99 protein-coding genes and 5 tRNA genes (2 of these 104 only partly in view) are annotated in these 112,859 nt (G+C 63.8%); 55 read left to right on the forward strand and 49 right to left on the reverse strand.

The genetic code is table 11. From position 1 onward, the window contains the following. The 5 genes from MST27_RS13805 to MST27_RS13825 all read right to left on the reverse strand — a co-directional run. Positions 1-907: the start of a hybrid sensor histidine kinase/response regulator gene (locus MST27_RS13805; RefSeq protein ID WP_243606517.1), read on the reverse strand. Its footprint begins 1,865 nt before the window's first position; 907 of the gene's 2,772 nt are visible here — the first part of the coding sequence; its start codon is at positions 905-907; its stop codon lies off the left edge, out of view. A gap of 212 nt (positions 908-1,119) precedes the next feature. Then, entirely contained in the window at positions 1,120-2,319 is a 1,200-nt protein-coding gene (locus MST27_RS13810; RefSeq protein WP_243606518.1) for an osmoprotectant NAGGN system M42 family peptidase, read from the reverse strand. Positions 2,320-2,442: 123 nt separating this feature from the next. Further along, positions 2,443-4,185 carry an N-acetylglutaminylglutamine synthetase gene (ngg, locus tag MST27_RS13815; RefSeq protein ID WP_243606519.1) on the reverse strand — a complete coding sequence of 581 codons (1,743 nt, stop codon included), beginning with the start codon at positions 4,183-4,185 and terminating at the stop codon, positions 2,443-2,445. Between the two features lie 76 nt (positions 4,186-4,261). Next, positions 4,262-6,034, reverse strand: a complete 1,773-nt coding sequence (locus tag MST27_RS13820) for an N-acetylglutaminylglutamine amidotransferase (RefSeq protein WP_243606520.1) — start codon at positions 6,032-6,034, stop codon at positions 4,262-4,264. 108 nt (positions 6,035-6,142) lie between these two features. Further along, the gene (locus tag MST27_RS13825; protein ID WP_243606521.1) at positions 6,143-6,997 is read right to left on the reverse strand and encodes a LysR substrate-binding domain-containing protein; all 855 of its coding nucleotides are present in this window, start codon (positions 6,995-6,997) and stop codon (positions 6,143-6,145) included. Positions 6,998-7,090: 93 nt separating this feature from the next. On the opposite strand from MST27_RS13825, the gene MST27_RS13830 reads away from it, so the two are divergent. Further along, positions 7,091-7,324 (forward strand): DUF1127 domain-containing protein, encoded by a 234-nt coding sequence (locus tag MST27_RS13830; RefSeq protein WP_243606522.1) that lies wholly within the window; start codon positions 7,091-7,093, stop codon positions 7,322-7,324. Between the two features lie 27 nt (positions 7,325-7,351). Here MST27_RS13830 and mnmC read toward each other — a convergent pair whose 3' ends face one another. Then, the gene (gene mnmC, locus MST27_RS13835) at positions 7,352-9,337 is read right to left on the reverse strand and encodes a bifunctional tRNA (5-methylaminomethyl-2-thiouridine)(34)-methyltransferase MnmC2/FAD-dependent 5-carboxymethylaminomethyl-2-thiouridine(34) oxidoreductase MnmC1 (protein WP_243606523.1); all 1,986 of its coding nucleotides are present in this window, start codon (positions 9,335-9,337) and stop codon (positions 7,352-7,354) included. A 174-nt stretch (positions 9,338-9,511) separates the two neighbouring features. Between mnmC and pap the strand changes: the two genes are divergently transcribed. Together pap and MST27_RS13845 are read left to right on the forward strand one after the other, a co-directional pair. After that, entirely contained in the window at positions 9,512-10,999 is a 1,488-nt protein-coding gene (gene pap, locus MST27_RS13840) for a polyphosphate:AMP phosphotransferase (RefSeq protein ID WP_243606524.1), read from the forward strand. 139 nt (positions 11,000-11,138) lie between these two features. Then, a complete protein-coding gene (locus MST27_RS13845) occupies positions 11,139-12,323 on the forward strand; it encodes a thiolase family protein (protein WP_243606525.1) in 1,185 nt (394 codons plus the stop codon). Positions 12,324-12,439: 116 nt separating this feature from the next. On the opposite strand, the gene MST27_RS13850 is transcribed toward MST27_RS13845, so the two are convergent. Continuing rightward, positions 12,440-13,834, reverse strand: coding sequence for a class II fumarate hydratase (locus tag MST27_RS13850; RefSeq protein ID WP_243606526.1), 1,395 nt, complete (start codon positions 13,832-13,834; stop codon positions 12,440-12,442). Positions 13,835-13,976: 142 nt separating this feature from the next. Here MST27_RS13850 and MST27_RS13855 point away from each other — a divergent pair, with 142 nt between their 5' ends. From MST27_RS13855 to MST27_RS13885, 7 genes are all read left to right on the forward strand, one after another. Further along, the gene (locus MST27_RS13855) at positions 13,977-14,483 is read left to right on the forward strand and encodes a DUF2059 domain-containing protein (protein WP_243606527.1); all 507 of its coding nucleotides are present in this window, start codon (positions 13,977-13,979) and stop codon (positions 14,481-14,483) included. A 15-nt stretch (positions 14,484-14,498) separates the two neighbouring features. Then, positions 14,499-14,807 (forward strand): BolA family protein, encoded by a 309-nt coding sequence (locus MST27_RS13860; protein ID WP_243606528.1) that lies wholly within the window; start codon positions 14,499-14,501, stop codon positions 14,805-14,807. A gap of 161 nt (positions 14,808-14,968) precedes the next feature. Next, a complete protein-coding gene (gene trhO, locus MST27_RS13865; protein WP_243606529.1) occupies positions 14,969-15,904 on the forward strand; it encodes an oxygen-dependent tRNA uridine(34) hydroxylase TrhO in 936 nt (311 codons plus the stop codon). A 26-nt stretch (positions 15,905-15,930) separates the two neighbouring features. Further along, positions 15,931-16,563 carry a DsbA family protein gene (locus MST27_RS13870; RefSeq protein ID WP_243606530.1) on the forward strand — a complete coding sequence of 211 codons (633 nt, stop codon included), beginning with the start codon at positions 15,931-15,933 and terminating at the stop codon, positions 16,561-16,563. After that, positions 16,556-18,337 carry an ABC transporter ATP-binding protein gene (locus MST27_RS13875; protein WP_243606531.1) on the forward strand — a complete coding sequence of 594 codons (1,782 nt, stop codon included), beginning with the start codon at positions 16,556-16,558 and terminating at the stop codon, positions 18,335-18,337. The genes MST27_RS13870 and MST27_RS13875 overlap by 8 nt, the downstream gene beginning before the upstream one ends. Positions 18,338-18,499: 162 nt before the next feature. Continuing rightward, positions 18,500-20,449 carry a HAMP domain-containing methyl-accepting chemotaxis protein gene (locus MST27_RS22795; protein WP_243606532.1) on the forward strand — a complete coding sequence of 650 codons (1,950 nt, stop codon included), beginning with the start codon at positions 18,500-18,502 and terminating at the stop codon, positions 20,447-20,449. A 277-nt stretch (positions 20,450-20,726) separates the two neighbouring features. Then, the gene (locus MST27_RS13885; protein WP_243606533.1) at positions 20,727-22,043 is read left to right on the forward strand and encodes an APC family permease; all 1,317 of its coding nucleotides are present in this window, start codon (positions 20,727-20,729) and stop codon (positions 22,041-22,043) included. On the opposite strand, the gene MST27_RS13890 is transcribed toward MST27_RS13885, so the two are convergent. Further along, positions 22,040-23,080, reverse strand: a complete 1,041-nt coding sequence (locus MST27_RS13890; protein ID WP_243606534.1) for a metal-dependent hydrolase — start codon at positions 23,078-23,080, stop codon at positions 22,040-22,042. The genes MST27_RS13885 and MST27_RS13890 overlap by 4 nt on opposite strands. A gap of 161 nt (positions 23,081-23,241) precedes the next feature. Between MST27_RS13890 and arfB the strand changes: the two genes are divergently transcribed. After that, positions 23,242-23,655 (forward strand): alternative ribosome rescue aminoacyl-tRNA hydrolase ArfB, encoded by a 414-nt coding sequence (gene arfB / locus MST27_RS13895; RefSeq protein ID WP_243606535.1) that lies wholly within the window; start codon positions 23,242-23,244, stop codon positions 23,653-23,655. A 54-nt stretch (positions 23,656-23,709) separates the two neighbouring features. Here the strand turns inward: arfB and MST27_RS13900 are convergent, their stop codons facing one another. The 3 genes from MST27_RS13900 to MST27_RS13910 all read right to left on the reverse strand — a co-directional run bounded on the left by MST27_RS13900 (position 23,710) and on the right by MST27_RS13910 (position 27,464). Next, the gene (locus tag MST27_RS13900) at positions 23,710-25,020 is read right to left on the reverse strand and encodes an MFS transporter (RefSeq protein WP_243606536.1); all 1,311 of its coding nucleotides are present in this window, start codon (positions 25,018-25,020) and stop codon (positions 23,710-23,712) included. A gap of 150 nt (positions 25,021-25,170) precedes the next feature. Then, a complete protein-coding gene (locus tag MST27_RS13905; protein ID WP_243606537.1) occupies positions 25,171-26,502 on the reverse strand; it encodes a DUF2254 domain-containing protein in 1,332 nt (443 codons plus the stop codon). A 71-nt stretch (positions 26,503-26,573) separates the two neighbouring features. Next, positions 26,574-27,464: a LysR family transcriptional regulator gene (locus tag MST27_RS13910; protein ID WP_243606538.1), complete on the reverse strand. Its 891-nt coding sequence runs from the start codon at positions 27,462-27,464 to the stop codon at positions 26,574-26,576. A gap of 120 nt (positions 27,465-27,584) precedes the next feature. Between MST27_RS13910 and MST27_RS13915 the strand changes: the two genes are divergently transcribed. The 7 genes from MST27_RS13915 to dctP all read left to right on the forward strand — a co-directional run bounded on the left by MST27_RS13915 (position 27,585) and on the right by dctP (position 35,045). After that, positions 27,585-28,406, forward strand: a complete 822-nt coding sequence (locus MST27_RS13915; protein WP_243606539.1) for an HTD2 family dehydratase — start codon at positions 27,585-27,587, stop codon at positions 28,404-28,406. A 248-nt stretch (positions 28,407-28,654) separates the two neighbouring features. After that, positions 28,655-29,818, forward strand: a complete 1,164-nt coding sequence (locus MST27_RS13920; RefSeq protein ID WP_243606540.1) for an acyl-CoA dehydrogenase family protein — start codon at positions 28,655-28,657, stop codon at positions 29,816-29,818. 111 nt (positions 29,819-29,929) lie between these two features. Then, on the forward strand, positions 29,930-30,334 hold the full coding sequence (locus tag MST27_RS13925; protein ID WP_243606541.1) for a VOC family protein: 405 nt from the start codon (positions 29,930-29,932) through the stop codon (positions 30,332-30,334). Continuing rightward, positions 30,331-31,683: an MmgE/PrpD family protein gene (locus MST27_RS13930; RefSeq protein ID WP_243606542.1), complete on the forward strand. Its 1,353-nt coding sequence runs from the start codon at positions 30,331-30,333 to the stop codon at positions 31,681-31,683. The genes MST27_RS13925 and MST27_RS13930 overlap by 4 nt, the downstream gene beginning before the upstream one ends. A gap of 124 nt (positions 31,684-31,807) precedes the next feature. Next, positions 31,808-33,013: a CaiB/BaiF CoA transferase family protein gene (locus MST27_RS13935; protein WP_243606543.1), complete on the forward strand. Its 1,206-nt coding sequence runs from the start codon at positions 31,808-31,810 to the stop codon at positions 33,011-33,013. A 160-nt stretch (positions 33,014-33,173) separates the two neighbouring features. Further along, the gene (locus MST27_RS13940; RefSeq protein ID WP_243606544.1) at positions 33,174-34,001 is read left to right on the forward strand and encodes an HpcH/HpaI aldolase/citrate lyase family protein; all 828 of its coding nucleotides are present in this window, start codon (positions 33,174-33,176) and stop codon (positions 33,999-34,001) included. Between the two features lie 54 nt (positions 34,002-34,055). Beyond that, positions 34,056-35,045 carry a C4-dicarboxylate TRAP substrate-binding protein DctP gene (gene dctP, locus MST27_RS13945; protein WP_243606545.1) on the forward strand — a complete coding sequence of 330 codons (990 nt, stop codon included), beginning with the start codon at positions 34,056-34,058 and terminating at the stop codon, positions 35,043-35,045. Between the two features lie 59 nt (positions 35,046-35,104). Here the strand turns inward: dctP and MST27_RS13950 are convergent, their stop codons facing one another. The 3 genes from MST27_RS13950 to MST27_RS13960 form a co-directional block, all read right to left on the reverse strand. Then, positions 35,105-37,822, reverse strand: a complete 2,718-nt coding sequence (locus MST27_RS13950) for a S8 family peptidase (RefSeq protein WP_243606546.1) — start codon at positions 37,820-37,822, stop codon at positions 35,105-35,107. Between the two features lie 396 nt (positions 37,823-38,218). Continuing rightward, positions 38,219-39,145, reverse strand: a complete 927-nt coding sequence (locus tag MST27_RS13955; protein WP_243606547.1) for a hydroxymethylglutaryl-CoA lyase — start codon at positions 39,143-39,145, stop codon at positions 38,219-38,221. A 102-nt stretch (positions 39,146-39,247) separates the two neighbouring features. Further along, complete coding sequence (locus MST27_RS13960; RefSeq protein ID WP_243606548.1) at positions 39,248-40,450, reverse strand: CaiB/BaiF CoA transferase family protein; 1,203 nt, start codon at positions 40,448-40,450, stop codon at positions 39,248-39,250. 175 nt (positions 40,451-40,625) lie between these two features. Here MST27_RS13960 and MST27_RS13965 point away from each other — a divergent pair, with 175 nt between their 5' ends. Both MST27_RS13965 and MST27_RS13970 read left to right on the forward strand, forming a co-directional pair. Next, entirely contained in the window at positions 40,626-41,525 is a 900-nt protein-coding gene (locus tag MST27_RS13965; protein WP_243606549.1) for a LysR family transcriptional regulator, read from the forward strand. A 136-nt stretch (positions 41,526-41,661) separates the two neighbouring features. After that, positions 41,662-42,678, forward strand: a complete 1,017-nt coding sequence (locus MST27_RS13970; protein ID WP_243606550.1) for a TRAP transporter substrate-binding protein — start codon at positions 41,662-41,664, stop codon at positions 42,676-42,678. 37 nt (positions 42,679-42,715) lie between these two features. On the opposite strand, the gene MST27_RS13975 is transcribed toward MST27_RS13970, so the two are convergent. Beyond that, on the reverse strand, positions 42,716-44,050 hold the full coding sequence (locus MST27_RS13975; protein WP_243606551.1) for a DUF2254 domain-containing protein: 1,335 nt from the start codon (positions 44,048-44,050) through the stop codon (positions 42,716-42,718). A gap of 237 nt (positions 44,051-44,287) precedes the next feature. Here MST27_RS13975 and acs point away from each other — a divergent pair, with 237 nt between their 5' ends. Beyond that, entirely contained in the window at positions 44,288-46,243 is a 1,956-nt protein-coding gene (gene acs / locus MST27_RS13980) for an acetate--CoA ligase (protein ID WP_243606552.1), read from the forward strand. Between the two features lie 28 nt (positions 46,244-46,271). Here the strand turns inward: acs and MST27_RS13985 are convergent, their stop codons facing one another. Further along, positions 46,272-47,402 (reverse strand): mechanosensitive ion channel family protein, encoded by a 1,131-nt coding sequence (locus MST27_RS13985; RefSeq protein WP_243606553.1) that lies wholly within the window; start codon positions 47,400-47,402, stop codon positions 46,272-46,274. A 109-nt stretch (positions 47,403-47,511) separates the two neighbouring features. After that, positions 47,512-47,865, reverse strand: coding sequence for a rhodanese-like domain-containing protein (locus tag MST27_RS13990; protein WP_243606554.1), 354 nt, complete (start codon positions 47,863-47,865; stop codon positions 47,512-47,514). Between the two features lie 61 nt (positions 47,866-47,926). Between MST27_RS13990 and MST27_RS13995 the strand changes: the two genes are divergently transcribed. Next, positions 47,927-48,796, forward strand: coding sequence for a hypothetical protein (locus MST27_RS13995; protein ID WP_243606655.1), 870 nt, complete (start codon positions 47,927-47,929; stop codon positions 48,794-48,796). Between the two features lie 80 nt (positions 48,797-48,876). On the opposite strand, the gene MST27_RS14000 is transcribed toward MST27_RS13995, so the two are convergent. Continuing rightward, positions 48,877-48,966, reverse strand: a tRNA-Ser gene (locus MST27_RS14000). Positions 48,967-49,194: 228 nt separating this feature from the next. Here MST27_RS14000 and MST27_RS14005 point away from each other — a divergent pair. The 5 genes from MST27_RS14005 (at position 49,195) to MST27_RS14025 (ending at position 53,997) form a co-directional block, all read left to right on the forward strand. Next, the gene (locus MST27_RS14005) at positions 49,195-50,502 is read left to right on the forward strand and encodes an HD-GYP domain-containing protein (RefSeq protein ID WP_243606555.1); all 1,308 of its coding nucleotides are present in this window, start codon (positions 49,195-49,197) and stop codon (positions 50,500-50,502) included. Between the two features lie 128 nt (positions 50,503-50,630). Continuing rightward, positions 50,631-51,323: a crotonase/enoyl-CoA hydratase family protein gene (locus MST27_RS14010; protein ID WP_243606556.1), complete on the forward strand. Its 693-nt coding sequence runs from the start codon at positions 50,631-50,633 to the stop codon at positions 51,321-51,323. Between the two features lie 126 nt (positions 51,324-51,449). After that, positions 51,450-52,670 carry an aspartate aminotransferase family protein gene (locus MST27_RS14015; RefSeq protein ID WP_243606557.1) on the forward strand — a complete coding sequence of 407 codons (1,221 nt, stop codon included), beginning with the start codon at positions 51,450-51,452 and terminating at the stop codon, positions 52,668-52,670. Positions 52,671-52,722: 52 nt separating this feature from the next. Beyond that, the gene (locus MST27_RS14020; RefSeq protein ID WP_243606558.1) at positions 52,723-53,004 is read left to right on the forward strand and encodes a topoisomerase II; all 282 of its coding nucleotides are present in this window, start codon (positions 52,723-52,725) and stop codon (positions 53,002-53,004) included. Positions 53,005-53,010: 6 nt separating this feature from the next. Beyond that, on the forward strand, positions 53,011-53,997 hold the full coding sequence (locus MST27_RS14025) for a succinylglutamate desuccinylase (protein WP_243606559.1): 987 nt from the start codon (positions 53,011-53,013) through the stop codon (positions 53,995-53,997). An 18-nt stretch (positions 53,998-54,015) separates the two neighbouring features. Here MST27_RS14025 and MST27_RS14030 read toward each other — a convergent pair whose 3' ends face one another. Both MST27_RS14030 and MST27_RS14035 read right to left on the reverse strand, forming a co-directional pair. Next, complete coding sequence (locus tag MST27_RS14030) at positions 54,016-54,378, reverse strand: YgaP family membrane protein (protein WP_243606560.1); 363 nt, start codon at positions 54,376-54,378, stop codon at positions 54,016-54,018. 115 nt (positions 54,379-54,493) lie between these two features. Next, positions 54,494-56,527 (reverse strand): S9 family peptidase, encoded by a 2,034-nt coding sequence (locus MST27_RS14035; RefSeq protein ID WP_243606561.1) that lies wholly within the window; start codon positions 56,525-56,527, stop codon positions 54,494-54,496. A 455-nt stretch (positions 56,528-56,982) separates the two neighbouring features. On the opposite strand from MST27_RS14035, the gene fadB reads away from it, so the two are divergent. The 5 genes from fadB to MST27_RS14060 all read left to right on the forward strand — a co-directional run bounded on the left by fadB (position 56,983) and on the right by MST27_RS14060 (position 64,125). After that, on the forward strand, positions 56,983-59,130 hold the full coding sequence (gene fadB, locus MST27_RS14040; RefSeq protein ID WP_243606562.1) for a fatty acid oxidation complex subunit alpha FadB: 2,148 nt from the start codon (positions 56,983-56,985) through the stop codon (positions 59,128-59,130). A gap of 18 nt (positions 59,131-59,148) precedes the next feature. Beyond that, positions 59,149-60,324: an acetyl-CoA C-acyltransferase FadA gene (gene fadA, locus MST27_RS14045; protein WP_243606563.1), complete on the forward strand. Its 1,176-nt coding sequence runs from the start codon at positions 59,149-59,151 to the stop codon at positions 60,322-60,324. A 78-nt stretch (positions 60,325-60,402) separates the two neighbouring features. Then, entirely contained in the window at positions 60,403-60,630 is a 228-nt protein-coding gene (locus MST27_RS14050) for a DUF1653 domain-containing protein (RefSeq protein ID WP_243606564.1), read from the forward strand. A 304-nt stretch (positions 60,631-60,934) separates the two neighbouring features. Next, a complete protein-coding gene (gene topA, locus MST27_RS14055; protein WP_243606565.1) occupies positions 60,935-63,547 on the forward strand; it encodes a type I DNA topoisomerase in 2,613 nt (870 codons plus the stop codon). Between the two features lie 62 nt (positions 63,548-63,609). Next, complete coding sequence (locus MST27_RS14060) at positions 63,610-64,125, forward strand: DUF6586 family protein (RefSeq protein ID WP_243606566.1); 516 nt, start codon at positions 63,610-63,612, stop codon at positions 64,123-64,125. A gap of 19 nt (positions 64,126-64,144) precedes the next feature. Here MST27_RS14060 and MST27_RS14065 read toward each other — a convergent pair whose 3' ends face one another. Next, positions 64,145-64,984, reverse strand: a complete 840-nt coding sequence (locus tag MST27_RS14065; RefSeq protein ID WP_243606567.1) for a DMT family transporter — start codon at positions 64,982-64,984, stop codon at positions 64,145-64,147. Between the two features lie 174 nt (positions 64,985-65,158). Between MST27_RS14065 and MST27_RS14070 the strand changes: the two genes are divergently transcribed. Beyond that, a complete protein-coding gene (locus tag MST27_RS14070; protein ID WP_243606568.1) occupies positions 65,159-65,392 on the forward strand; it encodes a hypothetical protein in 234 nt (77 codons plus the stop codon). A 61-nt stretch (positions 65,393-65,453) separates the two neighbouring features. On the opposite strand, the gene sulA is transcribed toward MST27_RS14070, so the two are convergent. Then, positions 65,454-65,939 (reverse strand): SOS-induced cell division inhibitor SulA, encoded by a 486-nt coding sequence (gene sulA, locus MST27_RS14075; protein ID WP_243606569.1) that lies wholly within the window; start codon positions 65,937-65,939, stop codon positions 65,454-65,456. A gap of 11 nt (positions 65,940-65,950) precedes the next feature. Then, on the reverse strand, positions 65,951-66,559 hold the full coding sequence (gene lexA / locus MST27_RS14080) for a transcriptional repressor LexA (RefSeq protein WP_243606570.1): 609 nt from the start codon (positions 66,557-66,559) through the stop codon (positions 65,951-65,953). Between the two features lie 196 nt (positions 66,560-66,755). Between lexA and MST27_RS14085 the strand changes: the two genes are divergently transcribed. From MST27_RS14085 to MST27_RS14120, 8 genes are all read left to right on the forward strand, one after another. Continuing rightward, positions 66,756-67,463 carry a TetR/AcrR family transcriptional regulator gene (locus MST27_RS14085; RefSeq protein WP_243606571.1) on the forward strand — a complete coding sequence of 236 codons (708 nt, stop codon included), beginning with the start codon at positions 66,756-66,758 and terminating at the stop codon, positions 67,461-67,463. A 38-nt stretch (positions 67,464-67,501) separates the two neighbouring features. After that, the gene (locus MST27_RS14090; protein WP_243606572.1) at positions 67,502-68,041 is read left to right on the forward strand and encodes a L,D-transpeptidase; all 540 of its coding nucleotides are present in this window, start codon (positions 67,502-67,504) and stop codon (positions 68,039-68,041) included. After that, a complete protein-coding gene (nagZ, locus tag MST27_RS14095; RefSeq protein ID WP_243606573.1) occupies positions 68,042-69,040 on the forward strand; it encodes a beta-N-acetylhexosaminidase in 999 nt (332 codons plus the stop codon). Between the two features lie 14 nt (positions 69,041-69,054). Further along, a complete protein-coding gene (locus MST27_RS14100) occupies positions 69,055-69,792 on the forward strand; it encodes an S-methyl-5'-thioinosine phosphorylase (RefSeq protein WP_243606574.1) in 738 nt (245 codons plus the stop codon). A gap of 148 nt (positions 69,793-69,940) precedes the next feature. Further along, positions 69,941-70,438, forward strand: a complete 498-nt coding sequence (locus MST27_RS14105) for an LEA/WHy family protein (protein ID WP_243606575.1) — start codon at positions 69,941-69,943, stop codon at positions 70,436-70,438. 8 nt (positions 70,439-70,446) lie between these two features. Beyond that, complete coding sequence (locus tag MST27_RS14110) at positions 70,447-70,644, forward strand: SEC-C metal-binding domain-containing protein (RefSeq protein ID WP_243606576.1); 198 nt, start codon at positions 70,447-70,449, stop codon at positions 70,642-70,644. Between the two features lie 7 nt (positions 70,645-70,651). Then, positions 70,652-71,116 (forward strand): DUF2489 domain-containing protein, encoded by a 465-nt coding sequence (locus MST27_RS14115; protein ID WP_243606577.1) that lies wholly within the window; start codon positions 70,652-70,654, stop codon positions 71,114-71,116. Positions 71,117-71,177: 61 nt separating this feature from the next. Further along, the gene (locus MST27_RS14120) at positions 71,178-73,712 is read left to right on the forward strand and encodes a penicillin acylase family protein (protein ID WP_243606578.1); all 2,535 of its coding nucleotides are present in this window, start codon (positions 71,178-71,180) and stop codon (positions 73,710-73,712) included. A 31-nt stretch (positions 73,713-73,743) separates the two neighbouring features. On the opposite strand, the gene tsaA is transcribed toward MST27_RS14120, so the two are convergent. Next, entirely contained in the window at positions 73,744-74,436 is a 693-nt protein-coding gene (gene tsaA, locus MST27_RS14125; RefSeq protein WP_243606579.1) for a tRNA (N6-threonylcarbamoyladenosine(37)-N6)-methyltransferase TrmO, read from the reverse strand. A gap of 359 nt (positions 74,437-74,795) precedes the next feature. Here tsaA and betT point away from each other — a divergent pair, with 359 nt between their 5' ends. The 3 genes from betT to betA all read left to right on the forward strand — a co-directional run bounded on the left by betT (position 74,796) and on the right by betA (position 80,147). Next, positions 74,796-76,859 (forward strand): choline BCCT transporter BetT, encoded by a 2,064-nt coding sequence (gene betT / locus MST27_RS14130; protein WP_243606580.1) that lies wholly within the window; start codon positions 74,796-74,798, stop codon positions 76,857-76,859. An 84-nt stretch (positions 76,860-76,943) separates the two neighbouring features. Next, on the forward strand, positions 76,944-78,416 hold the full coding sequence (betB, locus tag MST27_RS14135) for a betaine-aldehyde dehydrogenase (protein WP_243606581.1): 1,473 nt from the start codon (positions 76,944-76,946) through the stop codon (positions 78,414-78,416). 54 nt (positions 78,417-78,470) lie between these two features. Then, positions 78,471-80,147 carry a choline dehydrogenase gene (betA, locus tag MST27_RS14140; RefSeq protein WP_243606582.1) on the forward strand — a complete coding sequence of 559 codons (1,677 nt, stop codon included), beginning with the start codon at positions 78,471-78,473 and terminating at the stop codon, positions 80,145-80,147. 66 nt (positions 80,148-80,213) lie between these two features. Here the strand turns inward: betA and rimO are convergent, their stop codons facing one another. Both rimO and MST27_RS14150 read right to left on the reverse strand, forming a co-directional pair. Beyond that, positions 80,214-81,536 (reverse strand): 30S ribosomal protein S12 methylthiotransferase RimO, encoded by a 1,323-nt coding sequence (gene rimO / locus MST27_RS14145; RefSeq protein ID WP_243606583.1) that lies wholly within the window; start codon positions 81,534-81,536, stop codon positions 80,214-80,216. 120 nt (positions 81,537-81,656) lie between these two features. Beyond that, on the reverse strand, positions 81,657-83,240 hold the full coding sequence (locus MST27_RS14150; RefSeq protein WP_243606584.1) for a GGDEF domain-containing protein: 1,584 nt from the start codon (positions 83,238-83,240) through the stop codon (positions 81,657-81,659). Positions 83,241-83,467: 227 nt separating this feature from the next. On the opposite strand from MST27_RS14150, the gene MST27_RS22520 reads away from it, so the two are divergent. Together MST27_RS22520 and MST27_RS14160 are read left to right on the forward strand one after the other, a co-directional pair. Further along, positions 83,468-84,946, forward strand: a complete 1,479-nt coding sequence (locus tag MST27_RS22520) for a DUF7125 family protein (protein ID WP_243606585.1) — start codon at positions 83,468-83,470, stop codon at positions 84,944-84,946. Beyond that, positions 84,939-85,343, forward strand: coding sequence for a response regulator (locus MST27_RS14160; protein ID WP_243606586.1), 405 nt, complete (start codon positions 84,939-84,941; stop codon positions 85,341-85,343). Before MST27_RS22520 ends, MST27_RS14160 begins: the two co-directional genes overlap by 8 nt. A gap of 9 nt (positions 85,344-85,352) precedes the next feature. On the opposite strand, the gene MST27_RS14165 is transcribed toward MST27_RS14160, so the two are convergent. The 21 genes from MST27_RS14165 to MST27_RS14265 all read right to left on the reverse strand — a co-directional run bounded on the left by MST27_RS14165 (position 85,353) and on the right by MST27_RS14265 (position 104,242). Continuing rightward, a complete protein-coding gene (locus MST27_RS14165) occupies positions 85,353-86,423 on the reverse strand; it encodes an acyltransferase family protein (protein ID WP_243606587.1) in 1,071 nt (356 codons plus the stop codon). A 32-nt stretch (positions 86,424-86,455) separates the two neighbouring features. Continuing rightward, positions 86,456-87,454 (reverse strand): glycosyltransferase, encoded by a 999-nt coding sequence (locus tag MST27_RS14170; RefSeq protein WP_243606588.1) that lies wholly within the window; start codon positions 87,452-87,454, stop codon positions 86,456-86,458. 105 nt (positions 87,455-87,559) lie between these two features. Then, positions 87,560-87,790 carry a hypothetical protein gene (locus MST27_RS14175; RefSeq protein ID WP_243606589.1) on the reverse strand — a complete coding sequence of 77 codons (231 nt, stop codon included), beginning with the start codon at positions 87,788-87,790 and terminating at the stop codon, positions 87,560-87,562. A gap of 23 nt (positions 87,791-87,813) precedes the next feature. Continuing rightward, positions 87,814-88,152 (reverse strand): hypothetical protein, encoded by a 339-nt coding sequence (locus tag MST27_RS14180; RefSeq protein ID WP_243606590.1) that lies wholly within the window; start codon positions 88,150-88,152, stop codon positions 87,814-87,816. Positions 88,153-88,185: 33 nt separating this feature from the next. Further along, a complete protein-coding gene (locus MST27_RS14185; RefSeq protein ID WP_243606591.1) occupies positions 88,186-89,403 on the reverse strand; it encodes a glycosyltransferase family 4 protein in 1,218 nt (405 codons plus the stop codon). An 84-nt stretch (positions 89,404-89,487) separates the two neighbouring features. Beyond that, positions 89,488-90,606, reverse strand: coding sequence for a glycosyltransferase family 4 protein (locus MST27_RS14190; RefSeq protein WP_243606592.1), 1,119 nt, complete (start codon positions 90,604-90,606; stop codon positions 89,488-89,490). Further along, complete coding sequence (locus MST27_RS14195; RefSeq protein ID WP_243606593.1) at positions 90,603-91,961, reverse strand: hypothetical protein; 1,359 nt, start codon at positions 91,959-91,961, stop codon at positions 90,603-90,605. Before MST27_RS14195 ends, MST27_RS14190 begins: the two co-directional genes overlap by 4 nt. A 25-nt stretch (positions 91,962-91,986) precedes the next feature. Next, a complete protein-coding gene (locus MST27_RS14200) occupies positions 91,987-93,276 on the reverse strand; it encodes a hypothetical protein (RefSeq protein ID WP_243606594.1) in 1,290 nt (429 codons plus the stop codon). Then, entirely contained in the window at positions 93,221-94,477 is a 1,257-nt protein-coding gene (locus tag MST27_RS14205; protein ID WP_243606595.1) for a glycosyltransferase family 4 protein, read from the reverse strand. Before MST27_RS14205 ends, MST27_RS14200 begins: the two co-directional genes overlap by 56 nt. Before the next feature lie 7 nt (positions 94,478-94,484). Next, positions 94,485-94,991 (reverse strand): transcription/translation regulatory transformer protein RfaH, encoded by a 507-nt coding sequence (gene rfaH, locus MST27_RS14210; protein WP_243606596.1) that lies wholly within the window; start codon positions 94,989-94,991, stop codon positions 94,485-94,487. 47 nt (positions 94,992-95,038) lie between these two features. Next, a complete protein-coding gene (locus MST27_RS14215; RefSeq protein ID WP_243606597.1) occupies positions 95,039-95,782 on the reverse strand; it encodes a WbqC family protein in 744 nt (247 codons plus the stop codon). Positions 95,783-95,801: 19 nt separating this feature from the next. Further along, entirely contained in the window at positions 95,802-98,012 is a 2,211-nt protein-coding gene (locus MST27_RS14220) for a polysaccharide biosynthesis tyrosine autokinase (protein WP_243606598.1), read from the reverse strand. A gap of 38 nt (positions 98,013-98,050) precedes the next feature. Continuing rightward, positions 98,051-98,977 carry a glycosyltransferase family 2 protein gene (locus tag MST27_RS14225; protein ID WP_243606599.1) on the reverse strand — a complete coding sequence of 309 codons (927 nt, stop codon included), beginning with the start codon at positions 98,975-98,977 and terminating at the stop codon, positions 98,051-98,053. Further along, positions 98,978-100,507, reverse strand: coding sequence for a lipopolysaccharide biosynthesis protein (locus MST27_RS14230; RefSeq protein ID WP_243606600.1), 1,530 nt, complete (start codon positions 100,505-100,507; stop codon positions 98,978-98,980). Then, positions 100,504-101,700, reverse strand: coding sequence for a DegT/DnrJ/EryC1/StrS family aminotransferase (locus MST27_RS14235; RefSeq protein WP_243606601.1), 1,197 nt, complete (start codon positions 101,698-101,700; stop codon positions 100,504-100,506). Before MST27_RS14235 ends, MST27_RS14230 begins: the two co-directional genes overlap by 4 nt. Before the next feature lie 33 nt (positions 101,701-101,733). Beyond that, a complete protein-coding gene (locus MST27_RS14240; RefSeq protein ID WP_243606653.1) occupies positions 101,734-102,450 on the reverse strand; it encodes a hypothetical protein in 717 nt (238 codons plus the stop codon). A 778-nt stretch (positions 102,451-103,228) separates the two neighbouring features. Then, a tRNA-Met gene (locus MST27_RS14245) sits at positions 103,229-103,305 on the reverse strand. A 151-nt stretch (positions 103,306-103,456) separates the two neighbouring features. Continuing rightward, positions 103,457-103,533, reverse strand: a tRNA-Met gene (locus tag MST27_RS14250). A gap of 151 nt (positions 103,534-103,684) precedes the next feature. After that, positions 103,685-103,761, reverse strand: a tRNA-Met gene (locus MST27_RS14255). A 151-nt stretch (positions 103,762-103,912) separates the two neighbouring features. Further along, positions 103,913-103,989 (reverse strand) — tRNA-Met (locus MST27_RS14260). Between the two features lie 70 nt (positions 103,990-104,059). After that, positions 104,060-104,242, reverse strand: a complete 183-nt coding sequence (locus tag MST27_RS14265; protein ID WP_243606602.1) for a hypothetical protein — start codon at positions 104,240-104,242, stop codon at positions 104,060-104,062. A gap of 187 nt (positions 104,243-104,429) precedes the next feature. On the opposite strand from MST27_RS14265, the gene MST27_RS14270 reads away from it, so the two are divergent. The 3 genes from MST27_RS14270 (at position 104,430) to MST27_RS14280 (ending at position 106,096) form a co-directional block, all read left to right on the forward strand. Then, positions 104,430-104,735, forward strand: a complete 306-nt coding sequence (locus MST27_RS14270) for a hypothetical protein (protein ID WP_243606603.1) — start codon at positions 104,430-104,432, stop codon at positions 104,733-104,735. A gap of 23 nt (positions 104,736-104,758) precedes the next feature. Continuing rightward, on the forward strand, positions 104,759-105,049 hold the full coding sequence (locus tag MST27_RS14275) for a hypothetical protein (RefSeq protein WP_243606604.1): 291 nt from the start codon (positions 104,759-104,761) through the stop codon (positions 105,047-105,049). Positions 105,050-105,124: 75 nt separating this feature from the next. Further along, the gene (locus tag MST27_RS14280) at positions 105,125-106,096 is read left to right on the forward strand and encodes a tRNA dihydrouridine synthase (RefSeq protein ID WP_243606605.1); all 972 of its coding nucleotides are present in this window, start codon (positions 105,125-105,127) and stop codon (positions 106,094-106,096) included. On the opposite strand, the gene MST27_RS14285 is transcribed toward MST27_RS14280, so the two are convergent. After that, the gene (locus MST27_RS14285) at positions 106,093-106,839 is read right to left on the reverse strand and encodes an SDR family oxidoreductase (protein ID WP_243606606.1); all 747 of its coding nucleotides are present in this window, start codon (positions 106,837-106,839) and stop codon (positions 106,093-106,095) included. The genes MST27_RS14280 and MST27_RS14285 overlap by 4 nt on opposite strands. Positions 106,840-106,955: 116 nt before the next feature. Between MST27_RS14285 and MST27_RS14290 the strand changes: the two genes are divergently transcribed. After that, on the forward strand, positions 106,956-107,402 hold the full coding sequence (locus MST27_RS14290) for an Hsp20 family protein (protein WP_243606607.1): 447 nt from the start codon (positions 106,956-106,958) through the stop codon (positions 107,400-107,402). Positions 107,403-107,442: 40 nt separating this feature from the next. On the opposite strand, the gene MST27_RS14295 is transcribed toward MST27_RS14290, so the two are convergent. After that, positions 107,443-108,327: a LysR family transcriptional regulator gene (locus tag MST27_RS14295; RefSeq protein WP_243606608.1), complete on the reverse strand. Its 885-nt coding sequence runs from the start codon at positions 108,325-108,327 to the stop codon at positions 107,443-107,445. A 147-nt stretch (positions 108,328-108,474) separates the two neighbouring features. Here MST27_RS14295 and leuC point away from each other — a divergent pair, with 147 nt between their 5' ends. The 5 genes from leuC to asd all read left to right on the forward strand — a co-directional run. Beyond that, a complete protein-coding gene (gene leuC, locus MST27_RS14300; RefSeq protein WP_243606609.1) occupies positions 108,475-109,914 on the forward strand; it encodes a 3-isopropylmalate dehydratase large subunit in 1,440 nt (479 codons plus the stop codon). Next, a complete protein-coding gene (leuD, locus tag MST27_RS14305; RefSeq protein WP_243606610.1) occupies positions 109,911-110,558 on the forward strand; it encodes a 3-isopropylmalate dehydratase small subunit in 648 nt (215 codons plus the stop codon). Before leuC ends, leuD begins: the two co-directional genes overlap by 4 nt. Before the next feature lie 10 nt (positions 110,559-110,568). After that, positions 110,569-110,901, forward strand: a complete 333-nt coding sequence (locus MST27_RS14310; protein ID WP_243606611.1) for a VOC family protein — start codon at positions 110,569-110,571, stop codon at positions 110,899-110,901. A gap of 50 nt (positions 110,902-110,951) precedes the next feature. Then, the gene (leuB, locus tag MST27_RS14315) at positions 110,952-112,034 is read left to right on the forward strand and encodes a 3-isopropylmalate dehydrogenase (protein ID WP_243606612.1); all 1,083 of its coding nucleotides are present in this window, start codon (positions 110,952-110,954) and stop codon (positions 112,032-112,034) included. A gap of 170 nt (positions 112,035-112,204) precedes the next feature. Next, positions 112,205-112,859, forward strand: partial view of an aspartate-semialdehyde dehydrogenase gene (gene asd, locus MST27_RS14320; protein ID WP_243606613.1) — the 5' portion only. It continues 458 nt past the right edge of the window; the window shows 655 of its 1,113 coding nt (coding positions 1-655); it begins with the start codon at positions 112,205-112,207; its stop codon lies beyond the right edge, outside the window.

The following is a 112,859-nucleotide window of genomic DNA, read 5'->3' on the forward strand; positions in this document are numbered from 1 at the left end:
CGCTCCAGACCTGCAGGTCGAGCACGAAACCCGAAAGCAGGGCGCCCAGCGACAGCAGCAGCGCTATACGCAGGATCAGGTCCAGGCGGGGGAAGTACTGCTGGGTGTGAAGGAAGTGCCGACTGAACTGGATCGAGACCAGACAGTGGCTGAGCATCAGCGCGTAGATGCCCATCGCCACGGCGCCGCCCGCGCCGGTCAGCCATTTGACCAGCATGCCATCGAAGCTGAGCGCGAAGAGCCCTACGTTGAGGTTGTAGACCAGGTACCAGAAGTAGGCCGGCTCTCGCAGCGAGAGGAACAGGAAGAAGTTGTAGCAGAACATCGCGAAGAGCACGCCGTAGAAGGCACCGGCTAGCGTGGAGCTGTTCTCCGAGGCCGCCGCATTGGCGGCATAGGTGCTGAAATACAGGGGCACGTAGAGGGTGCTGGTGCTTTTCACGCGCAGTACGAGCGTCGAAACGCCGGGTTCGAGGTCCACCGGAAACCAGAAGTTCGCCACCTTGACCGCACGCTCGCCGAACGGGTGCTGGTCACCGGAGCGCTGCCGGCTCAGCGTGCCGTCAGGGTGTTGAAGGTAGAGTTCGATGTCGTCGAGCAGCGGATAGTTGATCTCGAACAGGCCGGACACCGAGGTTGACTGCGGGTTGTCCAGTTGCACCCTGAACCACCAGACGGCGCCGTTCTTGCCCTTGTTGGCGTGCTCGCCCGATACGCGTTCGAAGACCTTCTCCGGCAGCGCCATCACCTCGGTCGCATTCAGCTCCGCGCTGGGATCACGCAGGAAGTAGGTCCATTTGCCCAGAGGCTCACGGAAGCTGTCGGATTCGATCGGAACGGCGGAAAACGCCCAGATCGACCCCGACAGGCAATACAGGATGATGGCCAGGCAAAGACGCAGCAGCATGAACTAACCCGGGTATGCGCCAGGCTGGCCGATCGGCCGCGCCGACCGGTATGGCCGGGCGCGAACCACCCTCTCGAAAGGCAAGCCCGAACGCCTGTGCCCGGCTATGGCGGGCAGACTGGTTTTTCGGATGCCTGCGACTTTGCCCTGATCCAGGCCGCCTCGCAATCGGCAATTACGTCAAGTTGGTAGCCGGTCATGAAACGCAGCGGTCAGCTGTTCGGTTCCTCGCCCTGGCGTTCGAAGATCTCGTCTACGGCGGGCACCCGGGTGTCGTTTTCCATTTGCGTGACGTGCTCGAGCTGATGGCTGAAGTTTTCCAGCGAATCCTTGTTGCTGTGCGCGTCGCTGGCGAACACTGGCGGACTGAGCAGGTAGGCGCTGATCAGGCGTGTCATGGCGGCCAGGCTGTCGATGTGGGTGCGCTCGTAGCCATGGGTGGCGTCGCAACCGAAGGCCAGCAAGGCGGTACGAATGTCGTGGCCGGCGGCGATCGCCGATTGTGCGTCGCTGTGGTAGTAGCGGAACAGGTCGCGGCGCACCGGGATTTCGTTGCCAGTCGCGAGCTTGAGCAAGTGACGGGAGAGATGGAAGTCATAGGGGCCACCGGAATCCTGCATGGCGACCGTCACGGCATGCTCGCTGGACTCCTGACCCTTGGCGGTCGGGGCGATGTCGATGCCGACGAATTCGCTGACGTCCCAGGGCAGGGCGCCGGCTGCACCGGAGCCGGTTTCTTCGGTGATGGTGAACAGCGGATGGACGTCGATCGGCGGTTCGCGGCCGCTTTCGATGACGCCCTTGAGCGCCGTGAGCAGGGCTGCGACGCCGGCCTTGTCGTCCAGGTGGCGCGCACTGATGTAGCCGCTGTCGGTGAACTCGGGCATCGGATCGAAGGCGACGAAGTCGCCCACGTTGATGCCCAGGGCGATGGTGTCGGCGCGACTCTGTGTGAAGGCATCCAGGCGCAGCTCGACATGGTCCCAGCTGATCGGCATTTCATCGACCGCCGTATTGAAGGCATGCCCCGAGGCGAGCAGGGGAAGCACGCTGCCGCGGAACACGCCGCTGTCTGTAAAGACGCTGACGCGGCTGCCTTCGGCGAAACGGCTCGACCAGCAGCCCACCGGGGACAACCCCAGGCGACCGCTTGGCTGAATCTCCCGGACGATGGCGCCAATGGTGTCCAGGTGCGCGGCGATGGCCCGGTCCGGACTGTAGCGGCGTCCCTTGAGCGTGGCGCGAATGGTGCCGCGGCGGGTCAGCTCGAAGGGAATGCCGAGCTCCTTCAGGCGCTCGGCGACGTAGCGCACGATGGTGTCGGTAAAGCCTGTGGGGCTCGGAATTGCGAGCATTTCCAGGAGCACGCGCTGCAGGTAGTTCAGATCAGGTTCGGGGAGCTTGGCAGTCATGATCTCTCCTTGGCGACACCTGAGGCTGCCGCCCTGCGTCAGTGAATGGGGTCGGGCCGTGTTCGCCTCGCTGGCGAGGCGGGGCACCGGGGCGACGCTCCCGCCCCGGCACGAGGGGCTGACCTAGCTGGCGTTGTGGCTGAGCGGAAACAGCAGGTCGATGAAGCGCTCGGCGGTCGGCTGCGGATGGTGGTTGGCCAGGCCGACGCGCTCGTTGGCCTCGATGAAGACGTAATCGGGCTGATCCGCGGCCTTGACCAGCAGGTCCAGGCCTACCACGGGAATGTCCAGAGCACGTGAGGCGCGTACGGCGGCATCGACGAGTTCGGGATGCAACTGGTCGGTCACGTCATCCAGCGTGCCGCCGGTGTGCAGGTTCGCGGTGCGCCGCACGGCGAGGTGCTGGCCCTGGGGCAGGACACTGTCGTAGTCGAAGCCGGCGTCGCAGATGCAGCGCTGGGTCTCGTCATCCAGCGGAATGCGGCTTTCGCCGCCCGTGGCTGCCTGTCGGCGTCGGCTCTGCGCCTCGATCAGTTCACGGATGCTATGGCTGCCATCGCCCACGACTTCCGCAGGCCGGCGAATGGCCGCCGCCACGACCTCGTAACCGATCACCACGATGCGCAGGTCGAGGCCCGGGTGATAGCTTTCGAGCAGGACACGCTGGTCGAACTGGCGGGCCCGGGCTATGGCGTCTTCGACGTCGGCCGCGGTGCGCAGGTCGACCGACACGCCGTGTCCCTGTTCGCCGTCGACCGGCTTGACCACCAGGCTGCCGTGCGCTTCGAGAAATGCGGCGTTGTCTTCGGGGGCGCCGGCAAGCTGCTGCGCCGGCAGTTTGAGCCCGGCGCGGGCCAGGGTGCGGTGGGTCAGGCACTTGTCCTGGCAGAGGGTCATGCTGACCGCCGAGGTGAGGTCGGACAGCGATTCGCGGCAGCGCACCTTTCGCCCGCCCTGGGTCAGGGTGAACAGCCCCGCTTCGGCATCGTCGATGTGGATCTCGATTCCGCGGCGCCGGGCTTCGTCGACGATGATCTTCGCGTAGGGGTTGAGTTCGGCTTCCGGCCCCGGGCCCAGGAACAGCGGCTGGTTGAAGCTGTTCTTGCGCTTGACGGTGAAGGTCTGCAGGTCGCGGAAGCCCAGCTTGGCGTAGAGCGCCTTGGCCTGCTTGTTGTCATGCAGCACGGACAGGTCCAGGTAGGCCAGGCCGCGTCCCATGTAGTGCTCGATGAGGTGGCGCACCAGGGCTTCGCCCACGCCCGGACGGGTGCAGCTTGGCGCAACGGCCAGGCACCACAGGCTCGAGCCGTTTTCCGGGTCGTTGAAGGCCTTGTGGTGGTTGATGCCCATCACGCTGCCAATGACGTGGCCGGAATCATCATCTTCGGCCAGCCAGTAGACCGGTCCGCCATTTTCTCGCGGCGTGCAGAGTTCGGGATTGACCGGCAGCATGTGCCGGGACTGGTAGAGCGAGTTGATCGCCTTCCAGTCCGCCTCGCTCTGGGCGCGTCGGATGCTGAAACCGCGAAAGCTACGGCGCGCGGGGCGGTAATCGGTGAACCAGATGCGCGAGGTGTCGGAGGGGTCGAGGAAGAGCTGCTGCGGGGCGTATGCGAGTACCTGATGCGGCGCCGCGACGTAGAGCGCGATGTCGCGCTCGCCGGCCTGCTCGTGAAGAAGGTCGGCGGCGAGGTCTGCCGGGTCGCTGTAGGTGTGACCGATAAGGATGCGGCCCCAGCCGCAGTGCAAGGTCACGGGGCCCTGGGACTCACCCTGGCCATCTTCGGCGAGCCGCGCCTGCAGCCGTTCGTAGGTCGGTGTTTGCCCGCGCAACAAGCGCTGTCCGTAAGCCTGAGACTTCTGCATGGTGCTTTCCTTCGAGCTAGTCATGCCGCCATCGGGTACGACCCCGGCGTGCGGCGCACGGCGACATGATCGGTTCTTATAGACCCTGTTCCGTCAGCCAGAGGTTGACGGCCGCCAGTTGCCACAGCTTCGAGCCGCGCAGCGGAGTCAATTGGCCTTCAGGGTCGTTGAGCAGCTTGTCCAGCATGGCCGGGTTGTACAGGCCGCGGTCCTGGCTGGGGTCGGTCAGCAGTTCACGCACCCAGTTGAGCGTGTCGCCCTGCAGGTGCTTGAGCCCCGGAACCGGGAAATAGCCCTTCGGCCGATCGATCACCTCGGCGGGAATCACCTTGCGCGCGGCTTCCTTGAGCACGTACTTGCCGCCGTCTGGCAACTTGTACTTGGCCGGGATACGCGCCGAGAGCTCGGCCACGTTGTGGTCGAGGAAGGGCACACGTGCTTCCAGGCCCCACGCCATGGTCATGTTGTCGACGCGCTTGACCGGGTCGTCCACCAGCATCACGGTGCTGTCGATGCGCAGCGCCTTGTCGACAGCCGCGTCGGCGCCGGGCTGGGCGAAGTGCTGGCGCACGAACTCTCCGGAGAAATCACCCTGCGCCCATTGCTCCTGCATGGTTTCGGTGTATTCCTCATAGCTGCGGTCGCGGAATGCCTTGAGATAGGCCGCCACCGGATCCTGCGCGCCATCCACCTGAGGGTACCAGTGGTAACCGGCGAACAACTCGTCGGCACCCTGGCCGCTCTGAACCACCTTGCAATGCTTGGAAACCTCGCGTGACAGCAGGTAGAAGGCGATGCAGTCATGGCTGACCATCGGTTCACTCATTGCACGGAAGGCGGCTGGCAACTGCTCGAGAATTTCCTTCTCCTGGATACGCAGTTGGTGGTGCCGTGTCTGGTAATGGTTGGCGATCAGGTCCGAGTATTTGAATTCGTCACCCCGCTCGCCGCCGGCATCCTGGAAACCGATCGAAAAGGTCAGCAGGTTGTCGGCCGCGCCTGCTTCACGCAGCAGGCCGACCAGCAAGCTGGAGTCGACCCCGCCGGAGAGGAGCACGCCCACATCCACGGCCGCGCGCTGGCGCAGCGAGACGGACTGGCGCAGGGCGCTGAGGGTGCGCTCCTGCCAGTCCTCGAAGCTGTAGTGCTGCTCGTCTTCGCGCGCGCCGAATTCCAGTTGCCACCAGCGGTGCTGGCTGGTTTTGCCCTTGGCATCGACACGCATGAAAGTGCCCGGCGGCAGCTTCTCGATACCGGCGATCAGGGTATCCGGGGCCGGCACCACGGCGTGGAAGCTCATGTAATGGTTCAGCGCGACCGGGTTCAACACGCCCGCGATGTCGCCACCCTGCAGCAGCGCCGGCAGCGTCGAGGCGAAGCGCAGGCGGTCGTCTGTCTTCGAAAAATACAACGGTTTGATGCCCAGGCGGTCGCGCGCAACGAACAGCTCCTGCACGTCGCGTTGCCAGATGGCGAAGACGAACATGCCGTTCAGGCGTGGCAGCAGCGCTTCGCCCCAGGCATGGAAGCCCTTGAGCAACACCTCGGTGTCGCCGCCGGAGAAAAAGCTGTAGCCCAGGGCCTCGAGTTCGGCGCGCAGCTCCGGGTAGTTGTAGATGGCACCGTTGAAGACCATGGACAGGCCCAGCGCCGAGTCGATCATCGGCTGGCCGGAGGCCTCGCACAGGTCCATGATCTTCAGTCGGCGATGGCCGAGCGCGACCGGTCCCTGGCTGTTGAAGCCGCAGGCGTCCGGGCCGCGTGAAGTGAGATGTTGAGTGATGCGTTCAACCGCGGCCAGATTGGCCGGTTGGTTATCGAAACGAAGTTCGCCAGCTATGCCGCACATAGGATCCTTACCGGTTTTGCCAATGAGGGTGTGACTGGCGAGCGGCGGGTGAGTTCAGGTTTCCGGTCCGAATGCACCGCGCTGGGGCGTGGTTGGGCGAGGCGATCGTTAAAGCCTGAAGCCCTCGACGATATGCTCGGCCAGCGCTTCGCTGACTTTCGACGGGTTGCGCTCGCTGCGTAGCAGCACAATGCTGCTCAGCGGCAACTCGGGCATGCCTTCGGCTTCGCCGAGGATGCGCATGTCCGATGACATCAGGCTCTGAAACTGCGCCGTTACCGCCAGCCCGGCGCCGACGACGGCCATCAGCGCCGAGAGGCTCGGGCTGGTGTAGGCGACCCGGTAGGTGATGTCCCGGCTGTCCAGGGCGTTGCAGGCCCAGGCGCGGCAGAAGCACTCGGTGTTGAACATCGCCAGTGGCATCGGACGTTGTTCATGCGTGTTGAAGCCAGGCGCCTCGGCCCAGACGAAGCGCTCGCGGCGCAGCAGCTGCCCGATCTCGGTACCCGGCTCGCGAGTCACGATGGTCAGGTCGAGGTCGCGCCGTTGCAGTAGCTGGTACGACGGCTCGCAGTGCACCTCGACCTGGACCAGCGGATAGGCCTGGGCAAAGCGTGAGAGGACGACCGGCAGAAAGCGCATCACGTAGTCATCCGGCGTGCCGATGCGCACCGAGCCGACCATGTGCGGCTCGCGTAGCGTCGTCAGCACCTCGCCGTGCAATTTGAGGATGCGCCGTGCATAGCCGAGCAACACCTGACCTTCGGCCGTGAGCCGGACCTGGCGCCCGTCACGCTCGAACAGGGGCCGCTGCAGCACGTCCTCTTCCAACCGCTTCATCTGCATGCTGATCGCCGATTGGGTGCGATTGACGGCTTCTGCCGCCCGGGTGAAACCGCCGTGATCGGCGATGGCGACGAAGCTGCGCAGCAGTTCTGCGTCGATGCTGGGGTAGTTGGCCATCCATCAATCTCCGAGATGTTCACCATCAGAAACATTCGTTGGATTGATCATAAGCCGGGCGAGAGACTGACGCCATCCCCCAGGAGGTGCGTCATGAAAAGCCAAACCTTGGTCCAGAATCGTTTCAACTCCCTGCGCCTGAGCTCGCCTTTGGCCGTCGCGCGTGCGGTTGGCCGTCAATTGCAACGCTGGTCGGCGCTTTCGCGTCAGCGCCGGCAGCTGGCCGCGCTCAGCGACCATGCGCTGAAGGACATCGGGCTCAGCCACGCCGACATCGAGACGGAGATCAATCGGCCGTTCTGGGACGAGCCCTTCCGTCGCGGCTAGCTCGCCTGCGCATGCGGGCCACGCGTCTCATTCGCTGCGCCGGATCAGCTTGCGCAGCAGGAAGCGATTCGGGTGGCAGGCGTCGGCGATGTCCCGCGGCAAGGGCAGTGGGCTCCCGTCTATCCAGGCGGCGAGCAGCTCGCCTGACAACGGGGCGGTGATCATGCCGCGTGAACCATGAGCGGTGTTGATGTAGAGCCCGTCCTGCCAAGGGCAGGGCACGTCTGGCACCTGCCGGGCGTCCTTGCCAAGAATCGCGTACTGGCTGGCGAATTGCTGCGGATCGGCCAGCGGTCCCACGATCGGCAGGTAATCCGGGCTGGTGCAGCGAAAGGCAACACGCCCTTCAAGCTCCGCCACCGGCCGACCGGCCGCTTCGAGGCGATCGCTCAGCTCCGCGGAGATTTCTTCGAGCATGGCCAGGTTGGAGCGGTGTTCGGCGTCGCTCGGCGCGGGATCGGTAGCGGCGAAATTGAAACTGGCGCCCAGTGTGTGCACGCCGTCGCGCGGCGGTGCGACATAGCCTTTGGCACAGAGCACGGTCCCCAGGGCGGTACTCCGCTCGGTGGCCGGCAGGGCGGTGATCTGGCCACGGATACGCTTGAGCGGCAGCCAGGCCGCCTGGCTGAAGCGCGCGGCTTCGGCGGCTCCGGCGATCACAACCACCGGGGCTTCGGCCAGCACACCGGTGCCGTCAATGGCCTGCCAGGTATCGCCCTGGCGGCGCAGTTCGACCGGCTCGTGGTGACGCAGCAGGGTGATTCCCGGCTGCTCGACCAGCGCGCGACAGACCGCCGGCGGGTGCGCCCAGCCCGCTTCGGGAAAGAACAGCCCGCCGCGGCCCAGCGCCACGCCGGCCAGTCGCTCGGCTTCCGCGCAGTCGATCTGGCGAACCAGGCTGGTTGGAAACGCCTCGGCCAGTTCGGATTGGCGCGCTGCTTCCTTGTCGTCGTAAGCCAGTTGCAGCACGCCGCAGTCGTCCCAGTCACGCCCCCGCTCCAGCCCTTGCAGGAGCCGTCGGGTATGACCGAACGCGCTGACCACCAGGCGTGATAGTGCCGTGGCGTGAGCAGAGAGTTTCAGGTACAGCACCCCTTGCGGGTTGCCCGAGCCCTCGGCGGCGATCTCGGCATGGCGCTCCAGCACGGTGACATTCCAGCCCCGTGCCGCCAGGCTCGCCGCGCTGGCACAGCCGGCCAGGCCGGCGCCGATGACGAGGGCCTTGCGCGGCGTGACCCGGGGCTTTGGACGGGCGAACCAGGGCTTTGTCGACGTGCCACGGAGCGCACCGAGGTCGGTACGGAGGGTTCCGCGCAGGCTCTCGCGCTTGTGGCCGAAGCCGGGGATGCGTTCGACCTCGAAGCCCACCGCCTGCAAACCACGGCGCACAGCGCCCGCGCTGGTAAAGGTCGCCAGCGTGGCGGCGGGGGCGCTCAGACGCGCCAGTTGCTCGAACAGCGGCGGCTGCCACATGTCCGGATTCTTCGACGGGGCGAAGCCATCGAGGAACCAGGCGTCGACCTGGGCGTCGAGCTGGCCGAGCGTTTCCAGCGCGTTGCCAACCAGCAGTGTCAGTGTCACGGACCCGAAACGCAGCTGTTGGAAGCCCGGATTGATGGCCACGTACTGTGCCAGCAGCGCCGTGGCCTGTGGCCCGACCGCGGGCCAGAGTGACAGCGCCCGATGCAGGTCGCCGGCGGTCAGCGGGTGCTTTTCCACGCTGATGAAGTGCAGCAGAGCGCCAGCCGGCGCGTGGCGCTCGAACGCCTGCCAGGCGCAGAGGAAGTTGAGCCCGGTGCCGAAACCGGTCTCGCCGATCACCAACCGTTCACCCGGTTGCAGAGCAGCGAACCGCGCGTCGAGCCGATTCGGCCGGATGAAGACATGGTCCGTCTCCTCGATGCCGGACAGCCGCGAAAAGTAGACGTCACCGTAACGGCGAGACTGCGGCTGGCCGTTCTCGTCCCAGTCCAGTTCGGCATGCTGGAAATCGGCGTTGGTGGGGGCGGGCATCGGGCGCGTCCTGAAGCGAAAGGCCAGAATTCTACCAGCCGGCGGAAACCCCGGGCGGATGCGCTTTGTCGCATCGGCAGGGCGCGTTCGTTCACGCAAGCCCAGGGGCACCTCGCGGCAGCAGGCCCGCCTGCCAACTGCTAGGGTTACGCCGTTACCTGCCGGGAGTATCCGATGTTCGAATCCGCCGAGATTGGCCACAGCATTGACAAGGACACATACAAGTCCGAGGTTCCGGCCCTGCGCGAGGCCTTGCTGCAGGCCCAGTACCGACTGAGGGATCAGGCGCGTTTTCCGGTGCTGATCCTGATCAACGGGATCGAGGGTGCCGGCAAGGGCGAGACCATCAAGTTGCTCAACGAGTGGATGGACCCGCGCCTGATTCGGGTCGACAGTTTCGATGTGCCGACCGACGAGGAACTCGCTCGACCGCTGGCCTGGCGTTATTGGCGCCGACTTCCGCCCAAGGGCCATACCGGCATCTTCTTCGGCAACTGGTACAGCAAGATGCTCCAGGATCGGGTGCATGGCCGCATCAGCAAGGCCGAGCTGGCGCTGGCGATCGACCGGGCCCAGCGGTTGGAGCGGATGCTCTGCAGCGAGGGAATGCTGATCTTCAAATTCTGGTTCCACCTGTCCAAGAAGCGAATGTTCAAGCGCCTCGACTCGCTCAAGGACGATCCGCTGCATAGCTGGCGCATCAGCCCGCTGGACTGGCAGCAATCCAAGACCTACGACAAGTTCGTGCGTTATGGCGAACTGGTGCTGCGGCGCAGCAGTCGGGACTTCGCACCCTGGTACGTCATCGAGGGGAGCGACGAGCGTTACCGCAGCCTGACCGCTGGGCGCATTCTGCTCGAGGGGCTTCATGCCGCGCTCGAAGCCAACGAGCAGCAGACGGTGCAACCCCACACCGCCCCGGTGGAGCTGAACCTCGACCGGCGCAGCCTGCTCGGCAGCCTCGATCTCGACCAGCGGTTGAGCAAGGACGCGTACAAGGAACAATTGGTCCAGGAGCAGGCGCGCCTTTCGCAATTGCTGCGCGATCGCAGGATGCGCAAGCGCGGCGTCCTGGCCGTGTTCGAAGGCCATGACGCAGCCGGAAAGGGCAGCGCCATCCGTCGCGTCACCGGCGCACTCGACCCGCGACTGTATCGCATCGTGCAGATCGCCGCGCCGAGTGAGGACGAGCTGGCGCAGCCCTGGTTGTGGCGCTTCTGGCGTAACGTGCCGGGGCGCGGCGAGTTCACCATTTTCGATCGTTCCTGGTACGGCCGGGTGCTGGTGGAGCGGGTGGAGGGGTTCTGCTCGCCGGACGAATGGCTGCGGGCCTACACCGAGATCAACGAGTTCGAAGAGCAGCTGGTGGACGCCGACATCGTGGTGGTCAAGTTCTGGCTGTCCATCGATGCCGATACCCAGCTGGAGCGTTTCAAGGAGCGTGAGGAAACGCCGCACAAGCGCTTCAAGATCACCGAGGAAGACTGGCGCAACCGCGACAAGTGGGACGACTACGATCACGCCGTCGCCGACATGGTCGATCGCACCAGCACGGAGATCGCGCCCTGGACGCTGGTCGAGGCCAACGACAAGCGCTTCGCCCGGGTCAAGGTGCTGCGCACCCTCAATGATCGGCTGCAGGCGGCGCTCGAGGACGGCTGAGGCAAGCTGCCATGGTTGGCCATATCCGTGCTGAATGGTCGTCGCGCAGGGCAGTGGGCTGCCACTATGCTCCAGTCATCCTTCAACAGACGGACCGTCGCGGTGCCGCGCGGTGTCCGCCACCTTTTCGAGGTATGCCATGCGTGAAGTAGTGATCGTCGACAGCGTACGGACCGGCCTGGCCAAGTCCTTCCGTGGCAAGTTCAACATGACCCGCCCCGATGACATGGCGGCCCACTGCGTCGACGCGCTGCTGGCGCGCAACGACCTCGATCCCCGGCTGGTCGAGGACTGCATCGTGGGGGCGGGCTCCAACGAGGGCGCGCAGGGGTACAACATCGGGCGCAACGTAGCGGTGCTCTCGAAGCTGGGCATCCAGTGTGCCGGCATGACGCTCAACCGCTTCTGCTCCTCCGGCTTGCAATCCATTGCCATCGCGGCGAACCAGATCGCCTCCGGCTGCAGCGACATCATCGTGGCGGGTGGGGTCGAGTCCATCACCCTGACCGCCAAGAGCAAGAACACCGACAACCTCTACAACCCGATCCTGCAGGAGCGCGTCCCCGGCCTTTACCACAGCATGGGCCAGACCGCCGAGCTGGTCGCGCGGCGCTACGGTGTCACCCGCGAGCAGCAGGATGCCTATTCGCTGCAGAGCCAGCAGCGCACCGCGAGGGCGCAGGCCGAGGGCTTGTTCCAGGACGAAATCGTGCCGATGAACGTGCGCTACTACACCGAGGACAAGGCCACCGGCGCGCGTACCGAGCATGAAGGTGTGGTCGATCGCGATGACTGCAACCGGCCGGATACCACGCTGGAAAACCTCGCTGCACTCAAGCCGGTGTTCGCCGAGGACGGGTCCGTCACGGCGGGCAACGCCTCGCAGCTGTCCGATGGCGCCTCGATGACGCTGGTGATGAGCCTGGACAAGGCCTTCGAACTTGGCCTCAAGCCGCGCGCTTTCTTCCGCGGCTTTACCGTGGCTGGATGCGAGCCCGAGGAGATGGGTATCGGGCCGGTCTATTCCGTGCCGCGCCTGCTCAAGGCGCGCGGGCTGCAGGTCGCTGACATCGATCTCTGGGAGCTCAATGAAGCCTTCGCCTCGCAATGCCTGTATTGCCGGGACACCCTGGAGATCGACAACGAGAAGTTCAATGTGAACGGTGGCTCGATCTCCATCGGTCACCCGTTCGGCATGACCGGCTCGCGGACTGCCGGCCACCTCATCCGCGAACTGCAACGCCGCAACCTGCGTTACGGCGTGGTGACCATGTGCGTCGGGGGTGGCATGGGCGCATCGGGGCTGTTCGAGGCGGTGCGCTAACGACAGCGCCTGGCTTCAAGCGGCGCTCTGAGGTCGGGCGTCCTGCAGCAACGCGCTGGACGTCGCGAGACGTCGTGCAGGTTGCGCCCTCGCCGCAACGGCGAGGGCGTCCGGGCTCAACCCTGTGGCGTGGTTCCCAGCATGGTTTCCGGCCGCACCCACTGATCGAACTCTTCATCGGTGAGATAGCCCAGGCTCAGTGCGGCTTCGCGTAGCGTGCTGCCCTCGGCATAGGCCTTCTTGGCGATTTCGGCGGCCTTGTCGTAGCCGATGTGCGGGTTGAGCGCGGTAACCAGCATCAACCCCCGCTCCAGATGCTCGGCCATGCGTCCGGCGTCCGGCTCCAGGCCGACGACGCAATGGGTGTTGAAGTTGCGGCAGCCATCGGCCAGCAGTCGGATCGACTGCAACATGTTGTGCACGATCACCGGTTTGAAGACATTGAGCTGCAGATGGCCCTGGCTGGCAGCGAATCCGATGGTGACGTCGTTGCCCATTACCTGGCAGGCAAGCATCGACAACGCCTCGCACTGCGTCGGGTTGACCTTGCCAGGCATGATCGAACTGCCGGGCTCGTTGGCCGGCAGACGCACCTCGGCGAAGCCGCCGCGCGGGCCGGAGCCCAGCAGGCGCAGGTCATTGGCGATCTTCATCAGGGCCGTAGCGAGCGTTTTCAGCGCACCGGACAGCGCCACCAGCGGCTCATGCCCGGCGAGCGCCGCAAACTTGTTCGGCGCGGACACGAACGGCAGGCCGGACAGCGCAGCGAGCTCCGCGGCGATGGCTTCGGCGAAGCCATGCGGTGCGTTGAGGCCGGTGCCGACGGCGGTCCCGCCCTGGGCCAGCTCGAACACCGCCGGCAGCGCCTGACGGATCGCCTGCTCGGCGATATCGAGCTGGGCGACGAAGGCCGACAACTCCTGGCCGAAGGTCACCGGTGTGGCGTCCATCATATGGGTACGGCCGGTCTTGACCAGGTGACTATGGCGCGCCGCCTGTTCGGCCAGCCCACCGGAAAGCTCGGCGATCGCCGGCAGCAGATCGGCGTGGATGGCGCGCGCGACGGCGATGTGCATGGCCGTGGGGAAGCAGTCATTGGAACTCTGCGCACGGTTGACATGGTCGTTGGGGTGCACCGGGCTCTTGCCCCCGCGGTTGCCGCCGGCAAGTTCGTTGGCCCGCCCCGCAATCACCTCGTTGACGTTCATGTTGCTCTGGGTGCCGCTGCCGGTCTGCCAGACGACGAGCGGGAACTGGTCGTCGTGCTGGCCCTGCAGGACCTCGTCGGCGGCCTGCTCGATCAGCCGGGCGATGTCGGGCGGCAAGTCGCCGATGCGATCGTTGACCCGTGCCGCCGCCTTCTTGATCAGGGCCAGGGCATGGCAGACGGCGAGCGGCATGCGCTGGTCGCCGATGGCGAAGTTACCGAGCGAACGCTGCGTCTGGGCGCCCCAGTAGGCCTGTTCCGGTACTTCGACCGGGCCGAGGCTGTCGGTTTCGGTGCGTGTCATGGGCTGCTCCATCACTGAGATATGCCTGTTAGGTTTCCGCTCGACGGCACAGGTTCAATCCGCCTGGCCGTCGTTCTTGAGCGATCCGGGCCGGGCGCGCAGAATGCCGTCGAATCCATCTGCCAGTCACAAGGATCTCCCCATGCCCTTCGTTCGTACAGTCGGCCTTTGTAGCGCACTGCTGATTCCCTTGTTCAGCGGACAAGCCCTCGCCGACCAGGCGACCCATCAGGCGCGTGCCGAACAGTTCCTGGAACTGGTCAATGCCGATCGCCTGTCCGTGCCGGTCTATGCCCAGGTCCAGCAGATGTTTGCCGAACGCTTCGCCCAGGCCGGTGCGCCGGAAGACAAGCGCGCCTTGTTGGAGCGCTATCAATCCCAGGCCGACGCTGCGCTGGATCAGGCGATCGGCTGGGAAAAGGTCAAGCCGGATCTGGTCACGCTCTACACCGAGGCGTTTACCGAACAGGAGCTGGGGGAACTGAACGCCTTCTACCAATCCGATCTGGGGCGCAAGATGCTCAGCCGCCTGCCGCAACTCAACGCCCGCTCGGCGCAGGTGACCCAGGCCAAGCTGGAGAGTGCGGTACCGCAGGTAAACAAGCTGCTGGCCGACATGACCGCCGAACTCGCCCCCAACAAGCCCTGACGGAGCATGCCTGCGATGAGCAAACTCGCAACCATCGAAACCACCCTGAACACCACCTTGGCCCCCGTGTATCTGCAGGTGCTCGACGAAAGTCACATGCACAGCCGCGGGCAGGAAACCCACTACAAGGCCGTGATCGTCAGCGAGCAGTTTGCCGGGCTGAACCCGGTCAAGCGTCACCAGAAGGCCTACGCGGCGATGGGCGACCTGATGCAGCAGATCCACGCCCTGGCCCTGCACACCTACACGCCGGCCGAATGGGCCGAGCAGGGCAGCGCACCGGACTCGCCGACTTGCAGGGGCGGGAGCAAACACGATCTGTGAGGGTGACTGCGGGGCGGCTCAACGGGCAGGCTGGCCGCTAAGCCTTGAGTAGGGTGCCTTCGGCTTGCTCCTGCCTTTTGCTAGAATCCGCGCCCGGCCATATGGCCGGTTTTCTTTTCTCAGTCCGCCCTTTGCGTGGGTGACTACTGCAGGATGTTTCCATGACTCAGAAGATCGTCGTTGCGGCGCTCTATAAATTCGTTTCGCTGCCCGGCTACGTGGCGCTGCGGGAGCCGTTGCTCGCGCTGCTCGAAGCCAATGGCATCAAGGGCACCTTGCTGCTTGCCGAAGAAGGCATCAACGGTACGGTATCCGGCAGCCGCGCAGCCATCGATGCGCTGCTCGCCTGGTTCGGTCAGGATCCACGCCTGGCCGATATCGACCACAAGGAGTCGTACTGCGACGAGCAACCCTTCTACCGCACCAAGGTGAAGCTGAAGAAGGAAATCGTCACCCTCGGTGTGCCAGGGGTGGACCCCAACCAGCGCGTCGGTACCTATGTCGAACCGCAGGACTGGAACGCGCTGATCGATGACCCCGAAGTGTTGCTGATCGATACCCGCAACGATTACGAGGTCGCCATCGGCACCTTCGACGGGGCGATCGACCCGCAGACCAAATCGTTCCGCGAGTTTCCCGATTACATCAAGGCGCACTACGATCCGGCCCGGCACAAGAAGGTCGCGATGTTCTGCACCGGCGGCATCCGTTGCGAGAAGGCCTCCAGCTACATGCTCGGGGAAGGCTTCGAAGAGGTCTATCACCTCAAGGGCGGCATCCTCAAGTACCTGGAAGAGGTGCCCAAGGAGCAGAGCCGCTGGAAGGGCGACTGCTTCGTCTTCGACAACCGGGTGACGGTCCGTCACGACCTCAGCGAGGGCGATTTCGACCAGTGCCATGCCTGCCGCTCACCCGTGTCCGCGCAGGACCGCCAGTCGGAACACTATGTGCCCGGCATCAGTTGCCCGCACTGCTGGAATACGCTCAGCGAAAAGACCCGCACCAGCGCGCGCGAGCGTCAGAAGCAGATCGAGCTTGCGCTCAAGCGCAATCAGCCGCACCCGATCGGCTACAACTATCGCAAGCAGGACGCCTGATCCCACCCCTTCCTACCGGAGCCGCCATGAGCACTCGACTGATCTACGTGATGGACCCGATGTGCTCATGGTGCTGGGGATTTGCCCCGGTCGTCGAGGCACTCATGGCACAGGCCGGTTCGTTGGGTGTGCGCACCGATCTGGTCGTGGGTGGCCTGCGGCACGAGCTCACCGCGATGGATCAGGCCGGCCGCGACCGCACCGCGTCCTATTGGCATGCGGTGCATGAGGCGACCGGGCAGCCGTTCAATTTCGCCGCCGGTTTGCCCGAAGGACTGGTGTATGACACCGAGCCGGCCTGTCGAGCGCTGGTTGCCGCCCGCCGACTCGATCCGCCGTCCGCCTGGCGCTTGGCCGGCCTGATCCAGCGGGCGTTCTATGTGGAAGGGCGCAACGTGACCTTGCCGCCCGAACTGCTCGAGCTGGCCGAAGCGGCGGGCATTCCGCGAATCGAGTTCTCCGAACAGTTCAGCTCGCAACCGGCGCGCGACGAAACCGCCGCGGATTTCGAGTGGGCGCGCAACCTCGGCATCGCAGGCTTCCCGACCCTGCTGGCCGAGTACGCGGGGCAGCTCGCCCTGGTCACCAATGGCTACCAGCCGCTCGATGCCCTGGCGCCGTTGCTCGCCCGTTGGCTGGAGCACAACCTGGATGCCTGATCAGCTCAGCTGGGCGGAAATCCGTCGCATCGCGCTGCGCCATCGCCGGTCGCTGATACTGGCCAATCTGGTGGCGGTGCTGGCCACGCTGTGCAGCGTGCCGATCCCCTTGCTGCTGCCGCTGCTTGTTGACGAAGTGCTGTTGGGGCAGGGCGACACGGCGCTGCGCGTGATGGACCGTTTCCTGCCGGTGGGCTTGCAGACGGCGATCGGCTACATCGCCCTGATGCTCTGCGTGACGCTGCTGCTCCGAGCGTCAGCGCTGGTCTTCAACGTGTTGCAGGCGCGGCTGTTCGCGCGTTTATCGAAGGACCTCGTCTACCGCGTACGCATCCGGTTGATCGAGCGGCTCAAGCGCATCTCGCTGAGCGAGTATGAAAGCCTCGGTGGCGGTACGGTCGCGGCGCATCTGGTCACCGATCTGGAGACCATCGACAAATTCATTGGCGAGACGCTGAGCCGGCTGCTCGTGGCCTTGCTGTCGATCGCCGGTACCGCCGCGATCCTGATCTGGATGCACTGGCAACTGGCGCTGCTGATCCTGTTGTTCAATCCGCTGGTCATCTACGCCACGGTGCAGCTGGGCAAGCGCGTCAAGCACCTCAAGAAGCTCGAGAACGACAGCACTTCGCTGTTCACCCAGGCACTCACCGAAACGCTCGACGCCATTCAGGAAGTGCGCGCCGGCAATCGCCAGGGTTTTTTCCTCGGTCGCCTCGGCCTGCGCGCGCGGGAAGTACGCGACCATGCGGTGGCCTCGCAGTGGAAGACCGATGCCTCCAATCGCGCCAGCGGCCTGCTGTTCCAGTTCGGCATCGACATCTTCCGTGCCGCGGCGATGCTCACGGTACTGCTCTCGGACCTCTCGATCGGCCAGATGCTCGCCGTGTTCAGCTATCTCTGGTTCATGATCGGCCCCGTCGAACAACTGCTGAACCTGCAGTACGCCTACTACGCCGCCGGTGGGGCGCTGGGCCGCATCAATCAGTTGCTGGCGCGCGCGGATGAGCCGCAGTACGCCGGCGGACAGGATCCCTTTGCCGGGCGTGACACCGTCGAGATCGAAGTGCGCAACCTCTGCTTCTCCTACCAGGACGAGCCTGTGCTCGAGGGGCTGGACCTGCGGATCGAGGCTGGCGAGAAAGTCGCGATCGTCGGCGCCAGCGGGGGCGGCAAGAGTACTCTGGTGCAACTGCTGCTGGGGCTCTATCAGCCTCAGGCCGGGCAGATTCGCTTCGGTGGGGTGCCTTTGCAGGACATCGGCCTGGGCACCGTGCGCGACAACGTCGCCGTGGTGCTGCAGCATCCGGCGCTGTTCAACGACAGCGTTCGCGCCAATCTGCTGATGGGGCGCGAACGCGACGATCAGGCCTGCTGGCATGCGCTGGAAATCGCCCAGTTGGCCGATACCATTCGACAACTGCCCGCCGGGCTGGACAGCATCGTCGGCCGTTCCGGGGTCCGTCTTTCCGGGGGGCAGCGGCAACGTCTGGCCGTGGCACGCATGGTGCTGGCCGAGCCGAAGGTCGTGATCCTCGACGAAGCCACCTCGGCGCTGGACGCGGCGACGGAGTACGCCCTTCACCAGGGGTTGAATCGGTTCCTGCAGGGGCGTACCACCCTGATCATTGCCCACCGCCTGTCGGCAGTGAAGCAGGCCGACCGGGTGCTGGTGTTCGATGCCGGGCGCATCGCCGAGCAGGGCGATCACCAACAGCTGATTGCCGACGGCGGGCTCTACGCCAGGCTTTACGGGCATCTCCAGCAACATTGAGCCTCGCCTGACGCCAGGATTCATATGGCGCACCGGCCTCCTTGTACTGCGTGCTGGCAATTCGTCATCAAAGCTTGATTAAATTCGTCTGAATTCGCGTTCAACTTTCGTCGTCGCCTGCCGACTTCCATGGGTGCGCCTCCCTCAAGCTAGGAATTTCAGATGCAGTCCCTCGATCTCTTCGCCAACCTGTCCGTCGGCAAGAAGCTGTTGTTCGGCTTCGCCATGGTCCTGTTGCTGACCCTGGGTGTCGCTGGCACCGGTTTCTATGCGGTGGACTCGATCCTCTCGCGTTCGTACCAGACCAATCAGCTGTCGCGCATCAATGCGGCGATCCTTGAAGCCCGCGGGCTGGAGCGCGACTATGCGTTGAACCGTAACGAGGCTTCCGCCAATGCCTTGCGCAGCACCCTGGAGCTGCTCAACCAGGAGGTCGACGAGCTCGCCGAGCGCTCCGCCGAGCATGAACAGGAGTTGCTGCAGCGGATTCGTGGCGATGCCGCCGAATATGCCAAAGAATTCACCGAATACGGCCAGCTGATCGACCGTGGCGCCCAGTTGCGCGAGCGCATGGCCGAGGCGGCGCAGAAGAGCCGCGAAGAGTTCGAATACATCGAACTGGACATGTACGACGCCGTACGGGTGCTGCGCCTGGAAGGCGACCGGCTCAAGGGCAGCGATCCGCTGACCATCGCCGAGGCGGCCTCGGGCCTGACGAAGAAGATTCTCGACCTGCGCACCTTCGAAAGCGTGTTCATCGGCAACAATTCCGAAGAGGCCGTGAACAGCTGGAACGAAGCCTACCAGGACGTGACCACCATCGGCAGCAGCCTGAAGACCTGGCTCAACGACGAGCAGAAGACCACCATGGATGGCGCGCTCGCCGCCCTGGCCAGCTACAAGCAGGCCTTTGATGAGTTCCGCAACAGCCGCGCCTCGCGCATTGCCCTGGAAAAGGACATGGTCGACCAGGCCCAACGCATCCTTGATACCGCCGACGAAGCCCTGGCCGATGCCTCTGAAGCCATGCAGGCCCAGCGCAGCAACGCCTACATGCTGTTGGCGGTCATCAGCCTTCTGGCGGTGGCCATCGGCATCGCTGCGGCAACCGTCATCTCGCGCATGATTGTCGTGCCGCTGCGCTATACCGTTCAGCTGGCGCAGCGCGTCGCCGACGGTGACCTGACCCAGTCGCAGAAGGTCAGCCGGCGCGATGAACTCGGCCAGCTGCAGCAGGCCATGTATGGCATGACCGACAGCCTACGCGGCCTGATCGGCCGGATCGGCGGCAGCGTCAGCCAGATCGCGACCGCGGCCGAGCAACTGTCGGCCGTAACTGCGCAAACCAGTGCTGGCGTGCAGAAACAGCGCGTCGAGACCGAGCAGGTCGCCACGGCCATGCACGAGATGGCTGCCACGGTTCAGGAGGTCGCGCAGAACGCCGAGCAGGCGTCTTTCGCAGCGCGAGAAGCTGACCAGCAGGCACGTCAGGGTGATCGCGTGGTTCAGGAGGCGATCGGCCAGATCGGCAACCTGTCCGGCGAAGTCGAGCACTCGGCGCATGCCATCGAAGAGCTGAACACCGAGAGCGGTCGTATTGGGACCGTGCTCGAGGTGATCCGCGCCGTCGCCGAGCAGACCAACCTGCTTGCGCTGAACGCCGCGATCGAAGCGGCACGTGCCGGAGAGCAAGGCCGCGGTTTCGCCGTGGTCGCCGACGAAGTGCGTGCCCTGGCGCGCCGCACCCACGACTCGACCGAAGAAATCGAGGGGCTCATCGGCAATCTGCAGCGCGTGGCGCAGAAGGCCGTCGAGCAGATGCAGACCAGCCGCGACCTGACGCAGCACACCGTCGAGCTGGCCAACGAGGCGGGCAGCGCGCTGGGCCGCATCACCGAGTCGGTGTCGACCATCGAGCAGATGAACCAGCAAATCGCCGCGGCGGCCGAGCAGCAGAGCGCGGTTGCCGAAAACATCTCCGAGAGCGTGACCCGAGTGCGCGATATCGGCGAGCAGAGCGCCAGCGGTAGCGAGCAGACCGCTGCCGCCAGTGCCGAGCTGGCGCGCCTGGGGGTCGAACTGCAGGGTCTGGTGGCGCGCTTCCGCACCTGATGTGCCTCTGCCTGAGGGCACGCCTGGGGAGGCGCGCCCTCGCGGCGAGGCGAAATAGGCTGCGGCACAAAGCGTTCGCCCACGGCGGCAGGGCATCCACAAGACGATCCGTCATTGGGCAATCCGCGGCCGCGGCCCTGCCTGTCATCCAGCGACCTGAACTCCAGCGAGACTCCACGGCTCTAGACATTAACGCGGCCTGTGCCGTACGTGCTGGAGAGCCTCGCTTGAACTCCTTGTCGCTTGCTTGTATCAGCCCCGCCGGGGCATTCCCTTCATGAAGACCTCGGTGTCGGCTGCCGGTGAGTCCCGGCTTAAGCAGGCGATTACCGGTCCCGCACTGTTTCTCTTCATTCTCGGCGATGTACTGGGCGCCGGTGTCTATGCCCTGGTCGGCAAGATTGCGGGGGAGGCTGGCGGCGCGGTCTGGGTTCCGCTGCTGGTCGCGCTGGGGTTCGCGATGCTCACCGCGGCGTCATACGCCGAACTGGTTACCAAGTACCCGAAGGCCGGCGGTGCGGCGGTATTCGCCGAGCGTGCCTTTGGCATCCCGCTGCTGTCGTTTCTGGTTGGCTTCAGCATGCTGGCAGCCGGGGTCACCAGCGCCGCGGGCCTTTCGCTGGCCTTTGCCGGCGACTATCTGAGCGCCTTTCTCGACACGCCAGCGGTGCCTACGGCGCTGGTCTTCCTGACGATCGTCGCGTTGCTCAATGCACGTGGCATCCGGGAGTCGCTGGGCGCGAATGCCGTCATGACGGTGATCGAGGTATCCGGCCTGCTGTTCGTGGTGCTGCTGGCGGCCCGCTTCCTGATGAGCGGGGCGGGCGAGCCGGCGCGAGTGCTCGAGTTCGCGCCGGATGTTTCGCCGGCCATCGCCGTTCTGGGAGCGGCGCTCATCGCCTTCTATTCCTTCGTCGGGTTCGAGGTTTCGGCGAATGTCGCGGAAGAGGTGCGCAATGTGCAGCGCAACTACCCACGGGCGCTGTTCGGCGCGCTGCTGGTGGCGGGGCTGGTTTACGTGGGTGTCGGCATGGCCGCGACGGCGGTCCTGCCGCCGGCGGTGCTGGCCGAGTCCTCGGCGCCGCTGCTCGATGTGGTGCGTGCGACCGGCTACCGCGTGCCGGACTGGCTGTTTGCGGCGGTGGCACTGGTCGCGGTCGCCAACGGCGCGCTCCTGACCATGATCATGTCGAGCCGCCTCGCCTACGGGATGGCGGACGAAGGCCTGCTGCCGACCTTCCTCACTCGTGTACTGCCCGAGCGCCGCACGCCTTGGCTGGCGATCCTCGTCACGACGCTGCTGGCCATGGTGCTTACCGTGACGGGAACCCTGCGGGCTCTGGCCGAGACGGTAGTGCTCCTGTTGCTGTTCGTGTTCATGGCGACCAACGTGGCCGTGTTGATGCTGCGCAGGGACAGGGTCGCCACGCCGCACTTCCGTACGCCGACGGCGCTGCCGGTGCTGGCGATCCTGTCGTGTCTGTTGCTGCTGTCTCAGCAAAGTGCCGGCACCTGGTTGCGTGCGGCGCTGCTGATGGGGCTGGGGGCGCTGCTGTACGGCCTGGGGCGCTGGCAGACGCGCCGTGGCCGTTAGCGTCTGTTCAGTTCGGCTGCCCATTCGGCCAGAGGGAGAGGCGGCTGTTGGCCCCAGATGCGCCGCCAGATCTGCTTGAGACGGTCCAGATCGCCGCGTTCGGCTGGCAGGCGCTCCACGAAGGGGATCAGCCTCCAGTGCTCGCTGTTTCGTTCGGCCATCGGAAAGCGGAAGGGATGAAAGCCGGTCATGCCCAGGCGCAGGTCGGTCACCAACAGGCGACCGTCTATCTCGTCGTAGCGCATCACGCCGCCGGTGAACCAGGTCAGCCGAGCATGCTGCGGTGACTCGCTGAGCACGCTCGCCAACGCCGTGCCGCGGGGGATTCGCACCAGTTGCGGTGGCTGGCGGTCGAACCAGCTGACCAGCGCTTCGTGATAGTCATCGCCCTCGATGACGATGACCCGCCAGAGCAGGCTGTTGAACGGGGTCGGCGTGCTGAACAGCTGTTCGGCCTGGATGCCCTGGTCGGCCAGAACGGTTTCGACGCGCCGTTCCGCCATCTGCTTGCCCGCCAGAGTGGTCGCCAGGTACAGCGTCGAGACGGAGAGGGCGGCTATGGCAAGGGTTTGCCGACGCCCCTGCAGCCCCGCGAACGCGCCGATGAGCACCGCGAGCAAGAGCGGGACGCTGTACAACGGGTCGATGATGAAGACGCTCGACCAGGCCACCGGCGGCGTGGTGAGCGGCCAGAACAGCTGCGTGCCGTAGCTGGTGAAGCTGTCGAGCAGCACATGGGTGATGAGCACCAGCCAGACGGTCAACAGCAGCCGGTTCGAACTGTAGCGCGGGTCGGGTCGCAGGCGTCGCGTCAGCCAGGTCAGCACGACGGCGACGAGGCTGAGGACGAATAGCGAATGGCTGAAGCCGCGGTGGTGGGTCATGTTGGCGATGGCATCGCCAAAGTCGAGGACGACATCGAGGTCCGGCAGCGTGCCGAGTGCCGCACCGTAGAGCAGCGCCTTCCGACCCTGCCAGCGCCCCAGTAGGGAGGCCTGGACGGTGGCGCCGAGAAGGGCCTGAGTGATCGAATCCATGTTGGGTTCCGTCTGTTGCGAGCGAATACAGTAGCCGAACCGGTTCGCTTGCCGCCCCGGCAAATCTTGAGAAAACGTGTCGGATGCGTCGTGCAGTCGTCGGGCTCGCCATCCAGTCACTTATGACGCAGCATGGCCGCCTGCCACTTGCGAGAGAACCGATGCTCGAGATTTCCAACAGCGTGCAGCTTCCCGATGCGGAGGTGGAGCTGAACCCTATCCGGGCCCAGGGCGCCGGCGGGCAGAACGTGAACAAGGTGTCGAGTGCGATGCACCTGCGCTTCGACATTCGGGCCTCGTCCCTCCCTGATTTCTACAAGGATCGCCTACTGGCGCTGCGCGACAGCCGCATCACCGGCGACGGCGTGATCGTCATCAAGGCGCAGCAATACCGCACTCAGGAGCAGAACCGGGCCGATGCCCTGGCGCGCCTGGTGACGTTGATCCGCAGCGTGGCGAAGGTGGAGAAGGCCAGGCGACCGACCCGTCCGACGCTGGGCTCCAAGACCCGGCGTCTGGAAGGCAAGAACAAGCGTGCTGTCATCAAGGCCGGGCGCGGCAAGGTCGATTACTGACACCGGCCGGCGACGAAGCCGGCCGGTTACTGAACACCAGCGGTTGCGCCCGAATCAATGCGTGCCGGTGCGTGGCTGGGCGAGCACCTCGTCGCCCTCTCGCGGGGTCTGGCCCTGGTCGAGAATGTCCGCTTCGGCGACTTCGCCTTCCGGGGTGTCGGGCATCAGCTCCAACACGGTCGGGCTGGTTCGCAGCATGGGGGTGAAGTGACCATGTGGCTCGGTGACCAGGTCGAAGACCCGCCGCGAGCGGAAGTACGAGTAGAGCGCGAGGAAGGCCAGCGTCACGGCGAAGAATACCGGCAGCGCCTTGGGCCCGAAAAAGCTCATCAGGCCACCGGCCACGACCGGGCCGAAGGCAGCACCGAAGCCGTTGGCGAGCAGCAAGCCACTGGAGCCCGAGAGAATTTCATCCGGGTGCAGCTGGTCGACCATCTGCGCCACGGCAATGGAGTAGATCGAAAAGGCCAGGCCGCCCCAGAGAAACATCATGCCCAGCAGCAGCGGGCCGGAGGTGAGCGGCGTCATCACCGCGCCGAGCACCGCGCCGATGCCGACCACCCAGAGCAATACCAGGCGGCGGTCATGCTTGTCGGAAAACAGACCGATCGGCCATTGCAGCACGGCCCCGCCGAGGATGGTCACGCTCATCAGCAGGCCGACCCCGGAAGCATCGAAGCCGCTTTGCGAGGCGTAGACCGGTGCCAGGCCCCAGAAGCCACCAAGCGTCAGGCCGGAAATGCCCGCTGCCATCAATGGCAGCGGCGCGATGCGCGCCAGTTGCAGGAGGTCGGTGGGGGGCATGTCCGGTTGGGCGGGTTGTGCCTGGCGGGTCAGGGTGATCGGCATCAGCGCGGCGCTGATCAGGATGGCGGCCAGGGCGAACAGGGTGAAATTCATCGGGCTGTCCAGGCTCAGCAGTTGCTGGGCCGCGGCCAGGGCGCCGAGGTTGACGGCCATGTACACCGCGAATACCTGTCCGCGCTTCTCCCCGCTGACCTGTGCGTTGAGCCAGCTCTCGATCACCATGTACAGCGTCACCAGGGCGATACCGTACATCACCCTCAGCACCAGCCAGACCCAGGGGTTGACGATGATCACGTGCAACAGCGCCGCCACCGAGGCCAGGGCAGCATAGAAGGCGAAGGTACGAATGTGCCCGACCCGGCGGATCAGTGAGGGGGCGAGCCAGGTTCCGACCAGGAAGCCGGCGAAGTAGCCGGACATGAGCAGGCCGATCAGGCCGGTGGAGTACCCCTCGGCGACGCCGCGCAAGGTGAGCAATGTGTTGAGCAGGCCGTGGCCGAGCAGGAGCAATGCCACGCCGCCCAGCAGGGAACTGATGGGGGCTATCAAGGACTTCATGACGAACAACCCTAAGCAAGTAGTACGGTGATGGCAACCCGCCCTTGTCCTGATCGGTTGCCGATTTGCGCGCGGCGGGCCAGGACGAGCCGGTGTGGGCGATGCGCCTCGTTGGGGCTTGCCCGTTGCTGCTTGGGCAGTTTTTCCCGGTCAGGATTCCGCAGCCGACGTTTTTTCCAGGGGCGGGTGATGGTTGATTGCGCCGTTGAGCCGTTCCACCGCGGCGTCGATGGCGTCCCGGTCGGGTTGTTGGCTGATGCTGTCCATCGCCTGGTTGAGGACGGCCTGGGCATGGGCCAGCAGGACGGCTTCGGTCTCAGGTCCCGGCTCGCAGAACAGCAGGTTCTTGTAGCACTGCAGCAGGCTGAGGACGATCTGCGTATCCGCCCCGCCGTAGTGGCGCGGCGGCCCCAGTACGGCCAGCAGCATCTGCTCCAGATCCAGTTCCCTGAAAAACAGGCGAGGGGGTTGCTCGGGCTCGCAGGCCACGTCGAACTCGGGCAGCTTCAGGCGTTCTGCGAACAGCACGCCAAGCATGTCGATGGCCTTGATCGCTGTTCCCGGGTCGTTAATGCCAGGGCTCAGCGCCTTGGCGGCGATTTCGGTGATCTGCTTGAAGCCGAAGAAGTAGTGCTGGTTGGCGTACTCCTCGATGTAGAAGTCGAAGGCATCGAGCAGCGTCTCGATCACCTCGTCGTCGACTTCGCGGCTCAGCCGGAAGAGGGGGTGGCCGGGCATCACGAAAAAGCCATTGTGGACCTCGATGGTCATGTGCAGGTCGTGCTCGGCGAGCAACCCCTTGGCCGCTTCGCTGTTGAAGGCCTTGAAGTAGCCGGCACGGGTCGAGCGCACCACGTGCCAGCCGGTGTCATCCGGCCAGCGCGGCGCTTCGCTCAGGCTGTTGAACCTGTCCTGCATCTGCTTCAGCTCCTTGAGAGTCCGCTTGAACAGGTTGTTGAGGATGAAATCCACCTGGATCGATTGCGAGATCTCACGGATGAAGCTGATGAACAGGCAGAGGCTGATGATGCCCAGGCCCAGCGCGAGGAAGATGCCGAGGCTGGGAACGTTGATGTCGTCGCCTTCCTGAATGGTCAGGATCAGCAGCAGCGAATCGATGATGGTGCCCAGGTAGATCCCCAGGATGAACTGGTGGTTGCGGCTGCTGATCAGGCTGGGGATGACACGCGGCGAGAGTGTCGAGGACGCCGCGTTGAGCACCACCATCACCATGCTGAAACTGAACACCATCAGCGAGACGATGCCGCCGACCAGGGTCCCGAGGATCAGGCGAGCGTTTTCGGCATTGTTGACCAGGCCGAGCTTGAGGTCCTCCTTGTAGGCCTGCAGGTAGGTCATCTCCAGCCAGATGCTGACGAGACACAGCAGCACCAGGCCGAGTGTGATCAGTGCCGGGTAGAAGGCGATGCTGCTGATGATGCGCTGGTAAAAGCGAAACAGGCGATTGTTCGGTGTGGCCATGCGAGCGTCCGGTTGGCGGGGGCGTAGGGGTTTCGGCAGTGGCGGCGCGCAAATGTTCGTGGTGCAACGGTTCAAGTGCTTCCCGGCACGAGCGCGGCGATCAGCGCGCGCACGCTGCCGGGCAAGGCGTCGAGCTCGCGGACCAGCACGCTGCGTTCGCGGATGGCCCAGGGTTCGTCCAGTTCGACCAGCGCCAGGCGCATCGTGCGGCTGTGCCGTCTGGCGGCCGACTCGGGAATGATGCCGATGCCGACCCCGGCCTCGATCATGCGGCAGACGGCCTCGAAGCTCGACAGCTGGATGCGCAGCGACAGCGTCGCGCCGAGCTTGTCGACCTGGTCCCGCAGGAAGGTCAGCAGGGTGCTGCCCTCGTGCAGGCCGATGTGCTGGTAGGCCAGCGTGCGCCCCAGATCGACGCGCGGCTCGCTTGCCAGGGGGTGATCGACCGGCACGGCCAGCACCAGCCGATCAGTGCTGAAGTGCAGCACTTCCAGCCCTTGCGCCTGCACCGGACCGGCAATGATGCCCAGATCCGTACTGCCGTCGAGTACGCCACGGACGATGTCGCGGCTCAGGCGCTCCTGGAGATCGACGGTCACGCCCGGCCGCTGCGCGAGAAAGCCGGCGAGGATTTCGGGGAGAAATTCGGTGACGGCCGTGGTGTTGGCGAAGATGCGGATGTGCCCGGCCGAGTCGGCGCCATAGCGCGTGAATTCGCCCTTGAGGTAATCGACCTGCCGCAGGACGAGGCGCGCGTGCTGCAGCAGTTTCTTGCCGGCCGGCGTCAGTTCCACCCCACGGCTGTCGCGGTACAGCAACCGGCTGTCCAGCTGGGCTTCCAGGGCCTTGATGCGCGCACTGGCAGCCGCCGGTGAAAGGTGTGCACGGCGCGCGCCCTGGGTCAGGCTCGGGCTTTCGGCAACGTGGATGAACAGGCGCAGGTCGGCTAGATCGAAGTGCATGGCAGGGCTCGGTGAGCGTGGTGGCGTTCAGCATAGCCGAACGCCGGGGTCGGTAAATGCAAATTCCCAGAATGCGGAGCCCGGCGCATGCTGGCAAAAACAACTCAGCCGGAAGCCGCAATGACCGACGTTACCGCCTGGATAGGCCGCACCGAAGAAGCTCATGATCAGCTGAGCCGCAACCTCCTGATGCGCATTGCCGCGACGCTGGGCGAGCCCACGCCGGCCCATGGCGAGGCGCTGCCGCCGCTCTGGCAGTGGTGCTTCTTCCAGGAGCCGCTGCCCGAGAAGGGGCTGGGCGAGGACGGCCACCCGGCACGCGGAGGCTTCCTGCCTCCGGCGGACAACCGTAATCGCATGTGGGCCGGCGGGCGCGTCGAGTTCATCGAGCCTCTGGTGTCCGGCGCCGAGGCGACACGTGTGTCGACCATCAAGCACATCGAAGAAAAGCGCGGGCATACGGGTGCGCTCCTCTTCGTGACCGTGCAGCACGAGTACCTGCAGGACGGACGCCTGGCCGTGCGCGAAGAGCAGGACATCGTCTATCGCGAGCCGAGCCCGCCGAAGACCCGCAGCGACGAGCCGATGGTCGCTGGCGGTTGGCGCGAGGCGGTGACACCCACGCCGACGCTGCTGTTCCGTTATTCGGCGGTCATCTTCAATGGTCACCGCATCCATTACGACTGGCCCTACGTCACCGAGACCGAGGGCTATGCCGGCCTGGTCGTTCACGGCCCGCTGATCGCCACCTTGAACCTGCGTGCTTTCTGTCGCGCCAATCCCGACGCCCGCCTGCGCCGCTTCGCCTACCGCGGCCTGCGCCCGCTGGTGGTGCCCCATCCGTTCGAAGTGGGGGGGCGCATCGTGGCGCCGGGCAAGGCCGAACTCTGGGCCGGCGACCACAACGGTCTGGCGCAGAAAGCCGAAGTGGAATTCGACTGAGGTGTATGGCGGGACACCGCCCCCTCACCCTAACCCTCTCCCCAAGGGGGCGAGGGGACTGCATCTGCGGGGTGGTCAGGGGCGAAGGTGATAGTCGTCCCGCGGAAAAATTCTGGTGAGACTCAAGCTGAGTGCGCTACCAGGCAGTCCAGCCAAACGCGAATGCAGCCCCCTCTCCCGGAGGGAGAGGGCTGGGGTGAGGGGGAGAGGCAAGCCACTCGACATCACCCGTTTTCTGAGGAACCGAGATGAACCCGAACAAGACCGAAGAGCTGAGCTTCATCCGCGAAGGCGTGCGCGCCCTCTGCGCCGAATTTCCCGCCGAATACTGGCGCAAGATCGATGAGGAAAAGGGCTTCCCGGAAGCCTTCGTTACCGCCATGACCGAGGCCGGCTGGCTGTCGGCGATGATCCCGGAAGAATACGGCGGGTCCGGCCTGGGTCTGGCGGAGGCTTCGGTGATTCTCGAGGAGGTCAACCGTTGCGGCGGTAATTCCGGGACCATCCATGGGCAGATGTACAACATGTTCACCCTGCTCAGAAACGGCAGCGAGGAGCAGAAGCGCTACTACCTGCCGAAGCTGGCGAGCGGCGAGCTGCGCCTGCAGTCCATGGGCGTCACCGAGCCGACCACCGGCACCGACACCACCAAGATCAAGACCACCGCCGTGCGCCAGGGCGACAAGTACGTCATCAACGGGCAGAAGGTGTGGATCTCGCGCATCCAGCACTCGGACCTGATGATCCTGCTGGCACGCACCACGCCGCTGGCCGAGGTGCAGCGCAAGTCCGAGGGCATGTCGATCTTCCTCGTCGACCTGCGCGAGGCCATCGGCAACGGCCTGACCGTGCAGCCGATCGCCAACATGGTCAACCACGAGACCAACGAGCTGTTCTTCGACAACCTGGAGATTCCCGCCAGTAGCCTGATTGGCGAGGAGGGCAAGGGCTTTCGCTACATCCTCGACGGTCTGAATGCCGAGCGCACGCTGATCGCCGCCGAGTGCATCGGCGATGGCCGCTGGTTCGTCGAGAAGTCCGCGCAGTATGCCCGCGACCGTGTGGTATTCGGCCGGCCCATCGGGCAGAACCAAGGCGTGCAGTTCCCCATCGCCGAAGCGCATATCGAGATCGAGGCCGCGGACCTGATGCGCTGGCGCGCCTGCGACGAGTATGACGCCGGGCGCAATGCCGGGGCGGCCGCCAACATGGCCAAGTACCTGGCGGCCAAGGCCAGCTGGGAGGCGGCCAACGCCTGCCTGCAGACCCACGGCGGCTTCGGCTTCGCCAACGAATACGACGTCGAGCGCAAGTTCCGCGAGACGCGGCTGTACCAGGTGGCGCCGATCTCCACCAACCTGATCCTGTCATACGTGGCCGAGCACTTGCTCGAGCTGCCGCGTTCGTTTTAACGGAGCCAGACGTAGGGTGGAAACGGCGAAGCCTTTTCCACGCATCGAACAGGCGACACGGGTGGTGGAAATGCTCGCGATTTCCACCCCTACGAAAAAGGGAAGTGCGTCATGAATATCAGCCATCTCGACCACCTGGTGCTGACCGTCGCCGACCTCGAGGCAACGATCGACTTCTACACCCGCGTGCTCGGCATGCAGGCGGTGACCTTCGGCGAAGGGCGCAAGGCGCTGGCCTTCGGCAACCAGAAGATCAACCTGCACCAGGCCGGGCGCGAATTCGAGCCCAAGGCCGATCGGCCGACGCCGGGTTCGGCGGACCTCTGCTTCATCGTTGCCACACCGCTGGCCGAGGTGATCGCCCACCTCCAGGCGCAGCAGGTCGCCATCGTCGAAGGTCCGGTGCAACGCACCGGCGCGACCGGACCGATCCGCTCGGTGTACCTGCGCGACCCCGACCAGAACCTCATCGAACTGTCCAATCCGTTTGAGAATCCGCTGGAGCCCAACGCATGAGCCAGCACACCCGTGCCCTGACCGAATTCCTCGCCGGGCTTGCCTACGAGCAGATCCCCGAACCGGTGCTGGCCCGCACCGAAGACCTCTTTCTCGACTGGCTCGGCTCAGCCCTGGCCAGCGCCGGCTCGCATCCGATTCCGCTGTTCGAGCGTTACGCGCAGAAGATGGGCCCGGCCAACGGGCCGGCGCGCATTCTGGTCAACGGCCAGAGCAGCTCGGCCTATTTCGCCGCGCTGGTGAATGCCGCCAGCTCGCACCTGGTGGAGCAGGACGACCTGCACAACAGCTCCGTGCTGCACCCGGCCACCGTGGTGTTTCCCGCTGCGCTGGCGGCGGCGCAGGATCTCGGCAAGTCCGGCCGCGAGATGCTGGTGGCCTCGGTGGCCGGCTACGAGGCGGGCATCCGCATCGGCGAGTTCCTCGGCCGCTCGCATTACCGCATCTTCCACACCACCGCGACGGTCGGCACCCTGGCCGCGGCAGTGGCCGTTGGCAAGCTGATGGATTTCGACCAGCAGCAGTTCACCCATCTGCTCGGCAGCGCCGGTACGCAAGCGGCGGGGCTGTGGGAGTTTCTCCGTGACGCGGCGGACTCCAAGCAGCTGCACACCGCCAAGGCGGCTGCCGATGGCCTGCTCGCCGCCTACCTGACCGCCGATGGCCTGACCGGCGCGCAAGACATCCTCGAAGGCGAGCAGGGCATGGCCGCGGGCATGTCCCGCGATGCCGAGCCGAGCAAGCTGTCCGACCGGCTCGGCAGCCGCTGGGCGCTGGCGGAAACCTCGTTCAAGTTCCACGCCTCCTGCCGGCATACCCACCCGGCGGCCGATGCGCTGCTGGCGCTGATGCAGCGCGAAGGGCTCGGGGCCGATGACATCGCCTCGGTCACCACCCGCGTGCACCAGGGCGCGATCGACGTGCTCGGCCGCGTGACGGTGCCGCAGACGGTGCATCAAGCCAAGTTCTCAATGGGCACCGTGCTGGGGCTGATCGCCCTGTACGGCAAGGCCGGCCTGACCGAATTCCACAGTCTTGCGCTCAGCGACCCGCGCGTCGGCGAGTTCCGCGAGAAGGTCTCGATGACGCTCGATCCCGAGGTGGACGGCGCCTACCCGGCACGCTGGCTCGGTCGCGTCGAAGTGACCACCGCCGATGGCCGCACGCTGCACGGCGCCATCGACGAGCCGAAGGGCGACCCGGGCAACACGCTGAGCCGCGCCGAGCTGGAGGACAAGTTCCGCCGCCTGGTGCAGTTCTCCGCGGCGCGCAGCGATGACCAGGCGGGCGCGCTGATCGAGACGGTCTGGCGCCTGCGCGAGCTGCAGCGGCTGGACGCGCTGGCCTGAACGTAGCGTGGATGGCGGCGAAGCCTCATCCACCAAAGTGGCGCCAGAGCCTCAGGGGCTGGAACAAACGCGTGGAAATGGCTTCGCCGATTTCCACCCTACGCCGAATTTGCAGGAACCGAACATGAACGACACCCAAGTCAAACCCCGCCCACTCGATGGCATCACCGTGGTCAGTCTCGAGCACGCCATCGCCGCGCCGTTTTGCACGCGCCAGCTGGCCGACCTCGGCGCACGGGTGATCAAGATCGAGCGGCCCGGTGCCGGGGATTTCGCCCGCGGCTACGACGAGCGGGTCGATGGGCTGGCCTCGCATTTCGTCTGGACCAACCGCTCCAAGGAAAGCCTGAGCCTGGACGTGAAGCAGGAAGCCGCTGCCCAGGTCCTTGACCAGCTCTTGGCCAAGGCCGACGTGCTGGTGCAGAACCTGGCGCCGGGCGCCGCCGCGCGCATGGGGCTCTCCTTCGAGGCGCTGCACGAGCGCTTCCCGCGACTGATCGTCTGCGACATTTCCGGCTACGGCGAGGGCGGCCCCTACGAGCAGAAGAAGGCCTACGACCTGCTGATCCAGAGCGAGGGCGGCTTTCTCTCCGTCACCGGCGGGCCGGGTGAGACCGAGATGGCCAAGGCCGGCTGCTCCATCGCCGATATCGCCGCGGGCATGTACGCCTACACCGGCGTGCTCTCGGCGCTGATGCTGCGCGATAAGACGGGCGAGGGCAGCCGCGTCGACGTTTCCATGCTCGAAAGCCTGGTGGAGTGGATGGGCTACCCGTTGTACTACGCCTACAAGGGCGCGACGCCGCCGCCGCGTGCCGGCGCCGCCCACGCCACCATCTACCCTTACGGCCCGTTCCCTACCGGCGACGGCGGCACGGTGATGCTCGGCCTGCAGAACGAGCGCGAGTGGTTGGCGTTCTGCGACAAGGTGCTGCTGCAGCCGGAACTGGCGCAGGACGAGCGCTTTTCGAGCAACGCCCGGCGGTCGGAGCATCGCACCGAATTGCGTGCGCTCATCGTCGAGGCGTTCAGCCACCTGAGCGCCGAGGAGGTGATCGCCCGGCTGGATGCTGCGCCCATCGCCAATGCGCATGTCAACGACATGGCCGGTGTCTGGGCGCATCCGCAGCTCAAGGCCCGCCAGCGCTGGAGCGAGGTGGACAGCCCGACCGGTCGCCTGCCTGCGCTGCTGCCGCCGGGGCGCAACAGTGCCTTCGCCCCGCGCATGGACCCGATCCCCGCACTGGGCCAGCACACCGACAGCCTGCTGGCCGAGCTGGGTTATGCAACCGAGGATATCCGCCGACTGCATGACCAGGGGGCGGTGTGAGCCGCCCGACCGGTCACCGCCTCGCGCTGCTTTGCACGGCAAGCCGGCGGGCGACCCGTTGCCGCGTTGCGCGGCGACACCGTCTGGCCGCACGCAGGCTTGCGCCTGGATGCCCGGCAATACCGGGCGCGGCTGCGTCCACAGATCAGAAGGGAGCGCCATGAACACAGGCACCATTCGCACGGCACTTTTCGTCCCGGCAACCCGTCCCGAGCGGATTCCCAAGGCGCTGGCCAGCGGCGCCGATGCGGTCATCGTCGACCTGGAAGATGCCGTTGCCGAACCCCTCAAGGCGCAGGCGCGCGAGCAGCTCGACAGCCTGCTCGCCAGCGATGCGCAAGCCCGCGTGCTCGTACGCATCAATGCGGCTGGGCACGTCCAGCAGGCCGAAGACCTGAAGCTCTGCGCGGCGCGCGCCGGCGTCATCGGCGTATTGCTGCCCAAGGCTGAAAGCGCGGCGCAGGTGGCCGTCGCCGCGGCGTCCGGCAAACCCGTCTGGCCGATCATCGAAAGCGCGCGTGGGCTGGCTGCGCTGGGTGACATTGCGGCCGCCGATGGGGTCGAGCGGCTGTCCTTCGGTGCGCTTGACCTGGGCCTGGATCTGGGGCTGGCCAGCGGTACCGCCGCGGCGGAGCGGATACTCGACCAGGCCCGTTACGGCCTCTTGCTGCAGTCGCGCCTGGCCGGTCTCGCGGCGCCGCTCGATAGCGTCTTCCCCGATATCAAGAATCTGCCGGGACTTGCCCGGTTCGCCGCCGATGCTCGCGACATGGGCTTCGGCGGGGTGCTCTGTATTCATCCCAGCCAGGTGGCTGTGGTGCACGAAACGCTGATGCCCAGCGTCGACGAACTGGCCTGGGCGCAACGCGTCCTCAGCGCCGGTGCGTCCGGCGAGGGGGTCTTCGTGGTGGACGGAGAAATGGTCGATGCGCCCGTCATCGGCCGTGCCCGTCGCCTGCTGCAACGTGCCGGGCAAGCGGTCCCCTGACCGCCCACACCGCCCGCCAACGTACCAACCGACAAAAACAAGAGGGGTACTTTCATGCTGAGCAACACATTCAAGGCGATCGCCTGCGCGCTTTCGCTGTCCATCGCCGGGCTCGTCCAGGCGGAGCCCATCACCATCAAGTTCTCGCACGTGGTGGCGGATAACACACCGAAGGGGCAGGGTGCCCTGCTGTTCAAGAAGCTGGCCGAAGAGCGCCTGCCGGGCAAGGTCACGGTCGAGGTCTACCCGAACTCGTCGCTGTTCGGCGACGGCAAGGAAATGGAGGCCTTGCTGATCGGCGACGTGCACATGCTGGCGCCCTCGCTGGCCAAGTTCGAGCATTACGCCAAGCCCATCCAGATATTCGACCTGCCGTTCCTGTTCGACGACCTGGCCGCGGCCGATCGCTTTCAGAGCAGCCCGCAAGGGAAGGCGCTGCTCACCTCGATGGAAGACAAGAACATCACCGGGCTGGCCTACTGGCACAACGGTACCAAGCAGATGTCGGCCAACAAGCCGCTGCGCGAACCCAAGGATGCCCGCGGATTGAAGTTCCGCGTGCAGGCCTCGCAGGTGCTGGAGGAACAGTTCAAGGCCGTGCGTGCCAACCCGCGCAAGATGAGCTTTGCAGAGGTCTATCAGGGCCTGCAGACCGGCGTGGTCAATGGCACCGAGAACACCTGGTCGAACTATGAAAGCCAGAAGGTGCACGAGGTGCAGAAGTACATCACCGAGTCCGACCATGGCCTGATCGATTACATGGTGATCACCAACACCCAGTTCTGGCGCGGCCTGCCCGAGGACGTTCGCAGCGAGCTGGAAAAGATCATGGGCGAGGTGACGGTCGAGGTGAACCGCCAGGCCGACGAACTCAACCAGAAGGCCAAGCGCGCCATCGCCGAATCCGGCAAGACCGAGATCATCGAGCTGACCCCGGAGCAGCGCGCCGAATGGCGTGAGGCGATGCGGCCGGTGTGGACGAAGTTCGAGGGCGAGATCGGGGCTGATCTGATCCAGGCAGCTGAAGCGGCGAACCAGCGCTGATTCGCCAGGTGCCCGGCCTCGCGCCGGGCATCTGTGGCCGTGGTGCGGAACGCTGCGGGCTAGTAGGTCATGCCGGCGTTGAGCATCAGCATCAGGTCATCGTTGCCCGTTTCGTTGTTGTAATCCTCGATGCGCAGCAAGCTGCCCTTGAAGGTGATCGCCCAGACCGGCAGGTCGTAGCGGAAGAACATCTCGTACTCCATGTGATGGCCGTTTGCGTCCAGGTTCAGGTCGACCCGGTTCCAGACGACGCTGTTGTCCCGGTTCAGACCGGTCGGCAATGTGGTCGAGAGCCTGCCCTCCCTCAGCCGCAGGGGTTGGTAGGCGAGGGCGCCCAGCTGCCAGCCGGAAGCCGGCCGGCCGATGATGCCGAGGGTAAAGCTGTCGCTGTTCAGGCGTCCGGCGTCCATCCAGCCAGAGCTGGCGAGCCGCGTCCGACCCCGGTTGTACCGTCCGTAAAGCTGCCAATCGTCATTCAACGGCAGCGCCAGGTTCAGGCCGCTGAATAGCGTCCGCGCCTGCGCGTCGCCGAACAGACCCTCGCTTTGCGTACCGAGCAGGCGGTCTGCTTCGTTCAACACGCCCAGCTGCACGCTGGCGGCCAGGCCTGACGGCGCGACGTAGCCCCATTCGGTCTGCACGCTCTGTTGCAACGCGGAGGCCTTGCGCTCGGCGAAGTGCTGCGGCGCCTTGCCCGCCTGGATCTGCAGGCCACCCTGCCATCCCTTGCCCAGTTGCCAGTGCATGCCGGCGCCGCTGGCTTGCTCGTCCAGGCTCAGGTAAGGGTTGCCGAAGGCGCGTGTCAGGCTGGCGTATTTCAACGTCGGAGCCAGGCTCTGCAGGCCCTGGTTCCAAGACGGGTCGGTATTGAAGCTGGCGCTCAGTGATAGATCGGACCCCAAGGGTTGCCAGGCCTGGACTTCGCCAAGCGCCCCGAGTCCGCTGCCTTCGCTGCCAGTCGTATAGTCCAGGCGCAGGCCACCTTCGATGGTCAGGGACTGTGTGCGGTATTCCTGATCGAAGCGCGCCAGGTAGCCGTCTGTGTCGAGGCGGGTGCGTTCGGCCTGGGTGTTGGCACTGAGGATGGTGCCGCTGTACACGAAAGGCGCATCCAGGCTGTCCTTCAAGACCAGGCTGACCTTGGCGAGCGAGTCGCGGATCGCGCTGCCCATCGCGGAGCTTTCCGACAGCACTGCAGCGCTGAAGGGCACGATCCGCCCGCTGCTGGTTTCGATCATCAGCGCGCCGATCGGCTGGGTGGCCGCATTCAGGTCCATCAGGCCCTGGCCATAGACTGCCTGGTTGGAATAGGGCCCGGTCTTGCTGGCCGAGACCAGCAGTCGCTCGACGATCTGCTCGGGGCTGAGGGTCGGGAAGCGATCCATCAACAGGGCAACACCGCCGCTGACCTGCGGCGCGGCGATGGACGTGCCGGCGACCCACTGCGGCTGGCCATCGGCGCTGACATCGACCACGACCTGCCCGGGCGCGGCGATGCACCAGGCCGCCGCGTCCCCGCAGCGGTTCGAGTAGCTGGAAATGCTGCCCGCCGACTCGCCGAGGTTGTCCACCGCCACCACGGCCAGCCATTGCCCCTGCAGCCCTGGAACCAGAACCGGCAATGCGGCGAGTGAACTCGGCTGGCTGTCGCCACTGTTGCCAGCCGCCCAGACATACACGATGCCGGCATCCACGCCCTGCTGGTAGATCGGCCCGAAGTGATCGCGTACCCAGGCGCCGCCGTCGGCGTTGTCCTCGATGCGCGACGTGCCGCCGCCTTTGCGTGTCAGGCTCCAGCTGTTGTTGGAGACACGCGCGCCGTACTGGATCTCCCGGGCCACCTGGTCGCGGTCGCTCAGCGCGCCGGAGCCGAGCACTCGAATGGGCAGCAGCTTGGCGTCATAGGCGACGCCGTGCACGGCCGAGTCGTTCTTCTCCGCCGCCAGTGCCTTGGCGACCGCGGTGCCGTGGGTGCCGGTATCGGACATCCGCTCGCCACCGTCGGTGACGTAATCGCCGCCAGGGGCGATCTGGTTGCGAAGCTCCGGGGCGTCGATATCGACTCCGGTGTCCTTCACGGCGACGACCACACCTTCGCCCGTGGCGCCGCGGGCGTAGGCATAGTCGGCACCGAGTATCGAGAGATGATTGGCGCGGTTGAATTCGGCCGTCCGGAAGTCATCCGGCACGGCAAGCCGGGGCGGCTCAGGTACGGGATCGGGCTGAGGATCCGGTTCAGGGGTCGGATCGGGGGTCGGGTCTGGGCTCGGTTCTGGATCGGGTGTCGAGGGCGGTGTGGGTTCCGGACTCGGTGTTGGTGTCGGCTCCGGTTCAGGTGTCGGTTTGGCGCTGTCCTGAGGTGCAGGTCGGTCGCTCCCCGAGTCGCGGTGGGCGGCCAGTACGGCCGTGCCCGCCACGGTGCTTGCGGCGATCAGGCCACGGCCCCGCGGTGTCTGGAACCAGGCCAGGCGTTCCTGCTCGTTGGCCTTGGCAATGTCCGCCAGGAGCGCCTGCCGTTCCGGGCTCGCCTGCTGGGCCAGGTATTGCACGAGCGTGCTGCGGTACTCGGGGAAAATCTCCAGCGCGGGCTCGACCTGCAAACGCAGCAGGGAATCCGGCAGCTCGTACAAGCGAACGAACTCTTGCTGGATCTCCGGCATCAGTTCCGCCGGGGGCAGCGGCGTTCCATAGGCCGACGTGCAGATACACAGACCGAGCAGCGTCCTGCGGGTGAGCCTGAGGCCGAGATTGAGGTTCGATCTGTTGCGCTTGCTCATCGGTGCCGATCCCTTGCTTCTTGTCATTGCGCTGAAGGAAGCAACCGATGCGCCATATTGTTGGCATGAGCGTTTGGTGGAGTCGGTTTTGTGACGCGGGGCGCGGGCGGGATGGCGGGAAGGTGAAGGGGTTAACGAAGCCGACCCTTGGGCTGGGCTCCGTCGGAGAAGGGGCGTGCGAGGCGGGCTGACGCGTTTGGTCAGTTTGTTTGCCGTCGGGTCAACTCGACGTACAGGCGGCCGCCGCCAATCAGGCGGCTTCGGATTCGTTCGCAAGCCCGGTTCGCGCTTGGGGCAGGCCTACCCGCAAGAGCGGGTCTTGCGAGAAGGCGGCGCCGAAGGGGCGTGGCGAAGGGCTCCGGTTAGCTCCGCGCCTGAGTCGCCTTCGCAAGCGCTTCAACCCTCCATCCATGCAGGTTTCGGATAGCGCCGGTCCGACGTGCCTGCCTTGAGCACGGCGCCCGGCACGTCGTGGCCGACCAGTAGCGGCAGGTCGGCGGCGCATTGCAGCAGGCGGTCCAGGTCGACCCCCGTGTCGAGCCCCATGCGCTGGAACATGTGCACCAAATCTTCGGTGCAGATGTTGCCGCTGGCACCCGGCGCGTAAGGACAGCCGCCGAGGCCGCCGAGCGAGGCGTCGAAACGGTCGATGCCGGCGTTGAGTGCGGCCAGGGCGTTAGCCAGGCCCATCCCGCGGGTATTGTGGAAGTGCGCCGTGAACACCGCCTCTGGCCAGCGGCGCAGCGCGTCTCGGCAGAGGCGCTCGACTTGCGCCGGGTCGGCCATGCCCGTGGTGTCGCAAAGGGTCACGCCTTGCACGCCGATATCCAGCAACTGCTGCACCAGCGCCATGACCCGGGCAGGCGGGACCTCGCCTTCGAACGGGCAGCCAAAGGCCGTCGACAACGAGGCGTTGACGAACACCGGGCTGCCACGGGTGACCTCGATGATCGCCTTGAACTGCTCCAGCGATTGCTCGGGCGTCATGCGCAGGTTGGCCAGGCCGTGGGTGTCGCTGGCCGACATCACCAGGTTGATCTCGTCCACCTCGCAGGCCAGGGCGCGCTCGCAGCCCTTCACGTTTGGCACCAGCACGGTGTACTCGACGCCTGGCACCCGGCGGATACCGCGCATGACCTCTTCGGCGTCGCGCAGGTTGGGAATGGCCTTGGGCGAGGTGAAGGAGGTGACTTCGATCTTCGCCAATCCCGTTTCGGAAAGGCGGTCGATCAGCGCGATCTTGTCCTCGGTGGGCACGAAGGCCGGCTCGATCTGGAAGCCGTCGCGGGTGGCGACATCCTGGATATACAGGCGTTTGTTCATAACTGAATCCTGGGTTTCGTAGGGTGGATGACGCTTCATCCATCCACCTTTTCGGTTGCCTCGGAGGCGGACACGCTTCGCGTTGTCCAGCCTGCGTGGCGTTCAGATGATCCCGCGCTCGCGCAGGCCCTGGCGTTGCTCGTCGGTGAGACCGAGCCCGGCCAGCACGTCGTCGGTGTGCTCGCCCAGGTCCGGGCCGCCGTGGCCGATGCGACCCGGCGTGCGGCTGAGCTTGGGCAGCACCCCTGGCACCTTCAGTGGGCCGGCGCTGGTCTCGACCTGCTCGATCATCTGTCGCGCCAGGTAGTGAGGGTCTTTCACGATGTCGGCGGCGTTGTAGGGGTAGCCGGCCGGGACGCGTGCGGCCTTGAGCGCTTCGATGACCTGGTCGCGGCTGTGCCTGATCGTCCATTCGCCGATCGCGGCATCGATCAGGTCGGCGTGCTGCGCGCGGCCGTCGTTGTGGGCGAAACGAGGGTCGTCGGCAAGGTCCTGACGCTCGATCAGCTGCATCAGGCGCCGGTAGATGCTGTCGCCGTTGCCGGCGATGAGCACGTAGGTGCCGTCGTTGCAGCGATAGGAGTTGGACGGCGTGATACCGGGCAGGGCGCTGCCGGCCGGCTCGCGGATATAGCCGAAGGCATCGTACTCGGGCACCAGGCTTTCCATCATGGCGAACACCGATTCGTAAAGCGCGACGTCGATCTCCTGGCCCTTGCCGCTGCGGTTGCGCTCCTGTAACGCCAGCAGCACACCGATCACGCCATGCAGCGAGGACAGCGAATCGCCGATGCTCACGCCGACCCGCACCGGCGGCTGCCCCGGGTAGCCGGACAGATGGCGCAGGCCGCCCATGGCCTCACCGATCACGCCAAAGCCTGGCAGGTCGCGATAGGGGCCGGTCTGGCCATAGCCGGAGATGCGCAGCATGATCAGCCGCGGGTTGAGGCGCGACAGCTCCTCCCAACCCAGACCCCAGCCCTCGAGGGTGCCGGGGCGGAAGTTCTCGACCAGCACGTCGGCGTCGGCGACCAGCTTGCGGACGATCTCCTGACCCTCCGGCGCCTTCAGGTCGAGCGTCACGGACTGCTTGTTGCGCGATTGCACGTGCCACCAGAGCGAGGTGCCGTTCTTCAGCTTGCGCCACTTGCGCAGCGGGTCGCCGATGCCCGGCGGTTCGATCTTGATCACCTGGGCGCCGAATTCGCCCAGCATCTTGCTGGCGAAGGGGCCGGCGATCAGCTGGCCCATCTCGATGACCTTGAGGCCTTGCAGCGGCATGCTGTCTTCGTTCTTCTGGTTCATCACAACACCTGTGCCGGTAGCTCTGTGGGACGCAGGATGACCGAGCGCGCGCCAACGGACAATTATTCGATAACCAAGCGTGGCTTCGCCTATCGCGAAGGCAGAAATCAAGATGTCGCCACGCGTAAGGCAGTTTATGGTTGGCGCTTCGCCAGTCACGAACAGGGAGCACCCTATGCGTCGAATCGATTTCGTCACCTTGCGGTTGTTCGCGGCGATCGCCGACGAGCGTAGCCTGACGCGAGCCGCCGAGCGCGAGCACCTGGCGTTGGCGGCCGTGAGCAAGCGCGTCAGTGACCTGGAAGGGCAGCTCGGGGTCAGCCTGCTCTATCGCCAGCCCAAGGGTGTGGAGCTGACCCCGGCCGGCCATGCGCTGCTGCACCATGCGCGCAACCTGCTCGACAGTCTGCAGCAACTGGACGCGGACCTCAGTGAATTCAGCCAGGGCGTCAAAGGCCACGTGCGCATCCACGCCAACACCTCGGCGGTGATCGAGTTTCTGCCTGAGGATCTGAGCAGCTTTGCCAGGCGCCATCCCGAGGTGAAGATCGACCTCGAGGAACGCGTCAGCAGCGACACCCTCCGCGCGCTGCGCGAGGGCCTCACGGACATCGGTATCTTCGCCGGGCACATGGCCGCGGAGGATCTGCAGGTCTTCAACTACCGGCAGGACCAACTGGTGCTGGTGACGCCGCGCGGTCACGCCTTGGCCGGCCAGCCGGCGCTCGCACTGCGCGAGGCGGTCGGCTACGACTTTATTGGCCTGCAGCAGGATGCTTCGCTGCACGCACTGCTTCATCAATCGTCGCTGCAGCTGGGCACGCCGCTGCGGCTGCGTATTCAGGTACGCAGCTTCGAGGCGATCTGCCGGATGATCCACACCGGCATGGGCATCGGCGTACTGCCGGAGCAGGTGGTGCGCAACTACCTGCCGGTGCTGGACGTGGCGGTGGTCCCGCTGACCGATCCCTGGGCGCGGCGTGAACTGAAGATCGGCGTGCGCAATCTGGAAGCCCTGTCGGTAACGGCCCGGCAAATGCTCGAACACCTCACCAGTCGCGAAGGGAGCGACTGATCTTGCGCGCTGCAGCCTGGTGCCTTCGCGATGGGCGAAGCCGTGCTTGGTCAAATATGAATTTCGGCCCGAAACGGTGCCGCGTAGAGTCCCGAACGTACACAGCTCACCACAACTACAAGACGGAGCTTTTCCCATGGCACGACTTTCTCTGCGCAGCGTCACCCGTTTGCTGGCCGCCTCGGCCCTGTGCGCTGTGTTCAGCGCCCAGGCCGAAGCGCAAACGGACGCCCCTATCCTGATCAAGTTCTCCCACATCACCGCCGACAGCACGCCGAAGGGGAAGGGCGCGCTTCTGTTCAAGAAGCTGGTCGAGGAGCGCCTGCCCGGCGAGGTGAAGGTAGAGGTCTACGCCAACTCCTCGCTCTACGGCGATGGCAAGGAAATGGAAGCGCTGCTGCTCAACGAGGTGCAGATGCTCGCCCCGGCCCCGTCCAAGCTCGAGCAGTACACCAAGCAGTTGCAGCTGTTCGACCTGATGTTCCTGTTCGATGACGTGGCGGCCGCGCAACGCTTCCAGCAGTCGGACAAGGGCAAGGCAATGCTCAAATCCATGGAGGACAAGGGCATCACGGGTCTGGCCTATTGGCTGAACGGGATGCGTCAGTTCACGGCGAACAAGCCGCTGCGTGAGCCGAGCGATGCGCGGGGGTTGAAGTTCCGGGTCCAGCCGTCGGACCTGCAGGCCGCGCAGTACACGGCATTGCGGGCGGTACCACGCAAGATGGCCTTTGCCGAGATCTATCAGGGGCTGCAGACCGGCGTGGTCAATGCACAGGACAACCCCTGGTCGAACATCTACAGCCAGCGCTATTTCGAAGTGCAGCCGTACATGACCGAGTCCAACCACGGCATCGGCAACTACCTGCTCATTACCAACACCCAGTTCTGGAACGGCTTGCCCGCGCCGGTGCGCACCGAGCTGGAAGCGATTATCGACGAGGTCACCACCGAGGTGAATCGCCAGGCGCAGGCCCTCAATGACAAGGCGCGTCAGGATATTCTCGACACCGGCAAGAGCGAGATCCTGGTCTTGACCGAAGAGCAGCGCAACGCCTGGCGCGATGCGGTGCGTCCGGCCTGGACGAAATATGAAGCCGAGATCGGCCCGGACCTGATCAAGGCCGCCGAGGCCGCCAACGCCGGCGATTGACCGGCCTCGTGCGCATCGCCCCACCGGGGCGGTGCTTTCAGCCGGGGTGATGGGAGTCGACCGGGATTCGCGCCACCTGTGGGTGTTTGCGCCCCTCGAGCTTGAGCAGTCGCTCGATGGCATCGTTCACCGCATGGCGGTCACGCCAGTTGCTCACCTCGGCATCCGCCTGGTCGCGCAAGGCGCGGATTTCGTCATGGATCGCCTCGATCTGCTCGTCGCTCGGGCTGTCGTGCAGCGCATTCTTCATGCACTGCAAAAGCGTGATCATGACCAGCGGGTCCTGGCTGGCGTAGACGCGAATGGGCGCGATCACGGTTTCGAGCATGCGCTGCATGGCCAGTTGCGGATAGAACAGGCGCGCCGTGCCTCCGTCGAAACAGCCGACATCGTATGGCGGAACGCCGCCGATTCGTTGCAGCAGGACACCGATCAGATTGACCGCACGCATCGCCGATCCCGGATCGTTGATCGCCGGGCTGATTGCCTTGACCGCGATCTCGGCCATCTGCCGCAGGCCGTAGGAGACGTTGGCATCGGCGAACTCGCTGTTGTGGAAGTCGAAGCAGTCGAGCGCCCATGCCTGCTCCTGTTCGTTCAACGGCTCGCTGAACCTGATCAGCGGGTGCCCTTCGACGAGAAAGAAGCCGGGCTCGACCTGAATCGCCCCGATCAGGCCGCGCTTGCTCAGTAGCTCCCCCAGGCGTTGCTCATTGACCGAACGCAGGTAGCCCGGCGTCGCGGCCGGCAGACACCACCAGTCCTGCGCAGCCGGGAAGGGCTGCGCCCGCGCGAGGCGTTTCTTGCGCTTTTCGAGGTTGGCGTAGGCGCCTTCGTACAGCTGGTTCAGCACCCAGTCGACCTGGATCGACTGTGATACCGAGCGAATGAAGACCACGAACATCGCCAGGTTGAGGATGCCCATCAGTAGGCCGAGCGCCAGGCCGACCGATGGGATGCTGGGCGGCTCGTTCGTATTGATCACGCTGATCATCAGCAGGTAGTAGAGCGTGCTGCCCAGGTAGATGCCGAGGATCACACGGTTGCGCGTGTCGCTGATCAACCCGGGCAGGACGCGTGGCGTCAGGCGCGCTGCCGCGCCGTTGAGCACCACCATCACCATGGAGAAGCTGAACACCATCAGCGAGATGATGCTGGTGATCAGTGTGCCGAGTATTTCCCGTCCCGTGTCGGGGTCTTTCAGGCCCGAGGGCAGGTGCTCGGCCAGCGAGCCCGCCAGTGGCGTGGCTTCGAACCCCAGTATGGCTGCAGCGATCAGCGCATAGAGCGCCGAGATCATCACCGGATAGAAGGCGATGCTGGCGGCGATTCTCTTGAACAGGCGAAAGAGTATGTTGGACGTAGCTGGCATGGTCATGTCTGTCGTGGCGATCGGGCATTGGAGCTATGACAGCCGTTGCGGCGGGAAGTACAGCCTCGAAGGAGCGTCTATGCTTGCAGGAGGCCGGCGGGCGATGCCCGGTGGAACAAGGTAGCCCCGCGTAGCTCGAAGATGATGTCTGCCAGGCGCTTGGTTGGGATTCGTATGGTTCGCCTGTAGGACAGGGGTTATTCGAAAGATAACGAGACCGACGAGTGAGGTACTGCCATGAGTGCTGCGTCCCTGTATCCCGTAAGCCCGGAAGTTGCCGCCCGATCATTGACCGACGAGGCCACCTACAAAGCGCTGTACCAGCAGTCGGTGGTCAATCCCGACGGCTTCTGGCGCGAGCAGGCCGCGCGCCTCGATTGGATCAAGCCCTTCACACGAGTCAAACAGACCTCCTTCGATGACCACCACGTGGACATCAAGTGGTTCGCCGACGGCACCCTCAACGTGTCGGCCAACTGCCTGGACCGCCATCTGGACAAGCGCGGTGACGAGGTGGCGATCATCTGGGAAGGCGACGACCCCTCGGACCACCGCCTCATCACTTATCGCGAGCTTCATCACGAGGTGAGCAAGTTCGCCAACGCCCTGCGTGGGCAGGACGTGCACCGTGGCGACGTGGTGACCATCTATATGCCGATGATTCCGGAGGTGGCGGTGGCCATGCTTGCCTGTGCCCGCATCGGCGCGATCCATTCGGTGGTCTTCGGTGGCTTTTCGCCCGAAGCGCTGGCCGGGCGCATCATCGACGGCAGTTCGAAGGTCGTGATCACTGCGGACGAGGGGCTGCGCGGCGGCAAGATCGTCCCGCTCAAGGCCAACGTCGACGAGGCCCTGACCAACCCGCAGACCAGCTGTGTACAGAAGATCATCGTGGTGCGGCGTACCGGCAACCCGATTCCATGGCACCCGCACCGTGACATCTGGTACGACGAACTGATGCGCGTCGCTGGAGACGTCTGCGCGCCTAAGGAGATGGGTGCCGAGGAACCGCTGTTCATCCTCTATACGTCCGGCTCCACCGGCAAGCCCAAGGGCGTGCTGCATACCTGCGGCGGCTACTTGCTCTACGCTGCGCTGACGCATGAGCGAGTGTTCGACTACCGGGCCGGGGAGGTCTACTGGTGCACGGCCGATGTGGGCTGGATCACCGGCCACAGTTATCTGGTCTACGGGCCTCTGGCCAATGGCGCCACCACCCTGATGTACGAAGGCGTGCCGAACCACCCCGACGTCACTCGCATCGCGAGGATCATCGACAAGCACAAGGTCAACATCCTCTACACCGCGCCGACAGCGATCCGCTCGATGATGGCCGAGGGCGCTGCGGCGATGGAAGGCGGCGATGGCTCGAGCCTGCGATTGCTGGGCTCGGTGGGCGAACCCATCAACCCGGAGGCCTGGCACTGGTACTACGAGACGGTAGGCAAATCGCGCTGCCCGATCGTCGATACCTGGTGGCAGACCGAGACCGGCGGCATCCTCATCACTCCGCTGCCGGGCGCCACTGCACTCAAACCCGGCTCGGCGACGCGACCCTTCTTTGGCGTGGTGCCTGGCCTGGTGGACAACCTTGGTAACCTGCTCGAAGGCGCGACCGAGGGCAATCTGGTGATTCTGGATTCCTGGCCGGGGCAGATGCGTACCATCTACCGTGACCACGATCGCTTCGTCGACACCTATTTCAAGACCTTCCGCGGCATGTATTTCACCGGAGATGGCGCGCGGCGGGACGAGGACGGCTACTACTGGATCACTGGCCGGGTGGATGACGTGCTCAACGTTTCGGGTCACCGCATGGGGACGGCCGAGATCGAAAGCGCAATGGTCGCGCACCGCAAGGTCGCCGAGGCGGCGGTGGTTGGCGTGCCGCATCCGCTCAAGGGGCAGGGGATCTATGTCTACGTGACGCTCGTCGCAGGCGAGGAGCCTTCCGATCAGCTACGCCAGGAGCTGCAGCAGTGGGTGCGGCGGGAGATCGGTCCGATCGCCGTACCGGACGTGATCCAGTGGGCGCCGGGCCTGCCCAAGACGCGCTCGGGCAAGATCATGCGGCGCATCCTGCGCAAGATCGCGACCGACGACTTCGACGCGCTGGGCGATGTCTCCACCCTGGCCGACCCGGGCGTGGTGCCACAACTGATCGAGGCGCACAAAAAGATCCGGTCGCACTGAGCGCGCGGCGGGCCAGCCGCCGTCATGCTCAGGCATTGGGCTGCAGTCGCGCGTCACCGCTCTGCTGCTGGTTGGCGGCCGGCGTTTCCTTTGGAACGCCGGCGACGCTGAGTTCCGGGAAGCTGCCACCGATGAACTCGACGCTGCGGGTCGGGAAGGCGAACTGCACGCCCATCTCGCGGATGCCGTCGAGCAGCTTCAGGTTGATCTCCTGCTGGGCGTCCATGTACTTGTTGTAGTCCGAGACCTGCATGATATAGACGACCTCGAAGGTCAGCTGGCTGTCGTCGAAGGCCAAGAAATGCGCCCGGTCGAAATTGGCATTTTCAACACCATCGATGATGCGCTTCACCAGCGCGGCGACTTCGCGGACCTTGTCCGATGGGGTGTTGTAGGTGATGCCGAACTTGAACACGATCCGTCGGGTATTCATGCGCTTGTAGTTGTGCAGGGTCTGCTTGAGCAGGTCGGCGTTGGCGCAAACCACCTGCTCGCCGCTCAGCGCGCGGATGCGGGTGGTCTTCAGACCGATGTGCTCGATGTTGCCCGCAACCGAGCCGAATACGACGAAGTCACCGATTTCGAAGGGCTTGTCCACGCCGATCGACAGCGACGCGAAGATATCGCTGAGCAGCGTCTGTACGGCCAGGGCGATGGCGATGCCGCCCACGCCCAGGCTGGCGACCATGGCGGTGATATCCACCCCCAGGTTGGCCAGGATCGACAACAGCATCATCGTCCAGATGACGATGCGGATCATGATGCCGATGATGGTCGTGGTGACCGGGTTGCGTGCCTTGCCGTCGCGCGTCAGGCTTTCCATCCACAGGCGCGCGGCGGTATCCATCCACAGCGCGATCTGGAACGCCAAGGCGATGAACCAGCCATGCGACATGGCCGATTCCCAGCGGTCCGGCAGCTGCACGACCTTCAGGGCGATGAGCAGCGACAGGGCAATCAGCAGGACATGGCTGGTGCGGCTGAGCATTTCCGCCGCAATACTGGCGAAACCGCTGCGCGAGCCCTTGGCGAGCTTTCTCAAACGGTTGGTGATGAGGCGCAGCACGGTCTGCAGGACCAGGTAGCTGACGACGGTAACGCCAAGGATGATGGCGATGTTGATCCACAGCTGTTCGTTCAGCATCTGGTCCCAATTCATCTAACGAGGCCTCCGGTCTAAGAGCGATGACTCTTTTCAGTAGTCACGGTCGCGCATTAGTTCCCGATTAGCCGCCTCGAAAGCGAAACGCTGTGGCACGCCCCGAGCGTCAGCGGGGCGGGGTAATGCCCTTGAGGTCCTCATAACCGCCGGCATTGTAGACCTTTTCATAGCCCATCTCGCGCAACAGGTCCTGTGCCGCGGAGGAACGGCTGCCGCTGCGGCAATAGAGCACCACCGGGGTGCCCTTGTCGGGCACTATGCTGGCGATGCGTTCGGCCAGATCTGCCGTTTCGATGCGTGTCGCACCGGGTAGGGCGCCTTGGGCATGCTCCTGCTCGGTTCGCACGTCGATAAGGACCGCGTCCGGTTGCTGCAGTGCACGGAGCGCGGCGGACTGGTCGACCTGCCCGGCGCTAGCCAGCGATGCAAAGGCGATCAGTGCGATCAAGAGTCGGTGCATGGCGCTTGCTCCTCGGACGTTGGATCGCGCTCAGCTTATCAGTCGGCTGAGGTTGGGAAGGATGAGCACCACTGCCGTGGCGATCAGGATCAGGGTCGCCTGCCTGATTTTCTTGTGCTTGAACATGATGGCGGCCTTGTTGTTGTCAGGCGCGGACGTCGATGGGAGCCGCGTCTTGATGGCTGTGATGATGGGAACGCGCTGCATGAGGATGACGCAGGCGCCCCTGTCGAGGGCCCTGGTCGCATGGTTCTGCACGCAGGTGTGGTCAGCTTCGTTCCTGAAAAAAACAAAGCAATATGTGGACCATCGTTTCAGCAGCAGGTATCGCGCACCCATCGGGCTCCCGGTTGTCCATCAGAGACAAGCCGACGAAAAGAGAGGGCACGACATGACTCGATACCTGATGATCCCGCTACTGACCGTTATTGCCGCCGGGCAGGCCGCGGCGCAGGAAGAGGGCCTGACGCTCCAGCAGGAGCGCGACCGCATTGGTGCGCGAATGGAAGCCGAAAGGCGTGAGACCGGGCGCGAGATCAATGCCATCCGCGAGCCGGAGGCAGCCCGCCAGGCGGAGCAGGCGCCCGACACCGGTGCGGTACCGTCGAACCGCGCCATCGGACCGCGTGCTGCCTCGCCACAGCAGTCGGGCGCCACGCCGGGGTTGAGCAATGACCCGGTCGGCGATCCGGATCCCGCCCAGCCCGGCGCGGAGGATTCGCCGATCACGACGACCGGTCCGGGAATTTCGACAACCGGTCCAGGGACGTCCACGACGACCGGTACGCCGGGCGAATCCAGTCCCCGTAATGGTGCAAATGGAAACGCCGGGTCGGCGGGTGGTGCGCCAGCGGGTGGAATCGGAACATCCAGCGGTAACGGGAACGCAGGGCCCGGGGGCACGAGCCTCGGGGCGTCGGGCGGCAACTGAGGCGCAAGCGCGAGCAGTGAAGGGCACTTTGCCTGGCCCGGAAACGACAAAGCCCCGGATGACGGGGCTTTGTATGGGTCTGGCGGTGAGGGAGGGATTCGAACCCTCGATACGGTTTCCCGTATACACACTTTCCAGGCGTGCTCCTTCAACCGCTCGGACACCTCACCGGATCTCGAGGACAGCTGGTGTCCGTCGAGGCGCGCTAATGTAGCCGAACACTTCGCCAATGGCAAAAAGTTTTTGAGTTTTTTCATGCGGTTAAGCGGCAGTTTAAATACTGGCAATTTGGCCGTGTTCAGGGAACCTACGCATATTCTAGGGTTCTGAAGTCTCGTGGGTGTCCGTTGCTCGGCCTGATGGCGACACCAGAATATGAAAAGCCGGGAAAGGCTTCGATGAAGTTATTCAAAAGCAAGCGCAAGCGCCCGGATGCGGTGCTGGTTCCGACCAAGCGGCGGCTGCACGTCAGCCACCTGGAACTCGGCATGTTCATTTGCGAGCTGGATCGTCCGTGGCGCCAGACAGATTTTCTTTTCCAGGGCTTTCCGCTGCTCAAACCTGAGCACATCCAGGCGGTGCGAGAACGCTGCGATTACGTGTTCGTCGACGACACCCGCCGTGTGCTGGTCGATCAGGGTCAATTGGTCGTGCCGTCGGCGACGCCACTGAAGGTAACCCGCAAACTCAACCGCATTCCGCTGTCACTCGAGGTGCAGGAAGCTCACGAGGCCTACCAGAACAGCGTGACGGTGCTCGATCAGGTCTTGCTCGACGTGCAGCAGGGGCGCGCGATCGATACCAAGGCGTGCCAGCAGCTCGTCAAGCGCAATCTGGAGAGCATGCTGCGCAATGAAAGTGCCATGCTCTGGCTGGCGCGACTGAAGTCGCAGGACGTCTACACGAGCCTGCACTGCCTGTCGGTCTCGATCCTTGCGATGGGCTTCGGCGCGCATTTGGGCCTGACCGACGAGAAGGTCGAGCTGCTCGGCATCGCCGGCTTGCTCCACGATGTCGGCAAAATGAAGATTGACCCGATGGTGCTGAACAAGCCTGGCAAGCTCACCCAAGCGGAGTTCGAGCACGTCAAGCAACACCCTGCATTCGGCTACCAGGCGCTTTGCACTCAGGCTGACATTCCGCCGGCAGCGGTGCAGGCCGCGCATGGGCACCACGAGCGCCTGGATGGGCGTGGCTACCCACAGGGGCTAGACCGCTACCAGATTCCCTTTGTCACTCGTGTAATCACCATCGTCGATGCCTTCGATGCCATCACCAGTCACCGTTCTTATGACAATGCCCGGCCGATCCAGGTGGCCTATGACATATTGCGCAGCGGTGCTGACCAGCAGTTCGACGAGGCACTCGTTCAGGAATTCATTCGCTGGCTTGGCGTATTTCCCGTCGGAACCCTGGTGGAGCTGCACACCGGCGAGGTGGCTCTGGTGCTTGAAAAGCACCCGGAACTGCATTTGCGTCCGAAGGTGGTGGTGTTGCGTAACGCGGACAAGCTGCCTTGCGAGCCGCGCTATCTGGACCTGGCGCAACTGACCGTCGACGCAGACGGCACGCCCTATCGCATCAGCAGCGGGCTGTCCGACGGTTCGTACGGATTGTTCGTGTCCGATCCGCAGCTGCAGTGCATCCTCCACCCGGAATTGCTTGCGGTCCTGGAGCTCGAGCCAGAACCGGCCGAAGCCCACTAGGGCGTCGTTTCTCTTCGGTTTTTTCCAAGCCGGGATCACGCCGGCGTGACCGGGCGGTCGGTCACCGCGCTTTACCTGCCGATCCTCGCTGGTTAACGTCTGGCGACTTCTAACAAGGAATCCGCGCCATGAGTGATCTGGTCTCTTACGAACTCGACGATGGTATCGCCACGCTGACGATCAACAACGGCAAGGTCAACGCCCTGTCCCCGGCGGTCTTCGAAGCCCTGAACGCTGCGCTCGATCGTGCAGAGCAGGATCGTGCGGTGGTGATCATTACCGGCCAGCCGGGCATCCTTTCGGGTGGCTACGACCTCAAGGTCATGACATCCAGTGCGGAGGCTGCGATTTCGCTGGTCGCTACCGGCTCCACCTTCACTCGCCGCATGCTGGCCCATCCTTTTCCCATCATTCTGGCTTGCCCGGGCCATGCCATTGCCAAGGGTGCATTCCTGTTGCTGAGCGCCGATTATCGAATTGGCGTCGAGGGGGCCTTTCACATCGGCTTGAACGAAGTCCAGATCGGCATGACCATGCATCACGCTGGCATCGAACTGGCGCGCGACCGGCTGCGCAAGTCGGCGTTTCATCGTTCGGTCATCAATGGCGAGATCTTCGACCCGCAGGGTGCCGTCGATGCGGGTTTCCTCGACCGCGTAGTGCCAGTGGGTGAGCTGATGCCGGTCGCCCGGGCAACCGCCGAGCAGCTGAAGAAGATCAACATGACGGCGCACCGAAACACCAAACTGAAGGTTCGCAAGGCCTTGCTGGAGACGCTGGACAAGGCCATCGAGCTGGACCGCCAGCATGCGCTGTCCTGACGGATCGTGGGACGCGGCAAGAGAATTTTTGCCGGGCCGTCCATTCCGCAAGCCCTGCGTTTAAACTGCGCGAGCAACGCCCCGCCATGGCGGGGCGTTTTCATTTTTCATCGCAGGAGAGCCCTGATGTCCGTCCCGCACACCCCGGTAGAACGCGCCGATTTCGACCAGGTCATTGTTCCCACTTTCGCGCCGGCCGCCTTTATTCCGGTCCGAGGCGAGGGGTCACGTGTATGGGACCAGAGCGGACGCGAGCTGATCGATTTCACCGGCGGTATCGCCGTCAACGTGTTGGGCCATGCCCATCCGGCATTGATGTCGGCGCTCACCGAGCAGGCCGCGAAGCTCTGGCATATTTCCAATATCTTCACCAACGAGCCGGCTCTGCGGCTGGCCAAGAAACTGGTCGCCGCGACCTTCGCCGACCGCGCGTTCTTCTGCAACTCCGGCGCCGAGGCCAACGAGGCGGCGTTCAAGCTGGCCCGCCGTTACGCCCACGACCGGTTCGGCGCTGAGAAGTACGAGATCATTTCCGCGGTGAACAGCTTTCATGGCCGTACGCTCTTTACCGTGACGGTCGGCGGTCAGCCCAAGTACTCCGACGGCTTCGGGCCCAAGATCGAGGGCATCAGCCATGTGCCCTTCAACGACCTGGCGGCGCTGGAAGCGGCGATTTCCGCCAAGACCTGTGCGGTGGTGCTGGAGCCGATCCAGGGCGAAAGCGGTGTACTGCCTGCGCAGAAAGCCTATCTCGAGGGTGCACGCCAATTGTGCGACAAGCACAACGCGCTGCTGATCTTCGACGAAGTGCAGACCGGCATGGGCCGCACCGGCGAACTCTATGCCTACATGAACTACGGCGTGACACCCGACATCCTCACCAATGCCAAGAGCCTCGGTGGCGGATTCCCCATCGGCCTGATGCTGACCACGAATGAAGTGGCCAAGCACTTCAGCGTGGGGACACACGGCACCACCTACGGCGGCAACCCGCTGGCCTGTGCCGTGGCTGAGGCGGTGGTCGATATCGTCAACACACCGGAGGTGCTGGCGGGCGTCAAACAACGTCATGAGCGCTTCAAGAGCGGCTTGCTCGAGATCGGAAAGCGCCACGGGCTGTTCGATCAGGTGCGTGGCATGGGGCTGTTGATCGGCTGCGTCCTGAACGACAGCTGGAAAGGTCGCGCGCGGGAGATCTTCGATGCGGCCGAGAAGGAAGCCTTGATGATTCTGCAGGCTGGGCCCGATGTCATCCGCCTTGCGCCGAGCCTGGTCATCGATGAAGCCGACATCGCCGAAGGCCTGGCCCGCTTCGAGCGAGCTGCGGCCAAGTTGGCGCAGGCCTGAACATTCGGGGCGTTCCGGCGCCCCTCTTTTCCCTCCAACGAGACGAACTGTGATGAGCGATAGCCTGCAACTGATCCTGGAAGACGTCGATGGAACCCAGCTGGAAACGTCCTGCACCCGCTTTGCCGTCATGTGGCAGGGCCGAGAAGTCTGGATCCAGCAGGTCGGCAACAACCAGCTGATGATCGGCGTGGACGTCGAAGATGGCGATACCGAGTATGCCAACCTGCTCCTGCGGCCGTTGGCGACGAACCTGGTCAGTCTCGAACTCGAGATGGAGCCGGTCGAGCGCGCGGCTGATGACCATGTGCACGGCCCTGACTGCGATCACTGATCCATCGTGCCGTTGCTCGCGGATTTCCTCGCGCTGACGCTGGCCGGCCAAGAGCCGGTGGCCAAGGAAGCGCGCACCCCGAGCGGGGCGCGGGTCCGCTGGCTGGCGGAGGGTGTCGTCGAGGTCATGCCCGTCGCGGCCGAGGACGCTGGGCTTGACCTGGTGCTGTCCGCCGGCGTGCACGGATGTGAGGTGGTACCGATCCGCTTGCTCGACCAGCTGATCCAACGGCTGGAGCGTGGCGACATCCGTCCTCGGGCGCGCCTGCTCTTGTTGCTCTGCAATCCGCCGGCGATGCGTCGTGGCGTTCGTCGGGTGGGGCAGGATCTGAATCGGCTATTCTGCGGTGCTCATGCCGGACAAACCGGGTGGGAGGCCGATCGGGCGGCATTGCTCGAGCGGGCGGCGGCCGAGTTCTACCGGACGCCTGGCCGGGCTCGCTGGCATTACGACCTGCATTCGGCGATGCGGCCATCACGGTTACCGCAGTTCGCAGTCTGCCCCTGGGTTCCCGACCGGTCGGTGTCGCCGCAGAGCTTGTGGCGGCTGGGCGAGGCGGCGGTGGATGCCGTACTCGTTCAGGAGCGGCCGTCCGCCACCTTCAGTGCCCACACCGCCACCCGCCATGGCGCGGAGGCGTTCACGCTGGAAGTTGCCGAGGCGCCGGACGGCACCTGGCCGGCCTGCCTGGATCGGCTGCTCGACGCTGCACAAGGCTGGATCGAGGCGACGGCCGTCCCGGCAGGGCTGGCGGGTATACGCCCTCAGGCGTATCGCCTTGCGCGAGAGATCGTCAAGCGCAGCGAGCGTTTTGTGCTGCACGTGCCGGACGATATCGAGAACTTCACGCCGCTGCCGCCAGGTATGCTGCTGGCCGAGGATGGTCCGCACTGTTGGGTCGCCGAAGGGCCGCACGATCACATCCTGTTCCCGCTGGCCGATGTGGCTGTTGGCGAACGCGCCGCGCTTATCGTCGAGCCGCGTCCTTGGTGACCCCGCCCTGGCCGAGGCTCAGACGCCGGTCGGAGGGTTGCGCAGTGAATCGTTGCCTGTGACGGTCGCCGTCTCCGTAGCCGCCTGTGCGCTGCGCTGGAGTTGCTGCTGATCCGATTCGCTGCGGTGCAACGGCATGTGGTGCGAGCGACCCTCGGCGTGCTTCGAATGCTCGTCGAGTTCGCAGAGCACGCGTTTGGCTTCGCAATGGCCGGTCACCCCGCGCGCCAGCGCCATACCGCCCATTGCGACTTGTAGCAGACCGCCGATTCCGCCGCGGCTCAATCCCTTGCCGAGGAAGAACAGCCCGCCGGCAATAGAGGCGGCTCGCTCCCAGCCGTGGACGTTCTGTGACGATTGCTTGATGGATTTCAGGTTCATGGCCGTTCACTCCGCTGTGATGTGAACAGATGACCGTCCCGCCCGGCGCCTCGTTCCGCCGGACCGACCGTGCGCCGGTGGCGCCCCGACCTGCGGCTGTTGCGCGCTAAAGGCGTCAGGCCCCGGTGAGGCCAAAAACCTTGAGCACGAAGGCGTACTCCAGCGCCACGTCCTTGAGCGCCTGGTAGCGGCCGCTCATGCCGCCGTGACCGGCGCCGAATTCGGTCTTGAGCAACAGCAGATTGTTGTCGGTGCGGGTGGCGCGCAGCTTGGCGACCCACTTGGCAGCCTCCCAGTACTGCACACGGCTGTCGTTGTAGCCGGCCACGGCCAGCAGTGGCGGATAGGCCTGGGCCCGGACGTTCTCATAGGGCGCGTAGGCGCGGATGCGTTCGTGCACCTCGGGCTGGTTCGGGTCGCCCCATTCGTCGTACTCGGTCACGGTCAGCGGCAGGTCGGCGTTGAGCATGGTGTTGAGCACGTCGACGAAGGGCACCTCGGCGATCGCCGCACCGAACAGCTCCGGACGCAGGTTGAGCACCGCACCGATCAGCAGACCACCGGCGCTACCGCCGCTGATGGCCAGGCGTGGCGACGTGGTGTAGCCATCGGCCAACAGCTGTTCGGCGCAGGCGATGAAATCGTTGAAGGTGTTCGGCTTGTGTTCCAGCTTGCCGGCGCGGTACCAGGCCTCGCCCAGATCACCGCCGCCACGCACATGCGCGATGGCGAAGACGAAGCCGCGGTCGAGCAGCGACAGCCGCGCGTGGGAGAACCAGGGGTCGGGGCTGTGACCGTAGGCGCCGTAGCCGTAGAGGTAGAGCGGTGCGGGCTTGCCGAAGCTGTCGCAGCGGCCGACCAGGCTGATGGGAATCTGCGTGCCGTCCTGGGCGGTGGCCCAGATGCGCCGACTTTCATAGGCATCGGCATCGAACGGGCCTTCCACCGGGGTCTCCTTGAGCACCTCCTGCGTGCCGTCGGCCAAGGTCAGCTGGCGAATCTGCGCCGGGCGATTCAACGCCTCGTAGCGCAGGCGGATCACCGTGCTGTTGAATTCCAGCGAATTCTGCACGTGCAGGCTGTAGGCCGCATCGGGCAACTGCAGGCGATAGGGCTGGACGCCCTGTGGCCGCACCTCGATCACCGGCAGGCCGCCTTCGCGCAGGGTCAGGGTGATCGCCTCGGCGTTCAGGCTGACATCCTCGAGCATCACTGCGTCGTCATGCGGGACCAGCTCCTGCCAGTGCTCGCGGCCTGGCTCGGCCTCGCTGGCGTGATAAAGGGCGAAGTTGATGCCCGCCTGGTTGCTGCGGATCAGCCAGCGCCACCGGCCTTCGTACAGGCCATGATCGGGGAAGTACTCGTGATCCTCCTGGCGCGGTGCCAGACAGGTCCAGCTGCCCTCCGGCTGGTCCGCCGAGAGCACCCAGGCTTCGCTGGTGGTCTTGCTGTGGGAGAGGATGACCAACTGGCGGTCGGAGCTGGCGCGGTAGCAATGCACGAAGAAGCGCCCGTCCGGGTCGTGATAAACCTCGCTGCTGTCCGTATCGCCAAGGCGGTGGCGGTAAATCTTGTGCGGGCGGTGGGTCTCGTCCAGCTCGCCGTAGAACAGGGTCTGGCTGTCGTTGGCCCAGGTCATGCTGCCGTCGCAGTTGTCGAAGGGCAGCTCGGTGACCGCGCCGCTGGCCAGGTCCTTGACGTAGAGCCGGTAGATCTCGTCGCCCTCGCGGTCGAGGCTGTAGGCGAGCTTGCTGTGGTCCTGGCTGACGCTGAAGGCACCCAGCGAAAGGAAGCCGCCACCGGCCAGTTCGTTGGGGTCGAGCAGCAGCTGTTCGGCGTTTTCATCGACGGTCAGCGAACCATCCAGCGAGCGCGGGCAGCGATAGTGTCGCGGATACTCATCCCCCGCAGTGGTGCGCTGGTAGTACAGCCACGGGCCCCAGGGGGAGGGCAGGGAAAGATCGGTTTCGCGGATGCGGCGCTTGATCTCCTGGAAAAGCGTTTCACGCAGATCCGCTTGATCAGTCAGTTGTTCCTCCAGATAGGCGTTTTCGGCCTTCAAGTAGTCCAGAACGTCCTGGGCGTCGCGGTTCTCGAGCCATTTGTACGGATCGCGGCCTTGGTCGACTCGGGCGATAGGGGCGGGCATTCGATACTCCTGGGCGCCTCGCGGAGAAACGGCGAGGCGGTGCTGAAAAGGTCAGGCGCGCAGTGTACTCGGCACGTCATCTTCTGTGACGACCTTGAGCGGGGCAGGTTCAGCGGGTTGGGTGTAGCGGATCAGGAATGTGAATGGTGCTTGATGGGTATCGGTGGCCGGTTCGAATCGCACCGTCACGCCGTCGACTAGTCTTAACGGTCTGGTTGGCGGGTGAGCTGGCGAGCGCATGGCGCTGATTGACAATGGATCGCTTTTCCATGAAGGTGTGCTCACCCAAATCAAACGGGCGTATGAATCGAGCGTTTGCCCTGCAAACGCCGTCTGCCCGGATTATCGTGTCGGTGGGTGTCGTTTCTCCGGGTGTCGCTTCCGAATCGGTGACGGCCTCGGGGTCGAAGACGTGCGACGCGTAACGTTCAGCTTCCATACCTGGAGATCAGTTGATGATTTACGAAGGTAAAGCCATCACGGTTAAGGCTCTTGAGAGTGGCATCGTCGAATTGAATTTCGACCTCAAGGGTGAGTCCGTCAACAAGTTCAATCGTCTCACTCTCAACGACCTACGCCAGGCCGTCGACGCCATCAAGGCCGACGCTTCGGTCACGGGTGTGATCGTCACCAGCGGTAAGGATGTATTCATCGTCGGTGCTGACATCACCGAGTTCGTCGACAACTTCAAGTTGCCCGATGAAGAGCTGGTCGCCGGCAACCTCGAAGCGAACAAGATCTTCAGCGATTTCGAAGACCTGGGCGTACCCACCGTGGTCGCCATCAACGGCATCGCCCTGGGTGGCGGTTTCGAGATGTGCATGGCGGCGGACTATCGCGTCATGTCGACGACCGCCAAGGTCGGTCTGCCGGAAGTCAAGCTGGGCATTTACCCGGGCTTTGGTGGCACCGTACGCCTGCCACGCCTGATCGGCGTGGACAACGCCGTCGAGTGGATCGCTTCGGGCAAGGAAAACCGTGCCGAAGACGCGCTCAAGGTTCGCGCGGTCGATGCCGTCGTGACTCCCGACAAGCTCCAGGCCGCCGCACTGGATCTGATCAAGCGCGCCATTTCCAGCGAGCTGAACTACAAGGCCAAGCGTCAGCCGAAGCTGGACAAGCTCAAGCTCAACGCCATCGAGCAGATGATGGCTTTCGAGACCTCCAAAGGCTTCGTCGCCGGTCAGGCTGGCCCGAACTACCCGGCTCCGGTCGAAGCCATCAAGACCATCCAGAAAGCCGCCAACTTCGGCCGCGACAAGGCCATCGAAGTCGAGGCTGCCGGCTTCGTCAAGCTGGCCAAGACCTCGGTTGCACAAAGTCTGGTCGGCCTGTTCCTCAGCGACCAGGAGCTGAAGAAGAAGGCCAAGGCGTACGACAAGCAGGCGCGTGACGTGAAGCTCGCCGCCGTACTGGGCGCCGGCATCATGGGTGGCGGTATCGCCTACCAGTCGGCCGTCAAGGGCACGCCGATCCTGATGAAGGATATCCGCGAAGAGGGTATCCAGATGGGTCTGGACGAAGCCTCCAAGCTGCTCGGCAAGCGTGTCGAAAAAGGCCGTTTGACCGCTGACAAGATGGCTCAGGCGCTCAACGCGATCCGCCCGACCATGTCCTACGGTGATTTCGGCAATGTCGACATCGTCGTCGAAGCCGTGGTCGAGAACCCGAAGGTCAAGCACGCCGTGCTGGCCGAGGTGGAAGGCCACGTGCGCGAAGACGCGATCATCGCCTCCAACACTTCCACCATCTCCATCAGCTACCTGGCGCAGGCGCTCAAGCGTCCGGAAAACTTCTGCGGCATGCACTTCTTCAACCCAGTGCACATGATGCCTCTGGTGGAAGTGATCCGCGGCGAGAAGACCAGCGAAACCGCCATCGCCACCACGGTTGCCTACGCCAAGAAAATGGGCAAGAGCCCGGTCGTGGTCAACGATTGCCCGGGCTTCTTGGTCAACCGCGTGCTCTTTCCGTACTTCGGCGGCTTCGCCCGCGCCATCGCCCACGGTGTCGACTTCGTTCGTGCCGACAAGGTGATGGAGAAGTTCGGCTGGCCCATGGGCCCGGCCTACCTGATGGACGTCGTCGGCATGGACACCGGCCACCACGGCCGTGACGTGATGGCCGAAGGCTTCCCGGATCGCATGAAGGACGATACCCGCACCGCCGTCGACGTCATGTACGACGCCAACCGCCTCGGCCAGAAGAATGGCAAGGGCTTCTATGCCTACGAGATGGACAAGAAGGGCAAGCCGAAGAAGGTCGTCGACCCGCAGGCCTACGAGCTGCTCAAGCCGATCGTTGCCGAGACGCGCGAGCTGTCAGACGAGGACATCATCAATTACATGATGATCCCGCTGTGCCTGGAAACCGTGCGCTGCCTGGAAGACAAGATCGTCGAAACCGCCGCCGAAGCCGACATGGGCCTGATCTACGGCATCGGCTTCCCACCCTTCCGTGGGGGTGCGCTGCGCTACATCGATTCGATCGGCGTCGCCGAGTTCGTCGCGATGGCCGACAAGTACGCCGACCTGGGCCCGCTGTACCACCCGACCGCGAAGCTGCGTGAGATGGCCGCCAACGGCCAGCGCTTCTACGGTTAATCGAGGGAGAGAGAATTCATGAGCCTGAATCCAAGAGACGTCGTGATTGTCGACTTCGGCCGTACCCCGATGGGGCGTTCCAAGGGCGGCATGCACCGCAATACGCGCGCTGAGACCATGTCAGCGCACCTGATCGATGGCCTGCTGGCACGCAACCCGAAGATCGATCCGGCCGAAGTAGAGGACGTGATCTGGGGCTGCGTGAACCAGACCCTCGAGCAGGGCTGGAACATCGCCCGCATGGCGTCGCTGCTGACCCGCATTCCGCACACCAGCGCCGCGCAGACCGTCAGTCGCCTGTGCGGCTCGTCGATGAGCGCCCTGCACACCGCTGCCCAGGCGATCATGACCGGCAACGGCGATGTGTTCGTCGTCGGTGGCGTCGAGCACATGGGCCACGTCGGTATGATGCATGGCGTCGACCCTAACCCGCAGCTGTCGCTGTATGCCGCCAAGGCGTCCGGCATGATGGGCCTGACCGCCGAGATGCTCGGCAAGATGCATGGCATCACCCGCGAGCAGCAGGACGCCTTTGGTGAGCGCTCGCACCGCCTGGCGCACAAGGCGACGGTCGAGGGCATGTTCAAGGATGAAATCATCCCGATGGAAGGCTACGACGAGGACGGCTTCCTGAAGGTGTTCGACTTCGACGAAACCATCCGCCCGGACACGACCCTGGAAAGCCTGGCGCAGCTCAAGCCGGCCTTCAATCCGAAGGGCGGCACCGTGACCGCCGGTACCTCGTCACAGATCACCGACGGTGCATCCTGCATGATCGTCATGTCGGCGCAACGTGCGCAGGACCTGGGCATCCAGCCGATGGCCGTGATCCGTTCCATGGCGCTGGCAGGCGTTGATCCGGCGATCATGGGCTATGGTCCGGTGCCGGCAACCCAGAAGGCGCTCAAGCGCGCCGGTCTGACCATGGACGACATCGATTTCGTCGAACTGAACGAAGCCTTTGCGGCCCAGGCCCTGCCTGTGCTCAAGGACCTCAAGCTTCTCGACAAAATGGAAGACAAGGTCAACCTGCACGGTGGTGCCATTGCGCTGGGCCATCCGTTCGGTTGCTCCGGAGCGCGTATTTCCGGCACGCTGTTGAACGTGATGAAGCAGAAAGGTGGAACCCTCGGCGTGGCCACGATGTGCATTGGTCTCGGTCAGGGAATCACGACGGTGTTCGAACGCGTCTAAGCTGTCTGAAAGGCGAAGACCGGGGCCCACGCGCCCCGGTTTTCTTTTTGAAGCGCCGCTGGGACGGGGAGGGGTCAGATGCAGGTTACGCCAGGCCGTTATCGCCATTACAAGGGACCGGAGTACCGGGTCTATGCGGTGGCCACGCATTCGGAGACCGAAGAGCCGGTGGTTTTCTACCAAGCGCTTTACGGCGATTACGGGCTGTGGGTAAGACCGCTTTCGATGTTCATCGAAACGGTCGAGGTCGACGGCGAGACGCTGCCGCGATTTGCGCTGATCGAAGCCGAACCCAGCCGGTTTTGAGGCGCGTGGATGGGGGTTGGCTTAACCCTCGTGCTTGACCTCGCGTCTCTCGCCACTATATATAGCGGTGCTTTTCCAGGAGAGCGCGTGTCGTCGCGGTCTGCTGGAACAGGTGACAAAACCCACCGGGCAGCGGTGCTGCCAAGGGATTTCGCAGTGGGTATGGAAGATTTCCGGGGCATCCCGATGCCCCACTGCAGCGCTGGAAAGGCCTGCTTCGCTTCTTTCTGCGGTACCGATCGGCGGCGACATCGCCATAGATCAATTCTTCAAGCCATCTCTAGATTCAGGAACCTTCCTCTCCATGGGTAAATCGCTGGTCATCGTGGAATCACCGGCCAAGGCCAAGACAATCAACAAGTATTTGGGCAACCAGTACGTGGTGAAGTCGAGTATCGGCCATATCCGCGACCTTCCTACCAGCGGCTCTGCCGTGCGCGAGCCAGCCAAGCGGGGCAAGGCGGCTGCAGCCGAGGCGCCTGCGCTGTCGCCGAAGGAAAAGGCCAAGCGTCAGCTGATCGCACGGATGGGCGTCGATCCTGAGCATGGCTGGAAGGCCCGCTACGAGATCCTACCCGGCAAGGAAAAGGTCATCGACGAGCTGCGTCGCCTGGCCAAGGAAGCCGACACCATCTATCTCGCGACCGACTTGGATAGGGAAGGGGAGGCCATTGCCTGGCACCTGCGCGAGTCGATCGGCGGCGACGACAGCCGCTACAAGCGTGTGGTGTTCAACGAGATCACCAAGAAAGCGATCCAGGAAGCCTTTGCCCAGCCGGGCGACCTGGACATCAACCGGGTCAATGCGCAACAGGCACGTCGATTTCTCGATCGTGTAGTCGGTTACATGGTTTCGCCGCTGCTCTGGGCCAAGATCGCTCGAGGCCTGTCTGCCGGCCGGGTGCAGTCTGTGGCCGTGAAGCTGGTCGTCGAGCGCGAGCGTGAAATTCGCGCTTTCGTCCCCGAGGAATACTGGGAAGTCCACGCTGACCTCGCCACGTCGAGCAACGCCAAGGTTCGCTTCGAAGTTGCCCGTGAGAATGGCGAGGCCTTCAAGCCGCTTAACGAAAGTCACGCCATGGCCGCCCTCGAGCAGCTCAAGGGCGCGACCTACAGCGTGGCCAAGCGTGAAGACAAGCCCACCAGCAGCAAGCCCTCCGCTCCGTTCATTACCTCGACGCTGCAGCAGGCGGCGAGCAACCGCCTCGGTTTCGGCGTGAAAAAGACCATGATGATGGCGCAGCGGCTTTACGAGGCCGGCTATATCACCTACATGCGAACGGACTCGACCAACCTGTCCGCCGATGCGCTGACCATGGTCCGTGGCTTTATCGAAGGCGAGTTCGGTGACAAGTACCTGCCGGAAAAGCCCAACTTCTACTCCAGCAAGGAAGGCGCGCAAGAGGCGCACGAGGCCATCCGGCCATCGGACGTCAATCTGCGGCCGAACCAGCTGTCAGGCATGGAGCGCGATGCCGAACGGCTCTACGATCTGATCTGGCGCCAATTCGTCGCCTGCCAGATGCCGCCGGCTCAGTATCTATCGACCAGCGTGACCGTGGCCGCTGGCAACTACGAGCTGCGTGCCAAGGGCCGTATCCTACGGTTCGACGGCTATACCCGGGTCATGCCCCAGCAGAGCAAGAGCGGAGAGGACGACGTCCTGCCGGACATGAACAAGGGCGACGGGATGAAGCTGATCAAGCTCGACCCGAGCCAGCACTTCACCAAGCCGCCGGCGCGTTACTCCGAAGCCAGCCTGGTCAAGGAAATGGAAAAGCGTGGCATTGGTCGCCCTTCGACCTATGCCGCGATCATCTCGACCATCCAGGACCGAGGCTATGTGTCCCTGCACAACCGCCGCTTCTATTCCGAGAAGATGGGCGACATCGTTACCGAACGGCTTTCCGAGAGTTTCAATAACTTGATGGACTACGGCTTCACCGCCGGCATGGAAGAGCATCTCGACGACGTCGCCCAGGGCGAGCGCGAGTGGAAGCACGTACTCGACGAGTTCTATGGCGACTTCCGCAACAAGCTGGAGCTTGCCGAGGGCAGTGAGAACGGCATGCGGGCCAACCAGCCCACCCCGACGGACATTCCGTGCAAAGTGTGCGGGCGGCCGATGATGATCCGAACCGCCTCGACTGGCGTCTTTCTGGGGTGCTCGGGCTACAGCCTGCCGCCGAAGGAGCGTTGCAAGTCAACGGTGAACCTGATTCCGGGCGATGAGATCGCCGCCGATGATGAGGGTGAGTCCGAATCCCGTGTCCTGCTCGGCAAGCATCGTTGCCCGATCTGCAGCACGGCGATGGACGCTTATCTGCTGGACGAAACGCACAAGCTGCATATCTGCGGCAACAACCCGGACTGCACGGGCTATGAGATCGAGGAAGGCCAGTACCGGATCAAGGGCTACGAAGGCCCGAGCCTCGAATGCGACAAGTGCGGCAGCGAGATGCAGCTCAAGACCGGCCGTTTCGGCAAATTCTTCGGCTGCACCAATGCCGAGTGCAAGAACACCCGCAAGTTGTTGCGCAACGGCGAAGCGGCGCCGCCGAAGATGGATGCGGTAAAGATGCCGGAGCTCAAATGCGAGAAGGTCGACGATACCTACGTACTGCGTGATGGCGCGTCCGGCCTGTTCCTCGCGGCGAGCCAGTTCCCGAAGAATCGCGAAACCCGCGCTCCGTTGGTCAAGGAGTTGCTTCCGCACAGGGACGAAATCGACCCCAAGTATCACTTCCTGCTCGATGCGCCCCAGCAGGACCCGGAAGGCCGCCCTGCGGTCATCCGTTTCAGCCGCAAGACCAAGGAGCAATACGTCCAATCGGAGGTCAACGGAAAACCGACCGGTTGGAAAGCGTTCTACGATGGCGGTAAGTGGAAAGTCGAAGACAAGAGCAGTTCCAAGTGACACCCTCGAGTCGGTTACCGGACGGGTACCGACTCGATCTTCAATCCAGTGGAGAGCACGCCATGGCGCACGAGCTTTATACGCGGACCAACCAGAAGATCTACTTTGCCGGTTTGTCCTTGGAGAGCTGGCGACGCGCCGAGGAAAGTCTCGGGTTGAACGCACCCGGGCTGATCCAGGCCGAGCGGGAAGCCAGTCTTTTTCACCTCTACGGCGCCCTGCTTGGTTTGTGCCACGAAATTGCAGGCTATTACCGCTTACCCAATGCCCGCGCGCCGCGTGTCGAGGCGATGCTGGAGCTGGACAAGACCGCGCCGAGCCCTGAGTTTGCCGAGCTGATGGAGCTCGCGGGCAACCCTGAAACCTGGTTGGCGCAGCTGCTCGGGGCTCATGGCCGGCTGTTCGAGCCGCCGCGCGCCCCGGCGAAAGCGAAGATCGATCCGAGCCTGCCGCTGATCGAAGCCGTCCGTGTGGATGACGAACAGGAACATGCCCTCTCGCGTGAGCAGATCGAAAGCTGGCGACAAAACCTGAAGGGCCTGGCGCTGCGCTTTCGAGAGGCATTGACCGAGTGGTAGGGGCGGCGTGACGCCAGGTTCAAACCTGACGACGCGTACTCAGCACCAGGGCGATGCCTCCGAGGATTGCGATGCCCGCGACCAGGGTTCGTCCGGTGAGGTTTTCACCCAGCAACAGGCTGCCAGCGAGCGCTGTAAGCAGCGGCACGCTCAGTTGCACGCTGGCACCTTGAACGGCGCTCAGTCCAGGTAGCGCGGCATACCAGATGGCGTAGCCGATGCCGGAGGTGAGCGCGCCGGACGCTACCGCGTAGAGCGCACCTGTTGCGTCCCATCGCAGCGTCGCAGCTCCAGCCAGGCACATCACCGTCGCGATTGGCGTCGCCCGGATGAAATTTCCGGCCGTCGTCGCCAGCGGGTTCGGTTTCCCCTTGCCCATCAGTGAATAGGCGCCCCAGGCGATTCCCGAGACCATCATCAGCACCGATGCCGTCATCGGCGGGGTGCGAGCACCCGGTAACAGCAGGGCGGCAACGCCTGCTGTCGCCAACAGCATGCCAGCGACTTGCATCGGTGCCAGGCGCTCCCCCTTCAGCATGCCCCAGGCGATCATGCTGAGCTGAACGGCCCCGAACAGCAGCAATGCGCCCGCGCCGGCATCAAGTTGCACATAGGCATAGGAGAACGCCGCGGCATAGGCGAACAGGGCGAGCGCGCCCCGCCAACTACCCGCGCACGAATCCGCCTTCGCGCGCATACGAACCATCAGCCACAGAACGCCAGCGCCTGCCACCAGGCGCAACAGGGTAAACGTCGCCGGGTCGATGCTGGTGTCGCGCAGGGCGACACGGCACAACAGGGAATTCCCGGCGAATGCCAACATGGCAAGTGCGGTAAGCAGGTAAGTCTTGGAGATCATTGATGGTTTCGGGAGACGGCGTCGCTCTCGCGGCTGGGCGGTCATCGTACTTGCCCTTGACGATCTGATGCACCCGTCGTGTGGGCGGGGCGAGGGCGGCTGCATAAGCCATAAAGGCTGGCGGTCATGTCGGTGGCTGTTACAATGCCCGCCTTTCACCAGAGAGCCAGTCCTATGCCAACCTCATTTCTGGAAATCGTCGAGCTTCCCGATGGCAGCATCGTGCTGCGTCGCGCCGATGACGAAGGGGTGCTGGTGACGCTGGATTTTTCCGACGACGCCAAGGCCTTCCTGCAGGGGCAACACGTCGAAATCGCCAAGGCGATGTTCAATGTGGGCGTACAGATGGCAGGTCGGATGTCGGAAGGAGAGCTGGAGCAGGAAGAGGCTCCGCGCGTCTTGCATTGAGCGGCGGGCGTTGCGCCCGGCGTGTATCGATGGCACATCCCTGTGCCGGTGTCTTCAGGCTTCAAGCCATTCTGATGTTCAGACTCTGGGCGGCGCCCTGTTCGGCTGCGGTGCGCAGCCTGGCGCGACTGGCACGATCCAGTCGATCGAACCAGGTGATCACCGTATGGCTGCAGCCGGACATCAGTGCCTTGCAAGCCAGGTCAAGGGCGGTCTGAGACGCCCGGGCGGGCAACAGCAGGATGCGGTCGCGATTGAATCCACTTTCCTTCAGCCAGCTGTTCGACAGCGAGCCTGGCGGCGCTATCAGCGTAAGCCAGCGGGTATCGATGGCTTGGCTCAGATCGCGCAGAATCGGGGCGATCAGCAAGCGACAGTGAATGTCGCTGCCTGTCAGCGTCATCTCACTGAGGCGTTCCTCGGCGGGTTGTACGGCGGCGTTTGCCTGTTCGAGTCTCACGAACGGTGTGATGCCCTGCGAAAGGAGTCCTTCGAACAGGGAGAGCTGCGGTGGGTTGCCTGCAACGGGTAGTGGTTGATACTGCATAAACCTCTCCTTCAACGGCGAATCACGCCGACACTCAAGCCTTCGATCACCAGTTCCTGCTGTTCGAGATCGACCTCTATAGGGGCGAACTCAGGATTCTCAGCCAGCAGCCATACCTTGTTCCCTTCTCGTTTGAAGCGCTTGACGGTCACTTCATCGTCCAGGCGTGCCACGACCACCTGACCATTGCGCGCTTCACGCGTCGTATGCACCGCGAGCAGGTCGCCGTCGAATATGCCGATGTCCTTCATGCTCGTGCCGCGTACACGCAACAGGTAATCGGCACGGGGATGAAAAAATGCAGGGTTGATCTGACAGGATTCTTCGATGTTCTGCGCGGCAAGAATGGGGGCACCTGCCGCGACACGACCGATCACGGGAAGCCCGTTCTCCTCGGCTGCCGGTTCGATGCCTGGCACCCGGATGCCTCTGGATGCGCCTGGCGTCATTTCAATCGCACCCTTGCGGGCCAGTGCCTTGAGGTGCTCCTCGGCGGCATTCGGTGATTTGAAGCCCAACTCCTGCGCAATTTCAGCGCGTGTCGGCGGATAGCCGTTGTCTTCCAAGCATCGCTTGATGAAGGCAAGGATTTCCGACTGCCGCGGGGTCAGCTTGATCATGATGGGCTCTGTTCTTTTATACAGGTGCTGGGATTATATACAGTGATCTGACCTTGGCAATCCTTGTTTGGTTGAGCCGGGCGCGGGCATGATGCAAGCTTTCCGACATGGCGCCCGGGCCCACGGCGGTTTCAGGTTGACTTGGTTCGGGCCGAAACGTAAGTTTCAAACACTTGTTTGGTGTTCGGGAGAGGGCATGGCGCAGTCGGAAACAGTCGAGCGGATTCTGGATGCGGCGGAACAGCTGTTCGCGGAAAAAGGCTTCGCCGAGACATCGCTTCGCCTGATCACCAGCAAGGCGGGGGTCAACCTCGCGGCGGTCAACTATCACTTCGGCTCCAAAAAGGCCCTCATCCAGGCGGTCTTCTCTCGGTTTCTCGGTCCGTTCTGTGCCAGCCTGGAGCGAGAACTGGACCGGCGTGAAGCCCAGTCTGACAAGACCGATAGCTTGGAGGAACTGCTGGAAATCCTCGTCGAGCAGGCTTTGGCGGTCAAACCCCGAAGCGGTGACGACCTGTCGATCTTCATGCGGCTGCTGGGCTTGTCCTTCAGCCAGAGCCAGGGGCATCTGCGGCGTTATCTGGAAGACATGTACGGCAAGGTGTTCCGTCGTTACATGATGCGCGTGCACGAAGCTTCGCCAGCGATTCCACCCATCGAGCTGTTCTGGCGGGTGCACTTCATGCTCGGGGCGGCGGCATTCAGCATGTCCGGGATCAAGGCGCTTCGCGCCATCGCCGAGAATGACTTCGGTGCGAAGACGTCGATCGAGCAGGTCATGCGGATGATGGTGCCGTTCCTCGCTGCGGGGATGCGAGCCGATTCAGGCGGGCTCGACGCGACGCTGGCGCAAGCTCAACCCATCGCACGGCGCAACGCGCTGGCGATGCCTGCCAAGGGTTGAGTTCACCGTCCGCGGTCGATCGGCTAAGCTACCGGCCCATGCTTACACTCGATTTGCTCCATGTTTCCATCGCTGACCAGCGGCTCTATGGCTTCTCGGGCGGGCGGCTGCGTGTGCGCTTGCCAATATCTTCCGCCCGTAACGGGGTAGGCGAGCAGAATGGTTCCGGTTGTACCCCTCGCGGGCGTCACCGGGTCCGCGCCCGTATAGGTGAAGGCTTGCCCCTTGGGGCTGTGTTACGGGGGAGGCGTTGGACCGGAGAAGTATGGACGCCGGCATTGCACGAACAGTACCCCGGGCGAGACTGGATCCTGACCCGGATTCTCTGGCTCAGCGGTTGCGAGCTCGGCTTCAATCGTCTTGGGGCGGTGGATACCTTTCGCCGCTACATCTATTTGCACGGCACGCCTGATACCGAGCCCATGGGCGTGCCGCTATCTCACGGTTGCATCAGGCTGCGTAACGCGGATTTGCTCGCTCTCTTTCCCCTGGTGCCCGCTGGTTGTGAGGTCCATATCGAAGAGGCGGCCCGTCCGGAATGGGCAAGCGCGGTGCTCGATGAAGGATTGACGTCGTAAATGCTTGGTTCATTGATGCTGGATATCGCAGGCACCTGGTTGAGTGCCGAGGATCGTCACCTGCTGCGCCAGCCCGAGGTCGGCGGGTTGATCCTGTTTGCCCGCAATATCGAACACCCTCGTCAGGTCGCGGAGCTTTCGAGGTCGGTTCGCGCGATTCGGCCGGATCTGCTTCTGGCTGTGGATCAGGAGGGCGGGCGCGTCCAGAGGCTGCGCCGTGATGTCGTGCGCCTGCCGGCGATGGGCGACTTCGCTGGCCGTCAGGATGCGGCGCAGCTGGCCGAAACCTGTGGTTGGGTCATGGCCACCGAGGTGCTCGCGGTGGGGCTCGACTTCAGCTTCGCGCCGGTACTGGATCTTGATCACCAGCGCAGCGCGGTCATTGGTGCCCGCTCGTTCGGCGGTGATGCGGTGCAAACGAGCAAGCTTGCAGGCGCATTCATGCGGGGGATGCGGCGGGCCGGCATGGCAACCACCGGCAAGCACTTCCCGGGGCATGGTTGGGCAGAGGCCGATTCGCATGTCGCGATCCCCGTGGATGAACGATCGCTGGACCTGATCCGCGAGCAGGACATGGTGCCTTTCCGCCAGTTGGCCGGCGAGCTCGATGCCGTGATGCCGGCGCATGTCATCTATCCAGCGGTCGATGACCAACCGGCTGGGTTTTCTCGCCGCTGGTTGCAGGACATCCTCCGTCAGGAGCTGGGCTTTCGCGGCGTGATCTTCAGCGACGATCTGTCGATGGCGGGCGCGCACGTCGCCGGCGATGCGGCCAGTCGCATCGAGGCCGCTCTTGGGGCTGGGTGCGACATGGGGCTTGTGTGCAACGATCGCGCTGCGGCTGAACTGGCGCTCAGTGCACTGCAGCGCCTGCGCGTTCAAGCGCCTCCAGCACTGAAGACGATGCGCCGCCGGTGCGTTGGCTCGCTGGAATACAAGCAGAATCCGCATTGGCTCGCCGCGCTTGAATCACTCAAGTCGGCAGGCCTCGTTGCCTGAACCAAGGAAAACGCATGACTGTTCACGCCATCATCGGCGGCACCGGCCTGACCGAGTTGCCAGGCCTTACCCTGAGTGAAGCGCGCTTCATCGAAACGCCTTACGGCCCTCCGTCCGCGGACATCCTGAGGGGGCAGTACGCGGGTAATGACATCCTCTTTCTCGCCAGGCACGGCCACCCCCATCGCATCCCTCCGCACCAGGTGAACTACCGTGCCAATCTCTGGGCCTTGAAGCAGGCCGGTGCCGACGCTGTGCTCGCAGTCAATGCGGTCGGTGGCATTCATGCCGCGATGGGGGCAGGCCATCTGTGCGTACCGCATCAACTGATCGACTACACCTACGGCCGCGAACACACTTTCTTCCAGGACGACATCGACCACGTCACGCACGTCGATTTCAGCTATCCCTATGACGAGGCGCTGCGGCAACGCTTGATCGGCGCGCTGGCTGCCGAAGGCTATGCGTTCAGCAGTCATGGCGTGTATGGCTGCACGCAGGGGCCGAGGCTGGAGACGGTGGCCGAGATTGCCCGGATGGAGCGTGACGGATGCGACATCGTCGGTATGACCGGGATGCCCGAAGCGGTATTGGCGAGGGAGCTGGACCTGCCGTATGTCTGCCTTGCGCTGGTCGTCAATCCGGCTGCGGGAAAGACCACCGGGATCATCACCATGGCCGAGATCGAGGCTGCATTGAAGGAAGGAATCGCCAAGGTTCGAGCAGTTTTGGCGCGTGCGCTGCTCGGGTGAGTAGGCCCCGGAAGGTGGCGCGCTGGCTTCACGCGCCACCTGGGCAGGACGGTAGCAAAGTCGTAGCACAGACGTGCTAAATTCGCCTACCAGTGCATTGCAGGCCAAGGGGTGCTTGCTACACTTGGTCGTCCTTTGGAGTACCGGAATGCTGTGCCACGCGCCGATAAGAAGAATATCCAGAGTTGTGGTCTTGCTGGGTTTGCTAACCGCCACGGCGGGCTGTTCCACCTGGTTTTCCAGTGATTTCCAGGATCCTGACGTCCAGTTGACCGATGTCGAGATCATCAAGGCGCGATTGCTTGAGCAGCAATTCATGCTTCGCTTTCGTATCGACAACCCCAACGAGCGGAGTCTTCCGGTCCGAGGCCTCGTCTACCGGGTCCATCTCAACGACGTCGAACTGGCCAAAGGTGAGTCCAGTGCCTGGGCGACTATCCCCGCGCACGGTTTCGAATACTACGAAGTGCCGGTGCACACAAATCTCTGGCGTCACATGAAATACATCGTCCGCCTGCTCGAGAAACCCGACAGGCCGATTGCCTATCGGCTGGACGGCGAGCTGAAAACCGGTCTGATGCTCGGACGGGGCGTGCACATCTCGACCAATGGCGAGATAATCCCCGGCAACTTTATCCCGGAGTAGCGACACCGATGAACCAGCAGCCACATGTGCACGGCCCCGATTGCAACCATGACCACGAGCATGAGCACGGCCACGCCCACCATGTCCATGGTCCGCATTGCAGCCATGGGCACGACCCCGTGCGCAATCCCCTGAAGAGCATCGGTCGCAACGACCCCTGTCCATGCGGCAGCGACAAGAAATTCAAGAAGTGCCACGGAGCCTGACGCGCTGATGACGTCCTGGGCCATTACCCTGTTCATCGTCGGCCTGCTGGTCATCGCGGCACTGGCGGGCTATGCGCTTTATCTGTGGCGCAAGGTCTGGCGGCGGGAGCAGCAATTGGCTGCGTTGCAGGCCAATCAGCATGCTGCCCTGGCCGAGGATCTGCGCATTCTTGCCGGCAGCCTGCTCGACGAGCAGGTTCCGTTGATCGAGGGAGCCATTCGCATCAAGGTGCTGCTCGACAACTACGATGCGCAGCTTGGCCAGGATCCGCGCTGCCAGGTCTTCCAGCGGTTGTTCGAAGCGACCGCTACCGTGCCGACCCACGCCGCCTGGAATGCTCTTGACCGGGCCGAGCGTCGCCGACATGAAGCCGCGTTCAGCGCGCTCGAGTTACAGCACAAGGCGGAAGCCCGGCGATCTGCGCGCTGGTTGCTCGATGAGGCCCTGCCGAAGGGCCGCCAGGCTGCCTGATCGCTCCCGCCGAGCATCTATCCTTTCCGTTCTTCAATCGTTCGCCTGCGAGGAGTCCTCGATGTCGCTGCGTCTGCCGTGTGTTCTGCTTCGCCTGTTTGCAAGCGCTGCGCTGGCAACGGGGGCGCTCTCGGGCTGCCAGGCTTATCTCGACAGTCGCTACAGCGACAGCTTGCCCCCGACGCAGGGTGTCCAGGCGATCACCGGCCTGGACAAGAGTGTCAGCATCCGGCGCAACGCGATGGGTATGCCACTGATCGAGACGGCGACCTTTCACGATGCCCTGTTCGGCCTGGGTTACATCCACGCCACGGATCGCCTGAGTCAGATGGTCAGCCTGCGCCTGATGGCCCAGGGACGCCTGTCGGAGATGGCGGGGCCCGGCATGCTTGACGTTGACAGGTTCATGCGGGCCGTCAACCTGCGGCACAGCGCGTCGGTTCTGTACCGCGACAGTTCGCCACGGCTGAAGAAATTCTTCGAGGTCTACGCCCGGGGCGTCAACGCCTATCTCTTCCGCCACCGAGACCGGCTGCCGATGGATCTCGCGGCGGCTGGCTACCAGCCGGAATACTGGAAGCCCGAGGACTCGGTACTGGTGTTCTGCCTGCTCAATTTCGGTCTGTCGGTGAATCTCCAGGAGGAGATTGCTTCGCTCGTCCTGGCGCAGAAGGTAGGGAGCGACAGTCTGGCCTGGCTCGTACCCACGTATCCGGACGAAGCCCTGCCGGTCGGGGAGGCGGAAAAATTGAAGGGGCTGGAGCTGAGTGGCACGATCCCTGGGCTTGCCGCGCTGGTAGGCGCGAGCCAGCAGGTCGCGGACTTGAATATGCTCGGCGTAGCCGCTTCCAACAATTGGGTCGTCGCCGGGAGCAACACTCGAAGCGGCAAGCCGTTGCTCGCCAACGACACGCATCTACCGCTATCGATGCCCTCATACTGGAATTTCGTGCAGATCAGGGCCCCGAAGTTCCAGGCAGCAGGCGTCACCATTGCCGGCGTTCCGGCGGTCGTCGCGGGTTTCAACGGCAAGCTGGCCTGGGGCATGACGATGGTCATGGGCGATACCCAGGATCTGTTCCTCGAGCAGGTCAGGCAGGAGGGCAATCAGTGGCGTTACCTGGCAGACGGGAAGTGGGTGCCACTGCGTGAGCGCCACGAGACCTTCTTCATCAAGGGGGAGCGTCCTGTCCGTGAAACGATCTACGAAACCCGCAACGGGCCGCTGCTCAACAGTGTGCTGGGCGAGCGCAAGCATCCGCTGCAGCCGCTCCGGATGAGCACTGGTTATGGGGTGGCTTTGAAAGGCCTTCCGTTCGAAGGCGACCAGTCCCTGGATGCGTTTTTCGACCTTTCCCGTGCGCAGTCGGTGGACCAGGCGTTCGAGGCGACTCGCGAGATTCGCGCCGCGGCGTTGAATATCCTGTTTGCCGACGAACAGGGCATCGGATGGCAAGTGACCGGGCGCTTCCCGAATCGGCGCGAAGGCGTCGGCCTGCTACCGTCACCGGGCTGGGATGGTCGTTATGACTGGGATGGCTTCGCCGATCCGATGTTGCACCCTTACGATCAGGATCCGATGCAGGGCTGGTTGGGTACGGCCAACCATCGCACCGTGCCGAAGGGGTACGGCATGCAACTGTCCAATTCCTGGTATTACCCTGAGCGAGCCGAGCGCATCGAGCAGTTGCTTGGCGCTGGCAAACAGGACGGCCGCAGCACGACGGCCATGCAGTACGACCAGACGACCCTGTTCGCGGCCAAGTTGAAGGCGATGTTCGAAGCGCCAGGTATGGCCGAGCCGCTGGAGGCTGCGATCGATGCACTAGCCGAGCCGGCGCGCGGTGACGCGCGACTGGCCTTGGCGCGCCTGCTGCGCTTCGATGGCACGCTCACCGCCGACTCTGCGGATGCGGCGCTCTACGAGGCCTTTCTGAGCGAATCCGGCCGTGCGATCTTCCTCGACGAGCTCGGCCCTGATACCGAGGCGGCATGGCAGGCCCTGGTCGAGATGGCGAACGCATCCTACTCGGCGCAGGCCGACCATCTGCTGGCGCGGGACGACAGCCCGTTCTGGAACGATGTCTCGACGCCCGAGCAGGAAGACAAGCCGCGAATCCTGGCCCGCGCGCTCGCCGCCGCGGTCGACTACATGAAGCGGGCGCAGGGACCTGATCCCGCCAGCTGGCGGTGGGGAGGGCTGCACACCTACCGCTGGCAGACGGAAACCACCCGTCTTGCGCCTTACCTGCCGGCGGGGCAGCGCAGCGGCGTGAAGGCGATTGCCAGTTATCTGGACCGTGGCCCCTATGCCGCTGGTGGCGACCACAGCACACTGAACGTCTCGGCTTACCGCTGGGGAGAGGATTTCGATACCTGGCTGATTCCGGCCATGCGCATCATCGTCGATTTCGGTCGGGAGGAGCCGATGCTCGGGCTCAATAGCTCGGGGCAGTCGGGCAATCCTGCAAGTCCGCATTACGCCGATGGCATCGACGCCTGGTTGAAGGGCCAATACCAGAGCTTCCCGTTCAAGGCGGAGAACCTCGACAAGGTCTACGGCAACCAGCGGTTGCTGCTCACGCCTGCGAAATAGACGCGCGCCCTGGCGCCCTGGCGCGAGCCGGTCAGGCCTTCACCACCTCGAGCACCCGGATCCTGTCCGGGGCCGGGTAATGCCAGCGGACATCCACGTCCCAGAGTCGCGTGCCGTAGCGGCGTTCCGGGGGCGGCACCTGGTAGGCCGGGCGTGGGTCTTGCGCCAGACACTGTTCGATCAGTTCCACCAGTGGTTCGCTGAGCCGCCCGGCCTGCTGCCTGGCCTGGGCCAGCGCGTTTTCCGTCCACTGCACGGCTATCGCGCCAGGCGCTTCTGCGGCGAGCTCGTTACGCGCCTCGGCAATGGCGTCCGCATAGGGCACGTAAGGCTTGATGTCCAGCACTGGCGTGCCGTCGAGCAGGTCGATACCGGATAGGCGCAACCGGCCGGGCTCGACGCCTTCGAGCCGCACGACCGATTGGCCAATGCCGTTGGGGCGATGCGTCGATCGAGTCGCGAAAACCCCCACCATGCGATTGCCGCCGAGGCGGGGCGGGCGTACTCGCAAGCGCGGTTGCGCCTCCAGTGCTTCGTGGAAAAGGAACAGCAGCCATACGTGACTGACCTGCTCGAGCCCTTCCAGCGCAACGGCCTGATCGAAGGGAGCGACGAGTTCAAGCACGCCCCGAGCGGCCGGCGCCAGATGAGGCTGGCGGGGGATCGCGAATTTTTCCTTGAAGCACGAACGCACGAAACCGATGGGTGAGACGCGATAGGGCATGTCGGCGAATTCGATTGAGGGAGCTATAGCTTAGCGAAGGCGATGGTCGTCGAGGTCCTTTACATGACCGTTTGTTGTCTGAGCACTACAGGTAATGGAGGTCGTGCGTGCAGGGTTGCAGGTATTCGTGTAGGATGGCCGCCCTTTTTTAGAAGATGAGCTATTTTTGATTTACGGCTGCATGGCTGAACCCCTTCCGCGCCAAGGTTGCGACGACCTTCGGCGGCATTCGGCGTACCGCCTTTCGGTACGACCCCTTTTCGGCAGCGACCTTCGCTGCCCTCCAGGCAGCGCCCAGGTCTGCCACCTCCATCGCGCCGCGATGTCCACTATCAGAACAAGTTCAGGAGAACGAACTGATGAACGAGGCTGAGCTCTCACCCAACGATAACGATTCATCCCGGGATCGCATCAACCCGGTCGTGTTCTACAGTTCAGCGATCGCGATCGTGGTGTTCGCGCTGTGGACCATGTTTTCCACTGACGCGGCATTGCAAGTGATCAATGCGGTACTCGGCTGGATTTCCGATACCTTCGGCTGGTTCTACTTCCTTGCCGTGGTGGCTTACCTCACCTTCGTCGTGGTGATCGCGACCAGCCGCTACGGCAAGATCCGCCTTGGGCCGGATCATTCCAAGCCTGAATTCAACGTCCTGACCTGGGCGGCAATGCTGTTCTCTGCCGGTATCGGCATCGACCTGCTGTTCTTCTGCATCGCCGAGCCGATTACGCAGTTCCTCGAACCGCCAGTGGGCGAGGGTGGGTCGATCCAGGCCGCACGCCACGCCATGGAGTTGACCTTCCTGCATTGGGGGTTGTCCGGTTGGGGCGTGTACACCTTGGTGGGTATGTCGCTGGCCTACTTCAGCTTTCGCCAGGGACTGCCGCTGTCGATTCGTTCCTCGCTCTATCCGATCTTCGGCAAGGGCATCTACGGACCGATCGGTCATACGGTGGACACCGCCGCGGTCCTGGGCACCGTCTTCGGCATCGCGACCAGCCTCGGGATCGGCATCATCCAGCTCAATTTTGGGCTGAACTACATCTTCGGCGTGCCCGAAGGCACCTTCACCCAGGCGGTCCTGGTGGTTTTGATCGTCGTGTTTTCCGCCATATCGGCCGCGACCGGCGTGGAGCGCGGCATACGCCGGTTGTCCGAATTCAATATGCTGCTGGCCGTGCTGCTCCTGCTCTTCGTCCTGATCGCCGGCGAGACGACCTTCCTGCTCAACGCGCTGGTGATGAACATCGGCGACTACTTCTCCAATTTCATCGGGCTGTCGTTCGACACCTACGCCTATCAGCAGCCTACCGAGTGGCTGAACGCCTGGACCGTCTTCTTCTGGGCCTGGTGGATCGCATGGGGGCCCTTCGTCGGGCTGTTCCTGGCGCGCATCTCGCGTGGTCGTACCATTCGCGAGTTCGTCGTCGGGACCCTGTTGCTGCCACTGGCCTTCATGATGGCCTGGATGTCGATCATGGGTAACAGTGCCATCGAGATGGTCATGAACGGTGCCGTCGAGTTCGGCGCACAGGCAGTTGCCAACCCTGGGTCATCCATCTATCTCTTCCTGCAAAGCCTCCCCTGGGCGGGGTTGACCACCGCCGTCGCCACCATCCTGGCGATCGTGTTTTTCGTCACGTCAGGCGATTCGGGGTCGCTGGTCTTGTCGAACTTCACCTCGATTCTCAGGGATGCCAACAGCGATGCGCCGGTGTGGATGCGTGTGCTGTGGGCCGCGATCATCGGCGTGCTGACCTTGGCGCTGCTGATCGCCGGCGGCCTCACCGCGTTGCAGGGCACTGTGGTGATCATGGGCCTGCCATTCTCCATCGTGCTGGTATTCATGATGGTGGGCCTGTTCAAGGCGCTGCACGTGGAAGGTGTGATGGCAGACAGCTACCAGAAAAGCCTGGCCGGGCATCTGTCCGGTCGCGCGACGCTGGAGCATGCGCACATGAACTGGAGCCAGCGATTGTCCCGTGCCATGAGTTTCCCGAGCCTGTCGCAGATTCGTCGCTACCTGAAGGAGACCTGCCGGCCGGCAATGGAAGAGATCCAGAAGGCGCTCGGCGAGAAGGGCGTGCCGGTGGAGATCATCGAAGGCGAGGCCGGCAACGAACATCTCATCCTCAACGTGAACCTGGGCACGGAGCTGGATTTCACCTATCAGATCTGGCCGCTGCGCAGCGCCATGCCGTCCTTTGCCGTGCGCACCTCCAGCAGCAGCGCCCATTACTACCGGCTCGAGGCGCACCTGCGCCAAGGCAGTCTGGGCTATGACCTGATGGGCTACTCAAAGCGCCAGCTGATCGAGGACATCCTCGACCACTACGAGCATCACATGCAGTTCCTGCATCTGCAGCGCGAGCAGGGCACCCTGTCGGACGGCGCATCCGAGCCGGGTACCGCAGGCAACTGATCCCGGCCGTGTACGCCACGGCTTCTTTCACATCACGGCAGGGCCTACCCGGCCCGGCCGTTCGGACATCGCAAGAGGTACATCATGGCCCGTTACCCACGGCAACAACTCTACATCGATGGTGCCTACGTCGACGCAAGCGGCGGCCGTTTCTTCGAGAGCATCAACCCCGCCAATGGCGAAGTCCTGGCGGAGGTCGCTCAGGCTTCGGCTGCCGACCTCGAGCGCGCGGTCCAGAGTGCCGAGAAGGGGCAGAAGATTTGGGCTTCGTTCACCGGCATCGAACGTGCCCGTGTGATGCGCAAGGCGGTCGATATCCTGCGCGAGCGCAATGACGAACTGGCTCTGCTCGAAACCCTCGACACCGGCAAGCCGCTAATGGAGACCCGCAGCGTCGATATCGTCACCGGCGCCGACGTGCTGGAGTATTACGCGGGGCTGGCGCCGGCCATCGAAGGCGAGCAGATACCGCTGCGAGATACGAGCTTCGTCTATACCCGTCGCGAGCCGCTGGGTGTCGTCGCCGGTATCGGTGCCTGGAACTATCCGATCCAGATCGCCCTGTGGAAAGCAGCGCCCGCTCTGGCGGCGGGCAACGCGATGATCTTCAAACCCAGCGAGGTGACGTCGCTGAGCGCGCTCAAACTGGCGGAAATCTTCACCGAGGCGGGTTTGCCCGCCGGTGTGTTCAATGTGTTGACCGGAACCGGGGCGGAAATCGGCGCGCTGCTTACCGAGCATCCGCGCATCGCCAAGGTGTCCTTTACCGGTGGTGTGGCAACCGGCAAGAAGGTGATGTCCAGCGCCGCAGCGTCGTCGCTCAAGGACGTCACCATGGAGCTTGGGGGCAAGTCGCCCCTGATCGTCTGTGACGACGCGGACCTCGATCGCGCCGCCGACATCGCGGTGATGGCCAATTTCTTCAGCTCCGGGCAGGTCTGTACCAACGGCACCCGCGTGTTCGTGCCCCGTCAGCGGCTCGCTGAGTTCGAGGCCAAGCTGCTGGAGCGGGTCAAGCGCATCCGCATGGGCGACCCGCAGGACGAGCGGACCACCTTCGGCCCGATGGTCAGCTTCGCGCACATGCAGAACGTGCTCGGCTACATCGCCAAGGGCAAGGCGCAAGGCGCCAGGCTGCTTTGCGGGGGCGAGCGCGCCACGGCTGGCGAGTTTGGTCGTGGTGCCTACGTCGAGCCCACGATCTTCAGCGATTGCACCGATGACATGATCATCGCCCGCGAAGAGATCTTCGGCCCGGTCCTCAGCCTGTTGACCTATGACGACGAAGACGAAGCGGTCCGCCGCGCGAACGACAGCGACTACGGCCTGGCTGCCGGCGTGGTCACCCGCGACCTGGCCCGCGCTCACCGCATCATTCACCAGATGGAAGCGGGCATCTGCTGGATCAATACCTGGGGTGAGTCGGCCGCGCAGATGCCGGTCGGTGGCTACAAGCAGTCCGGTATTGGCCGCGAGAACGGCATTTCGTCCCTGGCGCACTACACGCGGTTGAAATCCGTGCAGGTGGAACTGGGCGACTTCGCCTCGGTTTTCTAGACAGGCGCGGCGCCCGCGCCCGGCGGTGAGCCGGGCGGGGCTATAGGAGGAACCATGGAATACGACTACATCATCATTGGCGCCGGCTCGGCCGGGAATACCTTGGCGGCACGCCTGACCGAGGATGCGGATGTCAGCGTCCTGCTGCTGGAGGCCGGTGGCCCCGATTACCGCCTGGATTTCCGCACCCAGATGCCCGCCGCGCTGGCGTATCCCTTGCAGGGCACCCGCTACAACTGGGCCTACAAGACCGACCCCGAGCCGCACATGAACAACCGCCGCATGGATTGTGGACGCGGCAAGGGCCTTGGCGGCTCCTCATTGATCAATGGCATGTGCTACATCCGCGGCAATGCGCTGGACTACGACAACTGGGCCAAGGCACCAGGCCTCGAGGACTGGACGTACCTGGACTGTCTGCCTTATTTCCGCAAGGCGGAAAGCCGCGATACCGGCCCCAACGACTATCACGGCGGAGACGGCCCGGTCAGCGTGACGACCCCTAAGCCCGGCAACAACGAGCTGTTCCATGCCATGGTCGAGGCGGGCGTGCAGGCCGGTTACCCAAAGACCGAGGACCTCAACGGCTATCAGCAGGAAGGTTTCGGCCCGATGGACCGCACCGTCACGCCGAACGGTCGCCGCGCCAGCACCGCCCGCGGCTATCTCGACCAGGCCAAGGACAGGCCCAACCTCAAGATCCTGACCCATGCGGTGACGGACCGGGTGCTGTTCGAAGGCAAGCGCGCGGTCGGCGTGACTTACCTGCAAGGCCGTGAGCAACCCACGACCGTTCGGGCGCGACGGGAGGTCCTGCTCTGCTGTGGAGCCATCGCGTCTCCGCAGGTGCTGCAGCGCTCGGGTGTCGGTCCGGCCGCGCTGCTCAAAGGGTTGGGCATCCAGCTGGTGCAGGACCTGCCGGGCGTTGGGCAGAACCTGCAGGACCATCTGGAGATGTACCTGCAATACGAGTGCACGAAGCCGGTCTCGCTCTATCCGGCATTGAAGTGGTGGAACCAGCCGGCGATCGGTGCCGAATGGCTCTTTCGAGGCACCGGCATCGGCGCCAGCAACCAGTTCGAAGCGGGTGGTTTCATTCGTAGCCGCGACGAGTTCGAGTGGCCCAACATCCAGTTCCACTTCCTGCCGGTGGCGGTCAGCTACAACGGCTCCAACGCCCATGACGGACACAGCTTCCAGGCGCATGTAGGCTCGATGCGCTCACCGAGCCGGGGCCGCGTGCAGATTCGCTCGACCGATCCCCGGGTCGACCCGAGCATCTTGTTCAACTACATGTCGCACGAGCAGGATTGGCAGGAGTTCCGCGACGGCATCCGGTTGACCCGCGAGATCATGAACCAGCCGGCGCTCGATCCCTATCGAGGGCGCGAACTGAGCCCCGGCCTCGAGGCGCAGAGCGATGCGGACCTGGACGCCTTCGTCCGCGAGCACGCCGAGACGGCCTACCACCCTTCATGCTCCTGCAAGATGGGCACGGACGACATGGCGGTCGTCGATGGGCAGGGGCGGGTGCATGGTGTGGAAGGGCTGCGCGTGGTAGATGCTTCGATCATGCCGCAGATCATCACTGGCAACCTCAACGCGACCACCATCATGATCGCCGAGAAGATCGCCGATCGCATTCGTGGGCGAGAGCCGCTGCCGCGCAGCACGGCGAAGTATTACGTGGCCGGCGATGCGCCGGTGCGCAGGCCGCCGCAGCGAGGCTGAAGGGTTTGCCACGCAGGAACGAAAACGCCCCGCATGTGCGGGGCGTTTTCGTGTCCGGGGCCTGGCTCAGATCGCTTCGGCCCAGAGATCGTACTCATCGGCGTTGGTGACGCGTACCCGCACCTTATCGCCCGGTTGCAGCGGCTTGTCGCTGTCGACGTAGACCATGCCGTCGATCTCGGGCGCGTCGGCATAGGAGCGGCCGATGGCGCCGTCCTCATCGACTTCGTCGATCAGTACCTCGATCTCCTGGCCGATCTTGCGCTCCAGGCGTGCGGCACTGATGGCCTGCTGGTGCGCCATGAAGCGGTCCCAGCGGTCCTGCTTGATCTCGTCCGGTACCGGCTCCAGACCCAGCGCTTCGGCCGGCGCACCTTCGACGGGCGAATACTGGAAACAGCCGACCCGGTCCAGCTGCGCTTCGGTGAGCCAGTCGAGCAGGTACTGGAAATCCTCTTCCGTCTCGCCGGGGAAGCCGACGATAAAGGTCGAACGGATGGTCAGCTGCGGGCAGATTTCACGCCACTTCTTGATGCGTGCCAGCGTCTTGTCCTCGAAGGCCGGGCGCTTCATCGCCTTGAGCACCTTCGGGCTGGCGTGCTGGAAGGGAATGTCCAGGTAGGGCAGCAATTTGCCCTCGGCCATCAGTGGAATCACGTCATCGACGTTGGGGTAGGGGTAGACATAATGCAGGCGAACCCACACCCCCATCGACGACAGGGCCTGGCAGAGCTCCAGCATGCGCGTCTTGACCGGCTGGCCGTTCCAGAAATCGGTCTTGTATTTCACGTCCACGCCGTAGGCGCTGGTGTCCTGGCTGATCACCAGGATTTCCTTCACGCCCGCCTTGACCAGCCGCTCGGCCTCGCTGAGCACGTCCCCCACGGGGCGACTGACAAGCTTGCCGCGCATGGATGGAATGATGCAGAAGCTGCAGCTGTGGTTGCAGCCTTCGGATATCTTCAGATAGGCATAGTGGCGCGGGGTGAGCTTGATGCCCTGCGGCGGGACCAGGTCGACGAAGGGGTCGTGGTCGATTTTCGGCGGTACGACCTCATGCACGGCGTTGACCACCTGCTCGTACTGCTGCGGGCCGGTCACGGCGAGGACGCTGGGGTGGACGTTGCGGATGTTGTCTTCGGCCACGCCCATGCAGCCGGTGACGATCACCTTGCCATTCTCGGCGATGGCCTCGCCGATGGCGTCCAGCGATTCGGCCTTGGCGCTGTCGATGAAGCCACAGGTGTTGACCACCACCACGTCGGCGTCCTGGTAGGTGGGCACGATCTGATAGCCCTCCATGCGCAGCTGGGTCAGGATGCGTTCGGAATCCACCGTGGCTTTCGGGCAGCCAAGCGAAACGAATCCGACAGTAGGAGCTTTGCTCATCGGGTTACCTCAGGACACCGTGCTTAAAAGGCGCGGGAGTATACAGCGATTTGCGTCCGTTCGAACCTGCTGTTGCGGACCAGGCGTCGGCTGGCGGACGGGGTGACGGCGTCGCGTCGCTCAGCCGGGCCTGGGCGCGTCGGGTTCGGCGATTTCCGAGCGGTTGCGCCCGCGTTGCTTGGCCTTGTAGAGCGCTCCGTCTGCCAGCTTGAGCGTGCGCTCGATGTGCTCGGCATGATAGGGCCAGAGCGCGATACCTAGCGAGATGGTGATATGACCGACGTCGGGCAGGTCGTCCTGCTCGACGCTTTGACGCAGGCGTTCGGCGACCAGCAAGGCGGATTCCAGATTGGCCTCGGGCAGAAGAATCAGGAACTCCTCGCCACCGCTGCGGCAGAGCACGTCCGCACCACGCGAGCAGGCGGTCATCAATTGCGCCACGTAACGGATCACGTTGTCGCCCACGTCGTGTCCGTGGGTGTCGTTGATGCGCTTGAAATGGTCCAGATCCAGGGCAATCACAGCGAAAGGGCGCCGCTCCGCGGCCATCGCCTCGAGCGCCAACTGCAGGCCGCGGCGGTTGTGCAAACCGGTCAGTGGATCGGTCTGGGCGTCGAGGTTGAGCTTGCCGATGCGCTGGTGGAGCAGGCTGATGCCCAACTGCAGGGCGCGCTTGAGCTGTGCCGCCTCGAAATACCAGGAGCGGATGCGCTGGATGCGTTCGGCGCTTTCAGGCGCATCCATTTCGCTGGCGCTCTGCGCCAATTGCCACAGCGGTCGTGTGATCAGCCTGGCGAGTCCCCAGATACACAAGAGGGTCAGCAGCGCGAGCGGTGCCGTCTCGCGCAGGACCTTGAGCATCAGCCCGTCGAGCGGGTGAAGGGTATCGGCTGTCGGCCGTTGGGCGACCACGCCCCAGCCGGACGCCGGCGAGGTCGCGTAGCCGGCCAGCATGTCCACCCCTTGGCTGTTGATGATGCGTTGGCTGCCCGACTCGCCGCGCAGCACCTTGTCGATCACCTCGTTCTCGCCCACGACTGTGCCCAGCCGCGCAGGGTCGGGGTGGTACAACAATCGCCGCGACCGGTCGACGGCATAGAGATAGGAGCCGTCGAGGTAGAAGTGATCGCCCAGCAGGCTGTTGAGGATGTTGCGGTCCTTTAGGTAGATAGCCCCGCCGATGTAGCCCAGGTAGGTGCCGTCCTCGGCGGTGATCGGGTGCGAGATCATGACCACCAGTTCGCCGATGGCAGACATGTAAGGGCTGCTGATCAAGGGGCGGCGCTCACGCAGCGCTTGGCGCGCGCCGGGCGAGTCGAGCTTCTGCCCGACCAGCCGTACGGATCGCGGCGCGGTTGCACGCACCACGCCGTAGGCGTCCGTAATGAGCACGGCGTTGAAACTGTCGGTTTGCCGCCGGAGGCGGTCGGTCTCCCTGGCCAACGTCCGGTCATCGAAGCGCGCCGCGAGGCTTTCCGCACTCACCGACAGTTGCTGCTGTGCACCCCGGAAAAACAGCTCCGTACTGTTGGCCAGCTTGGCCGCATAGGCGCGGTTCGCCTCCAGCGTACTGTCGATGAGCGATTCGCGCTGCACCTTGTAACTCGCGTAAAAGCCGATGCTGAGCGTGACCAGTCCGCTGAGCATGGCGAGCAGGATGATCAGTCGGCGCAAGTCCAGGCGCGGCAGGCGGGCTGAGTGCATAGGGGGTTTTTGTTGTCCTCGGGGTCGCGGCGCATGGTAGGTGTTTTGGTCAGGTGGCTCCAGTCCGCTGTTCACTTCATGACCAATGAGCGCCGTCAGGCAGGACGTGCGGTTGGCTTCGCCGCGCTGAACGTCGGCGTTGCGCAGTTGACCAATGTAGATAGCGTCCGGGTTGGGGGCGGTACATTTGCTAACATGCGCCCTATTGACCGAAACGAGTAGCTGCTGTGAGCGAAACCGATACCCATGTGCCACCGGGGCCAGCGCGTGTCCCGACCGGCGTACCCGGGCTGGACGCCGTGCTCGAGGGTGGCCTGCTGCCTAGAGCGGTGTATATCGTCCAGGGTGGCCCGGGTGAAGGCAAGACCATCCTGGCCAATCAGATCTGCTACAGCTGGGCGGCACGGGGAGAGCGGTCGCTCTATGTGACCCTGCTGGCCGAAACCCATCACCGGTTGTTGCGGCACCTGCAGAACATGGCGTTCATGGACAACCGTCACGCCGGCACCTCCGTCACCTATGAAAGCGCCTTCGATATCCTGCGTACCGACGGCCTGGAAGGCGTGCTGCGTTACCTGTCCCGCAACGGCAAACGGCAGCAGGCCTCGCTGATCGTCATCGACGGGCTGTTCGCCCTCGAGGAAAACGCCCATTCCGAGCGGGCCTTCCGCGAATTCATCAACGACCTGTCGGTGTACGCCGACGTGGTGGGTTGCACGATTCTGCTGCTGACCAACAGCAAGCGCGATTCGGGGAGCCCTGAATTCACCATGGTCGACGGCTGGCTGCAGCTGGGTAGCGAAGAGGACTACTCGCGCACCTATCGCTATCTGCAGGTGCGCAAGTTCCGAGGCAGCGGCTTCGTGGCCGGTCGCCACATGACGGCCATTTCCAATGCCGGGTTCCGTGTGTTTCCACGGCTGGAAGCCGTTACGGGCGAGCTCGAGTCGGCCGAGATGCGAGACCAGCGGCTGTCGACCGGTGCCGCCGGGCTGGATGCGATCATCGAGGGAGGCATTCCCTACTCGTCGACCACCTTGCTGGTTGGCCCGACCGGCGTGGGCAAGACCACGCTGGGGCTGAGCTTCATCTGCCAGAGCACGGTCGAGGAGCCCGGGTTGGTATTCGGCTTCTACGAGGATGAGCATCGTCTGCGCCGCCGCGCCGATGCCCTCGGGCTCGAGCTGGGCGCTTTGATCGATAAGGGTGTCGTCGGAGTGGTCCATCACTCACCGACCGAGTTCCTGCAGGACGAGCTGGCCGAGGAAATCATCGAAACCGTGCGCCGCCACGGTGCAAGGCGGCTGTTCATCGATGGTGTGGACGCGTTCAAGCAGGCCTCGGTTGACTCGCAGCGGCTGGGGCGCTTCCTCAGTACGCTCACGGCGATCCTGCGCTGCGAAGGGGTGACCACGGTGTTCACCGCCGAGCTTGCCGAGATCGTTGGCGGCCAGCACGGCCTTCAATTCACGGCCGTATCGGCGATTGCCGAGAACATCATCTTGCTGCGATATGCCGAACTCGAGTCGCGGCTCTACCGCACGCTCGCCATTCTCAAGATGCGCGAGAGCGGTTTCGACCCTTATGTCTATGAATTTCACCTGGATGCGAGGGGCTTCCGCCTGGGCGAGCGGATGAAGGGGACCGAGGGCGTCATAACAGGCCGCCCGCACCGCCCGTCGCCGGCAGGGGAAGGGAATGAGTGACAACGGCCGGGACGGGCTGGCGCCGCTTGTGCTGCTGGTCGAGGACGAGCTCGGTCTGAGCAAACTGATGGTGATGATCCTGGAAGAGGAGGGGTATCGCGTCGTCGAGGCCGCCAATGGCGTCCTGGGCCTGGCCCTGCTGGAGCAGGAAATGCCCGCGCTGATCATCACCGACTACATGATGCCGGAAATGAACGGTGTCGAAATGGTTCGCGCCATCCGCCGCAATCCCGCCTACGACGCCGTGCCTATCCTGATGATGAGTGCGGCCATGCCCCAGCAGGTGCCTGGGCGTGACCTGGTCGATGCTTTCCTCGCCAAGGGCACCGGGCTGGAGCGGCTGACGTCCACCGTTCGTGCACTGATTGGCCAACCCCGGTCTGGCGGATCGGCCTGAGCGGCGCGCTCAGGGCAAGGTGCCCACGCCGCCGGTGGAGGACTCGACCCGCCGCCCTTGCAGCCAGCGCTTGAGCCGCAGCGCCGGTGATTCCAGCAAGTGCCATGACAGCGCGGCCAAGGCAATGGCAAGCGTCAGACTCAACAGCATGAAGATCCCAATCGGCACGGTTGCCCCCAGCCAGTACACCAGCAACTGCTGCAGCGGAAAGCTGTAGATGTAGATCCCATAGGAAAAGTCGCCGTACTTGCCGAAGCGCGACAGGCGCCCGAGCCTGGCATGCGCCAGGTAGATCGTCAGGTACGGAAGCGTCAGTACATGAACGAACGGCCACCGTTCCGTGCCGGCCGTCAGCCCCGTAAGCGCCAGCAGTGCCAGTGCGATCCCGCCGTTCCACGGGATGTGCCTGCGGTACAGATACAGGGCGGCGCCAGAAAAGAAGAACATGCCCAGCCGCGTCGTCTTGCGCAGAATGTCGCTGTCCATGCCCAGGGCAGGGGCGACTTGGAAATGCACCAGCATGAGCGCTAACACGAGGCCGACGACCGCGACACGGCCGAACAGGTTGAGCAGCCCCAGCGCCATCAGCGAGACGTACATCAAGGTTTCGTACGGCAGTGTCCACACCGATCCATTGACCGTATGCGGAAAGGGGTTGGCCGTGAACACACCGGGCAGATGGAATTCGGTCACGAGCGCCATGTTCGCCAGGTAGCGCAGTGTCTGCCCGTGAAAAAGATATTCGCGCAAAGGCAGCCCGGTGCTGAGCGGGCCCACGATCAACACCGTCAGCAAGACCGAAGCGATGAGCGCCGGAAAGATGCGCAACGCCCGTTTGACGGCGAAATCCAGCGCGTTTCGGCTGTTATGCCAGGACGCGGCGATCAGGAAGCCACTCATGACGAAGAACAGGTTGACCGCGATGTCGGCCGTATCCAGCGAGCCGGTGAGCAGGCGCACCGGTTCGACCTCGCCTGAGCCAAGCAGCCAGTAGCAATGACCAAGAACCACGGCCGAGGCCGCGACGAAGCGCAGGAAATCGAAATTGTTCTCTTCGCGCCGTAATGAGGCGATCTGCATTGGAGTCCCTCCGGTCGATGAGGGTTGTGTTATCAGCGCAACGGGAAGGTATCGCTCATGCCCAGGCGGCCCTGTTCGCCTTCGCGAATGGCTTGTTCGATCAGTGCCAGGCGTCGGTGGCAGTCACTTCTATGCGCCACCAGGCGCAGCAGCCACAGAAACACGGCCCGGTTCACACGATGCATCAGTGGTGAGCTGGCCCAGATGGTCTTGTCGAACCAGGCCTGGTTGCGCGCTGCGTAATAGGCGCGAAAGTCCGAATCACCGAGCAGGAAGGTTTCGTAGATGTTGCGAGTCCGGGCCTTGATGTTCCAGGACTGCTCCAGCTCGTCGATCACCGCCTCCGTGAACAGCCACAGCTCGCCACCATCGGCGGTGATACGGCGCGTGTACTCGGTGTCGTCCACATAGAGCACCAGCTCCCGCCGGGGCAGGCCGATGCGTTCGTACAGGCTGCGATGGGCGAGCATGCCGCCATACGGGGCGAAGGGTAGGCTGATGCTGCTCGGTGGCGCGGAACGACGCTGCGTTCCCGGCAGCCGGCGCCAGAGCTTGTACGGCAGGTGCGCCACGTGAAAACCGAAACAGCTGGAACGGGGTTGGCGGATGAAGGGGGCCGGCACACCCTGGGCGATGTCAGCCTGCTGGCTCTGGCGATAGCCAAGCACCGCAACCTGGCTCAGGCCTCGTCGTCGGCCCAGTTTGTCCAGCTCGCGGTGAAGGATGGATACGGCTGCGGCGGTGGGCGCATTGTCGTCGTCCATCATCCAGATATTCTCGGCGCCGTCATCCAGAGCGGCTTGCAGCGCCACGGCGTAACCGTTTGCAGAGCCGGTGTTTTCCGTCAGCTCGATGATCCGGACGCGACCGGGCCAGCGTTCGCCCAACGGCTGCAACGAGGCGGTCGCAGCATTGCTTACGATCAGCACGTCACGCACCTCGGCAAATGCCAGGGCGCGCTCGACCAGTTCTTGCAGGTAACCCAGGCGGTCGCCATAGGTCACGGTCACCACTGTCGTTCGAGCAGTCATCGGATGCCTCGCATGAAGTGGCGCGCATCGCCACGTCTGGACGTGCGACAACCAGGCGTGGCGGTACGGCGAAGTGGAGAACAGCGGGAGGGTGAAACGGGAAGCTCAGGCGTCGTCGGCCAGGCTGAACGGGCCGAGCGGGCTCGGCGCGGCTGTGGCTGGCTGAAGGCTGACGCAATCGCCCTCGCCATCGGGACTGAACAATGCATGGAAGATGCGGATCGTCAGCCCGCTGTGACCGGGCATGTCCGGCGTATCAGGCGCCGGAAAGATTTCCGTGTACGAATAGCCGTCGGCCAGAACCAGCGGCTGCTGCCTGCTTTGTGAGTAATCCATGGTCGCCTCCATTGGACGCGGGATCAGAACGAGTAACGGATGGGTTCGCCGGAGCGCAAGCTCTGCCTGCCCGACAGGGGCTGTGCCAGGCGAACCGGGGGTGTCGATGGCGGAGCGGATTGGCTGGACGACGAGCAGACCGGCGCGGCCTGGCGCGTGCCATGGTCGAAGGTGATGATGCGGGCGCCGGCACGACCAGTGCAGTCGTCCCGAAGGGGTGTCATCTCCTCGTACCCGTTGCGATAGGCCTCGCCGGGGGCGAGGTCAACGCGATGGCTGGCGACGGTGGTACCACTGATCAGCAGCGCGATGCTCAGGGCGCAGCTGGCGTGGATGCGTTGGGTTGAGATCGTTGCGTTCATCCTTGAAACCTCGCAGGTCAAATACGGTCCTAATCAGGCGTGCTTGAGCGGCGCTGCGGTTGGGTAGACCGGTGAACTGATGACCGGGGAAACCACAGGCAGATCGAGCGGCACGTCCTGTCCTTGGAGCATGGAAACTTCTCGAACCCGATTATCGATGAAGCTTTTGATCTCCTGCCTGAATCGTTCGGTTGAAAATCGTTCGGCGCTGGCCCTGCAATGGGCTGGCGAGATGTGATGCGCGCATGATTCGAACTCGCTGACCGCGGCGATCAGCGACTCGGGCGTCTGTTCCCCGTAGAAGACTCCGGTGGGCTCGGGGTGCTCAAGCCCGCGCACGGTTTCCAGCACGCCACCGCGGCCATAGGCGATGACCGGCGTGCCACAGGCCTGGGCTTCGATCGGCGCGATGCCGAAGTCTTCCTCGGCGGCGAAGACGAATGCGCGAGCGCGCTGCATGTGATGCAGCAGGACCGGGAAGCTCTGGTAGCCCATCAGCGTCACGTTGGGTGCGGCAAGTTCCTTCGCCTTTTCCATATCCGGCCCGGTGCCGATCACCACCAGTTTCTTGTCGGGCATGCGCGCGAAGGCGTCGACGATCATCGGGATGCGCTTGTACGGCACCATGCGCGAGGCGGTCAGGTAGAAGTCTTCTTTGGCGGTATGAAGCGTGAAATGCCGAGTGTCGACGGGCGGGTAGATCACTGTCGATTGGCGTCGGTAGCTCTTGTTGATGCGCCGTCCGATGAAGTGTGAGTTGGCGATGAACTCGTCGACCCCGCTGGCGGTGCGTTGGTCCCACAAGCGCATGTAGTGCAACAGCATGCGCGCGAGCTTCGCCTTCAGGCCGCGATCCAGACTGGCTTCATGCAGATATTGATGCTGCAGGTCCCAGGCATAGCGGATCGGGGAATGCACGTAACTGATATGCAGCTGGTTGGGGCCGGTGAGCACGCCCTTGGCCACGGCATGGCTGCTGGATATCACCAGGTCGTAGCGGGACATGTCGAGCTGTTCGATGGCCAGCGGCATCAGTGGCAGATATTTCTGGTAATGCGTCCGGGCCTTCGGGAGCTGCTGAATGAAGGTCGTGTTCGCGCGCTTTCCGCCCAGCTGCGCGCGGTCCTCGTCGGAAAGGAAGTCGATCACGGCGTACAAGTCGGCGTCTGGCCAGATGTCGAGCAGCCCGGCCAGTACCTTTTCGGCACCGGCGAAGGTCACCAGCCAGTCATGAACGATGGCGATTTTCATAGGTAGGCCTATCACTGTCAGGGTGGAAGGAGGGGGAAGTGGAGCAAAGGATGCCGATGTTGCGCGGCGGCGGTGCAGTACCCGCTACCGCTCTGGCGGGCTCAGGGGAAACGGCGGCGTCTTGTCCCCTTCGGCCTGGCCGACGGTGCTGAAGGCACGATCGATCAGGCGGGACACCTGGCCTGCCGAGGCGCGCCAGCTGAAGCGCGCCACGTTGAGCTTGCCTCGTCGACGCAGGTCGGCGCGCAGGGTTTCGTCGAGGAGTATCCGCTTCATGCAATCGGCGATGTCGGCGACGTCCAACGGATCGAAATACAGCGCGCTGTCACGCAGCACTTCGGGAATCGAGGCTGCCCGCGCGGCGATCACCGGGCAGCCGCACGCCTGGGCTTCGAGTGGTGGAATGCCGAAGCCTTCGTACAGGGAGGGGAACACGAAGGCCGCTGCGCCCTGGTAAGCCTCAACCAGTTCTTCGTCCGACAATCGTCCAAGGAAGCGAATGCGTTTGCTGCTTTGCGGTGTGTATACGCTGCCGGAAAAGACGCGGTTGGAATCACCGACGATCCGCAGCTCGACATCGTCCAGCCCGTCCAGGCGCAGAAATGCCGCCACCATCCGGGCAAAGTTCTTGTGTGCGCTGGGGGAAGAAACCGCCAGCAGGTAGGGCGTGGTGCCGCTTCGATACGCCTGGGCCGCGAACGGCTGAAATCGCGCATCCACCGCGTTTGGGACCACGCAGATGCGCTCCTTGGGATAACGGTAATGACTGGCGATTTCGCCACGGGAGAACTCGCTCACGGTGATCAGCGCCTTGATTCGTTTGAGCAGAAGGGGTGTGAGGTAGCGATAGCTCGTCCTGAACAGGGGTGAATAACTGTTCGGATGACGCACGTAATTGATGTCGTGATGGGTCGCGATCTGGTTGCCGTATGCCAAAGGCGCGGTGTTGCAGAGCGACACCAACGGCGGGCTGCCGTGACGCGCCAACCATAACGGCAGGTCGAGCTGCTCCCAGAGATGGCCGCGATGACGGCCGATGCGCTGCACCTTCAGGCTGGTGGCGCTGCGCTCCATGAGTACATCATCCGGCGCGACGAACACCAGGTCGTTGCGCAGCTCCTTGAGTTCGAGGCACAGCTGCTCGGCAAACCGTTGTACCCCCCTGGTTTGCTGGGTCACGAAACGCGCATTGATCACGATCATCGAGAGTCCCTCCTGGAAGTGAGATGAGGTTCGTGGGCGGCAAGGGCGCCCGGGCTTGGCGCGCCCAGGCGCACGATTCGGGGAAACGCACCGAGCTCGATCTGGGCTGTGCAGATATCGGCCGACTCCAGGCAGGACCAGCCTTCGCCGCTACGGAATCGGCCGAGCTCCGGTTTGGCCGTATCGAGCTGTTCGAGCGGACCGGGTGGCGGGCTAGCCGAGTCGATCCGTACCGTTCGCGCCTTGCCAGTGCTCCAGGCGACCAGAAGCTCTTCTTCGGCATTGGCGAAACGCAACATGACCACGTTGGTGCTAGAGCCGTCGGCGTAACCGACGAAGGCATAATCCCGGACGATCGGGCTGATCGCGGCGAGTACCTCGTAGGCGGGTTTCTTCTCGAGGTTCTGACGGAGCAGGCCGAAGTTGTGTTCGCGCTCGCGCGGATCGGTGCCGTCGTTCCGGAAGTCGTACCACCAGTAGCCGCGGATGTTCGGCAGGGTACGGCTGAGAAAGAGGCTGCGTGCGAGGTAGGCCGCCTGCAGGTCTTCATCGATACCGCAGGCACCTCGATGGGCCGGCCAGGCCATTTCGGTCAGGTAGAGAGGCACGGGCTCACCGGCCGCTGCGGAAAGTTGCAGGTCGACGTCCGCCAGCCACTCGATCCAGGCTTCCGGCGTGTTGTCGCCCTCACCGCGGCAATGGACGTAGGGGTGCAGCGAGAGCCCATCGACCGACTGCATCACGCCCGATTCGACCAGACGCAAGGCGAAGCCGGATTCGATGCCGGCCGTCGTCACCGCGCCGGCCAGGACCTTTGCGGCCGGGTCATGCTGACGAATGATTCCAGCCGCATCGGCGACCAGCCTGAGGTAGTCCTGCGCGAGTTGTACGTCGTCGGGGGCTTCCTGGTCCCATTCGTTCCACACTTCGTAGTGCCGGACCCGCCCGTGGAACTGCTCGGCCACGAATCCCACGTAGCGGTTGAAGGCGGCGCGCAGCGGCTCGCTGCGCGGCTTCTGACCGTCGCCGTGGTGCTGGTTGCCGTAGCCGAGTATGAACAGCGTCGACAGGCCCTGGGCTTCGTTGCGTGCCAGGTAGTCGTTCCAGTGTGGCTCGACCACGAGCCGATCGCGTGTGCGCTCGAGAAAGGCCCAGTGAGCGTCGGTCCTGACCGAGCCGATTCCGGCGGCCGCCAGCAGCGAGGGCGCCTGCGCGCTGCGGTCGCGCAGGTGCAGATCGTGCGAGCACACACCGAGAATGAAGGAATCCTCGGCCGCACGTGTCGGTGAATGCAGCAGGAGACCGGAGAGCACCAGCGTTGAAGCCAGGCGTGCGAAAGGAAGGCGCTTGCCCATCGGTTTCGTCCTTGTAGTGATATGTCTAGTGCCGCATCAGCGGCGTCATGGAGGCCTGTGGCCGCGCGACCGGTTGCGGCTGTGATGCCAGCACATGGGCGATCGCCATGCCGATGAACAGACTGGAGACGGCGACCTCCAGCACATCGGTGGCCCAGCCGATCAGGCAGCTGCAAAAGACCATGCCCAGCAGGGCGTCGCGGATCCTCGGCCCGCGCCGATGCAGGCACAGCAACAGCGGAAACAGCAGCAGGTAGAACAGCACGCCGACCACACCCAGCATTCCCCAGAGGTACAACGCCGTGTTGTCGGCGATGGCGAGCAGCTCCAGCCAGCTCAGCGGAAAGGCGGCGGCGCTGCTGCCGACCGCGCCGAAGCCGGCACCCGACCATCCCCAGCCTTCATGCAGGACCACCTCGATGAAGTTCGGCCAGCTGTGGATCAGCCGATCGTTGAACGAGGCGAAGAGGCTTTCGCTGTAGGCCTCGCTCTGCGGGATGTTCAACAGCAGGCTGGCGACCGGTAATGCCAGGCCGCCGAGCACCGCGATCAGGAATGCCGTGGCGGTGGGCACCCGGTAGGCGGCCAGGAACAGCATCATCAGCGTCAGCAGGTAGGCCACCGCGGTGGACTTGTTGGTGCTGAGCACGATCGCCCCGAAGGCCACCGGATAGAGCATGAGTCGGAGCAGCCTGGACTTGATGAAGGCCGCAAGGTACAGGCTGTACAGCGCGATCATGACGGCCAGGATGGTGGACATCCGGGCGAAGCCGGCGAGGCGGTCGACGGTGCCGAAGCCCCACGAGCGATTCGCCGTCAGTTCGACTTCTCCGAGCATGTAGCTGTAGCCCTTCCAGGGCACACGGATGTACATGTCGAGCGCGATCCCGACCAGCGATGCCAGCAGGCAGAAGCCGATCACCCCGGCCAGCAGTCGTACGCGCCGTTCCAGGTAGTGGCCACAAAGCAGACCGAACAGCAGCGGCGTGTAGATGAAAAGGCTGAAACCGACATTGCGTGGCGAGGCGCCGTGCAGCAGGGCCAGAGTGCTTGCCAGGGCCATGGTGAGCAGCGCCAGCCACACGCCCGGTCGGAGGCGGGCATGCACCGCTTCCCAGGCGGCCGCGGCCAGGCAGGCCAGCTTGGGCAGATAGAGCAAGGGTGACAAACCGGCCATGTCCAGGTAGTAGCGAAGTGCGCCGGCGAAGGTTTCACCGATCAGCAGCGACGCGGCGATCAGGGTCAGCAGCGTCGGTTTATCAATCGCCAGCGGGCTCGATACGCGCCGCCGAGTAGCCTGCGTATGGGTGATCATCCTGAACCCTCCGGCCTGCCAGGGCGGCCTGCAGAATCGATTGGTACTGGTCGAGCATCTGTTGCATATCGAGAAACGGGGCGACGCTGTCACGTGCCTGACGTGCCAGCCGCTCGCGCAGGTTGCGGTCGAGCGCCAGGCGCAGCATGGCCCGGCCTAGCGAATCCGGGTCGTCTGGTGAGCAGAGCAGACCGTTGAGATTGTCCTGGATGATTTCCGGGAGGCCGCCCATGTCAGTAGCGATCACCGGCACGTGCTGCGAGCAGGCTTCGATGGCCACCAGTCCGAAGGGCTCCGCCCAGAGCGAAGGCACCACCAGTACGTCGATTTCGTGCAGGAACGCCTTTGGCGCCTGGTAACCGGCAAAGCGTACCCGCGCCGGATCGGCGAGCGCCTTGAGGGCCGACTCGTCCTCCTGCTTGCCGCGCCCGGCAATGCTCAGCGTGGCGTCGATGGACAGCGCCTGGAATTGCTCGATGAGCCAGTGCACGCCCTTGTTCTCGGACAGCGTGCCGATGTAGCCGAAACGCAGCGGCCCGCGCGGGGCTGGAACGGGCGACGGTGCGACTGGCGCCAGGTCCGTGCAGTTGTGCACCACATGCTGCGCGGCCCCGGCGAAATAGCCCTGGCGGGTCAGGCGCTCCAGGACGAAGCGGCTGACGCCAACCACCGCGGCGACCTGGCCCGAGGCGGTCGCATGGCGACGGCGCAGCGCTGCGCAGGCGAAACATGGCGCCTGGCAACTGCGGCCCTTCTTGAACATGGTGTCCTTCGGGCAGAGCAGATAGAGATCGTGCAGGACCTGAACGATCGGCAGCCCGGCCGCGGTGATCTCGTCCCAAGCGGCGACGGACCACCCGGTGAGGTTGTTGCACAGCACCACATCCGGCCTGTGCCGAGCGATCACCGCCCGCAGCGGCTCGCGCATTGCCGGGTTGTAGCGGTCACGCCAATGCCAGCCCAGGCGCAGCAAGCGGCTTGGTCGGCGCTCGTTGTAATGCCAGTAGAGATTGTGCAAACCGGTGCGATAGACCATCGGCCCGTCGCCGTCCTCGAGGTGCAGGCCCGCCTCCGGCCCAGTCGCCAATACCACGACCTGGTGGTCGCGGGCGTGCAGGCCCTCGGCCAGTTGCCGCACGACGATTTCCGCGCCGCCACCGATGTGCGGCGGGTACAGGCTGTGAAGCAGCAGGATCTTCATGATGCCTTCATCCTTCCCGGCAGGCGCTGCAGCAATTGAGGTAATGCTTCGGCACTCGGACCCGTTGTTGCCGCTGGAGCAGGTTCAGCAGGATCACCGCGCGATGCTGACCGTCGTTGCTCAGGAAAATGGCTTCGATCTCCTCGAACCCCTCGCCGCGAATCTGCACGCGCTCACCTGGCTGGAAGGATTGGCTCGCCGATTTTTCCTGCTGGGCGAGGCGCTGGCGCAACTGTTCGATGAGCCCGTCCTGAACGGGCGTCGGTTCGCCCCCGAAAGCCACCACGCGGGCCACGCCACGGGTCGAGCGAATCGGGTACCAGTTGTCCTGGTGCCGGTCGAGGTGAATGAACAGGTAGCCGGGAAACAGCGGCTCCCGCGTCGTGCCGTCGGTCGACTTCTGCGGCAGGTAGCATTCGAAGTGCTGGCGCCGGAGGTGTTCTTCGGCGCGAAGCTCTTGGCGTGGTTTGGTCTGGATGAGATACCACTGGGTATCGTTGCTCGGCGCTTTCATGGTGCTGTCTTTCCTTGAACACATGTGCGGTCCTTGGTTTTTTGCCGCTAGGCCTGTTGCAGGGTGAGCGCCTGCGGGCGCCCCTCGATGAGTGAATGGCGGCCGAGCAGTGCATGCGTTGCGTCGCGGCCGTTGAACATCAGCACGTCAATGATTGAAAGCGCCGGTACGAATGGCTTACCGAATTGCGGGTAGGTCAGGTCGTCCATGCGCAGAAAGCGAAGCTGCAGGCCATGCACGTCGAAGTACGACGGGCAGTACAGATCCAGTCCGCCGATGGGGTTGAGGTAGCGCTCGGCACCCAGGCGTTGGGTGATGCGCACCACGCGCTCCTGCTTGTCCATGCGTTCAGGCAGGCCTATCTCGGACCCCAGCGAAATCGGCGTTTCGATCTGCAGGTGGGCGCAAAGCCGACGGATCGAGTGCTCGATGAAGCGGGCCAGATTGCGCTCCGGGTTCAGCAGGATCTCGGTGATCAGCGGCAAGGTTTCGGCCTGGTATGGCGCGCGCCCATAGGCGAGCGTCAACGTGCGCAGAATCTTGTTCGCCTCCTGCTCGAAGCCATCACAGAGCCAGCGCTGGTTGATTCGCTCGGATTGAGCGCCCTTGCGAAGGGGAAAGGTGATCAACGCGGCTTGCCCGCTTACCAATATCCGGTTGCGGTTGATCCACGAGGCCTTGACGTACTGCAGGTCGTCACCCAGGACGAAATGGTCGCTGGCGGCGATCAGCTGGAAATACCCGAGATAGGGGAACAGGTAGGGTTGCATCATCGCGGCGGTTCTGAACACGGCGTTTCCCTCGCTGGCTTCAGGCCTTCTGTGTGTAGCTGTAGTAACCGTAGGCACCCGTCTCGTAGGCGCCGCTTGAGGCTTTACGCTTCACGCCGTTGAGGATTGCCCCCTTGGCAAGCACGCCGTTCTGCGCCAGGCGCCGCTTGGCGGCCTCTACCTGGCCTGGCGTGCTCTGGCCGAAGCGGGCGACGAGCAGGGTGGTGCCGGCCAGTTGCGCGACCAGCACCGCGTCGGTCACGGCGAGTACCGGCGGGGTGTCGACGATCACGATGTCGTAGTTGCGCTCGGCCTCTTTCAATAGCTGGGCGAAGTTGTCGTGCATGAGCAGCTCGGACGGGTTGGGTGCCGAGGCGCCGCGCGCGATCAGGTGCAGGTTGGGTTGGTCGGTGCGGTTGACCACCGCGGCAAGCTTCAGCCCCCCGGCCAGCGCATCGGAGAGCCCGGCGCGCGGGGCGATGCCGAACAGGCTCGCCAGGTAGCCGCGGCGCAGGTCCGCGTCGATCAACAGGACGCGCTGGCCGGCCTTGGCGACGACCGCCGCCAGGTTGCTGGAAACGAATGACTTGCCCGCACCCGGCGTTGGGCTGGTGATGACCAGCACCGGGTTGCGTGATTCGAGCATGGCGAACTTGAGGCTGGTACGCAGGCTGCGCAGCGACTCGATGGCCAGGTCAGCCGGGTCTGTCACCCCCAGCAGCTTGCTGGCGCCATCGCGCAGCCTCCTCAGGCGATGCAGCGGCTCCTGCTTGTTCGAGTACGGCAGCGCGGCATAGACCGGGATGCCCAGGTGTTCGATCGCGTCCGGGCTTTCGATACCGCGGTAGAACACCTGGCGGATAAGAATCACCAGCGCCGAGGCCAGCAACCCGGCTGCGATGGCTACCAGCAGCACCAGCGGTTTGACGGGCTTGGCCGGCCGTTCGACTACGGAATAGGCGGTGTCGATGATTCGCACGTTGCCGATGGTGCCAGCCCGCAAAACGTCCTGTTCCTGCGCCTTGTCCAGCAGCAGGGTATAGGTACGGGTGGTGACTTCCATGTCACGCTTCAGACGCAGCAAGTCCTGCTGGGTCTTGGGCAGGGTATCGATCCTGCCCATCAAAGCGGCTTTCTGCGCCTGCAGCTGGCTGATCTTCTTCACCAGCGTCTGATAGGTCGGGTGCTCTGGCGTGTAGAGCTGGTTGTATTCGGTGCGCTTGAGGTTGTGTTCGGATATCTGCGCTTCGAGGGCGACGATCTGATCGAGCACACCCTTGGTCTCGATACTGATATCCACCGACTGGGCACTGGTCTGGTAGTCGTTGAGCGCTGCTTCGGCCTTCTCCAGCGCCTTGCGTACTACGGGCACCTGCGAACGCAGAAACTCCAGGCGTTGTGCGGCCTCGGCGGAGCTGCGCTCGATATTCTGGCGCACATACAGGCGGCTGATCTGATCGAGGATGCGATTGGCCTTTTCCGGGTCCGGGTCTTCCAGGTTCAGGTAGATGATGCCCGAGTTCTTGCCCGCCTCGCCGATCTTGAGTCGCTTCTGGTACTCGAGCGCGGTCGTCTGCGGCCGGCTGCGCACCACGGCGAACTTGGTCCCCGGACGTGCCGTGAGCGCGGCGACCTGTACCTTGAATCCGTTGTGCTCGACCGCGGCCTTGACCTTACCCTCTAGCAGCAGGCTGTCATCCTCGTCGTACAGGCTGTATGCCCCGTCGTCCCCGGCGCGCAGGACGAGCTTCTCGCCCAGGTAGGCTGGCGGCACGTCCAGCTGGAAGATATCCAGCGCCTCGCCGCCCCAGGCATAGCTGTCCAGACCGAACAACGGGGCCGCCAGCTCGCCGTCCTTCAGCGGGTCGTGCTGGCGCGCCAGGTAGCCTCCAATGAACGGCAGGTACTTGGGTCTGGCGTCGATGTAGAGCTTGAGCTCGGTGACCGCGCGTCCGAGCACCGCGCGCGATTTGATCAACTCGATTTCGGTCACCGCCTGAGACACCGAATCGGGCTTGGCCACGATCTCCGGCACGCCGGTGATGGCGGTTTTCTTCGGCTCGATCTGGATCATGGCACTGGCCAGGTACACCGGAGTCGCGACGAAGGCGTAGGCACCTCCGAGCAGCGCGAACAGCCCGGTGATGCAGAGGATCAGCGCCTTGTTGTCGAAGGCCGCACGGAGAATGCGGGCCAGGTCGATGCGATTGTCCGCGTCGTATTCCAGGGGTGAGCGGGGCATGGCGGTCATTGCGGGTCCATCCTTTGTAGTACTCGATCGATCGTCGATCACGCGGTCGGGCTCAGCCGGCGCAAGAGATTGAGGCTGGTGTTCTGCAGGGCCTTGCCTAGCGCCACGAGCTTGGCCGGTGGTGAGATCAGCGCCAGTGCGTGGCAGAACACCTGAATCAGGAAATAGTCGTGAAGCGCCTGGTCACCGATCCGCTGGTAGTAGCGGGCCAGGTTGTAATAGGCGTGCAGCGACATGCGGATCCGCTGCTTGCTGCTGCGCATCGAAAAGATGCCGCCTTCGTGGATGCGGTACGCGGCGGGCCGGATCTGTGCCAGGAACTTGCCCTTGCCGTGCGCGCCCAGCAGTGACCACCAACAGATGTCGAGCACCTCGACGCCATGCAGCTCGGGCGGCAGCTCCTTGATCAGGTTGCGAAAACAGACCGTCAGTGTGGACAGCGGCCGGCCCCGCATCAGCTCTAGGGCGCTGGCATCACGACGATAGCGGCCCTGCAGGTGCGGGCTGCGCAGTACACCCTGGCCGTTGAACATGAAGGCGTCGTGATAGGTGATGACGTAGTCCGGGTGCCGCTCGAGGAAGTCCACCTGAATCTGCAGCTTGTACGGGTCGGTCCAATAATCGTCCCCCTCGCAATAGGCGATGTACCGCCCGTGTGCCTGGGCAAACAGCCGTGTGCTGAAGGGCACGCCCAGGCTGTACTGGTTCTGCTGCTGGTAGATGGGCCGGATCACGTGCGGGTAACGCGCTGCGTACTCGCGGATGATCGCCGCGGTGTTGTCGGTCGAGGCGTCGTCATGGACGATCACCTCGAAGGGGAAGTCCGTTTCCTGCCGGATAAAGCCATCCAGCGTCTCCCTTATGAACTCGGCGTGGTTGTAGGCCAGGCAGATGACGCTCACCAGCGGTTCGCGTCGCGCATCCCAGCGGGCCATGAGGGCTTCTTCGCTTTTCAATGTGTCCATTTAAAGGCTCGACTTTGTCATCAGGAGATACAGGCGCAGCACGACCGGCCTGGACGTGAAGGTGACAAGTGCCAGGCAGGCCATTCCGTTCAAGGCCAGCGCCAGCAGCGCATCGATGCGGTCGTCCCCGGCGAGGGTCTCGACGAAGGGCGCACCGAGCAGCAACCCCAATCCGGTCATCGCGGTGATGCGCAGCAGGTCCTGCACCCATGGCCTGTGAAGGTCAGGTGCGAAGCGGCGGTGAACGATCGAAGGCCAGACCAGGAATGTCAGCATGCGCAATCCGAACCAGGCGATCGCCGCGCCCCACGCGCCATGCAACAGGGCTGCGTAAACCACCACCGGGATACTCAAACCGGCGGATACCAGGCTGAACCAGACATGCAGGCGCAGTTGGCCGAAGGCGTACTGCAGGTAGAACGGGAAGCTGGTCAGGGCCATCACCGCGCTGCCCAGTACGTACCAGGGCAGAACTTCTCGGCTCCACTGTGCAGCCTGCGCATCACCGGTCCAGGCGAAGATCAGTGGCTCGGCGTGAAAGGCCACTACGCCGGCGAGTGGGAACAGCAAGCTGCAGACGAACCGGGTCGCGTTGAGGTAGAGCCGCTCCATGTCGAGGATGCGGCCTTCGGCGACCAGCATGGTCAGGCGCGGCAACAGGGTTTGCACCAGCGGATTGGTCAGCGTCAGAAGGCCCGTCGAGATCAGCGCGACGAGGGCGAAATAGCCGTACTGCTCGAGCAGCAGCACCTTCGACAGCAGCACCTTGTCCAGCTGCGTCAGGATGATCCAGAGCACCGAGGTCAGCGACATGCTGGCCGCGAAGGGGAGCACAGGGCGCACCACCTTCCAGTCGAACCCCGTGAACCACGCCGGATTGGGCAACTGGGCGTAGGCCTTCGCCGCGAACAGCAGCGTTTCGATCAGCGCCACCGTCGCCTGGAACAGGAAGAAATCCACCGGATCCTGGCTGACATGGGCAACCAGGACCCACCCGCCGAAATAGCGCAGCGTGGCGATGAGGATGTTCGCGCCGTTCAGCCAGGCATGCAGTTCCAGGCCCTGCAGGCCGCTTTTGTAGAGGGTCGCGTAGAGCTTGAGGCCGATCATCAGGCCCATCAGGTCGATGCAGCGCACCAGCGTCGAATGGCTGAGTGCCTGCGCCTGAAGCCAGTGTCGGGCGATCCATTCGCTCGCCAGGACGATCACAAGCACAGCGGCCGCAGCGACGGGCATGAAAAGAATTTCGAACGAGCGCAACAGTGCACCGGCGCGTGGGTCCCGCCGGGATTGACTCGCACACCCACGAAAAAACGCCAGCTGCCGAACCAGCGACGGCGAGAGGCCGGCGTCGAGCAGTTGCAGCCAAGCCTGCAAGACGGCAAAGAAGCCGATCAAACCATAGGCCTCGGCACCGAGATGACCCAGGTAGAACGGCAGGATCAACAGGCCGACCAGCAGCGCATAGGCCTGCCCGGCATAGCTCAGGCCGGTGTTGCGCAGCATCGACAGCTTTTGCGAGTCGGTCATGGTGTCACGCCCGGCCAGGTCTTCGAGCGCGCAAGTAGCTCCAGTTTCTCGCGTTGCCTTCCCGCAGCGAGCGCGACGCCGGGCCAGTGCGCAGGCGTTGGCTGGGGCTCGCGTCGAATGACCTGTGCCAACAGCGTATCGATCACCAGTTCCTGCACGTGCAGGGGTAGGCCGGGATAGATCGGCAGGCACAGCACGCGGCGGCTCAGGCTGCGCGATTCCCCCTGCGCTGGCTGCGGTTGCAGGTAATCCAGGGTGTCCAGTGAGGGGTAGAAATAGCGCCGCGGATTGATGCCCTGCCGATTGAGCGCACTTCGACAGCTCAGCAGCTGCGCCTCGCTGGCCAAGGCAATCGGGAAGTAGCTGTGGTTGCGCTCCGATTCCGGCTGCTGCCGTTGAAGGTCGAAATGCCCGCCCAGTCGTCGTTCGTAGCGGTCGGCGATCTCGGCGCGCTGTTCCAGGATCAACGGCATGTCGTCGAGGATGCACAACCCCATGGCCGCGGCGAATTCGTTGAGCTTGGCATTGATGCCGACGCCGTCGATGAGGTCGGTATCGACGATGCCGAAGTTGCAGAGCAGTCGAATCCGATCGGCCAACGCGTCATCGTTGGTCACGATGGCGCCGCCCTCGATGGTGTGGAACAGCTTGGTGGCATGGAAGCTCAGGGTGCTGATGTCCCCACGGCTGAAGAGCGAGGCTCCGCGATGGCGCACCCCGAATGCATGCGCGCCGTCGTAGACGACCTTCAAGCCGTGACGCTCCGCGACGCGGTCGATCGCATCCACATCACAGGCATTACCGAATACGTGGGTGGCCACGATCGCGCGCGTGTCATCGGTAATGCTGGCTTCGATGGCGTTTGGGTCGAGATTCCAGGTCGCGCGGTCTATATCGGCGAACAGCGGCCGAACCCCTTCCCAGTACAAGGAGCTGGTGGTCGCGACGAAGCTGAAGGGGGTCGTGACGGCGCTGCCACCATGCAAGCCCAGGGCGCGGTAGGCGATCTGCAGCGCCAGGGTGCCGTTACTGGTCAGGACGATGTTTCGCACGCCCAGATAATCTCGCAGCCGTTCCTCCAGTTCCCGCACGAGCGGGCCCTGGTTGGTCAACCAGCCGGACTCGTAGATGCTGTCGACGTAGCCGAGAAACTTAGACCTGTTGCCCAGGTAGGCCTTGGTGACGTTGATCATCTTGATCTCCCTATGGCTATCACACTGGAGCGGTCAGGCAGCCCGCTGCGCGCTGGCAGCCGTGGCGCGCCGAGCGCGGCGCTGGTTCAGTTTGAGGATCAGACGGGTTGCGAGGCTTCCGGCATGGGGGTCGCCGTAATGGAAGATGGCGGTAGCCCGGCGGGCGGCGGGGTCGCAGGGCTCGTTGGCGTGCAGGCTGCGATAACCCCAGAACAGATAAAGATTGCCCGGGACCAGCTGGAGCTTTTTCGGCCTGAGCCAGCCTCGGCGAATGGCAGCTGTGATCCACGAACGGGTCAGACGGTTTTGCAGCAGCGTCTTTTCCAGCACGTTGAACAAGACGCTCGAGCGCACGCCTCGAACATTCGGAAATACGATCAAGTCACCTCGATGCGTGCCTTGTTGCGGTATTTCGATGGGCAGGAGGACAGTCACAAGGCTCGCGTCGTAATGAAAGCAATTGGATTCACGGCGTCCCGAACCACCCTGTACGCACCGCAGCACCTGATAAATTTTGTCGCTGTAGGCGGTACGACCGGTGCCCTGCCGATAGAGCCCAGAAAGCAGCTCGCGAAAGACAGGCGATGCGCCTAGCACGCCCAAAAGGGAGCGATTTATTACCTCGCCGCCATGATGTGCAAAGTATTCTCCGCCGCGGTTCGTGGCCTCGGTTTGGACAACTTCCCGCAGGGAAGAAAGTTGTTCAGACGTTAGGAAGTTGGCGATACATGAATAACCGGAGTTATTCATTTCGCGCGCAATCAGTGCATGGCTTTCAATGTCGGGATAGCGGAATGAAGGGCTCACGAATGCGCTCCTGTTATTCATGACAAGGGTGTCGTCGAATACAAATGGTCACGCACGCTTAAGGTATTTATATCGTGACGCTTCAATGCGCCTTATTCGTTGTAACCGACTTAAAGCAAATAATGTTTTGCACGTCTTTATTACGGCGGGTAAAGCTACCGCCATCTTGCCTCGTCGAGGCAAAGTCTGGATTGGATGCGCCTGTGACCTCTCTGTAGCCCTTGCAAATGCTGGCCTGTGGCGATTCAGGCAAAGCTACCGCACTCGCTGGGTATTCGAGGATCTTGCAACGTGTCGGAATCAGGACGGCACAGCCAGGACGCTGTAGAGACTGCCTTTCCCTGCAACTAACCTCCGCAGCGGCACCTCTGCCTAGGCAGGGCGGGCGACGGTGAAACATCCTGTCTCGTAATTTCGTGTGACACAGTTATCAATCAGAACATGACGGTCGTCAATATCCGTTGGTAATTTTTTTTGGGGTTTTGGGGTGGTGCTGGCTTAAGTGTTTGATTTGTCGGGCTGGCGCCTAAAAGCCTGCGAATTATTAAACGCGGCGTCGAGCTAGGCGCGAAAAAACGCAATCGGCTTTTGGAACTAAGTCGTTCGATTTAGTGGTCGCTAATCGGACTGCATTGAGTCGCGCGATTGGCCTGTGCGAGAGGCGAGGCGAGGGTGATTTCGAGGCAAAAAAAAAGCCACTCCTGAGAGTGGCTTTCCTATGTGGTTGCGGGAGCCGGATTTGAACCGACGACCTTCGGGTTATGAGCCCGACGAGCTACCAGACTGCTCCATCCCGCGTCTGTGGGCCGGCATTCTACAGGCTGACTGCTGACTGTCAACCGATAAAAGAAAAATAGGCTTTTTGATTCAGGGGTTTAGCGGAACCCACTGGTACTCGTCAGCCGCTGGAACGAAAAAAGGCCACTCATCGAGTGGCCCTTTTCTGATTTGGTTGCGGGAGCCGGATTTGAACCGACGACCTTCGGGTTATGAGCCCGACGAGCTACCAGACTGCTCCATCCCGCGTCTGTGGGCCGGCATTCTACAGGCTGACTGCTGACTGTCAACCGATAAAAGAAAAATAGGCTTTTTGATTCAGGGGTTTAGCGGAACCCACTGGTACTCGTCAGCCGCTGGAACGAAAAAAGGCCACTCATCGAGTGGCCCTTTTCTGATTTGGTTGCGGGAGCCGGATTTGAACCGACGACCTTCGGGTTATGAGCCCGACGAGCTACCAGACTGCTCCATCCCGCGTCTGTGGGCCGGCATTCTACAGGCTGACTGCTGACTGTCAACCGATAAAAGAAAAATAGGCTTTTTGATTCAGGGGTTTAGCGGAACCCACTGGTACTCGTCAGCCGCTGGAACGAAAAAAGGCCACTCATCGAGTGGCCCTTTTCTGATTTGGTTGCGGGAGCCGGATTTGAACCGACGACCTTCGGGTTATGAGCCCGACGAGCTACCAGACTGCTCCATCCCGCGTCTGTGGGCCGGCATTCTACAGCTTTACGCTGATCTGTCACCCCTGAACAAGAAAAAAGCCGAACTCTTTTCAGGCGCTTAGCGAAACCTTGACTTCATGCCGCTCGCTCCGCGGGCTGGGCCGGCTCTCGGCCTGCGGCGGGAGCCCTTGGTAATGATGGCGAATGACGCGCAGCAAGCCCCATAACATGGCGACGGCGGCACTGCCCCATCCGAGAATGACTAAAGCGATTACCAGAGCGGGATTGATCATCTTGAATTCCTTTCTGCCGGTGCCGGCTGATCATCGAACGCCGAGCCGCATTCGTGCGGCCCGATCAGTGGACCCCTTCTTGGCGCCGAGGGTTCCCCCTGCCACTGGTCGCTGGCCGTGCCGATTGGCGCACTGTTCGCGTAGCGGGGTGCCTAACGCTTGAAACAGGTGGTTTGAAGGAGGCGAGATGCGCACCTACGCAACGAGATCAATGGTTAGCCTGATCGGCACGCTGACGATCGCAGGATGGGCCGTAGCCACACCGCTCGAAAGCGTTGACCCGCTCCTGGCGCAGCAGGGGCCGGCACCCGCGGATCGCTCGCTGGGCAATGGCTCGATGGGCACGGGCGAAGGAATAGAACGGCTGCCGGATGACGAGGCCGAGGGCGACGGCGACGGCGGACAGTCCCGCTACGAGCAGCCTGAACATGGCGATACCGACACCGACATGGAGCATCGTCCGCGCCGGACCCTTGGCGACGAGGACGAGTGACCCACTTGACGGAGGTAAAACCGATGAAACGAATCAGTGCAATGGCAGCGAGCGCCTTGCTGCTGTCGGGCCTGGCGATGGCTGATGCCGACGGTGATCTCTCCAATCCGTCGACCACGGGTACCGGAGCGATGGAAGAGCCGGCTTCGAGTATTGGCGTCGAGAAGCGTGACGCCACCGATAGCCGCGAAGAAGCGCCTCGCGATGACTCGGCTCTCGGCACCATGGGTACCGGTGCGACCGGTACCACTGGCGGTACGGGGGCTACGACCGGCACCGACTCTATCCAGGATTCCGACGAAGCGGAGCAGTAGCCGCGCAAGTGTGCCGTGTGCAAGCGCTCGGTCGGCCCGTACAATGCGGCCCTTTTTCGGGCTGAGCCGTTACTGATGCAGATCGCTTTGGCGCCCATGGAAGGGCTGGTCGATGAAATTCTTCGAGACATCCTGACGAGCGTGGGCGGCGTCGACTGGTGCGTCACCGAGTTCATTCGCGTGTCGGATCGGCTATTGCCCGCCTCGAGCTTTCACAAGCTCGCGCCCGAACTTCGACACGGCGCTACCACTCGTGCGGGTACCGCGCTGCGGGTGCAGCTGCTGGGCTCGGATCCCGTCTTGCTGGCGGAAAACGCCGCGCTTGCCTGCAGTCTCGGCGCGCCGGCCATCGACCTCAACTTCGGCTGTCCGGCCAAGACGGTCAACAAGTCACGCGGCGGCGCGGTGCTGCTCAAGGAGCCGGAGCTGCTGCACGCGATTCTGCAGGCGGTGCGCCGTTCGGTGCCCTCATCCATTCCAGTCACGGCGAAAATGCGCCTGGGGTTCGACAGCCCTGACGGCGCGCTCGACTGCGCCCGTGCGCTGGTCGAGGGAGGCGCCGAGCAATTGGTCGTGCACGCCCGAACCAAGGTCGAGGGCTACAAACCGCCCGCGCACTGGGAATGGGTGGCAAGGGTGCAGGAGGTCGTGTCCGTTCCGGTGTACGCGAACGGGGATATCTGGTCGGTCGAGGATTGGCAGCGTTGCCGTGAGGTCAGCGCGGCCGAGAACATCATGCTCGGCCGCGGCCTGGTCTCTCGGCCGGACCTGGCGCTGCAGATCGCCGCGGCGAGGCGAGGGGAGACGCTGGAGCCGATGAGCTGGGCGGACCTGCAACCGTTGCTGGCTGACTTCTGGCTGCAGGCGCGCCGCAAACTGTCTCCGCGTTATGCACCCGGGCGGCTCAAGCAGTGGCTTTCCATGCTTACGCGCAGCTACCCGGAAGCGGTGGAGCTGTTCGCCCGCTTGCGTCGCGAGAATGATTGCGAGCGCCTCGATGCGTTGCTGGGTGTCGACAGCCCGGCTTTCATCGACGCGGCAAGTTAGCGTCCGCCGCTGACGTCCAGCAGTGCGCCAGTGGTGTAGCTGGCGCGATCGCTGGCGAGCCAGAGGATGGCCGCGGCAACTTCCTCGGCGAGCCCGCCACGCCCCATGGGCACGCTGCCTTTCACCCGCTCGACCCGACCAGGTTCGCCACCGCTGGCATGAATCTCGGTCTCGATGATTCCGGGCCTGACGGCATTGACCCTGATGCCCTCGGCGGCCACTTCCTTGGCCAGACCCAGCGTCATGCTGTCGATCGCGCCCTTGGCGGCGGCATAGTCGATGTACTCGTTCGGTGCTCCCAGCTTTGCCGCAATCGACGAGACATTGACGATCGCGCCGCCCTGTCCGCCATGCCGAGTGGACATGCGCTTCACGGCCTGCGCCGCGCAGTTGAAACTGCCCACGACATTGACGCCAAAGACGCGCGCCAGACGTGCGGCGTCCATCTGCTCGAGACGCATCTGCCGTTCGAGCATGCCGGCATTGTTTACCAGCACATCGAGGCGGCCGAATTGGTCGTCCAGGGTCGCGAACAGTCGCGCCACCTGTTGTTCGTCAGCCACGTCTGCCGGGACTGCGATCACCTCGGTGCCAGCCGCGCGCAGCTCCTTGACCAAGGCGTCCATGGCGTCCTGCCGCTGACGATAATTCAGGCACAACGCATAGCCTTCCGCCGCCGCAAACCGGGCAGTTGCGGCCCCGATGCCCCGGCTGGCGCCGGTGATCAACATGACTCTGGACATGAAAATGACTCCCGACGAACGGTCTTGAAATAGGTTGAGTGGAGCTTATCTAGGGGATCACGGAATGCCGAATTCGGGTTCCGCAACCACACTCGCTGATTTCAGGAGATAGCACCATGAGCAACTTTTCAATGGCTCCCTTGTTCCGCCAATCCATTGGCTTCGATCGTTTCAACGACCTGTTCGAGTCGGCCCTGCGCAACGACGCCAACAGTTCGTTCCCGCCCTATAACGTGGAAAAGCACGGCGATGACGAGTACCGCATCATCGTAGCAGCCGCTGGCTTTCAGGAATCCGATCTGGACCTGCAGGTCGAGCGTGGCGTGTTGACCATCACCGGCGGCAAGCGGGAAAACGGTGGCGAGAACGTCACCTATCTGCATCAGGGCATCGCCCAGCGCGCGTTCAAGCTGTCGTTCCGCCTGGCCGACCACATCGAGGTCAAGGGCGCAGCGCTCAATAACGGCCTGTTGAGCATCGAGCTCGAGCGTGTCGTACCGGAAGAGGCCAAGCCCAAGCGTATCCCGATCAACGGTGAACGCCTGGCGCTGGAAGAGGCCTGACCTGCCAAGAGGGCGTCGCAAGACGCCCTTTTTTTCATTTTCACCCCTCGGCTGGAATGGCGGCTTCCTCGAGCAAACCCATGAACGCTTTGGCCGCATTCGACAGGGTGCGCTCGCTGTGACTGATGTAGCCCAGTTGCCGCGCGAGCTGTACGCCGGGCACCGGTAGCCTGACGACTTGCTCATCCAGCATGGTGCGAGGTAGGACGCTCCAGGCGATGCCGATGGACACCATCATCTTGATCGTCTCTAGGTAATTGGTGCTCATCACCACGTTCGGCTTCAGCCCCTTCTGTTCGAACAAGCGATGAGCGATGTGGTGCGTAAAGGTGTTCTCGCCAGGGAATACCGCCGGAAAGGTAGCGATGTCCTCCAGGCTGATTACCGTTCTTTGCGCCAGCGGATGTTCCGGCGCCACGACGAAATCGAGCGGGTCGTCCCAGATGCGATACGCCAGCACAGGCGGTGCCGTCTGCGGGGCTAGCGTAATAACGGCCAGCTCTGCGCGCCCGTGCAGCACTTCTTCGTAAGCGATTTCCGAATCCAGAAATCGAATGTCCAGGTTCACCTTCGAATGAGACCGGGTGAAACGGCGAAGCAAGGGCGGGAGGCGATGCAGGCCGATGTGATGGCTGGTCGCCAGCGAGAGCTGGCCGCTGACGTCCCCGTTGAGATTGGTCAGCGCACGACGGGTATCGTCCAGCACGTTGAGAATCTGGTAAGCGCGGGGCAGCAGGGCACGGCCGGCCTCGGTCAGGCTGATTTCGCGACCGAGCCGGTCGAACAGACGAACAGCGAGTTGCGACTCGAGCGAGGCGAGTCGTTTGCTGACCGCCGGTTGCGTCAGATGAAGCCGTTCTCCGGCCAGTGAAAAGCTGCCGGTTTCAGCGATGGCAATGAACGCGCTGAGGTTGGCCAGATCCATGCGAAGTCTCCCCTTACCGTCGATGCGACTATTCCAGCATGGAATGCTTTGGATGAAAAATATGAATTTGAGTAATTCGAACGCAGGCCATAGGATCACCCCATAAGCAGCAGGGCTAATGCCCAAAGAACTGATGAGGAAAATCCAATGGCCGGCAAGACGCTGTACGACAAGCTCTGGGAGATGCACGAGGTGAAGCGCCGCGACGACGGTTCTTCACTGATCTATATCGATCGGCACATCCTTCACGAAGTGACCTCGCCGCAAGCGTTCGAAGGGCTGCGTCTGGCGGGTCGCAAACCCTGGCGTATCGACGCCAACATCGCTACGCCGGATCACAACGTGCCGACTACCGCCAGCGAGCGCAAGGGCGGCATCGAGCAGATCGCCGACGAAGTGTCGCGCCTGCAGGTGCAAACGCTGGACGAAAACTGCGATGACTTCGGCATCCTCGAGTTCAAGATGAACGACGTGCGCCAGGGCATCGTTCATGTGATTGGCCCGGAGCAGGGCGCCACCCTGCCGGGCATGACCGTGGTATGCGGCGACTCCCACACCTCTACCCATGGCGCGTTCGGCGCGCTGGCGCATGGCATCGGCACCTCCGAGGTCGAGCACGTGCTCGCTACCCAGTGCCTGGTCGCCAAGAAGATGAAGAACATGCAGGTGCGCGTCGAAGGCCAGCTGCCCGCGGGCGTCACCGCGAAAGACATCGTCCTGGCGGTGATCGGCAAGATCGGCACCGCCGGTGGCAACGGGCATGCGCTCGAGTTCGCAGGCAGCGCGATCCGCGACCTTTCCATGGAAGGCCGGATGACGCTCTGCAACATGGCCATCGAAGCCGGCGCGCGTGTTGGCATGGTGGCGGTCGATGAGAAGACCATCGCCTACGTCGAGGGCCGGCCGTTCGCCCCGAAGGGCGCCGACTGGGAGCGGGCAGTGGCGTTGTGGAAGGGGCTGGTATCCGATGCCGACGCGGTATTCGATACCGTCATCGAGCTCGACGCCACCCAAATCAAACCGCAGGTGAGCTGGGGCACGTCGCCGGAAATGGTGCTGCCCGTCGACCAGCGCGTGCCGGACCCTGCCGCCGAAGCCGACCCGGTCAAGCGTGGTTCGATCGAGCGCGCGCTCAAGTACATGGGCCTGACCGCGAACCAGCCGATCACCGAGATTCGTTTGGACCGCGTCTTCATCGGCTCCTGCACCAATTCGCGGATCGAGGACCTACGTGCCGCGGCTGAAGTCGCCAAGGGTCGCAAGGTCGCTGCGACCATCAAGCAGGCGATGGTGGTCCCTGGCTCTGGACTGGTGAAGCAGCAGGCCGAAGCCGAAGGATTGGACCGCATCTTCATCGAGGCTGGTTTCGAATGGCGCGAGCCTGGCTGCTCGATGTGCCTGGCAATGAACCCGGACAAGCTCGGCAGCGGCGAACACTGCGCCTCGACTTCCAACCGTAACTTCGAAGGGCGCCAGGGCGCGGGTGGCCGTACCCACCTGGTGAGCCCGGCCATGGCGGCCGCCGCGGCGGTCACCGGTCACTTCGTCGATGTTCGCGAATTGCTCAATGCGGGAGCTCAGCAATGAAAGCCTTTACCCAGCACACGGGCTTGGTCTGTCCGCTCGACCGTGCCAATGTCGACACCGACCAGATCATCCCCAAGCAGTTTCTGAAATCCATCAAGCGGACCGGTTTCGGCCCGAATCTGTTCGATGAGTGGCGCTATCTGGATGTCGGCCAGCCGAACCAGGACAACTCCAAGCGCCCCGTGAACCAGGACTTCGTCCTGAACTTCCCACGCTACCAGGGCGCCAGCGTGCTCCTGGCGCGGGAAAATTTCGGTTGTGGCTCCTCGCGTGAGCATGCGCCCTGGGCCCTGGATGAATATGGCTTCCGCACGGTGATTGCGCCGAGCTTTGCCGATATTTTCTACAACAACAGCTTCAAGAACGGCCTGCTGCCAATCGTGTTGAAGGACGAGGAGGTCGACGAGCTGTTCCAGCAGTGCGAGGCCACCGAGGGCTACCAGTTGACTGTCAACCTGGCAGCGCAGACGGTGACCCGTCCGGACGGCAAGCAGTACACCTTCGACATAGACGCCTTCCGTAAGCACTGTCTGTTGAATGGCCTGGACGATATCGGCCTGACCCTGCAGGACGCCGAGGCGATCGAAGCCTTCGAAACCGGTCATCGGCAGCGCCAGCCCTGGCTCTTCGGTGCCATTCGCTGAAGGTGGTGGCATGAAACGATTCCACATCGCCTTGGCGGTCGATGATCTGCAGGCGTCGATCGCCGAATATGATCGTCGCCTGGGGCAGGCCGCGACCGTGGTGGTGCCGGGTCGATACGCCATGTGGCGCACCGAACTACTGAATTTCTCCATCAACGAGATGCCGGGGCAGGGCGGAACCTTGCGCCATGTGGGTTTCGAGATCGATGGGGTTGAAGGTTTTTCCAGCGATACGGATTGCAACGGCCTGGTCTGGGAGCGGTTCTGCCCGGCTGCGCAAGACCATCGCATTCGCCAGATCTACGGGCCGCCGTCCACGCACGGTGGCCCGTTCAATAAGTAAAGCGGGTCGTTTCCCCTAGGCGCGACCGATGAAAACCAATTGAGGACACAATGGGTAAGCAGATTCTGATTCTCCCCGGTGACGGCATCGGGCCGGAAATCATGGCCGAGGCGGTCAAGGTGCTGGAGCTGGCCAACGACAAGTTTCAGCTCGGCTTCGAACTGAGCTATGACGATCTCGGTGGTGCTGCGATCGACAAGTATGGCGTACCGCTGGCGGACGAGACCCTGGAACGCGCGCGTGCTGCCGATGCCGTCCTGCTGGGCGCCGTTGGTGGCCCCAAGTGGGACAGCATCGACCCGGCAATCCGTCCGGAGCGTGGCCTGCTGAAGATTCGCTCGCAGCTCGGCCTGTTCGGCAACCTGCGTCCGGCGCTCCTGTATCCGCAGCTTGCCGATGCGTCCAGCCTCAAGCCGGAAGTCGTCGCCGGCCTCGATATCCTCATCGTTCGTGAGCTGACCGGCGGTATCTATTTCGGCCAGCCGCGCGAAAACAAGGTGTTCGATAACGGCGAGCGCATGGCCTACGACACGCTGCCCTACAGCGAGAGCGAAATTCGTCGTATCGCCAAGGTTGGTTTCGACATGGCGCGTGTACGCAGCAAGAAGCTGTGCTCGGTGGACAAGGCCAACGTGCTGGCGTCCAGTCAGCTCTGGCGCGCTGTGGTGCAGGAGGTGGCCAAGGATTACCCGGACGTCGAGCTCAGCCATATGTATGTCGATAACGCTGCCATGCAACTGGTCAGGGCACCGAAGCAGTTCGACGTGATCGTCACCGACAACATGTTCGGCGACATCCTGTCGGATGAGGCTTCCATGCTGACCGGTTCTATCGGCATGCTGCCGTCCGCTTCGCTGGACGCCAACAGCAAGGGCATGTACGAGCCCTGCCATGGTTCGGCCCCGGACATCGCAGGCAAGGGCATCGCCAATCCGCTGGCGACCATTCTGTCTGTGTCCATGATGTTGCGCTACAGCTTCAGCCAGACGCAGGCGGCGGATGCCATCGAGCGGGCAGTCAGTGATGTGCTCGACCAGGGGCTGCGGACTGGGGACATCTGGTCCGAGGGTTGCCAGAAGGTCGATACCCGAACCATGGGTGATGCGGTAGTCGCCGCGCTCGCGAAGCTGTAATCTTTCTGGCCCCATTGCACCGGGCCGTCGATAACGCTTGCGGGCGACGGTCAGGTGGTGACGCTGAGTGACGCCGGCGTGCGAGGGAGGATCACCTCTCATCGAACATGCAAGCACAGTCTGTTTTTGACGGTCTGCACGGCGGGCCACTTCATATATAGGTGTAGTTGATGAAACGCGTAGGTCTGATCGGTTGGCGCGGCATGGTCGGTTCCGTGCTCATGCAGCGGATGCTGGAGGAGCGGGATTTCGACCTGATCGAGCCGGTATTCTTTACCACCTCCAACGTGGGCGGCCAAGGCCCCTCGATCGGCAAGGACATTGCGCCGCTCAAGGATGCCTACAGTATCGATGAGTTGAAGACGCTCGATGTAATCCTGACGTGCCAGGGCGGGGATTACACCAATGAGGTGTTTCCCAAACTGCGCGAGGCGGGCTGGAAGGGCTACTGGATCGATGCTGCCTCGAGCCTGCGCATGCAGGACGACGCGGTCATCGTCCTGGACCCGGTGAACCGTAAGGTGATCGACCATCAGCTCGATGCCGGCACGCTCAATTACATCGGCGGCAACTGCACCGTCAGTTTGATGCTGATGGGGCTGGGTGGCTTGTTCGAGAATGGTTTGGTCGAGTGGATGAGTGCCATGACCTACCAAGCGGCTTCTGGCGCAGGCGCTCAGAACATGCGTGAGCTGATCAAGCAAATGGGCAGTATCCATGACGCCGTATCCGATGACCTGGCGAACCCGGCCAGTGCGATTCTGGACATCGATCGCAAGGTTGCCGATTGCCAGCGCTCCGAGGCGTTCCCCGTCGATAATTTTG

It is taken from the genome of Stutzerimonas marianensis, from assembly GCF_022810315.1.
Taxonomy (GTDB): domain Bacteria; phylum Pseudomonadota; class Gammaproteobacteria; order Pseudomonadales; family Pseudomonadaceae; genus Stutzerimonas; species Stutzerimonas marianensis.

What these genes read in the sequence shown, in the direction of transcription:
- MST27_RS13810 (WP_243606518.1), bottom strand. Translation starts at nt 2,319, where the DNA reads ATGACTGCCAAGCTCCCCGAACCTGATCTGAACTACCTGCAGCGCGTG.
- ngg (WP_243606519.1), bottom strand. Translation starts at nt 4,185, where the DNA reads ATGCAGAAGTCTCAGGCTTACGGACAGCGCTTGTTGCGCGGGCAAACA.
- MST27_RS13820 (WP_243606520.1), bottom strand. Translation starts at nt 6,034, where the DNA reads ATGTGCGGCATAGCTGGCGAACTTCGTTTCGATAACCAACCGGCCAAT.
- MST27_RS13825 (WP_243606521.1), bottom strand. Translation starts at nt 6,997, where the DNA reads ATGGCCAACTACCCCAGCATCGACGCAGAACTGCTGCGCAGCTTCGTC.
- MST27_RS13830 (WP_243606522.1), top strand. Translation starts at nt 7,091, where the DNA reads ATGAAAAGCCAAACCTTGGTCCAGAATCGTTTCAACTCCCTGCGCCTG.
- mnmC (WP_243606523.1), bottom strand. Translation starts at nt 9,337, where the DNA reads ATGCCCGCCCCCACCAACGCCGATTTCCAGCATGCCGAACTGGACTGG.
- pap (WP_243606524.1), top strand. Translation starts at nt 9,512, where the DNA reads ATGTTCGAATCCGCCGAGATTGGCCACAGCATTGACAAGGACACATAC.
- MST27_RS13845 (WP_243606525.1), top strand. Translation starts at nt 11,139, where the DNA reads ATGCGTGAAGTAGTGATCGTCGACAGCGTACGGACCGGCCTGGCCAAG.
- MST27_RS13850 (WP_243606526.1), bottom strand. Translation starts at nt 13,834, where the DNA reads ATGACACGCACCGAAACCGACAGCCTCGGCCCGGTCGAAGTACCGGAA.
- MST27_RS13855 (WP_243606527.1), top strand. Translation starts at nt 13,977, where the DNA reads ATGCCCTTCGTTCGTACAGTCGGCCTTTGTAGCGCACTGCTGATTCCC.
- MST27_RS13860 (WP_243606528.1), top strand. Translation starts at nt 14,499, where the DNA reads ATGAGCAAACTCGCAACCATCGAAACCACCCTGAACACCACCTTGGCC.
- trhO (WP_243606529.1), top strand. Translation starts at nt 14,969, where the DNA reads ATGACTCAGAAGATCGTCGTTGCGGCGCTCTATAAATTCGTTTCGCTG.
- MST27_RS13870 (WP_243606530.1), top strand. Translation starts at nt 15,931, where the DNA reads ATGAGCACTCGACTGATCTACGTGATGGACCCGATGTGCTCATGGTGC.
- MST27_RS13875 (WP_243606531.1), top strand. Translation starts at nt 16,556, where the DNA reads ATGCCTGATCAGCTCAGCTGGGCGGAAATCCGTCGCATCGCGCTGCGC.
- MST27_RS22795 (WP_243606532.1), top strand. Translation starts at nt 18,500, where the DNA reads ATGCAGTCCCTCGATCTCTTCGCCAACCTGTCCGTCGGCAAGAAGCTG.
- MST27_RS13885 (WP_243606533.1), top strand. Translation starts at nt 20,727, where the DNA reads ATGAAGACCTCGGTGTCGGCTGCCGGTGAGTCCCGGCTTAAGCAGGCG.
- MST27_RS13890 (WP_243606534.1), bottom strand. Translation starts at nt 23,080, where the DNA reads ATGGATTCGATCACTCAGGCCCTTCTCGGCGCCACCGTCCAGGCCTCC.
- arfB (WP_243606535.1), top strand. Translation starts at nt 23,242, where the DNA reads ATGCTCGAGATTTCCAACAGCGTGCAGCTTCCCGATGCGGAGGTGGAG.
- MST27_RS13900 (WP_243606536.1), bottom strand. Translation starts at nt 25,020, where the DNA reads ATGAAGTCCTTGATAGCCCCCATCAGTTCCCTGCTGGGCGGCGTGGCA.
- MST27_RS13905 (WP_243606537.1), bottom strand. Translation starts at nt 26,502, where the DNA reads ATGGCCACACCGAACAATCGCCTGTTTCGCTTTTACCAGCGCATCATC.
- MST27_RS13910 (WP_243606538.1), bottom strand. Translation starts at nt 27,464, where the DNA reads ATGCACTTCGATCTAGCCGACCTGCGCCTGTTCATCCACGTTGCCGAA.
- MST27_RS13915 (WP_243606539.1), top strand. Translation starts at nt 27,585, where the DNA reads ATGACCGACGTTACCGCCTGGATAGGCCGCACCGAAGAAGCTCATGAT.
- MST27_RS13920 (WP_243606540.1), top strand. Translation starts at nt 28,655, where the DNA reads ATGAACCCGAACAAGACCGAAGAGCTGAGCTTCATCCGCGAAGGCGTG.
- MST27_RS13925 (WP_243606541.1), top strand. Translation starts at nt 29,930, where the DNA reads ATGAATATCAGCCATCTCGACCACCTGGTGCTGACCGTCGCCGACCTC.
- MST27_RS13930 (WP_243606542.1), top strand. Translation starts at nt 30,331, where the DNA reads ATGAGCCAGCACACCCGTGCCCTGACCGAATTCCTCGCCGGGCTTGCC.
- MST27_RS13935 (WP_243606543.1), top strand. Translation starts at nt 31,808, where the DNA reads ATGAACGACACCCAAGTCAAACCCCGCCCACTCGATGGCATCACCGTG.
- MST27_RS13940 (WP_243606544.1), top strand. Translation starts at nt 33,174, where the DNA reads ATGAACACAGGCACCATTCGCACGGCACTTTTCGTCCCGGCAACCCGT.
- dctP (WP_243606545.1), top strand. Translation starts at nt 34,056, where the DNA reads ATGCTGAGCAACACATTCAAGGCGATCGCCTGCGCGCTTTCGCTGTCC.
- MST27_RS13950 (WP_243606546.1), bottom strand. Translation starts at nt 37,822, where the DNA reads ATGAGCAAGCGCAACAGATCGAACCTCAATCTCGGCCTCAGGCTCACC.
- MST27_RS13955 (WP_243606547.1), bottom strand. Translation starts at nt 39,145, where the DNA reads ATGAACAAACGCCTGTATATCCAGGATGTCGCCACCCGCGACGGCTTC.
- MST27_RS13960 (WP_243606548.1), bottom strand. Translation starts at nt 40,450, where the DNA reads ATGAACCAGAAGAACGAAGACAGCATGCCGCTGCAAGGCCTCAAGGTC.
- MST27_RS13965 (WP_243606549.1), top strand. Translation starts at nt 40,626, where the DNA reads ATGCGTCGAATCGATTTCGTCACCTTGCGGTTGTTCGCGGCGATCGCC.
- MST27_RS13970 (WP_243606550.1), top strand. Translation starts at nt 41,662, where the DNA reads ATGGCACGACTTTCTCTGCGCAGCGTCACCCGTTTGCTGGCCGCCTCG.
- MST27_RS13975 (WP_243606551.1), bottom strand. Translation starts at nt 44,050, where the DNA reads ATGCCAGCTACGTCCAACATACTCTTTCGCCTGTTCAAGAGAATCGCC.
- acs (WP_243606552.1), top strand. Translation starts at nt 44,288, where the DNA reads ATGAGTGCTGCGTCCCTGTATCCCGTAAGCCCGGAAGTTGCCGCCCGA.
- MST27_RS13985 (WP_243606553.1), bottom strand. Translation starts at nt 47,402, where the DNA reads ATGAATTGGGACCAGATGCTGAACGAACAGCTGTGGATCAACATCGCC.
- MST27_RS13990 (WP_243606554.1), bottom strand. Translation starts at nt 47,865, where the DNA reads ATGCACCGACTCTTGATCGCACTGATCGCCTTTGCATCGCTGGCTAGC.
- MST27_RS13995 (WP_243606655.1), top strand. Translation starts at nt 47,927, where the DNA reads ATGAGCACCACTGCCGTGGCGATCAGGATCAGGGTCGCCTGCCTGATT.
- MST27_RS14005 (WP_243606555.1), top strand. Translation starts at nt 49,195, where the DNA reads ATGAAGTTATTCAAAAGCAAGCGCAAGCGCCCGGATGCGGTGCTGGTT.
- MST27_RS14010 (WP_243606556.1), top strand. Translation starts at nt 50,631, where the DNA reads ATGAGTGATCTGGTCTCTTACGAACTCGACGATGGTATCGCCACGCTG.
- MST27_RS14015 (WP_243606557.1), top strand. Translation starts at nt 51,450, where the DNA reads ATGTCCGTCCCGCACACCCCGGTAGAACGCGCCGATTTCGACCAGGTC.
- MST27_RS14020 (WP_243606558.1), top strand. Translation starts at nt 52,723, where the DNA reads ATGAGCGATAGCCTGCAACTGATCCTGGAAGACGTCGATGGAACCCAG.
- MST27_RS14030 (WP_243606560.1), bottom strand. Translation starts at nt 54,378, where the DNA reads ATGAACCTGAAATCCATCAAGCAATCGTCACAGAACGTCCACGGCTGG.
- MST27_RS14035 (WP_243606561.1), bottom strand. Translation starts at nt 56,527, where the DNA reads ATGCCCGCCCCTATCGCCCGAGTCGACCAAGGCCGCGATCCGTACAAA.
- fadB (WP_243606562.1), top strand. Translation starts at nt 56,983, where the DNA reads ATGATTTACGAAGGTAAAGCCATCACGGTTAAGGCTCTTGAGAGTGGC.
- fadA (WP_243606563.1), top strand. Translation starts at nt 59,149, where the DNA reads ATGAGCCTGAATCCAAGAGACGTCGTGATTGTCGACTTCGGCCGTACC.
- MST27_RS14050 (WP_243606564.1), top strand. Translation starts at nt 60,403, where the DNA reads ATGCAGGTTACGCCAGGCCGTTATCGCCATTACAAGGGACCGGAGTAC.
- topA (WP_243606565.1), top strand. Translation starts at nt 60,935, where the DNA reads ATGGGTAAATCGCTGGTCATCGTGGAATCACCGGCCAAGGCCAAGACA.
- MST27_RS14060 (WP_243606566.1), top strand. Translation starts at nt 63,610, where the DNA reads ATGGCGCACGAGCTTTATACGCGGACCAACCAGAAGATCTACTTTGCC.
- MST27_RS14065 (WP_243606567.1), bottom strand. Translation starts at nt 64,984, where the DNA reads ATGATCTCCAAGACTTACCTGCTTACCGCACTTGCCATGTTGGCATTC.
- MST27_RS14070 (WP_243606568.1), top strand. Translation starts at nt 65,159, where the DNA reads ATGCCAACCTCATTTCTGGAAATCGTCGAGCTTCCCGATGGCAGCATC.
- sulA (WP_243606569.1), bottom strand. Translation starts at nt 65,939, where the DNA reads ATGCAGTATCAACCACTACCCGTTGCAGGCAACCCACCGCAGCTCTCC.
- lexA (WP_243606570.1), bottom strand. Translation starts at nt 66,559, where the DNA reads ATGATCAAGCTGACCCCGCGGCAGTCGGAAATCCTTGCCTTCATCAAG.
- MST27_RS14085 (WP_243606571.1), top strand. Translation starts at nt 66,756, where the DNA reads ATGGCGCAGTCGGAAACAGTCGAGCGGATTCTGGATGCGGCGGAACAG.
- MST27_RS14090 (WP_243606572.1), top strand. Translation starts at nt 67,502, where the DNA reads ATGCTTACACTCGATTTGCTCCATGTTTCCATCGCTGACCAGCGGCTC.
- nagZ (WP_243606573.1), top strand. Translation starts at nt 68,042, where the DNA reads ATGCTTGGTTCATTGATGCTGGATATCGCAGGCACCTGGTTGAGTGCC.
- MST27_RS14100 (WP_243606574.1), top strand. Translation starts at nt 69,055, where the DNA reads ATGACTGTTCACGCCATCATCGGCGGCACCGGCCTGACCGAGTTGCCA.
- MST27_RS14105 (WP_243606575.1), top strand. Translation starts at nt 69,941, where the DNA reads ATGCTGTGCCACGCGCCGATAAGAAGAATATCCAGAGTTGTGGTCTTG.
- MST27_RS14110 (WP_243606576.1), top strand. Translation starts at nt 70,447, where the DNA reads ATGAACCAGCAGCCACATGTGCACGGCCCCGATTGCAACCATGACCAC.
- MST27_RS14115 (WP_243606577.1), top strand. Translation starts at nt 70,652, where the DNA reads ATGACGTCCTGGGCCATTACCCTGTTCATCGTCGGCCTGCTGGTCATC.
- MST27_RS14120 (WP_243606578.1), top strand. Translation starts at nt 71,178, where the DNA reads ATGTCGCTGCGTCTGCCGTGTGTTCTGCTTCGCCTGTTTGCAAGCGCT.
- tsaA (WP_243606579.1), bottom strand. Translation starts at nt 74,436, where the DNA reads ATGCCCTATCGCGTCTCACCCATCGGTTTCGTGCGTTCGTGCTTCAAG.
- betT (WP_243606580.1), top strand. Translation starts at nt 74,796, where the DNA reads ATGAACGAGGCTGAGCTCTCACCCAACGATAACGATTCATCCCGGGAT.
- betB (WP_243606581.1), top strand. Translation starts at nt 76,944, where the DNA reads ATGGCCCGTTACCCACGGCAACAACTCTACATCGATGGTGCCTACGTC.
- betA (WP_243606582.1), top strand. Translation starts at nt 78,471, where the DNA reads ATGGAATACGACTACATCATCATTGGCGCCGGCTCGGCCGGGAATACC.
- rimO (WP_243606583.1), bottom strand. Translation starts at nt 81,536, where the DNA reads ATGAGCAAAGCTCCTACTGTCGGATTCGTTTCGCTTGGCTGCCCGAAA.
- MST27_RS14150 (WP_243606584.1), bottom strand. Translation starts at nt 83,240, where the DNA reads ATGCACTCAGCCCGCCTGCCGCGCCTGGACTTGCGCCGACTGATCATC.
- MST27_RS14160 (WP_243606586.1), top strand. Translation starts at nt 84,939, where the DNA reads ATGAGTGACAACGGCCGGGACGGGCTGGCGCCGCTTGTGCTGCTGGTC.
- MST27_RS14165 (WP_243606587.1), bottom strand. Translation starts at nt 86,423, where the DNA reads ATGCAGATCGCCTCATTACGGCGCGAAGAGAACAATTTCGATTTCCTG.
- MST27_RS14170 (WP_243606588.1), bottom strand. Translation starts at nt 87,454, where the DNA reads ATGACTGCTCGAACGACAGTGGTGACCGTGACCTATGGCGACCGCCTG.
- MST27_RS14175 (WP_243606589.1), bottom strand. Translation starts at nt 87,790, where the DNA reads ATGGATTACTCACAAAGCAGGCAGCAGCCGCTGGTTCTGGCCGACGGC.
- MST27_RS14180 (WP_243606590.1), bottom strand. Translation starts at nt 88,152, where the DNA reads ATGAACGCAACGATCTCAACCCAACGCATCCACGCCAGCTGCGCCCTG.
- MST27_RS14185 (WP_243606591.1), bottom strand. Translation starts at nt 89,403, where the DNA reads ATGAAAATCGCCATCGTTCATGACTGGCTGGTGACCTTCGCCGGTGCC.
- MST27_RS14190 (WP_243606592.1), bottom strand. Translation starts at nt 90,606, where the DNA reads ATGATCGTGATCAATGCGCGTTTCGTGACCCAGCAAACCAGGGGGGTA.
- MST27_RS14195 (WP_243606593.1), bottom strand. Translation starts at nt 91,961, where the DNA reads ATGGGCAAGCGCCTTCCTTTCGCACGCCTGGCTTCAACGCTGGTGCTC.
- MST27_RS14200 (WP_243606594.1), bottom strand. Translation starts at nt 93,276, where the DNA reads ATGATCACCCATACGCAGGCTACTCGGCGGCGCGTATCGAGCCCGCTG.
- MST27_RS14205 (WP_243606595.1), bottom strand. Translation starts at nt 94,477, where the DNA reads ATGAAGATCCTGCTGCTTCACAGCCTGTACCCGCCGCACATCGGTGGC.
- rfaH (WP_243606596.1), bottom strand. Translation starts at nt 94,991, where the DNA reads ATGAAAGCGCCGAGCAACGATACCCAGTGGTATCTCATCCAGACCAAA.
- MST27_RS14220 (WP_243606598.1), bottom strand. Translation starts at nt 98,012, where the DNA reads ATGACCGCCATGCCCCGCTCACCCCTGGAATACGACGCGGACAATCGC.
- MST27_RS14225 (WP_243606599.1), bottom strand. Translation starts at nt 98,977, where the DNA reads ATGGACACATTGAAAAGCGAAGAAGCCCTCATGGCCCGCTGGGATGCG.
- MST27_RS14230 (WP_243606600.1), bottom strand. Translation starts at nt 100,507, where the DNA reads ATGACCGACTCGCAAAAGCTGTCGATGCTGCGCAACACCGGCCTGAGC.
- MST27_RS14235 (WP_243606601.1), bottom strand. Translation starts at nt 101,700, where the DNA reads ATGATCAACGTCACCAAGGCCTACCTGGGCAACAGGTCTAAGTTTCTC.
- MST27_RS14240 (WP_243606653.1), bottom strand. Translation starts at nt 102,450, where the DNA reads ATGAATAACTCCGGTTATTCATGTATCGCCAACTTCCTAACGTCTGAA.
- MST27_RS14265 (WP_243606602.1), bottom strand. Translation starts at nt 104,242, where the DNA reads ATGATCAATCCCGCTCTGGTAATCGCTTTAGTCATTCTCGGATGGGGC.
- MST27_RS14270 (WP_243606603.1), top strand. Translation starts at nt 104,430, where the DNA reads ATGCGCACCTACGCAACGAGATCAATGGTTAGCCTGATCGGCACGCTG.
- MST27_RS14275 (WP_243606604.1), top strand. Translation starts at nt 104,759, where the DNA reads ATGAAACGAATCAGTGCAATGGCAGCGAGCGCCTTGCTGCTGTCGGGC.
- MST27_RS14280 (WP_243606605.1), top strand. Translation starts at nt 105,125, where the DNA reads ATGCAGATCGCTTTGGCGCCCATGGAAGGGCTGGTCGATGAAATTCTT.
- MST27_RS14285 (WP_243606606.1), bottom strand. Translation starts at nt 106,839, where the DNA reads ATGTCCAGAGTCATGTTGATCACCGGCGCCAGCCGGGGCATCGGGGCC.
- MST27_RS14290 (WP_243606607.1), top strand. Translation starts at nt 106,956, where the DNA reads ATGAGCAACTTTTCAATGGCTCCCTTGTTCCGCCAATCCATTGGCTTC.
- MST27_RS14295 (WP_243606608.1), bottom strand. Translation starts at nt 108,327, where the DNA reads ATGGATCTGGCCAACCTCAGCGCGTTCATTGCCATCGCTGAAACCGGC.
- leuC (WP_243606609.1), top strand. Translation starts at nt 108,475, where the DNA reads ATGGCCGGCAAGACGCTGTACGACAAGCTCTGGGAGATGCACGAGGTG.
- leuD (WP_243606610.1), top strand. Translation starts at nt 109,911, where the DNA reads ATGAAAGCCTTTACCCAGCACACGGGCTTGGTCTGTCCGCTCGACCGT.
- MST27_RS14310 (WP_243606611.1), top strand. Translation starts at nt 110,569, where the DNA reads ATGAAACGATTCCACATCGCCTTGGCGGTCGATGATCTGCAGGCGTCG.
- leuB (WP_243606612.1), top strand. Translation starts at nt 110,952, where the DNA reads ATGGGTAAGCAGATTCTGATTCTCCCCGGTGACGGCATCGGGCCGGAA.